110 protein-coding genes (1 of these 110 only partly in view) are annotated in these 112866 nt (G+C 65.8%); 25 read left to right on the forward strand and 85 right to left on the reverse strand.

The features are described from left to right. Window positions 1-288: 288 nt before the first annotated feature. From tyrS to AC4D2Q_RS06360, 3 genes are all read right to left on the reverse strand, one after another. Window positions 289-1602: a tyrosine--tRNA ligase gene (tyrS, locus tag AC4D2Q_RS06350; RefSeq protein WP_490927452.1), complete on the reverse strand. Its 1314-nt coding sequence runs from the start codon at window positions 1600-1602 to the stop codon at window positions 289-291. A 19-nt stretch (window positions 1603-1621) separates the two neighbouring features. Beyond that, entirely contained in the window at window positions 1622-3889 is a 2268-nt protein-coding gene (locus tag AC4D2Q_RS06355) for a HelD family protein (protein WP_490945717.1), read from the reverse strand. Between the two features lie 167 nt (window positions 3890-4056). Then, complete coding sequence (locus tag AC4D2Q_RS06360) at window positions 4057-4614, reverse strand: adenine phosphoribosyltransferase (RefSeq protein ID WP_490945718.1); 558 nt, start codon at window positions 4612-4614, stop codon at window positions 4057-4059. A 177-nt stretch (window positions 4615-4791) separates the two neighbouring features. On the opposite strand from AC4D2Q_RS06360, the gene AC4D2Q_RS06365 reads away from it, so the two are divergent. Beyond that, window positions 4792-5787 (forward strand): aldo/keto reductase, encoded by a 996-nt coding sequence (locus AC4D2Q_RS06365; protein ID WP_490945719.1) that lies wholly within the window; start codon window positions 4792-4794, stop codon window positions 5785-5787. A 112-nt stretch (window positions 5788-5899) separates the two neighbouring features. Here the strand turns inward: AC4D2Q_RS06365 and AC4D2Q_RS06370 are convergent, their stop codons facing one another. Both AC4D2Q_RS06370 and AC4D2Q_RS06375 read right to left on the reverse strand, forming a co-directional pair. Continuing rightward, a complete protein-coding gene (locus AC4D2Q_RS06370) occupies window positions 5900-6547 on the reverse strand; it encodes a DNA-3-methyladenine glycosylase (protein ID WP_490945720.1) in 648 nt (215 codons plus the stop codon). Window positions 6548-6626: 79 nt separating this feature from the next. Continuing rightward, window positions 6627-7475 (reverse strand): SRPBCC domain-containing protein, encoded by an 849-nt coding sequence (locus tag AC4D2Q_RS06375; RefSeq protein ID WP_490945721.1) that lies wholly within the window; start codon window positions 7473-7475, stop codon window positions 6627-6629. A gap of 583 nt (window positions 7476-8058) precedes the next feature. Between AC4D2Q_RS06375 and AC4D2Q_RS06380 the strand changes: the two genes are divergently transcribed. Next, window positions 8059-9444, forward strand: coding sequence for an HNH endonuclease signature motif containing protein (locus AC4D2Q_RS06380; RefSeq protein ID WP_490945722.1), 1386 nt, complete (start codon window positions 8059-8061; stop codon window positions 9442-9444). A gap of 130 nt (window positions 9445-9574) precedes the next feature. On the opposite strand, the gene AC4D2Q_RS06385 is transcribed toward AC4D2Q_RS06380, so the two are convergent. The 10 genes from AC4D2Q_RS06385 to argC all read right to left on the reverse strand — a co-directional run bounded on the left by AC4D2Q_RS06385 (window position 9575) and on the right by argC (window position 20225). After that, window positions 9575-10420 (reverse strand): maleylpyruvate isomerase family mycothiol-dependent enzyme, encoded by an 846-nt coding sequence (locus AC4D2Q_RS06385; RefSeq protein WP_490945723.1) that lies wholly within the window; start codon window positions 10418-10420, stop codon window positions 9575-9577. A gap of 298 nt (window positions 10421-10718) precedes the next feature. Beyond that, a complete protein-coding gene (locus AC4D2Q_RS06390) occupies window positions 10719-11237 on the reverse strand; it encodes a pyridoxine/pyridoxamine 5'-phosphate oxidase (protein WP_490927416.1) in 519 nt (172 codons plus the stop codon). A gap of 147 nt (window positions 11238-11384) precedes the next feature. Next, the gene (gene argH, locus AC4D2Q_RS06395; protein WP_490945724.1) at window positions 11385-12842 is read right to left on the reverse strand and encodes an argininosuccinate lyase; all 1458 of its coding nucleotides are present in this window, start codon (window positions 12840-12842) and stop codon (window positions 11385-11387) included. A gap of 3 nt (window positions 12843-12845) precedes the next feature. Beyond that, window positions 12846-14054 carry an argininosuccinate synthase gene (locus tag AC4D2Q_RS06400; RefSeq protein WP_490927414.1) on the reverse strand — a complete coding sequence of 403 codons (1209 nt, stop codon included), beginning with the start codon at window positions 14052-14054 and terminating at the stop codon, window positions 12846-12848. 100 nt (window positions 14055-14154) lie between these two features. Then, window positions 14155-14691 carry an arginine repressor gene (locus AC4D2Q_RS06405; protein WP_400925803.1) on the reverse strand — a complete coding sequence of 179 codons (537 nt, stop codon included), beginning with the start codon at window positions 14689-14691 and terminating at the stop codon, window positions 14155-14157. Continuing rightward, a complete protein-coding gene (gene argF, locus AC4D2Q_RS06410; protein ID WP_490927413.1) occupies window positions 14688-15671 on the reverse strand; it encodes an ornithine carbamoyltransferase in 984 nt (327 codons plus the stop codon). Before argF ends, AC4D2Q_RS06405 begins: the two co-directional genes overlap by 4 nt. Continuing rightward, a complete protein-coding gene (locus AC4D2Q_RS06415; protein WP_490945725.1) occupies window positions 15668-17041 on the reverse strand; it encodes an acetylornithine transaminase in 1374 nt (457 codons plus the stop codon). The genes argF and AC4D2Q_RS06415 overlap by 4 nt, the downstream gene beginning before the upstream one ends. After that, window positions 17038-17961 (reverse strand): acetylglutamate kinase, encoded by a 924-nt coding sequence (gene argB, locus AC4D2Q_RS06420; RefSeq protein ID WP_490945726.1) that lies wholly within the window; start codon window positions 17959-17961, stop codon window positions 17038-17040. The genes AC4D2Q_RS06415 and argB overlap by 4 nt, the downstream gene beginning before the upstream one ends. Window positions 17962-17973: 12 nt before the next feature. Next, window positions 17974-19194 carry a bifunctional glutamate N-acetyltransferase/amino-acid acetyltransferase ArgJ gene (gene argJ, locus AC4D2Q_RS06425; protein ID WP_490945727.1) on the reverse strand — a complete coding sequence of 407 codons (1221 nt, stop codon included), beginning with the start codon at window positions 19192-19194 and terminating at the stop codon, window positions 17974-17976. Continuing rightward, the gene (argC, locus tag AC4D2Q_RS06430; RefSeq protein WP_490945728.1) at window positions 19194-20225 is read right to left on the reverse strand and encodes an N-acetyl-gamma-glutamyl-phosphate reductase; all 1032 of its coding nucleotides are present in this window, start codon (window positions 20223-20225) and stop codon (window positions 19194-19196) included. Before argC ends, argJ begins: the two co-directional genes overlap by 1 nt. Window positions 20226-20391: 166 nt before the next feature. On the opposite strand from argC, the gene AC4D2Q_RS06435 reads away from it, so the two are divergent. From AC4D2Q_RS06435 to AC4D2Q_RS06455, 5 genes are all read left to right on the forward strand, one after another. Next, window positions 20392-21357 carry a quinone oxidoreductase family protein gene (locus tag AC4D2Q_RS06435; RefSeq protein ID WP_490927408.1) on the forward strand — a complete coding sequence of 322 codons (966 nt, stop codon included), beginning with the start codon at window positions 20392-20394 and terminating at the stop codon, window positions 21355-21357. A 286-nt stretch (window positions 21358-21643) separates the two neighbouring features. Beyond that, window positions 21644-23185, forward strand: a complete 1542-nt coding sequence (pelF, locus tag AC4D2Q_RS06440) for a GT4 family glycosyltransferase PelF (RefSeq protein WP_490945729.1) — start codon at window positions 21644-21646, stop codon at window positions 23183-23185. Further along, window positions 23182-24513, forward strand: a complete 1332-nt coding sequence (locus AC4D2Q_RS06445) for a hypothetical protein (RefSeq protein WP_490945730.1) — start codon at window positions 23182-23184, stop codon at window positions 24511-24513. Before pelF ends, AC4D2Q_RS06445 begins: the two co-directional genes overlap by 4 nt. Continuing rightward, on the forward strand, window positions 24510-25199 hold the full coding sequence (locus tag AC4D2Q_RS06450; RefSeq protein ID WP_490945731.1) for a spherulation-specific family 4 protein: 690 nt from the start codon (window positions 24510-24512) through the stop codon (window positions 25197-25199). Before AC4D2Q_RS06445 ends, AC4D2Q_RS06450 begins: the two co-directional genes overlap by 4 nt. A 239-nt stretch (window positions 25200-25438) precedes the next feature. Continuing rightward, on the forward strand, window positions 25439-26671 hold the full coding sequence (locus tag AC4D2Q_RS06455; protein WP_490945732.1) for an endo alpha-1,4 polygalactosaminidase: 1233 nt from the start codon (window positions 25439-25441) through the stop codon (window positions 26669-26671). A gap of 181 nt (window positions 26672-26852) precedes the next feature. On the opposite strand, the gene pheT is transcribed toward AC4D2Q_RS06455, so the two are convergent. The 3 genes from pheT to AC4D2Q_RS06470 all read right to left on the reverse strand — a co-directional run bounded on the left by pheT (window position 26853) and on the right by AC4D2Q_RS06470 (window position 31072). Continuing rightward, window positions 26853-29396: a phenylalanine--tRNA ligase subunit beta gene (pheT, locus tag AC4D2Q_RS06460; RefSeq protein ID WP_490945733.1), complete on the reverse strand. Its 2544-nt coding sequence runs from the start codon at window positions 29394-29396 to the stop codon at window positions 26853-26855. Next, on the reverse strand, window positions 29397-30479 hold the full coding sequence (gene pheS, locus AC4D2Q_RS06465) for a phenylalanine--tRNA ligase subunit alpha (RefSeq protein WP_490927402.1): 1083 nt from the start codon (window positions 30477-30479) through the stop codon (window positions 29397-29399). A 206-nt stretch (window positions 30480-30685) separates the two neighbouring features. After that, a complete protein-coding gene (locus AC4D2Q_RS06470) occupies window positions 30686-31072 on the reverse strand; it encodes a VOC family protein (protein WP_490945734.1) in 387 nt (128 codons plus the stop codon). Window positions 31073-31159: 87 nt separating this feature from the next. Between AC4D2Q_RS06470 and AC4D2Q_RS06475 the strand changes: the two genes are divergently transcribed. Both AC4D2Q_RS06475 and AC4D2Q_RS06480 read left to right on the forward strand, forming a co-directional pair. Beyond that, the gene (locus tag AC4D2Q_RS06475; RefSeq protein WP_490945735.1) at window positions 31160-31651 is read left to right on the forward strand and encodes a hypothetical protein; all 492 of its coding nucleotides are present in this window, start codon (window positions 31160-31162) and stop codon (window positions 31649-31651) included. 72 nt (window positions 31652-31723) lie between these two features. After that, window positions 31724-32803: an Rv2578c family radical SAM protein gene (locus AC4D2Q_RS06480; RefSeq protein WP_490945736.1), complete on the forward strand. Its 1080-nt coding sequence runs from the start codon at window positions 31724-31726 to the stop codon at window positions 32801-32803. A gap of 61 nt (window positions 32804-32864) precedes the next feature. On the opposite strand, the gene AC4D2Q_RS06485 is transcribed toward AC4D2Q_RS06480, so the two are convergent. After that, complete coding sequence (locus AC4D2Q_RS06485) at window positions 32865-33293, reverse strand: (deoxy)nucleoside triphosphate pyrophosphohydrolase (RefSeq protein WP_490946208.1); 429 nt, start codon at window positions 33291-33293, stop codon at window positions 32865-32867. A gap of 242 nt (window positions 33294-33535) precedes the next feature. Between AC4D2Q_RS06485 and AC4D2Q_RS06490 the strand changes: the two genes are divergently transcribed. After that, window positions 33536-34780, forward strand: a complete 1245-nt coding sequence (locus AC4D2Q_RS06490; RefSeq protein ID WP_490945737.1) for an MFS transporter — start codon at window positions 33536-33538, stop codon at window positions 34778-34780. Here AC4D2Q_RS06490 and AC4D2Q_RS06495 read toward each other — a convergent pair. From AC4D2Q_RS06495 to infC, 5 genes are all read right to left on the reverse strand, one after another. Then, complete coding sequence (locus AC4D2Q_RS06495; RefSeq protein ID WP_490945738.1) at window positions 34686-35645, reverse strand: cation diffusion facilitator family transporter; 960 nt, start codon at window positions 35643-35645, stop codon at window positions 34686-34688. The two genes, AC4D2Q_RS06490 and AC4D2Q_RS06495, sit on opposite strands and share 95 nt — an antisense overlap. An 86-nt stretch (window positions 35646-35731) precedes the next feature. After that, window positions 35732-36667, reverse strand: coding sequence for a TrmH family RNA methyltransferase (locus AC4D2Q_RS06500; RefSeq protein ID WP_490945739.1), 936 nt, complete (start codon window positions 36665-36667; stop codon window positions 35732-35734). 20 nt (window positions 36668-36687) lie between these two features. Next, the gene (gene rplT / locus AC4D2Q_RS06505; RefSeq protein WP_490927393.1) at window positions 36688-37341 is read right to left on the reverse strand and encodes a 50S ribosomal protein L20, sunset domain variant; all 654 of its coding nucleotides are present in this window, start codon (window positions 37339-37341) and stop codon (window positions 36688-36690) included. Window positions 37342-37461: 120 nt separating this feature from the next. Continuing rightward, a complete protein-coding gene (gene rpmI / locus AC4D2Q_RS06510) occupies window positions 37462-37656 on the reverse strand; it encodes a 50S ribosomal protein L35 (protein WP_104055427.1) in 195 nt (64 codons plus the stop codon). A gap of 111 nt (window positions 37657-37767) precedes the next feature. Next, window positions 37768-38766, reverse strand: a complete 999-nt coding sequence (infC, locus tag AC4D2Q_RS06515; RefSeq protein ID WP_490927391.1) for a translation initiation factor IF-3 — start codon at window positions 38764-38766, stop codon at window positions 37768-37770. A 400-nt stretch (window positions 38767-39166) separates the two neighbouring features. Between infC and AC4D2Q_RS06520 the strand changes: the two genes are divergently transcribed. The 4 genes from AC4D2Q_RS06520 (at window position 39167) to AC4D2Q_RS06535 (ending at window position 41038) form a co-directional block, all read left to right on the forward strand. Further along, on the forward strand, window positions 39167-39595 hold the full coding sequence (locus AC4D2Q_RS06520) for a DUF1844 domain-containing protein (protein WP_354180407.1): 429 nt from the start codon (window positions 39167-39169) through the stop codon (window positions 39593-39595). A 118-nt stretch (window positions 39596-39713) separates the two neighbouring features. Further along, window positions 39714-40397 (forward strand): DnaJ family domain-containing protein, encoded by a 684-nt coding sequence (locus AC4D2Q_RS06525; protein ID WP_490945740.1) that lies wholly within the window; start codon window positions 39714-39716, stop codon window positions 40395-40397. Window positions 40398-40503: 106 nt separating this feature from the next. Beyond that, a complete protein-coding gene (locus AC4D2Q_RS06530) occupies window positions 40504-40908 on the forward strand; it encodes a GNAT family N-acetyltransferase (protein WP_490945741.1) in 405 nt (134 codons plus the stop codon). Next, window positions 40886-41038, forward strand: coding sequence for a GNAT family N-acetyltransferase (locus AC4D2Q_RS06535; RefSeq protein WP_490945742.1), 153 nt, complete (start codon window positions 40886-40888; stop codon window positions 41036-41038). Before AC4D2Q_RS06530 ends, AC4D2Q_RS06535 begins: the two co-directional genes overlap by 23 nt. An 81-nt stretch (window positions 41039-41119) precedes the next feature. Here the strand turns inward: AC4D2Q_RS06535 and AC4D2Q_RS06540 are convergent, their stop codons facing one another. The 8 genes from AC4D2Q_RS06540 to AC4D2Q_RS06575 form a co-directional block, all read right to left on the reverse strand. Beyond that, window positions 41120-42415 carry an MFS transporter gene (locus AC4D2Q_RS06540; RefSeq protein WP_490945743.1) on the reverse strand — a complete coding sequence of 432 codons (1296 nt, stop codon included), beginning with the start codon at window positions 42413-42415 and terminating at the stop codon, window positions 41120-41122. A 35-nt stretch (window positions 42416-42450) separates the two neighbouring features. Further along, window positions 42451-43299: an SseB family protein gene (locus AC4D2Q_RS06545; RefSeq protein ID WP_490945744.1), complete on the reverse strand. Its 849-nt coding sequence runs from the start codon at window positions 43297-43299 to the stop codon at window positions 42451-42453. A 5-nt stretch (window positions 43300-43304) separates the two neighbouring features. After that, the gene (priA, locus tag AC4D2Q_RS06550) at window positions 43305-44054 is read right to left on the reverse strand and encodes a bifunctional 1-(5-phosphoribosyl)-5-((5-phosphoribosylamino)methylideneamino)imidazole-4-carboxamide isomerase/phosphoribosylanthranilate isomerase PriA (protein WP_490927381.1); all 750 of its coding nucleotides are present in this window, start codon (window positions 44052-44054) and stop codon (window positions 43305-43307) included. 38 nt (window positions 44055-44092) lie between these two features. Further along, window positions 44093-44251 carry a hypothetical protein gene (locus AC4D2Q_RS06555; protein ID WP_490927380.1) on the reverse strand — a complete coding sequence of 53 codons (159 nt, stop codon included), beginning with the start codon at window positions 44249-44251 and terminating at the stop codon, window positions 44093-44095. A gap of 4 nt (window positions 44252-44255) precedes the next feature. Then, complete coding sequence (hisH, locus tag AC4D2Q_RS06560; protein ID WP_490945745.1) at window positions 44256-44894, reverse strand: imidazole glycerol phosphate synthase subunit HisH; 639 nt, start codon at window positions 44892-44894, stop codon at window positions 44256-44258. Further along, window positions 44891-45508 carry an imidazoleglycerol-phosphate dehydratase HisB gene (gene hisB / locus AC4D2Q_RS06565; RefSeq protein WP_400925880.1) on the reverse strand — a complete coding sequence of 206 codons (618 nt, stop codon included), beginning with the start codon at window positions 45506-45508 and terminating at the stop codon, window positions 44891-44893. Before hisB ends, hisH begins: the two co-directional genes overlap by 4 nt. A gap of 87 nt (window positions 45509-45595) precedes the next feature. Continuing rightward, a complete protein-coding gene (locus AC4D2Q_RS06570) occupies window positions 45596-46705 on the reverse strand; it encodes a histidinol-phosphate transaminase (protein ID WP_490945746.1) in 1110 nt (369 codons plus the stop codon). Window positions 46706-46797: 92 nt separating this feature from the next. Beyond that, complete coding sequence (locus tag AC4D2Q_RS06575; RefSeq protein ID WP_490945747.1) at window positions 46798-47073, reverse strand: LysM peptidoglycan-binding domain-containing protein; 276 nt, start codon at window positions 47071-47073, stop codon at window positions 46798-46800. Window positions 47074-47980: 907 nt separating this feature from the next. Between AC4D2Q_RS06575 and lexA the strand changes: the two genes are divergently transcribed. Further along, complete coding sequence (gene lexA, locus AC4D2Q_RS06580; RefSeq protein WP_490945748.1) at window positions 47981-48823, forward strand: transcriptional repressor LexA; 843 nt, start codon at window positions 47981-47983, stop codon at window positions 48821-48823. A 97-nt stretch (window positions 48824-48920) separates the two neighbouring features. Here the strand turns inward: lexA and AC4D2Q_RS06585 are convergent, their stop codons facing one another. Next, window positions 48921-50981 (reverse strand): ATP-dependent DNA helicase, encoded by a 2061-nt coding sequence (locus AC4D2Q_RS06585; RefSeq protein WP_490945749.1) that lies wholly within the window; start codon window positions 50979-50981, stop codon window positions 48921-48923. Continuing rightward, entirely contained in the window at window positions 50974-52545 is a 1572-nt protein-coding gene (gene hflX / locus AC4D2Q_RS06590; RefSeq protein ID WP_490927375.1) for a GTPase HflX, read from the reverse strand. The genes AC4D2Q_RS06585 and hflX overlap by 8 nt, the downstream gene beginning before the upstream one ends. A gap of 120 nt (window positions 52546-52665) precedes the next feature. Between hflX and AC4D2Q_RS06595 the strand changes: the two genes are divergently transcribed. Next, window positions 52666-53286, forward strand: coding sequence for a class I SAM-dependent methyltransferase (locus AC4D2Q_RS06595; RefSeq protein WP_490945750.1), 621 nt, complete (start codon window positions 52666-52668; stop codon window positions 53284-53286). 153 nt (window positions 53287-53439) lie between these two features. On the opposite strand, the gene dapF is transcribed toward AC4D2Q_RS06595, so the two are convergent. The 8 genes from dapF to AC4D2Q_RS06635 form a co-directional block, all read right to left on the reverse strand. Beyond that, the gene (gene dapF, locus AC4D2Q_RS06600; protein ID WP_490927373.1) at window positions 53440-54390 is read right to left on the reverse strand and encodes a diaminopimelate epimerase; all 951 of its coding nucleotides are present in this window, start codon (window positions 54388-54390) and stop codon (window positions 53440-53442) included. Continuing rightward, window positions 54387-55307, reverse strand: a complete 921-nt coding sequence (miaA, locus tag AC4D2Q_RS06605) for a tRNA (adenosine(37)-N6)-dimethylallyltransferase MiaA (RefSeq protein WP_490945751.1) — start codon at window positions 55305-55307, stop codon at window positions 54387-54389. The genes dapF and miaA overlap by 4 nt, the downstream gene beginning before the upstream one ends. A 28-nt stretch (window positions 55308-55335) precedes the next feature. Beyond that, window positions 55336-56883: a tRNA (N6-isopentenyl adenosine(37)-C2)-methylthiotransferase MiaB gene (gene miaB, locus AC4D2Q_RS06610; protein WP_490927370.1), complete on the reverse strand. Its 1548-nt coding sequence runs from the start codon at window positions 56881-56883 to the stop codon at window positions 55336-55338. A gap of 66 nt (window positions 56884-56949) precedes the next feature. Next, entirely contained in the window at window positions 56950-57912 is a 963-nt protein-coding gene (locus AC4D2Q_RS06615; RefSeq protein WP_490945752.1) for an aggregation-promoting factor C-terminal-like domain-containing protein, read from the reverse strand. A gap of 83 nt (window positions 57913-57995) precedes the next feature. Beyond that, window positions 57996-59372: a coiled-coil domain-containing protein gene (locus AC4D2Q_RS06620; RefSeq protein ID WP_490945753.1), complete on the reverse strand. Its 1377-nt coding sequence runs from the start codon at window positions 59370-59372 to the stop codon at window positions 57996-57998. A 45-nt stretch (window positions 59373-59417) separates the two neighbouring features. Beyond that, a complete protein-coding gene (locus AC4D2Q_RS06625; RefSeq protein WP_490945754.1) occupies window positions 59418-59999 on the reverse strand; it encodes a regulatory protein RecX in 582 nt (193 codons plus the stop codon). Between the two features lie 5 nt (window positions 60000-60004). Continuing rightward, window positions 60005-61060, reverse strand: a complete 1056-nt coding sequence (gene recA / locus AC4D2Q_RS06630; protein WP_400925918.1) for a recombinase RecA — start codon at window positions 61058-61060, stop codon at window positions 60005-60007. A 220-nt stretch (window positions 61061-61280) separates the two neighbouring features. Then, window positions 61281-61502, reverse strand: a complete 222-nt coding sequence (locus AC4D2Q_RS06635) for a DUF3046 domain-containing protein (RefSeq protein WP_490945755.1) — start codon at window positions 61500-61502, stop codon at window positions 61281-61283. Between the two features lie 105 nt (window positions 61503-61607). Between AC4D2Q_RS06635 and AC4D2Q_RS06640 the strand changes: the two genes are divergently transcribed. Continuing rightward, window positions 61608-62081 carry a MarR family winged helix-turn-helix transcriptional regulator gene (locus tag AC4D2Q_RS06640; protein WP_490927366.1) on the forward strand — a complete coding sequence of 158 codons (474 nt, stop codon included), beginning with the start codon at window positions 61608-61610 and terminating at the stop codon, window positions 62079-62081. A gap of 137 nt (window positions 62082-62218) precedes the next feature. Here the strand turns inward: AC4D2Q_RS06640 and AC4D2Q_RS06645 are convergent, their stop codons facing one another. The 6 genes from AC4D2Q_RS06645 to dapA form a co-directional block, all read right to left on the reverse strand. Next, on the reverse strand, window positions 62219-62644 hold the full coding sequence (locus AC4D2Q_RS06645; protein WP_269436918.1) for a helix-turn-helix domain-containing protein: 426 nt from the start codon (window positions 62642-62644) through the stop codon (window positions 62219-62221). 152 nt (window positions 62645-62796) lie between these two features. Next, window positions 62797-63279, reverse strand: coding sequence for a CinA family protein (locus AC4D2Q_RS06650; RefSeq protein ID WP_490945756.1), 483 nt, complete (start codon window positions 63277-63279; stop codon window positions 62797-62799). Then, entirely contained in the window at window positions 63276-63878 is a 603-nt protein-coding gene (gene pgsA, locus AC4D2Q_RS06655; RefSeq protein ID WP_490945757.1) for a CDP-diacylglycerol--glycerol-3-phosphate 3-phosphatidyltransferase, read from the reverse strand. Before pgsA ends, AC4D2Q_RS06650 begins: the two co-directional genes overlap by 4 nt. A 20-nt stretch (window positions 63879-63898) precedes the next feature. Then, a complete protein-coding gene (locus tag AC4D2Q_RS06660; protein WP_490945758.1) occupies window positions 63899-66847 on the reverse strand; it encodes an FtsK/SpoIIIE family DNA translocase in 2949 nt (982 codons plus the stop codon). 102 nt (window positions 66848-66949) lie between these two features. Continuing rightward, window positions 66950-68641: a ribonuclease J gene (locus AC4D2Q_RS06665; protein ID WP_490945759.1), complete on the reverse strand. Its 1692-nt coding sequence runs from the start codon at window positions 68639-68641 to the stop codon at window positions 66950-66952. 5 nt (window positions 68642-68646) lie between these two features. Continuing rightward, a complete protein-coding gene (gene dapA, locus AC4D2Q_RS06670) occupies window positions 68647-69579 on the reverse strand; it encodes a 4-hydroxy-tetrahydrodipicolinate synthase (RefSeq protein WP_490945760.1) in 933 nt (310 codons plus the stop codon). 149 nt (window positions 69580-69728) lie between these two features. On the opposite strand from dapA, the gene AC4D2Q_RS06675 reads away from it, so the two are divergent. Beyond that, window positions 69729-70892 carry a heparan-alpha-glucosaminide N-acetyltransferase domain-containing protein gene (locus AC4D2Q_RS06675; RefSeq protein ID WP_490945761.1) on the forward strand — a complete coding sequence of 388 codons (1164 nt, stop codon included), beginning with the start codon at window positions 69729-69731 and terminating at the stop codon, window positions 70890-70892. A 40-nt stretch (window positions 70893-70932) separates the two neighbouring features. Here AC4D2Q_RS06675 and AC4D2Q_RS06680 read toward each other — a convergent pair whose 3' ends face one another. From AC4D2Q_RS06680 to modA, 9 genes are all read right to left on the reverse strand, one after another. Next, on the reverse strand, window positions 70933-71394 hold the full coding sequence (locus AC4D2Q_RS06680; RefSeq protein WP_490927359.1) for a hypothetical protein: 462 nt from the start codon (window positions 71392-71394) through the stop codon (window positions 70933-70935). Window positions 71395-71460: 66 nt separating this feature from the next. Beyond that, window positions 71461-72228, reverse strand: a complete 768-nt coding sequence (dapB, locus tag AC4D2Q_RS06685; RefSeq protein WP_490945762.1) for a 4-hydroxy-tetrahydrodipicolinate reductase — start codon at window positions 72226-72228, stop codon at window positions 71461-71463. Window positions 72229-72244: 16 nt separating this feature from the next. Further along, window positions 72245-72736: a molybdenum cofactor biosynthesis protein MoaE gene (locus tag AC4D2Q_RS06690; RefSeq protein WP_490945763.1), complete on the reverse strand. Its 492-nt coding sequence runs from the start codon at window positions 72734-72736 to the stop codon at window positions 72245-72247. Then, window positions 72726-73247: a MogA/MoaB family molybdenum cofactor biosynthesis protein gene (locus tag AC4D2Q_RS06695; RefSeq protein WP_490945764.1), complete on the reverse strand. Its 522-nt coding sequence runs from the start codon at window positions 73245-73247 to the stop codon at window positions 72726-72728. The genes AC4D2Q_RS06690 and AC4D2Q_RS06695 overlap by 11 nt, the downstream gene beginning before the upstream one ends. Then, entirely contained in the window at window positions 73244-73732 is a 489-nt protein-coding gene (gene moaC / locus AC4D2Q_RS06700) for a cyclic pyranopterin monophosphate synthase MoaC (RefSeq protein WP_490945765.1), read from the reverse strand. The genes AC4D2Q_RS06695 and moaC overlap by 4 nt, the downstream gene beginning before the upstream one ends. Window positions 73733-73809: 77 nt before the next feature. Beyond that, window positions 73810-75168 carry a molybdopterin molybdotransferase MoeA gene (locus tag AC4D2Q_RS06705; RefSeq protein WP_490945766.1) on the reverse strand — a complete coding sequence of 453 codons (1359 nt, stop codon included), beginning with the start codon at window positions 75166-75168 and terminating at the stop codon, window positions 73810-73812. A 28-nt stretch (window positions 75169-75196) separates the two neighbouring features. Then, the gene (locus AC4D2Q_RS06710) at window positions 75197-76789 is read right to left on the reverse strand and encodes a molybdopterin-dependent oxidoreductase (RefSeq protein WP_490945767.1); all 1593 of its coding nucleotides are present in this window, start codon (window positions 76787-76789) and stop codon (window positions 75197-75199) included. 44 nt (window positions 76790-76833) lie between these two features. Beyond that, window positions 76834-77634, reverse strand: a complete 801-nt coding sequence (locus AC4D2Q_RS06715; protein ID WP_490945768.1) for a molybdate ABC transporter permease subunit — start codon at window positions 77632-77634, stop codon at window positions 76834-76836. A 91-nt stretch (window positions 77635-77725) separates the two neighbouring features. Then, window positions 77726-78502 carry a molybdate ABC transporter substrate-binding protein gene (modA, locus tag AC4D2Q_RS06720; RefSeq protein WP_490945769.1) on the reverse strand — a complete coding sequence of 259 codons (777 nt, stop codon included), beginning with the start codon at window positions 78500-78502 and terminating at the stop codon, window positions 77726-77728. A 38-nt stretch (window positions 78503-78540) separates the two neighbouring features. Here modA and moaA point away from each other — a divergent pair, with 38 nt between their 5' ends. Then, complete coding sequence (gene moaA, locus AC4D2Q_RS06725; RefSeq protein WP_490945770.1) at window positions 78541-79743, forward strand: GTP 3',8-cyclase MoaA; 1203 nt, start codon at window positions 78541-78543, stop codon at window positions 79741-79743. After that, a complete protein-coding gene (locus tag AC4D2Q_RS06730; protein ID WP_490945771.1) occupies window positions 79744-80037 on the forward strand; it encodes a MoaD/ThiS family protein in 294 nt (97 codons plus the stop codon). It begins immediately after the preceding gene. A 100-nt stretch (window positions 80038-80137) separates the two neighbouring features. On the opposite strand, the gene AC4D2Q_RS06735 is transcribed toward AC4D2Q_RS06730, so the two are convergent. From AC4D2Q_RS06735 to truB, 8 genes are all read right to left on the reverse strand, one after another. Then, window positions 80138-81535 carry a M16 family metallopeptidase gene (locus AC4D2Q_RS06735; RefSeq protein ID WP_490927334.1) on the reverse strand — a complete coding sequence of 466 codons (1398 nt, stop codon included), beginning with the start codon at window positions 81533-81535 and terminating at the stop codon, window positions 80138-80140. After that, window positions 81536-83761: a polyribonucleotide nucleotidyltransferase gene (locus AC4D2Q_RS06740; RefSeq protein WP_490945772.1), complete on the reverse strand. Its 2226-nt coding sequence runs from the start codon at window positions 83759-83761 to the stop codon at window positions 81536-81538. Between the two features lie 315 nt (window positions 83762-84076). Then, window positions 84077-84346 carry a 30S ribosomal protein S15 gene (gene rpsO / locus AC4D2Q_RS06745; RefSeq protein ID WP_104055387.1) on the reverse strand — a complete coding sequence of 90 codons (270 nt, stop codon included), beginning with the start codon at window positions 84344-84346 and terminating at the stop codon, window positions 84077-84079. A 134-nt stretch (window positions 84347-84480) separates the two neighbouring features. After that, the gene (locus AC4D2Q_RS06750) at window positions 84481-85485 is read right to left on the reverse strand and encodes a bifunctional riboflavin kinase/FAD synthetase (RefSeq protein WP_490927332.1); all 1005 of its coding nucleotides are present in this window, start codon (window positions 85483-85485) and stop codon (window positions 84481-84483) included. Window positions 85486-85591: 106 nt separating this feature from the next. Next, window positions 85592-86323, reverse strand: a complete 732-nt coding sequence (locus AC4D2Q_RS06755; RefSeq protein WP_490945773.1) for a DUF4345 family protein — start codon at window positions 86321-86323, stop codon at window positions 85592-85594. Window positions 86324-86437: 114 nt separating this feature from the next. Continuing rightward, a complete protein-coding gene (locus tag AC4D2Q_RS06760) occupies window positions 86438-86896 on the reverse strand; it encodes a hypothetical protein (RefSeq protein WP_490945774.1) in 459 nt (152 codons plus the stop codon). After that, on the reverse strand, window positions 86893-87267 hold the full coding sequence (locus AC4D2Q_RS06765; protein ID WP_490945775.1) for a hypothetical protein: 375 nt from the start codon (window positions 87265-87267) through the stop codon (window positions 86893-86895). Before AC4D2Q_RS06765 ends, AC4D2Q_RS06760 begins: the two co-directional genes overlap by 4 nt. Next, entirely contained in the window at window positions 87268-88209 is a 942-nt protein-coding gene (gene truB, locus AC4D2Q_RS06770; protein WP_490945776.1) for a tRNA pseudouridine(55) synthase TruB, read from the reverse strand. It abuts the gene before it with no gap. Between the two features lie 64 nt (window positions 88210-88273). Here truB and AC4D2Q_RS06775 point away from each other — a divergent pair, with 64 nt between their 5' ends. Beyond that, window positions 88274-89491 carry a pyridoxal phosphate-dependent aminotransferase gene (locus AC4D2Q_RS06775; protein ID WP_490945777.1) on the forward strand — a complete coding sequence of 406 codons (1218 nt, stop codon included), beginning with the start codon at window positions 88274-88276 and terminating at the stop codon, window positions 89489-89491. 501 nt (window positions 89492-89992) lie between these two features. Here AC4D2Q_RS06775 and rbfA read toward each other — a convergent pair. The 5 genes from rbfA to rimP all read right to left on the reverse strand — a co-directional run bounded on the left by rbfA (window position 89993) and on the right by rimP (window position 95786). Beyond that, window positions 89993-90469 (reverse strand): 30S ribosome-binding factor RbfA, encoded by a 477-nt coding sequence (gene rbfA, locus AC4D2Q_RS06780; RefSeq protein WP_490927326.1) that lies wholly within the window; start codon window positions 90467-90469, stop codon window positions 89993-89995. A 199-nt stretch (window positions 90470-90668) separates the two neighbouring features. Then, a complete protein-coding gene (gene infB / locus AC4D2Q_RS06785; RefSeq protein WP_490927325.1) occupies window positions 90669-93611 on the reverse strand; it encodes a translation initiation factor IF-2 in 2943 nt (980 codons plus the stop codon). Window positions 93612-93757: 146 nt separating this feature from the next. Then, a complete protein-coding gene (locus tag AC4D2Q_RS06790; RefSeq protein WP_490946209.1) occupies window positions 93758-94135 on the reverse strand; it encodes a YlxR family protein in 378 nt (125 codons plus the stop codon). A 49-nt stretch (window positions 94136-94184) separates the two neighbouring features. Next, window positions 94185-95156, reverse strand: coding sequence for a transcription termination factor NusA (nusA, locus tag AC4D2Q_RS06795; RefSeq protein ID WP_490927323.1), 972 nt, complete (start codon window positions 95154-95156; stop codon window positions 94185-94187). Further along, a complete protein-coding gene (gene rimP / locus AC4D2Q_RS06800) occupies window positions 95157-95786 on the reverse strand; it encodes a ribosome maturation factor RimP (RefSeq protein ID WP_490927322.1) in 630 nt (209 codons plus the stop codon). Between the two features lie 88 nt (window positions 95787-95874). Between rimP and AC4D2Q_RS06805 the strand changes: the two genes are divergently transcribed. Further along, window positions 95875-97092 (forward strand): DUF4439 domain-containing protein, encoded by a 1218-nt coding sequence (locus AC4D2Q_RS06805; RefSeq protein WP_490945778.1) that lies wholly within the window; start codon window positions 95875-95877, stop codon window positions 97090-97092. A 2-nt stretch (window positions 97093-97094) separates the two neighbouring features. Further along, window positions 97095-98045, forward strand: a complete 951-nt coding sequence (locus tag AC4D2Q_RS06810; protein ID WP_490945779.1) for an aminoglycoside phosphotransferase family protein — start codon at window positions 97095-97097, stop codon at window positions 98043-98045. A 12-nt stretch (window positions 98046-98057) separates the two neighbouring features. Here AC4D2Q_RS06810 and AC4D2Q_RS06815 read toward each other — a convergent pair whose 3' ends face one another. From AC4D2Q_RS06815 to AC4D2Q_RS06850, 8 genes are all read right to left on the reverse strand, one after another. Continuing rightward, complete coding sequence (locus AC4D2Q_RS06815; RefSeq protein WP_490927318.1) at window positions 98058-98855, reverse strand: sulfite exporter TauE/SafE family protein; 798 nt, start codon at window positions 98853-98855, stop codon at window positions 98058-98060. A gap of 9 nt (window positions 98856-98864) precedes the next feature. After that, complete coding sequence (locus AC4D2Q_RS06820) at window positions 98865-100664, reverse strand: proline--tRNA ligase (protein ID WP_490945780.1); 1800 nt, start codon at window positions 100662-100664, stop codon at window positions 98865-98867. Between the two features lie 193 nt (window positions 100665-100857). Then, window positions 100858-101607: a hypothetical protein gene (locus AC4D2Q_RS06825; RefSeq protein ID WP_490945781.1), complete on the reverse strand. Its 750-nt coding sequence runs from the start codon at window positions 101605-101607 to the stop codon at window positions 100858-100860. Window positions 101608-101653: 46 nt separating this feature from the next. Then, window positions 101654-102577: a GNAT family N-acetyltransferase gene (locus tag AC4D2Q_RS06830; protein ID WP_490945782.1), complete on the reverse strand. Its 924-nt coding sequence runs from the start codon at window positions 102575-102577 to the stop codon at window positions 101654-101656. Beyond that, window positions 102531-103697: a flavodoxin-dependent (E)-4-hydroxy-3-methylbut-2-enyl-diphosphate synthase gene (gene ispG, locus AC4D2Q_RS06835; protein WP_490927446.1), complete on the reverse strand. Its 1167-nt coding sequence runs from the start codon at window positions 103695-103697 to the stop codon at window positions 102531-102533. Before ispG ends, AC4D2Q_RS06830 begins: the two co-directional genes overlap by 47 nt. A gap of 131 nt (window positions 103698-103828) precedes the next feature. Then, window positions 103829-104119 (reverse strand): YciI family protein, encoded by a 291-nt coding sequence (locus AC4D2Q_RS06840; RefSeq protein ID WP_490927314.1) that lies wholly within the window; start codon window positions 104117-104119, stop codon window positions 103829-103831. Between the two features lie 25 nt (window positions 104120-104144). Continuing rightward, window positions 104145-104642, reverse strand: a complete 498-nt coding sequence (locus tag AC4D2Q_RS06845; protein ID WP_490945783.1) for a hypothetical protein — start codon at window positions 104640-104642, stop codon at window positions 104145-104147. Next, complete coding sequence (locus tag AC4D2Q_RS06850) at window positions 104642-105310, reverse strand: MarR family transcriptional regulator (protein WP_490945784.1); 669 nt, start codon at window positions 105308-105310, stop codon at window positions 104642-104644. The genes AC4D2Q_RS06845 and AC4D2Q_RS06850 overlap by 1 nt, the downstream gene beginning before the upstream one ends. A 127-nt stretch (window positions 105311-105437) precedes the next feature. Between AC4D2Q_RS06850 and AC4D2Q_RS06855 the strand changes: the two genes are divergently transcribed. Together AC4D2Q_RS06855 and AC4D2Q_RS06860 are read left to right on the forward strand one after the other, a co-directional pair. Beyond that, the gene (locus tag AC4D2Q_RS06855) at window positions 105438-105788 is read left to right on the forward strand and encodes a PadR family transcriptional regulator (protein ID WP_490945785.1); all 351 of its coding nucleotides are present in this window, start codon (window positions 105438-105440) and stop codon (window positions 105786-105788) included. After that, on the forward strand, window positions 105781-106323 hold the full coding sequence (locus tag AC4D2Q_RS06860) for an HAAS signaling domain-containing protein (protein WP_490945786.1): 543 nt from the start codon (window positions 105781-105783) through the stop codon (window positions 106321-106323). Before AC4D2Q_RS06855 ends, AC4D2Q_RS06860 begins: the two co-directional genes overlap by 8 nt. Before the next feature lie 132 nt (window positions 106324-106455). On the opposite strand, the gene AC4D2Q_RS06865 is transcribed toward AC4D2Q_RS06860, so the two are convergent. The 7 genes from AC4D2Q_RS06865 to AC4D2Q_RS06895 form a co-directional block, all read right to left on the reverse strand. Further along, window positions 106456-107802, reverse strand: coding sequence for a M50 family metallopeptidase (locus tag AC4D2Q_RS06865; protein ID WP_490945787.1), 1347 nt, complete (start codon window positions 107800-107802; stop codon window positions 106456-106458). Window positions 107803-107841: 39 nt separating this feature from the next. After that, window positions 107842-109086: a 1-deoxy-D-xylulose-5-phosphate reductoisomerase gene (gene dxr / locus AC4D2Q_RS06870; protein WP_490945788.1), complete on the reverse strand. Its 1245-nt coding sequence runs from the start codon at window positions 109084-109086 to the stop codon at window positions 107842-107844. A 395-nt stretch (window positions 109087-109481) separates the two neighbouring features. After that, on the reverse strand, window positions 109482-110156 hold the full coding sequence (locus tag AC4D2Q_RS06875) for an SDR family oxidoreductase (protein WP_490945789.1): 675 nt from the start codon (window positions 110154-110156) through the stop codon (window positions 109482-109484). A 66-nt stretch (window positions 110157-110222) separates the two neighbouring features. Next, window positions 110223-111020, reverse strand: coding sequence for an HpcH/HpaI aldolase/citrate lyase family protein (locus AC4D2Q_RS06880; protein ID WP_490946210.1), 798 nt, complete (start codon window positions 111018-111020; stop codon window positions 110223-110225). Window positions 111021-111082: 62 nt separating this feature from the next. After that, window positions 111083-111577: a MaoC family dehydratase gene (locus AC4D2Q_RS06885; protein ID WP_490927444.1), complete on the reverse strand. Its 495-nt coding sequence runs from the start codon at window positions 111575-111577 to the stop codon at window positions 111083-111085. A 31-nt stretch (window positions 111578-111608) separates the two neighbouring features. Further along, the gene (locus tag AC4D2Q_RS06890; RefSeq protein WP_490945790.1) at window positions 111609-112250 is read right to left on the reverse strand and encodes a 3-oxoacid CoA-transferase subunit B; all 642 of its coding nucleotides are present in this window, start codon (window positions 112248-112250) and stop codon (window positions 111609-111611) included. Window position 112251: 1 nt separating this feature from the next. Beyond that, window positions 112252-112866, reverse strand: the 3' portion of a protein-coding gene (locus AC4D2Q_RS06895; protein ID WP_490945791.1) for a CoA transferase subunit A. The gene runs 159 nt beyond the window's last position; the window shows 615 of its 774 coding nt (coding positions 160-774); its start codon lies off the right edge, out of view — the gene reads right to left on this strand; its stop codon occupies window positions 112252-112254.

Here is a 112866-nt window from a genome sequence, read left to right on the forward strand (position 1 = left end):
TCTCCGCTGCTGTGTTGTGGGATGTTGCCGGATCCGGGAGTCTCGCTTGCAGACCATGTCCGCTGGGCGCTCTCCGGGGCAACTCACTCAACTTTACACAGCCTTACCGGTCCGTGCAACCCGGAAGCATGTGATCTGCTGCACGCTGTACACCCGTTAACTCCGGGGTATGCAGAAGGCCGGCTTTCGATCTCCTGTCACCCCGGATATCCAGGATGACGGGAGCCGAAAACCGGCCTTCCACTGTGATCAATGCACGATCAGAACACGCTGATCAATGCGATGAACTCAGGAAGCACTGACTTCCACCGTGGCCAGAGTGCGCTTGCCGCGGCGCAGCAGCAGATACTTGCCGTGCAGCAGATCATCACTTCCAATGACTGCCTCTGCATCAGTGATTTTGCGGTTGTTGACGTATGCCCCGCCTTCGGAGACCGTCCGCCGCGCGGCGGAGTTGCTGCCGGACAGTCCGGAGGCAACCAGCAGGTCAATGATTCCCAGTCCGCTGCTGTTCACAACCACCCGCGGGAGTTCCGCAGTGGCTGCACTCAGTGTGGCTTCGTCAAGGTCGCTGATTTCACCCTGTCCGAACAGTGCGGCGGAGGCGGCAATAACCTTCTCGGTTGCTTCCACCCCATGGATCAGGGACGTCACGTCGTAGGCCAGCCGGCGCTGCGCTGCCCGCTTGTGCGGTTCTTCGGCAACGGAGACGGCAAGCTCTTCGATTTCTGCCTTGGTCAGGAAGGTGAAGACCTTGAGCCGGTCAACGACGTCGGCATCCGACGTGTTCAGCCAGAACTGGTACATCGCGTACGGGCTGGTCATGGCGCTGTCCAGCCAGATGGCGTTGCCCTCGCTCTTGCCGAACTTGGTGCCGTCCGAGTTGGTGATCAGCGGGGTGCCCAGAGCATGGACGCTCTTGCCCTCCACCTTGCGCACCAGCTCGGTGCCCGAGGTGAGGTTGCCCCACTGGTCCGATCCACCGGTTTCCAGCACGCAGTTGTAGTCGCGGAAGAGCTGGAGGTAATCCATGCCCTGCAGCACCTGGTAACTGAACTCGGCGTAGGAAATGCCTTCGTCGGAGTTGAGGCGCGAGGAGACAATCTCCTTCTTGATCATGGTGCCCACCCGGAAGTGCTTGCCGATGTCCCGCAGGAAGTCGATGGCACTCATGGGCGCGGTCCAGTCAAGGTTGTTGACCATCTGCGCGGCGTTCTGCCCCTCGAAGCTGAGGAAGCGCTGCACCTGTCCCTGCAGGTAGCCGACCCATTCGGAGACGGTTTCCTTGGTGTTCATGGTGCGTTCGGCCGTCGGGCGCGGGTCACCGACCAGGCCGGTGGATCCTCCCACGAGGGCCAGCGGACGGTGGCCGGCCAGCTGCAGGCGGCGCATCGTCAGCAGCTGCACCAAGTTGCCCAGGTGCAGGCTCGGCGCTGTGGGATCGAAGCCGCAATAATAGGTAATCGAATCCCCGGCGAGCAGTTTCTCCAGTTCGGCTTCATCGGTGGAGACCTGGACCAGGCCGCGCCACTTCAGTTCCTGCCAAACGTTGGGAAAGGTCGGATCATTCTTCTGGGCGCTCAGGCCCGCTGGGGTTTCGATAGTCACGTCTTCCAAAATATCAGTCTTCTTCTTCGACAATGCCCGCGGGAACCGGGCCGGCGGCAATAAGACGCAGGCGCTGCGTAGGACGGGTCATCGCAACATACAGGTCCCCCACCTTGCCGGCGGCAGCGGTCAGCAGTTCTTCCGGCTCCAGGATGACGACGCCGTCGAACTCCAGTCCCTTGGCCTCGCGCGGCGAGGTGACCACGATGTCCTGTTCCAGTCCGCCGGCTCCGGTGCCCAGGCGCTTGCCGTACACCGCTCCGATTTGCCGGCGCACGGCATCGAGGTGGTGTTCCTCGGCGATGACCGCCAGCAGGCCGCCTTCCAGGGCCGCCAGATCCTCCGGCAGCGTCTCCATCAAACGGGCAACGAGACCACCCTCGGGCACCCGGTCAACGAACGGCGCCCAGCGTCCCTCGCGGACCGCCTTCGGCGCGGAAACCACCAGTCCGGCGGCGTTGGCCATGCGGACCGCAGCTTCGGCGATCTGCGCCGGAGTGCGGTAATTCACGGTCAGCTCTTCCAGCGTCCAGCGCTCCCCCACGAACGGCGTCAGCGCCTGCTGCCAGGAGGTGGCGCCGGCGGCGGAGCTGGTCTGGGCAATATCGCCCACCACGGTGAAGGACTTCAGCGGGCAACGGCGCATCAGCAGGCGCCACTGCATGGCGGAAAGTTCCTGCGCTTCATCCACCACAATGTGCCCGAAGGCCCAGGTGCGGTCGACGGCGGCGCGGTCGGCGGCGGTCAGGCGCGCTTCCCCTACGGTGTTGTGGTCCGCCAGGTCCTCGGCGGACAGGATCCCGTGGGCACCGGAATCTTCCAGGAAGCCTTCGGTGTTTTCGATGGCGCGCTCGGCGTTGGCCAGGTCCCGCTTGCGCTGTTCTTCGCGCAGGGCATGGTCGCGGCCGGCGGAGGCATCCAGCTCACCTAGCAGTTCGGCTGCCTCATCCAGCAGCGGAACATCGGCTTCCGTCCACGGCGCATCCGGGCTGCGGCGCAGCAGGCGGATTTCCTCGTCGCTCAGGTCCGGAGCTGCCCCTTCAAGGTGTCCGGGCTTGCTGAAGAGTTCGGAGAGCAGTTTCTCCGGTGTCATCGGCATCCAGCACAGGTTCAGGGCCACGCGCACGTCGCGTGAGGCACGCACATCCTCGGCCAGATACGCGCGGTCGGTGCTGTTGCCGGCACCTGCGGACTCTTCGAGCTGTTCAGTGAGCTGTTCGGTAAGTTCGCGCAGGAGGATCTTCACGAAGGTAACGCGGGCCTCGTTGTGCGGCTTGCCAGTGGCGCGCGCCTTGTCGCGGGCACGCTGGACCATCTTCGGCGTCAGCGTGAGGATGGTTCCCTCCACGTTCAGCTTCCGCGGTTCCGGCAGCATGCGCTGGCGGTTGGCAACAGCGCGCGCGACGACGTCGGCCATGGAAATCCGGCCCTTGATCTCGGCAACGTGCGCGTTCTCTTCCGGAACGGCGGTGATGCCCGGCATGAGCTGTCCCAGGCTGGACATGACGACGCCGGTCTCACCCAGGGACGGGAGGACGCGTTCGATGTAGCGGATGAACGCATTGGAAGGACCCACAAGCAGCACGCCGGCGGACTTGAGCCGTTCGCGGTGCGTGTACAGCAGGTACGCCGCACGGTGGAGTGCGACGGCGGTCTTTCCGGTTCCCGGTCCGCCCTGGACGACGAGGGTGCCCGCCAGCGGTGCACGGATGATGCGGTCCTGCTCGGCCTGGATGGTGCCGACGATGTCCGACATCTGTCCGGTGCGCTTGGAGTTCAGGGCGGCCAGCAGTGCACCTTCGCCCTGCAGCGCTTCCTCTTCCTCGAGCATGCTGTAGTCCAGCACGTCGTCTTCGATGGCCTGGACGCTGCGGCCCTTGAGGATCAGGTGGCGGCGGCGTCGAACGCCCTGGCGTTCAAAGGCGGTTGCCTGGTAGAAGGTGCCTGCTTCCGGCGCCCGCCAGTCCACCATCAGCCGCTGCAGATCAGCGGTGGAGAGGCCGATCCGGCCGATGTAACGCTCCTCGCCGTCGTCGAGGTCCAGCCGGCCGAAAACCAGGCGGTCGTCAACGGCGTTCAGCTGTGCCAGGCGATCCTCATACATCGTGGCAAAGGCATCGCGCTCGGAGCGGTTCTGATGTGAACCGGCCGAGGTGCTGCGCCGCACCTGGGCCAGCTGCTCGCGCTTTTCTTCACGGAGTTCATCGAGTCGTGAGTACAAACCGGCGACGTAGTGTCGCTCATGTTCCAGCTCATGGTGGGCAGAAGACGTTTCAGGCATGTTCGCGTTCCCTCTCGCAAAGGCAGACCCACAAGTTTAGCGTGCATTTGGACTTTTTCCATGCACTGAGCTATTTAAGTGACGCCGGCCCTTGCCGGATGGGTCTTAGTGCGTCTCACTCCGGAGACGCGGTGATGCTCCGCCGTGCGGAAGAGCGGAAAATGGGGTTAGTAAGCGACCAGGGCGTGCACTGGGTAACCTGCCAGCGCGTCGCGTCCGCCGAGGTCCTTCAGTTCCAGGACGACGCCGAATCCGGCCACTACGGCGCCGGCCTTCTCGATGAGCCGGGCCGTTGCACCGAGGGTCCCGCCGGTGGCGAGCACATCGTCCAGGATGAGGACGCGCGAACCGGCCGGAATGTCATCCTGATGAACTTCCAGCGTGTTCTCGCTGTATTCCATGGAGAAGCTCTCGGAAAACACGCGGCGCGGCAGCTTGCCGGGCTTGCGGATGGTGAGGACGCCCTTGTCAGCTGCATAGGCCGCTGCTGCGGCGAGGAGGAACCCGCGGGCTTCAACCCCGGCCACGTAGTCGAAGCGTCCCTCATACTCGGCCAGCAGAGCATCGACAACGCCGCGGAACGCGGGACCGTCGGCAAAAACAGGCGTCAGGTCGCGGAAGACGACTCCCGGCTTGGGGTAATCCGGCACAATTGCGCCCAGTCGTTCAATGGTTTCGGCAATGGGCTCAATGTTCTGTGCGGCGTCCGCGGGCGTTTCTTTCACGCATCCACCTTACCCGCTCAGCTGCGGCGCCTCGTGGCTGACGGGGGCAGCTGTGGCACTTCTCTCGACGGCCCGCGGCTCCGAAGGGTGGCGGAATAAAGCCTCCGGGAAGGCAGTTGCCACGTTTCAGCGGGTCCTTCGGAGAGGACCCGGAATCAACAGCAAGGATTGAAACACATGGTTAACCTGCACGAAGTGCTGAAGAACAAGATCGGATTCGGGACGGCTCCGCTGGGAAACATGTTCCGAGACATTCCCCAGGACGAGGCACTGGCCACCGTCGAGGCCGCCTGGAATGAAGGCATCCGTTACTTCGATACCGCTCCGTTCTACGGAGCCGGTTTGGCTGAATCACGCTTGGGCGAGGTGCTCTCCCAGCACCCCCGCGACGAGTTTGCCCTGAGCACCAAGGTGGGGCGGCTCATCCTGGACGAAGAGGAAGAGAAGAGCGACGGCCTCTTCAACCACGGACGGGCGAATAAGATCGCCACGGATTACACGGCCGATGCCACGCTGCGGTCCATCGAGGAAAGCCTGACGCGGCTAAAGACCGACCGCTTGGACTTTGTCTTCATCCACGACACATCCCGGGACTTCCTGGGCGACGAATGGGTGGCCAAGTTCAATGAGGCCCGAACCGGCGCGTTCCGCGTTCTGGCCCGGCTGCAGGACGAAGGCGTGATCCAGGGCTGGGGCCTCGGGGTCAACACCACCGAGCCCATCGAGCTGGCCATGGACATGGATGTGGCGGCTCCGACCATGAGCCTCTCCGCCACCCAGTACACCCTGCTGCAGCACGAGCGTGCCCTGCAGCGCATGATGCCCGCTGCACAGGAAAAGGGTGTGGGAATCGTCGTCGGCGGCCCATTCAATTCCGGTGCCCTGCTGGGCGGGGACTACTTCGATTACGCGGAGATTCCTCCGGCGGTCAAGGAGCGGATCGCGCGGCTGACGGCAATCGCCCAGCGGCACGACGTGAGCCTGAAGGCAGCTGCGCTGCAGTTCTCCACGGCCCACCCCGCGGTGGCTGCGGTCATCCCCGGTTCCAGCCGGCCCGAGCGCGTCGCTGAGGATGTCGCGGCCATGAAGGCACAGATTCCCGGCGCCTTCTGGGACGAGTTGCTGGAGAACAAGCTGATCTCTGCGCAGGCGCCCCTGCCGAGCGCCGCATAGAAAGATCCTGCTGCCGGCAGGATCCAGGTTGGGGCGGCGTCCGGGAGGTTCTTCCCGGACGCCGCCTTTGCGTTTTCCAGCTGCCGGGCCCGACTATTAGGGCCTTTTCCGGCTACCGGGCAGTCGCACCAGCGGCAGTCGGGCGCTTGCGGGCGGCTGCCGGACGGTATTTCGAGACTGTGGGATCGTCGGTCAGCCAGAAACGCCACGGGTATTCGTCGCTGCCGCCGGCTCCGCTGACCCCCACTCGGGGGCCGGAGGAAACCAGTGCGTCTGCCACCGGCTGATCGGGCAGTTCGAGGCGCAGCGGAGCGGCAAAGACGTCGGCTCCGTCGAGATCCCGGTTGATGCCGAGGGCCTGGGCCAGCCGGGCCGGCCCGCGGGCCAGATCCAGGTCGGTGCGCGGATTGTTGCGTCGGGCCCGTGCGGTTTCGATTCCCTCAACGATCTCCCCGCTCCGCAGCAGCAGCCCGGTGGCAAACCCTTCCTCGCCACACACCACGTTGGCGCAGTAATGCATTCCGTACGTGAAGTAGACGTAAAGATGGCCGGCGGGACCGAACATGGTGTTGTTCCGTGCCGTGCGTCCGCGGAAAGCGTGGGACCCGGGGTCAACATCACCCATGTAAGCCTCCACCTCGGTGACGCGGACGCTCACCGGACCCCCGCCGTCGTCGTGCGTGAGGACCGATCCCAACAGGAGGCGGGCGGCGCTGGTGGCCGGCACCGCAAGCCTCGACCTTGCGCTTGTGTCTTCCATACTTTGACCGTAGCAAGTGCAGGGCGGCTCAGCAGAATCAGCGCCGCAGTGCCGGACCCAGTGCTTCCCTGCGGCCTGCTTAGACCATGGACCGGTAAAACTGTTCCAATGCCGCCAAGCGGTGCGAATTGGGGTGGGGCATGCTGCCGTCCAGCTGATCGCGAACCGCGTCCAGCGTCACATGCCAGGCCGCCAGCAGCGCCGCCGTCTGGTCCGGGCTTACGGTTACGGGCTGGCGGAGCGTGAGCCTTGTTTCATCGCCGTCGTCGGCCATTTCCATCTGCGCCTCAGCGCCTAAACCCAGCCTCCGGGCGGCGGCGTTGGCGGCGGCTTCCACATCCTCGGACGGCGCACGGTACCAGCGCTCAAATACCAGTTCCGTATCGGGTCCCGAGCCCGAGACCAGACCCATCGTGGGTGAGATGTTGAAGTCCTCGGCGTAGGCATCGCGCAGTGTCAGCCATTGCTCCCTGCTGTCCGGCTGGGGTTCTCTACCTGCTGCGACGTGGGCGAATGCGTACAGGATGCCCTGCCAGCCCGCGCTGCCCTCAGCCAGGAAATCGGGTGTGTCGGTCCGGGAGCGAAACAGCAGCAACGCTCCCCCGCTGCTCTCCAGCACCTGCCATTCCAGCACGGAGTCTGAGCCCAGCTGGTCTTCCCACGTGATCTGCAGGCTCGAGCGGGGTTCCAGCTGGAGCACCGTTCCGGAACTGGACCCGCCGTCCATGTCCAGCGTGTATTCCTTGCCCAATTGCCATTCGGGGCTTATCTGCCCAAGCCAAAGGGAGATCTTCCCGGGGTTGGTCAGGATGTCCCAGATGTGTGCGGCGGGATAGTCGAACTGGCGGTCAAAGGCCAAAGCAAATCCGTCTGAAAGCTTCTCGATGCGGCCTTCGGGAACGGGCGCGGAGCTGAACTGTCCTGGCATCACAAGGTCCTCCTGTCCGGAATCCACCGGGGTGGGCTTTTCCAGCCTAGCTTCCAGCCCGAGGTACCGTAAGGCTCGCGGGACAGGCCCGGGGACCGGTCACAATACTCGCTTTTTTCCACGTACTACGCGGTGATCTGGCCGGGCTAAGGGGGCCTGAAATGTCGGTGGCGGCTGACAGCCTTCAGTCATGGATACGACGACGGCGTACGGCAAGCGAGTAGACCCTCCTCCCGATCCTTGGTGGTTTCCTGATTCGAGCTGGCCCGCCGGCCGGAACGATGACGGGTGTTCCGACGGAGGGCTTGCAGCCCGGGCGGAGGGTTCGGCGGGGCTGGACGATGCAGCGTGTGAAACCGGTACAGATGAAGGATCGATGTTCTCCGCGGATCAGATTCGGGGCAGCGATTGCATTCCTCGGTCGGCTTCAGGTTTTCCCGACGGTCTCAGCGGCTGCTTGCGGCTAAGCCCGGCCGGTTCCCTGAATCAGGAGCGAACAGGTTCGGCCCTGCAGGGCCTGCGGCTGCTGGAGGGTTGGGCAGCAGCCGCCAGGGTGCGTCTGATCTATCGGCAGCATTTGCTGATGATTGAGGAACTCCAATCTTTCAACGCTGAGCACGCCGCGGAGGATGCCGCCAACGGCAGAGCTGCCGTTACGCGAGCAGTGGACGCCGGTCTGGCCTTCAGTCTCATCGCGACTGAAGTAGCAACGATGCTTGGCATCCCGGAGGGGACAGCCAAGGCTCTGGTTGATGAAGCCTGCGAACTTTGTGAACGATGCCCCAGCACCTTGGACGCGCTGGAACGTGCGGCAGTTACTCCGGCCCAGGCCCTGACGATCCTTGACCAGACGCGTTCGCTTGTCGCAGAGGAACTTCCTCCCCATGCGGTTCCGGCCCAGGAGGCACAGGTTTTTCCTCCCGGTGCAGCCCTTGCCATGGAACAAGAGCTATTGAAGCTGGCCCCGGGACTGACGAACGCGCAGTTGGTCCGGAAGGCCCGCCGCCTTCGGGAAAGGAGCTATCCGGAAACCATTCCCGTACGCCACCGGAAAGCATTTGAGCAGCGGAGGGTCTGGTTCCAGCCTCAGCCCGACGGCATGGGACACCTCACGGCGTACCTGCCCGCGGACAAAGGACAGGGCATCTTCGGCGCACTCACCGGCGCAGCGCGCGGAGAACAGCTTCTGGGCGACCCGCGCGGCTTGGACCAACTTCGCGCTGACATCCTGGCCAGCCTGCTCCTGCACACGCCCGAACCGTGGATCGGCGAACCGGATGCCTACAGCGGCCGGGATGACGCCGAGGCCGGGTCTGGTGCTGGTGCTGGTGCTGCCGGAGGTGCGGCTATCGAGAGAGATGAACACGAGACCGGCCCCGGAGGCAGTCGCGACACTCCTCAGCTTCCTTCCGGAACCGTCGCGGAGATCATGGTGCTCATCAACGCAGACACGCTCTTCGGCGCCGATAATGCCCCTGCAGAACTCGCCGGCTACGGACCTATCAGCGCAGAGGCCGCCCGCAGGCTCTCCCGAACCGCCTGCCGGTGGACCGGACTGGTCCAAGATGCCCGCACAGGCGAAGTTCTGGGAGTGGGACGGCGGCGAAAGGTGCCGGCCGGCCTGCGACGCTGGCTGCAGGCGCGGGATCAAACGTGCCGGTTCCCGGGCTGCAGTACCGGCACGGCCAGGACCGAAGCGGACCACACCATTCCGTGGGCACAGGGCGGTCCAACCGAGCACTGGAATCTGGCGAACCTCTGCAAGAAGCACCATCGGCTGAAAACCCTGGGCCATTGGAAAGCCCGACAGGTATCACCGGGCGTGCTGGAGTGGATCTCACCTTTGGGACGGCATTATCAAACCCAGCCGGAGCTTACCCTCGGCCAGCTCCGATCCCCTCTGGACGCAACGCATACTAACGCAGGGTCTGAGTCGGGCTCGGAGTACGTCGAACCGCCGCCGTTTTGATCTCCTCCGGTGTTCCTGAACGGGAGAACTGAACGTGGCCGGTGCACCTGAACAGGAGAACTGAACGTGACCGGTGCACCTGAAGGTGAACGGCTAGCACCCGGTTGACCGTTGGCTGGCTCCGCGGCCGCTACTTGGCCGGGATACCTGACGGCCAGGGCAGGAGGCTGGGAAGGTCGACAGCATCGGCATCTGCTTCAGCCCGCAGGCTCCCCAGATTGGGGGTTCGGCCGGCGAGCCAAGCGGCGATGTCTGTCGCCGTGCCGTTCACCGAGACAGTGCTTCCGTGCACCGACCCAGTGCTTCCGTCCCCCGCGGAGCCCGAAGCCAGCGGAACGGCTGCGAGGACGCGAGGGGCCATTCCAATCGGCTGGATCCTCAGCCGTACTCCGGAAGGAACGCGGGCGGAAAGGAAACCAAAGAGATGTTCGCAGAACTGCGGGGACCAGGCGTCGGCTTCGCCTCCGGTTCCCAAATCGGTGCCATGGATAACGAGTTCACGCCACAATGCCAGTCCGCCGTCCCGCACCACTCCGCCGCGGTACGAGATCGGAATGCGCCAGTCGGACTCCTGCAAGTTGCGGAAGGCAGACAACGCGCCGTTCAAACTTGCATCCAGCTGTTGTCGGTGCAGCTCGGCTGAACGCACGGCTCCTTCTTCGATCGCCCGGTTGCGGCCGTCCGACCCGCCGTCGTAAAGGTCAATGGTCTCGCCGTCCGCAGCGTATCTGAGCTGTCGTTCCATGGCATCAGCGACTCCGGCCACGTGCGCCAGAACATGTCCTCGTGACCATCCTGGAAGACGCGACGCATCCTGGACATCGGCATCCTGCAGAGAACCCGCGTGCTCCATGAAGACTGCTGCAGCAGACTCCAGATAAGACATCAACTGGGAGGAAGACGGCCGGGGCGAGGGCTTGGGAACGGAGGGCCGGGAGGAACGGGAGGAACCCGTGGCATCGGAGGGACCAGTCATTGACACACCATAGAGCGCCGGAACCGGTTTGCCACCACTCGGAGCGGCTTTGGGGTCACCCGGGATTAAGGGCACCCGGAATCTTGTGCACCCGAAACCCCGGCACGTGTCAGATGCTTCAACCGGGTCATGCCGGTACCAGCTCCTAACGTGTTGAGAAGTGGTTAAGAGCGGGATCCGAACTGGTTGAGAACTGGTTGAGAACTGGTTAGAAGCGGGATCCGAACTGGTTGAGAACTGGTTGAGAACTGGTTAGAAGCGGGATCCGAACTGGTTGAGAACTGGTTTTAGAGCTGGTTTAGAGCTGGTAACGGTGGCGGATGTGCCGTCGGCCGGGGTCGGCCTGCCAGAACTCAATCTCGACGGGCTGCAGTGCGTACAACTGCCACTCGGGGTTGGCCGAGCCGTCACCGGCAGGACGTTCGTCCCAGTCCCGTGCCGATGCTTCGTCAGACAGCTGGACCACGCTGCCGCTGACCCGAATTTGCCGCCCCAGCTCGGACCAGTAAAAGTTCATCGCGGCACGGGGATTGGCTGAGAGTTCCCGGCCCTTCCGCGAGGTGCGGGAAGTCGCAAAGTGCCAGCCGTCGTCGTCGAGGTTTTTCAGAATGAGCATCCGTGAAGACAGGTTCCCGCCTGCGTCTGCCGTCGCCAGCGAAAAGGCATGGGGCTGGCGGACGCCGGCGGCGAGGGCTTCGTCGAGCCAGGAACGGAACAGATCAGCAGGATCAGCCGGCGCCCGGGCAGGATCGAATCCCGGAAGATCTTCAGGGAAGTCGGGCAACGCGCGCAGCATCAATCGGAAGGAGTCGCTCATGGCCTAAGGGTAGCCGCCGGATATGCGGCACGCCCACGGCGCTCGAAGCCACACGGAAAGCGTTCCGAGAGAAGCCGAAAAGACCCCGGAAAGCGATCAGCTCTCCGGGGTCCTTCCGAGGTGCGTATATTCACGCAGCGGATTTGATCAAGCAGCGTAGCTGCGAACCGTCTCCAACTCAGACTTCAGGGCCCCGAGCTGCGCTTCCACGGCAGACCGGGCCGTTCCGCCCTGGCCGCTGCGGCTGTCCAGGGATCCTTCGGTGCTCAGTACGGAGCGGACCTCTGGTGTCAGGTGCGAAGAAATACCTGCATACTCCTCGTCGGTCAGGTCCCAAAGCTCGACGCCGCGGCTTTCCGCCAGCTTCACGGCTGCACCGGAGAGTTCGTGCGCTTCGCGGAAAGGCACGCCCTGGCGGACCAGCCACTCCGCAATGTCAGTAGCGAGAGCAAACCCCTGGGGTGCCAGAGCCTGCATCCGCTCGGTGTTGAACGTGAGCGTAGCGATCATGCCCGAAACCGCGGGCAGCAGCACTTCAAGGGTGTCGGCAGCGTCGAACACCGGCTCCTTGTCCTCCTGCAGGTCGCGGTTGTAGGCCAGCGGAAGACCCTTGAGCGTGGCCAGAAGCCCGGTGAGATCACCAATCAGGCGGCCGGCCTTGCCGCGGGCCAGCTCCGCCACGTCAGGGTTCTTCTTCTGCGGCATGATGGACGAGCCCGTGGAGAAGGCATCATCGAGGGTCACAAAGGAGAACTCCTTGGTGGCCCAAACAATGATTTCCTCGCTGATGCGGGACAGGTCCACACCGATCATGGCGGCCACCCAGGAGAACTCCGCATAGACATCGCGCGAGGCGGTTCCGTCAATGGAGTTCCAGACGGCTGAGGTGAATCCGAGCTCGGTGGCCACCGCGTTGGGATCCAGTCCCAGCGACGAGCCGGCCAAAGCACCGGAGCCGTACGGGGACACCGCTGCACGCTTGTCCCAATCAACCAGACGCTGCACATCGCGCAGCAGTGCCCAGGCATGGGCCAGCAAGTGGTGGCTGAGCAGCACCGGCTGGGCGTGCTGGAGGTGGGTGCGTCCGGGCATGGCCACGCCCAGGTGCTTTTCCGCCTGTTCAACGAGAGCGTCGACGGTGGCCAGTACCCCGGCCGCGATGATGCGGGCATGGTCGCGCAGGTACATCCGGCCCAGGGTGGCGATCTGGTCATTGCGGGACCGACCCGCGCGCAGCTTTCCGCCCAGAGCCGGTCCGGCGCGCTCAATGAGTCCGCGTTCCAGGGAACCGTGGACGTCCTCATCGGAGTCCGCAGGCGTGTAGGCACCCGAGCGGACATCGGCGTCGAGCTCGTCCAGGGCGGCGAGCATGCCCGCCAACTCCTCGTCGTCGAGCAGGCCGGCCGTGTGCAGCACGCGGGCGTGCGCCCGGGAGCCGGCAATGTCATAGCCGGCAAGCCGCCAGTCGAAGTGGGTGGACTTGCTCAGCGCCGCGAGGGCGTCAGCGGGACCGCCTGCAAATCGGCCGCCCCACAACGCGCCCTGGACGGTGGAACCTGCTGCTGCGGGTCCGGCCGGTTCGACCGGCGGCTTGCCGTGATTCATTTCTTACTTACCTTCTGCCAAACGCTGGTCGCGGCCGGAGGCCACCTTGGAGGACATGCCGAACAGCTCGATGAAGCCACGGGCCATGGACTGGTCGAAGCTGTCACCGGTGTCGTAGGTGGCCAGGTTGAAGTCGTACAGCGAGGAATCCGAACGGCGCCCGGTCACTACTGCGCGGCCGCCCTGCATATTCATGCGGACGTCGCCGGACACGTACTTCTGGGTGTCTTCCACGAAGGCGTCCAGGGACTTCTTCAGCGGAGAGAACCACTGGCCGTCGTAGACCAGCTCGGTCCAGCGCTGGCCCACGGTCTTCTTGAAACGGGCCTGCTCGCGCTCAACGGTGACGTTTTCGAGTTCACGGTGGGCGGTCATCAGGGCCATGGCGCCGGGGGCTTCGTAGATTTCGCGGCTCTTGATGCCTACGAGGCGGTCTTCCACGATGTCGATGCGGCCGATGCCCTGGGCTCCGGCGCGGCGGTTCATTTCCTCAATGGCCTGCAGCGGAGTGACGGGCTTGCCGTCGATCGCGACCGGTACCCCCTCCTTGAAGCTGATGACCACTTCGTCAGCGGGAAGGCCGGCTGCGGGATCGGAGGTGTACTCGTACACGTCCGGGGTGGGACCGTTCCAGATGTCTTCCAGGAAGCCGGTCTCCACGGCGCGTCCCCAGACGTTGGCGTCGATGGAGAACGGGTTCTTCTTGGTCGTGACGATCGGAAGGTTCTTCTGCTCGGCGAAGGCAATGGCCTTGTCACGGGTCAGGGCCAGGTCGCGGACGGGTGCGATGCACTTCAGGTCCGGGCCCAGGGTCTGGATGCCGACCTCGAAGCGGACCTGGTCGTTGCCCTTGCCGGTGCAGCCGTGGGACACGGTGGTGGCACCGAACTGGCGTGCCGCTGCAACGAGGTGCTTGACGATCACCGGACGGGAAAGGGCGGAAACCAGAGGATAGGAATCCATGTAGAGGGCGTTGGCCTTCAGGGCCGGCATGCAGTACTCGGAGGCGAATTCGTCCCGGGCATCGGCAACATAGGCTTCGACGGCGCCGCACGCCAGGGCGCGCTGGCGGATGGTTTCCAGGGACTCGCCGCCCTGTCCAACGTCCACCGCCACGGCGATGACTTCGGCACCGGTTGCTTCGGCGATCCAGCCGATGGCTACCGAAGTATCAAGGCCACCGGAGTAGGCCAGAACAATGCGTTCGCTCACGAAATATGCTCCTCTTGCGTAGTGCGCAGCCGCTGCGGGCTGCTGTGTTGATGAAGGTAGATGGAAAGTTACGGGGCCGGAACCGGGAAAGAATCCGGCATCACAGGATGCGGCTGTCCGGAGCCTGGCCGTTGGCGGTGGCTTCGTCCGCAATGCGCAGGAAGCGTGCTGCCACGTCGGCGCCGCCGTTGGGTTCGCGGGTCACCATCACCACGGTGTCATCACCGGCAATGGTGCCCAGAATAGACGGAATCACCGAGTGGTCGATGGCGAGAGCCAGAAAGTTTGCCGCACCGGGAGGGGTCCGCAGCACCACAATGTTGCCGGAGGCCTCCGCTGTGACCAGCAGTTCACCGCAGAGCCGGGCCAGGCGGGCGTCCAGGACCTCAGGCGAGACGCCGGACTGCGGCGCCCGCTGCCCGCCCTCTGAAGGCACCGCGTAAACCAGCACGCCGTCCTTGCCGCGCATGCGCACCGCGCCCAGTTCCACCAGGTCCCGTGACAGGGTGGCCTGGGTGACCTGGACGCCGTCGTCCGCGAGCAGGGCAGCGAGCTCGGCCTGGGAACGCACCGACAGTCCGGTCAGCAGGGCGCGGATACGGGCCTGCCGTGCCGTCTTGGTGGCGGGCATGCTCATGATGCTGCCTCCTCCGCGAATTTGCCCTCGGGAACACCGGTCAGCCCGGAACGGGCCATCAGCCAGAGCATGAGGGCTTTCTGTGCATGCAGACGGTTCTCCGCTTCGTCCCAGACCACGGACTGCGGCCCGTCGAGGACGTCGGCGGAGATCTCGTACCCGCGGTAGGCGGGCAGGCAGTGGAGAACGACGGCGTCGTCCGCGGCCTGCTCCATGGCGGCAGCGTCCACTGCGTAGCTGCGGAAAAGTTCGGAGCGGGCCGCCTTCTCATCTTCCTGGCCCATGGAGACCCACGTGTCGGTGGCGACGACGTCGGCTCCGGCCAAAGCTTCAGCGGCGTCGGTGGTGATCATTACCGAGCCGCCGGTTTCCTCCGCGCGGGCGGCGGCGGCGTCGACCACCAGCGGATCCGGAAGGTAGCCGATGGGGCCGGCAACCCGGACGTGCATTCCCGCCGTGACGCCGGCCAGGAGGTAGGAATTGGCCATGTTGTTGGCGCAGTCGCCCAGGTAGGTCAGGGTGAGCCCGGCGAGCGTTCCCTTGTGCTCGCGGATGGTCATCAGGTCCGCGAGGAGCTGGCAGGGATGGTAATCATCAGACAGGGCGTTGATCACGGGAACCCGGGAAACGGCTGCCATTTCCTCCAGCCCGGCCTGCGCGTAGGTGCGCCACACAATGGTGGACACCATGCGCTCCAGGACCTTCGTGGTGTCCGTAACGCTTTCCTTGTGCCCCAGCTGGGACTCGCCCGCGCCGATGATCAGCGGAACACCGCCCAGGTCGGCCACGCCGGCGGCGAAGGACACGCGGGTGCGGGTTGAGGTCTTGTCGAAAATGACGGCCACGGTCTTGCGGCCCGTGGAGTCACCGGCGAAGGGCTGGTACTTGTACGGATCTTTCTTCAGCACGTCGGCAAGATCCAGCACCTCGGCCTGCTCGGCCTGGGTGAGGTCGGTGTCGACCAGAAAATGGCGAGTCATGATTTTCCTTCTGTTTTTCCGGTGGTCCGTGCGGCTGCGGACGCCAGGATTCCCGGCAGCGCGGTCACGAATGAATCAACCTGTTCACGGGTCAGGATCAGTGGCGGGGCCAGGCGCAGGGTGTGCGGTCCGGTGGAGTTGATGATGAATCCGGCGTCCAGGGCGGCAGCCACCGCGGCCGGTGCCGTATCCCCGGCCAGGTCAAAGCCGATCAGCAGGCCATCCCCGCGGACCTGGACAACGCCGGGAACTGCGGCCAGTGCCCCGCGGAAGTACTCGCCCGTGTCCCGGACCTGGTCCAGCAGTCCGGTGGATTCGATGACGTGCAGCGTGGCCAGCGACGCTGCCGTGGCCACGGGGTTGCCGCCAAACGTGGTGCCGTGCTGCCCTGCGGCCAACAACGACGACGTCGTCTCCCCGAACGTGATCAGCGCGCCCACGGGGAATCCGCCGCCCAGGCCCTTGGCCAGGGTCATGGCGTCCGGCGTCACACCCTCGGAGGCGAACCATTTTCCGGTGCGGCCAATGCCGGTCTGGACCTCATCCACGATCAGCAGGGCGCCGGCGCCGGCGGTGATTTCCCGGGCAGCCTGCAGGTACCCCGGAGGCAGCGGGACCACACCGGCTTCGCCCTGGACGGGCTCCACGAAGACGGCGGCAACAGTGTCATCCACCGCTGCCCGGAGCGCCTCGACGTCGCCGAAGGGCACGTGCTCCACTCCCCCGGGCAACGGTTCGAACGGCGCCCGGTAGACCTTCTTGGCGGTCAGGGCCAGTGCGCCGAGGGTGCGGCCGTGGAAGGCGCCCTCCAGTGCGATGATCCGGGTGCGCCGGGGCTGCCCGCTGTCCCCGTTCGCTGCGTTACCGTCCCCCGCAGCATCCGCCGGCTGCGCTCCGGTGTTGCGCCGGGCCAGTTTGAACGCTGCTTCGTTGGCTTCCGTGCCCGAATTGGCGAAGAAAACCTTGGAACCTTCGGGGGCTCCGGAGAGCTGCAGCAGCTTTTCGGCCAGGGCAACCTGCGTCGGACTGGTGAAGAAGTTGGAGACGTGGCCGAGAGTGGCGAGCTGGCTGCTGATCACGGAGGTGAGGAACGGGTGGGCATGGCCAAGCGCGTTGACGGCAATGCCGCCCAGCAGGTCAAGATAGGCCTTGCCGTCAGCGTCCCACACGGTGCAGCCGCTGCCGCGGACCAGGACCCGCTGGGGTGTCCCGAAGACCCCCATCAGGGCGGAGCCGTAACGCCGCAGCCAGTCCTCGGACGAGCCGGTAAGCCCGGCCAGGGCAGCATCCCCGGCCGAGACCGGGGTGTTCAGCGTCCCGGTGGCATCCGGTGTGCCCGCTTCGTTCTGCAAGGGGGTCAAATTGCTCATGCCTGCTCCTCCGGAACAACCTGCGTGCCGATGCCGGCGGTGGTGAAGACTTCCAGCAGCATGGAATGGGCCATGCGGCCGTCCACCACGGCAGCCCGGTCCACGCCGCCGTCGACCGCTGTGAGGCAGGCCTGCATCTTGGGGATCATGCCCGATTCCAGGGAGGGCAGCATCTCCCGCAGCTCTCCCGCGGTCAGCGCGGAGATCAGGGACGTCTTGTCCGGCCAGTTGGAGTACAGACCCTCGACGTCGGTCAGGACCACCAGCCGGGACGCACCCAGGGCCACGGCCAGGGCAGCCGCGGCGGTGTCCGCGTTGACGTTCAGGACGTCGCTGGTGAGTTCACCGTCCGCGTTGACCTCCGGAGCCACGGTGGAAATCACGGGGATGCGGCCGGCGTCGAGCAGGTCAACGATGGCGGCGGGATTAACTCCGGTCACCTCGCCCACGAGGCCAAGGTCCACTTCTTCGCCGTCGACGACGGTTCCGATGCGTTCGGCCTGGAGCAGCCCGCCGTCTTCGCCGGAGAGCCCGACGGCGTAGGGGCCGTGGGCGTTAATCATGCCTACCAGCTGGCGGCCGACCTGGCCGGTGAGGACCATGCGGACGGCATCCATGGCCTCGGGGGTGGTGACCCGCAGGCCGCCCTTGAACTCGGACTTGATGCCGAGGCGTTCCAGCAGGGAATTGATCTGCGGACCGCCGCCGTGCACCACCACGGGATGCACTCCCACGTGGTGCAGGAAGACGATGTCCTCGGCAAAGGCGCGCCGCAGGTCATCGTTGACCATCGCGTTGCCGCCGTATTTGATCACCATGATGCTGCCGGCAAACCGCTGGATCCAGGGCAGCGCTTCAATGAGCGTGGCTGCCTTGTCCTGTGCGGCCAGCTGTTCCCGAACTTCTGCTGTTGTGCTCATGTCAGTCCCCGATTAGCTGCTGTAGGCCGAGTTTTCGTGGACGTAGTCCGTGGTCAGGTCATTGGTCCAGATGGTGGCGCTTTCCGTGCCGGCGTTCAGGTCTATTTCCACGGTGACCTTGCGTCCCGTCAGATCCACCAGATCGCGTGAATCGCCGATGCCGCCGTTTCGGCACACCTGCACTCCGTTGATGGTGACATTGATCCGGTCGGGTTCAAACGCCGCGTCGGTGGTGCCGACGGCGGAGAGGACCCGCCCCCAGTTCGGATCGTTGCCGAAGATTGCGGTCTTAAAGAGGTTGGAGCGGGTGACGGCGCGGGAGGCGGTTTCGGCGTCGGCCACGGTGGCGGCGTTGATTGTGGTCACGGCGATGTCGTGGCTGGCACCTTCGGCGTCCGTGATCAGCTGCTGGGCCAGGCAGTGGCATACATCGGTGAGGCCGGCGGCGAACTCGGAGGCATCCGGTTCGGTCCCGGAAGCACCGGAGGACATCAGCAGCACGGTGTCATTGGTGGACATGCAGCCGTCGGAGTCGGTGCGGTCAAACGTGATGGCGGTTGCCGTCCGCAGCGCCGCGTCCAGGTCGGCTGCGGGGAGCTTCGCGTCGGTGGTCAGCACCACGAGCATGGTCGCAAGCCCTGGAGCCAGCATGCCGGCGCCCTTGGCCATGCCGCCGATGGTGTAGCCGCTGCCGGAGAACACTGCCTGCTTGGAAACGGTGTCGGTGGTCATGATGGCTTCGGCGGCGGCAGCACCGCCGTCGGCCGCGAGTGCCTGCGCTGCGGCCTCGACACCGGGCAGGATCTTCTCCATGGGCAGCTGCTCGCCGATGAGTCCGGTGGAGCAGACCACCACGTCGGCGGCTGAGATGCCCAGAACCTCGGCCGTCTTCTCGGCCGTGGCGTGCGTGTTCTGGAAGCCCTGCGGTCCGGTGCAGGCGTTGGCGCCGCCAGAATTGAGGATGACGGCGTCGGCCCGGCCGTCGGAAACGACCTGCCGGGACCAGTGGATCGGCGCGGCGGCAACCCGGTTGCGGGTGAACACGGCGGCGGCTGCCTTGGCGGGGCCCTCGTTGACCACCAGTGCCATGTCCCGGCCACCAGAGAGCTTCAGCCCCGCGGTGATGCCGGCGGCACGGAATCCTGCCGGAGCGGTGACGCCTGTGGCTAAGGTGGCGGCACCGGCTTCGGAGCTGCCGTGCGCTGTATCGATGCTGTCTTCGGTGGTGCTCATTACGGGGCAACTCCCTGCGTCATGAGGCCGGCGGTTTCTTCCAGGCCAAGGGCAATGTTCATGGACTGCACCGCGCCGCCGGCGGTGCCTTTGTTCAGGTTGTCGATCACGCAGGTGACAATGACGCGGTTGGCGCGGGCGTCGTAGGCCAGCTGCAGGGCGGCGTAGTTGGAACCCACCACCATTTTGGTGGCCGGCCACTGGCCCTCGGGAAGCAGGCGGACAAAGTGTTCATCGCCGTACGCTTCCTGCCAGGCGGCACGCAGCTGTTCGGCGGTCACGCCGGGGCGCACCTTCGCGGTCGCCGTGGTGAGGATGCCGCGTGCCATGGGAGCCAGGGTGGGCGTGAAGGACACAGTCACGGATTCGCCTGCCGCAGCGGAGAGACCCTGTTCGATTTCCGGCGTGTGGCGGTGTCCGCCGCCCACTCCGTAGGGGCTCATTCCGCCCATGACCTCGGACCCCAGAAGGTGCGGTTTCGCGGCCTTGCCCGCACCGGAGGTTCCGGAGGCAGCAACGATGACCACGTCGTCGGGCTCCAGCAGCCCGGCCGAGAACCCCGGAGCCAGCGCCAGCAGTGAGGACGTGGGATAGCAGCCGGGCACCGCAATCCGGGTGGCGCCCTTGAGCCGGTCACGGTGGCCCGGCAGTTCCGGCAGCCCGTAGGGCCAGGACCCGGCATGCGGTGAACCGTAGAACTTTTCCCAGGCCAGCGGATCCTCGAGCCGGTGGTCGGCTCCGGCGTCGATCACCAGGACGGACGGGTCCAGCTGAGCTGCAATGGCAGCGCTGGCGCCGTGCGGCAGTGCCAGGAAGACGACGTCGTGTCCGGCCAGGTTCTCCACTGTGGTGTCCTCCAGGACCCGGTCCGCGAGCGCATGCAGATGCGGCTGCAGCTCCCCCAGCCGGGAACCGGCGTTGCTGTGCGCGGTGATCGCGCCGATGGAGACGGAGGGGTGTCCGGCCAGCAGGCGCAGCACCTCGCCGCCGGCATAACCGGAGGCTCCTGAGACAGCAACTGAAATCGTCATAGCTTCACCCTACAGCAGATTTATACAGGGATGTTCATATTTATGCATTGATGACGGAGGCGGGCCATCCTGCCCCACCGGCGGGGTTCATGCCCGGAGCTGTGCGGATGGTCGCCGCTGCCCTACCATGGCAGCTAAACGAACGCCGTGACGGAAGAGACATTCCATGCATAAAGCTATTGTGGTCCCCGCACCCGGCGGGCCGGAAATCCTGCGCTTTGAAGACGTGGACCTTCCCGAGCCCGGCCCCAAGGAACTGCTGGTGCGCGTGGCTGCCGCCGGTGTGAACTTCATCGACACCTATAAGCGCAGCGGCGTCTATCCCATGGAGTATCCCTTCATCCCCGGCGTGGAAGCCGCCGGAACCGTGGTCAGCGCCGGCCGCGACGTGGCAGCCTTCCGCGAGGGTGCCAGGGTTGCCACCGCCGAGGGCGGCGGCACCTACTCGGAGTACATGATCGTGGAGGCGGACAAGGCCCTGCCGCTTCCCGACGGCGTCAGCGACGAGGTGGGCGCGGCCCTGCCCATGCAGGGCATGACCGCCCATTATCTGTGCAACTCAACCTTCCCCGTTGAGGAGGGCCAGACTGTCCTGACCCACGCGGGAGCCGGCGGCGTCGGCCTGCTGCTGATCCAGCTGCTGAAGGCCAAAGGCGCCAGGGTCATCACCACGGCCTCCACTGATGAGAAGCGGGAGCTGGCCCGCGCAGCGGGTGCCGACCATGCCCTCGGCTATGACACCTTTGCCGAGGAGGTGCGTCAGCTGACGGACGGCAAGGGCGTGGACGTGGTGTACGACGGCGTGGGCAAGGCAACGTTCGACGGTTCCCTCTCCAGCCTGCGCAAGCGCGGCATGCTGGTCCTGTTCGGCGGCGCGTCCGGCCAGGTTCCGCCCTTCGATATCCAGCGGCTGAACTCCGGCGGATCCCTGTTCCTCACCCGTCCCACGCTGGGCGATTACCTGCTGACCCCGGAGGAACGCCAGTGGCGGGCACACGACCTGTTTGAGATGGTCCGCGAGGGAACCCTGGATGTACGGATCGGCGCCACTTATCCGCTGGCCGAGGCTGCCCGCGCACAGGAGGACCTGGAAGGGCGGAAAACCACGGGCAAGGTGCTGCTGGTTCCGTAGCCGTGATGGGTACTGCCACCCGGTTCCGGGACGGATAAAACCGGGAAGCACAAACCTCCCTCAACACCTATTCGAGAGTGCGTACGTAGCAGGCACGTAGGTGTTACTCGTGATTACGGCACGGACATCATATTTACTGTGATCGATATCTGCCGACGGCATTGACCGTTGCAACCGATGTCGCCAATCTCGTCCGAAAGCCTCAGATGTTCTGTATATCCGTCCTGCCCGAAATGGGAAACCCGCTGACATCTCGGCTTCGCAGCCGAGCCGAAGGGGCAACCGCATGCAAATATCGCTGATCACTGAAGGGACCTACCCGGTTGTCACCGGCGGCGTAAGCACCTGGTGCAACCAGCTCCTGAGCGGAATTCCGGAGCACGACTTCCACATCGTCGCGTTGACCGGCAGCGGAGCCGACAAGCCTGTGTGGGAGGTGCCGCCGAACGTCCGGTCGCTCCGCCTGATTCCGGTGTGGGGACCCTCCGCCTCTCCGCTTCGTCCCACCCTCCGGCGCCGGAGATGGATTGAATCCACCCAGTATGAACTGACCCGGCTGTGGGACGCCGCCCTCGGATCCGATCAGCATGACCCCGTGGGCCGGACCGCGAGCGCACTGCAGCACCTGGTAGGCATCAGCGACCGTGTCGGATTGGCCCACTCTCTTGCAACCCGTGGATCCGTGGCCCCCATCATCGCTGCGTGGACACGGCACATGGTCAGTGCCGGTGAGCCTCCCATCTCGGTCGCAGATGCGGTCATGGCTGCCGGCATCGTGGACCGCGCACTTGCCCTAGTCGATCACCGGCTGGGAAAAGTGGACGTGGTCCATGCCTCCAGCAACGGCCCCTCGTCGCTGCTCGCGCTGGCACAGTCATGGCGCCACGGAACCCCCATCCTGCTGACCGAGCACGGGGTATACCTGCGCGAACGCTATCTGGCGCTTTACGGCGCCAATCTGTCGTGGCCTGTACGGCGTGCGGTGACCGCGTTCCTGCGGCGGTTGTGCCAGGTGGTCAATGTGCAGGCGCACATGGTCCTTCCCGTAAACCAGTTCAACGCCCGGTGGGAGCGCCGGCTCGGTGCGCTTCCGGAGCGCATCCACACCATTCCCAACGGCGTCGATCCCCAGATTTTCCTGCCGGTCACCACGGAACCCGATAAACCAACCATCAGCTTCGTGGGACGCGTCGATCCCCTCAAGGACCTGGAAACACTGATCTCCGCTTTTTCCCTGGTCCGTAACCGGGTGCCGAACGCCCAGTTGCGCATCTTCGGTCCGACGCCGGCGGAAAACGCATCCTATAAAGAGCTGCTGGTTGCCTTGACCCACACACTTGGCGTGGCTGATGCGGTCCACTGGGAAGGACCCAGCAAAGGCAGCCGGCCTGCGATCGAGGCCGGTCACGTAGTAGCACTGTCCAGCGTCTCGGAGGGACTGCCCTTCACCCTGATTGAAGCAATGATGTGCGGCCGGGCCACCATCAACACCGATGTGGGAGGGGTGGGTGAGTGTCTGGACGAGGAGCAGAAAACCGGCATGCTGGTGGCCGCCCGGGACTACGTTGCTTTTGCGGACGCCTGCGTCTCGCTCCTGTCCGATCGGCAGCTGAGGGCCTCCATGGGTGCGGCCGCACGTCAGCGGGCACTTGCCGAATTCACGCTGGAGCGGTGCCTGACCCGGTATCGGGAGGCCTATGCCGCAGCTCGCAGCGGCCGGCTCCTCGCACCGATGCAAAGCGCTGCCGTCCTGGTGCCGCCGGCACCCCTGGCGGCGCCGTCGTCGTCGTTCCGGGTGGACGCAGCTGAGCTGGGACTGTCCGCATGAGCGCGGACAGCCCCGCAGTGCCCGGAGCCGGTGAGCCGGTGGCCGTATTCGAGAATGACCAGGCCGGCTTCGATGCCGTTGATGTGTACGAGATCACCGCCCGGCTGGAGGCGTCAGGCGTCAGCGACCGTACCGCTCGGAAACGCCACGGAGCCAAGGATGTCTTCGATTACGCACATTCCCTTGTCCAGGTGCGTGCCGTTACCCACGCCGCTGACAACCAGGAGTCCTGGGTATCCCGGGATGAGCTGCTGGAGGCCGTCCGACGCGGCATCGTCCTTATTCTGGGCGCCATCCTGGGCGGCCTCACCGCCACGGTCATGGCGGCCAATACCCGGGAAGTCCTGATTGCCGGAATCGGTGCCTGGATTATCGGGCAGTCGGTGTCGGGCATCGTCTGGTCACACGCCAGTGACGGGCAGGTGCACCGCGGAGTTGCCCGCGGAACCGGAGCAACCATTCTCATCATGCTGGTCTTGGCCTGTTGCATGCTGATCTCGCTGGCTGTTCCCGGCCGTGACGGGAGTTTGGCGGGCCTTGTGATGGCGTGGGTCGGGTACTCCTGCGTTGTCTCCATGCTCATCATCCTGGGCCGCTCCTGGTATCTGCTGAGGATCCTGGCCGTTGCTGTTCCCATCGTGGCCCTGGCGCTGGTTCTCGGCCACGGGGCTGCCACCGTCATCGTTCTGGCTGTGGCAGTCCTCGTACTGGCAGCGGTCATTCTGGCCCTGGTGAAGCACCTGCGGGCAAGCAGCGAGCGGCGCCTGCTCGGGCGCGGCGGCTGGGGCGCCGCTGTCGCACCGGCAGCCCAGGCCGCCTTCCTCGCTGCCGCGCTGTCGCTGTCTCTGACCCGGCTGCCGGACTGGGAGGGAACCGCACTCGTGGTAGCCACCGTCGTCGCCGCCGCCTCCACGGACCCGGCCCTGGTCCTTATGCGCCAGAGGCTCATTTGGTCCTCCAAACGGACACCGCTGCTGCGCAACGCAGCCCGCAACGCACGAACACTCACCATGGCAATATCGGCGGCAATAGTTGTCATCTCCGCTTCGGTGTCGATGATTGTGGTGGTTTTCCTGGTCGACGACACCAGGACCGCCACCACGGTTCTGGTCGCCGCGGCCTTCAGCTCCCTGGCCACCACGGCAACAACGCTTGCCGCCTTTGGACTGCCGGGCGGCGGAGTCCTTTTTGCCGGAGGTGCCTGCCTCTCCGCGGGGACCTGGATTGGCGTGGGAAACCTGCCCGGCCTGCTCGTGGCCGTGGCATTCCTGTGCGCCGGCATCGGGGTACTGCTGATGCGCGTTTCCGATCCGCGGACCTACGCATGAGAAAAGCACGGCCCGCAATTCCCTGGTACGTCCATCCGGCAGAAGCTCCGCAGGAATGGGCCTGGCTGGCGGCCCGGCGGCGCAAATTAGCCTTCGCCGTCGTCAATGTCCACAACGGACCGGGGCGCGACGACGACGCGTACTACCCTGCCGCGGTGGCGGAACTGCGCCCCCACGCACGTCTGCTGGGATATGTTCCGGTCGATTACGGAAACCGGCCCGTAGCGGACGTCGCCAGGGACATTAAAAGCTGGCAAAGGACATACGGGCTTGAGGCAATCATGCTCGATGAGCTTCCCTCCGTCCCGGAAAGCCTGGAAAGGTGTGCGCAATACGCCGCTGCGGCCCGGGCGGCCGGGATCACCTTCCTGGCGGCCAATCCCGGCCGTTTTCCGTCGCCGGAACATCTGTTTCTGTTCGACGTCACGGCCGTCTTCGAGGGCACGGCGAAGGACTACGCTAACTTCGCGCAGCCCGAATGGGCGCGCCGCGTGCCGCCGTCGCGGCTGTGGCATCTGGTGTACAGCTGCGACCCCGAAAAGGTCGACGCCGTCTACACCGCAGCGGCAAAACGCGGAGCGGGGTACGCTTTCGCCACCGACCGTTCCCTGCCCAACCCGTGGCGGGGGACGCCCACCGCGGTGTCCTCCCGACTGGCCTCCGACCAACAGGCGGTCTGCCAGTGAGCGGACCTTCCGGAATGCGGCATACGCAGGGGGGGCTGCCCGGCGAGCGCCGCCGTGGTACCTTCATCCCGCAACCGCTCCGATGCCGGCTCAGTGAGCGGGATCGTCACAGGACAAAGGCTCTACCAAGTGGGAGGCACAATGCCGGATGAGCTGCACCCCTCTCTGCTCTACCCGCTGCCGGGCCGTACCGCCGGGGTTTCCGCTTCCCTCCTGGCCGGGCGCGATCGGATTCAGCGATGAAGAACACCCGCCGGGCGGCAGCCGGCGCAGCGCTTCTGACTTTCGCCTTGGCCCTGGCAGGGTGTGCTCCGGACCCCGGCCGGGCGGACACCCGGGGCAACGCTGCTCCGGAGCAGGCGGGCAGTTCGGTCCCGTACTGGGTGCCTGCCCCTGGTGCCAGTTGGCAGTGGCAGCTGAGCGGCGCCCTGGATTTCGAGGTGGATGCGGAGATCTTCGACGTTGACTACGAAACGACTACCCAAGCGGATCTCGACAGGCTGAAGCAGGATGGCCGTCGGACGGTCTGTTACCTCTCGGTGGGTTCCTGGGAGGAATTCCGACCAGATGCTGCCGAGTTCCCGGACGCCGTCCTGGGCGAGGTGCTGGACGGCTGGCCGGACGAACGGTGGCTGGACATCAGGCGCACGGACCTTCTTCTGCCGATCATGGCAGCACGAATGGACACCTGCGTGGACAAGGGGTTCGACGCCGTCGAACCGGACAATGTGGACGGGTACCAAAACGAGTCGGGGTTCGGCCTCACCGCGGACGACCAACTGGCGTACAACCGGGCAATTGCCGGGCTGGCCCATGACCGCGGACTGTCGGTGGCACTGAAGAACGACCTCGACCAGATCCCGGAGCTGGTGGACAGCTTCGACTTCGCCGTAAATGAGGAGTGCATCCTCTATGACGAGTGTGATCTCTACACTCCGTTCACCGATGCGGGCAAAGCCGTGCTGCACGTCGAATACCAAGGGGAGCTGGACTTTTGTGCTGAGTCCCGGCGGCGGGGATTCTCTTCCATGCTCAAACCGCTGGATCTCACGGCGGAACGGTGGGCCTGCCCTGCGGATGCCGTCCAGCCTGTGTTTACTGACGTTCCGCCGGGCACGCAGTTCTACGACGAGATCCTCTGGATGGCTGAAGCAGGCGTCTCCACCGGTTGGCTCGAGGCAGACGGCACCCGGACCTACCGTCCGCTGCAGCCCGTCAACCGCGACGCCACGGCTGCCTTCCTGCACAGGTTTGCGGGGTCCCCGGACTACACAGCTCCCCCAAAACCGGCCTTCCAGGATGTGCCTAGGGGCAACGCGTTCTACCGGGAAATCTCTTGGCTGGCTTCATCAGGCATTTCCACTGGCTGGACTGAGGCAAACGGCACCACGACCTTCCGCCCCTTAACGGCTGTGAAACGTGACGCCATGGCGGCCTTCATGAAGCGGTTCGATACCAAGTACGGGAAGTAGCTCAGGCGCCCGGGGCTTGCCAGGGGCTCTGCCTGACCGCCCCGCAGCCAAGCAGACGAAACACAGAAGAAAAAAGGGCCCCGCCTCAGGTGATCCGGCGGAGGTGATCCGGCGGAGCCCTTTCGGCGGAGCCCTTTCGGCGGAGCCCTTTCGGGGGATGGATCCCCCGGGCAGAACCCAGTTACCGCTGCACGGCACCAAAGCGTTCGGCAGCCAGCGCGACGGCGGCAGCCCGGGACTCGGACGCCTCATCTGCTGTCAGGGTCCGGTCAGGAGAACGGAAGCGCAGGGCGAAGGCCAGGGACTTGTGCCCTTCCTCGATGCCCTTCCCGGAGTAGACATCGAACAGCGAGATGTCCTCCAGCAGCTCTCCGGCACCTTCGCGCAGGGTCTCCAGCACGGTTTCGGCGGGAATTCCGGCCTCCACCACCAGCGCCACATCCTGCGTGGTGGCCGGGAAGGAAGAGATGTTCCGGGCCACGATAACCTCGGGCGCGGCGTCGAACAGGGCATCGGCGTCAAGCTCCAAAGCCACGGTGCGCGCCGGCATGTCCCGTGCCGCCAGCAGCTTCGGATGCAGCTCGCCGGCGTAGCCCACGGTTTCGCCGCTGCGCAGGGAGAGCTTGGCGGTGCGGCCGGGGTGGAAGGCCTGGTGCTCGCCCTGGCTCACCACCAGTTCCACGCCGAGCACGTCGCCCATCAGTCGCGCAGTGTCCACGGCGTCGGCCCAGTCCCAGGCACGCGGGGTGAAACCCGCGCCGGGCTGCGACTCGTGGCCGGTGAAAAGGACGCCAATGTGCAGCGGCTGATCCGGAACTCCCTCATACAAGGCGTCCAGGACTTCCTCCGAGGGGCGGACACCCAGCGGAGGAATGGACGGCGTTCCCAACTGCTCGCCGGGCAGGAACACGGAACCGGACTCGAACAGGGCCAGGTCCCGGAACCCGCGCGAGAGGTTGCGCTTGGCCACCTCAAACAGTCCCGGCAGCACCGAGGTGCGCAGGAAACCGAACTCGGCGCTCAGCGGATTCGCGAGCTTCACCGCACGCAGCGGGGCACCGGCGTCGGGCGTTCCGAAGGTGTTGTTGTCCTCTTCCGTGACGAACGGGTAGGACAGCACCTCGGTCAGTCCGGCAGCGGCGAGTGCCTGCTGCAGGCGGCGGCGCTGCTGCTGGATCCGGGTGAGGCCGCGGCCGGGAGGAGCCGTGGGCAGCGTGGACGGAATATTGTCGTAGCCCACCAGACGGATGATTTCCTCGGTGAGGTCCTCTCGCGTCTCCAGGTCGGGGCGCCAGCTCGGCGGGGTCACAGAGTAGCCGGCGGCCGTCTTCACCACTGTGGCACCCAGATCGGTCAGCGTTCCGGTGATCTGTTCCTCGCTGAAGTCGTAACCGATCAGCTTGGAGGCGAAGTCCGCGGGCAGGTCAATGTCCTTGGTCTCCGGAGCGGTCCCGACGTCGGTCACTGAGGCATCGGCGGTTCCGCCGGCCAGTTCGGTCAGCAGGTCCACGGCCCGCTGCGCGGCGATGTCGGCAACGTTCCAGTCCACTCCGCGTTCGAAGCGCTTGGATGCTTCCGAGGGGAGGCGGTGACGGCGGCGCGAGCGGCCGATGCTGACTTCCTCGAAGTGCGCAGCTTCGATCAGGACGTTGCGGGTACCGTCCGAAACCTCCGTCTCGGCACCGCCCATGACGCCGGCAATGCCAATAACGCCTGAGTCGTCAGTGATCAGCAGGTCTTCGGGGTCCAGGGTGCGGACCTTCTCGTCCAGCGTCTTCAGCGTCTCCCCGGCGGCAGCCCGGCGCACCACGATGTCCCCGGAAAGCTTGTCCAAGTCGTAGAAGTGCAGGGGCTGGCCAAGTTCGAGCATGACGTAGTTGGAAATGTCCACGATCAGCGAGATCGAGCGCATTCCGGCCAGGCGCAGGCGCGCGGCCATCCACGGCGGAGTCGGGCGGGTGGGATCCACGCCGCGGACGGTGCGGGCCACAAAGCGGTCACAGCCGGCCTTGCCGTAGATCGGAGCCTGGTCTTCCAGACGCACACCGTAACCGTTGCCGTCGGCTTGGGGCACGACGACGGCGGCAGCCGGGTCCGTGAACTTCGTTCCGGTGGCGTGGGCGTACTCGCGGGCGGCGCCGCGGATGGAGAACACGTAACCGCGGTCAGGGGTGACGTTGATTTCGGCGGCTTCGTCATGCAGGCCCAGCAGGTCCATGGCGTCGGTGCCAACTTCGGGGTCCAGTCCCAGACGGGACAGGACCAGGATGCCGTCGTGGTCATCGCCGATGCCCAGTTCGCGCACCGAGGCGATCATGCCGGCGGACACGTGGCCGTAGGTCTTGCGCGGGCTGATGCGGAAGTCTCCGGGCAGCACGGCACCGGGAAGGGTGACCACCACTTTGTCGCCCACCGTGAAGTTGTGGGCGCCGCAGACAATGCCCTGCACGCCGGAGGGGTCAATGCCGTCGCCGGTGAGCGTCTGCCCGGCGCCCTCGGGCGCCACGCGGACGGAGCACCAGTTGATGGTCTTGCCGTTCTTCTGCGGCTCGGGCTCCATGGAGAGCACCTGGCCCACAACAATCGGACCGGACAGCTCGTCGGAGGGACGGTGGACGTCCTCTTCCTCCAGGCCTACCTTGACCAGTTCCGCCATGACGTCTTCGGCGGTTGCGTCCGCCGGAACCTGGGCATACTCGCGCAGCCAGGAAAGTGGGATTCTCACTTAGATCTCCATCCCGAAGTGTTCGCTGAAACGTACATCGCCCTCGATCATGTCGCGCATGTCCCCCACTTCGTTGCGGAACATCAGTGCGCGCTCAATACCCATGCCGAAGGCAAAACCTGAATAGACCTCGGGATCAATGCCGGCCGCGCGCAGCACGTTCGGATTGACCATGCCGCAGCCGCCCCACTCAATCCAGCGCGGGCCGCCCTTGGCGCCCGGGTGCCAGATGTCCAGCTCGGCGCTGGGCTCGGTGAACGGGAAGTAATTCGGGCGCAGGCGCACCTTGGCTTCCTCGCCGAACAGCACGCGGGTGAAGTGCTCCAGCGTGCCCACGAGGTCAGCCATGGTCAGGCCCTTGTCGATGGCCAGGCCCTCGAACTGGTGGAACACGGGAGTGTGGGTGGCATCGAGCTCGTCGGTGCGGAATACCTTGCCCGGGCACAGCACGTAGATCGGCAGCTCGCGTTCCAGCATGGAACGCACCTGCACCGGCGAGGTGTGCGTGCGCATCACCAGGTGGGCTTCGGGCGGCTCCACGAAGAAGGTGTCCTGCATTTCGCGGGCCGGGTGGTCCGGCTTGAAGTTCAGCGCGTCGAAGTTGAACCACTCGGATTCCACTTCGGGGCCTTCGGCGATTTCCCAGCCCATGCCCACGAAGACGTCGATGACGCGGTCCTGCAGCGTGGACAGCGGGTGGCGGCCGCCCATGCGGCGGCGGCGCGGCGCGGCGGTGACGTCCACGGCCTCCTCAACGAGGATCCGTGCGTCGCGCTCTGCTTCCAGTTCCACGGTGCGGGCGGCGAGCGCGGCGTTGATGCGTCCGCGGGCGGGGCCCACGAGCTTGCCGGCGGCAGACTTCTGATCCTTGGGAAGGGAACCGATGGTCCGGTTGGCCAGGCTCAGCGGCGACTTGTCACCGGCGACGGCGATGCGGACGTCTTTGAGGCCGTCCAGATCTTCCGCAGCGGCAATGGCTGCGAGCGCGGAGTCGACGGCGGCAGCGACGGCCGCCTCATCGAGCGGGTTGGGCGGTTCGGGGACGGTGTCTGGGGAGTGCGTCCCCGGTATGGAGTTCGACATGTACAGTTCTTACCTATTTCCGGCCCTGTTGATGGACGTTTTGATGGGCGTTGGTTTATGTAAAAGCAAGCGAAAATGCCCGTAGCTTCCAGTCTAACCAACGCGGCATGCGAACCGGGGCAGAAGCGGCTGGATGACGGGATGGCAGGATGTGACACGAGAGGGTGGGCGACGCCGGGCGCGGGGCAGATGTTCGGCCCCGCCGTTTATTTCACTGGTTCCACGAACTGAATCGGGTGCCCGTCCAAGTCCTCGACGAAGGCCACCAGCAGTTCCCCGCCACGGAATGGGTGTGGTCCGCGGTGGTCCTTTGCTCCGGCGTCGAGAGCGGCTCGGTACGCGGCGGTGACGTCGTCCGTCCATAGGGTGAGGCAGGCCCTGTGACCCTCGGTAACCGGATCTATCCCATGTGCCTGAGCCGCCGGCCCCGGCAGCGCAAATCCGACTTCGAAGCCGGCCAGGGAAGTCTCGATCTTGGCCGGGTTGATCTCGGGATGCCGGAAAGTCTCGACGAATCCGAAAAGGGCATAGAACTGCGCGGCGCGCTCCACGTCGGAAACGAAGAGGATGATCTGGGGGCTGGTGAACTCCATGGGTGCCTTCCTGCAGCTGGCTCAACAGGATCACTTTATGCGGCCGGTCAAGGGACCGGCGGGATGGGTCCGACATACACTGGCAGCGTGAATCCCCGCCCGCTTCTCCCCCTGAGTCCCGCAGTCCGGATTCGCCGTTTCGCCAATCTGGTGAACCTGACGACGCCGGCCGGACTGGTCCTGGCCCGCATTGGGAAGTGCCGCCTCTCCCCCGGACCCGACGGACTGTTGCTGGCGGAAGGCTGGTCTTGGATGTTACCCAAAGCCGCCGCCTTCACCGTGGGCAACGTAATCCTCTACCGTTCCCGGGTTGCCGGTTCATTTCGTCCGGACCGCCATGGGCCCCGACGAGGCAAAGCGGGGCAGAGTCCGCTGCTGCGCCACGAAGCCCGGCACGCCAGCCAGTACGCGGCATTGGGACTGCTCTTCTATCCGCTGTACTTTGCTGCCGCCGGAGTCTCCGTGCTGCGGAAGTGGGATCCGGCGTCGGGCAATGTCTTTGAGCAATGGGCAGGATTGCACGACGGCGGCTACCAGACCCGGGAACGCCGAACCCCACCACGCCGGCACCGGACGTGAGGTTGTCGATGACGGCCCGTTGATCCGTCTTCCATCTTTCCGCGTATTAGTACATGTGTTCTAATGGTGGGCATGAGATGGGAAGCGCAGGAACCCAAGGCCGCAGGTTCGCAGGATGCCCTGCTGGCCCTGCAGGGCGTGGTGCGCAGCGTCAAGACCCCCGAGTTTGCCGGCATCACCTTCCACGAAGTCATCTCCAAATCCGCCCTGAACAAGGTGGGCAAAACCTCCGGCATGCCCTTTGGCTGGACCATTAATCCCTACCGGGGCTGCAGCCATGCCTGCGTGTACTGCTTTGCCCGGAAGACCCACACGTATCTGGATCTGGACAGCGGGCTGGACTTTGACAGCCAGCTGGTGGTGAAGACCAACGTGGCGGATGTCCTGCGCCGGGAGCTGGCCCGTCCGTCGTGGCAGCGTGAGCACGTGGCGATGGGCACCAACACCGATCCGTATCAGCGGGCAGAGGGCCGGTACAAACTGATGCCGGACATCATCAAGGCGCTGGCATCCTCCGGAACACCGTTTTCGATCCTGACCAAAGGAACCCTGCTGGCCCGGGACATTCCCCTGCTCAAGAGCGCCGGCCGGGACACGGAGATTGGAATGGGCATCTCCCTGGCACTGCTGGATCCGGATCTTGCGCATCGGGTGGAACCGGGCACCCCGGCGCCCAAGGCCCGGTTGGAGCTGATCAGCCGGCTGCGCGAAGCCGGGCTGCCCTGCTCCGTCATGGCCATGCCGATCCTGCCCTGGCTGACCGACGGCGATGAGTCGCTGGACGCCCTGTTCGGTGCCCTGTCGGCCGCCGGCGCCACGGGGGTCACTGCCGGAGCGCTGCATCTGCGCCCCGGAGCCCGGGAATGGTTCCTCGCCTGGATTGCCCGCGATTACCCTCATCTGTCCGGCAAATATGCCCGGCTTTACGGCGGCGGAACATACGCCTCCAAGGAATACCGCCAGTGGCTTGCCGGCTGTGTGCAGTACTTCAAGAAAAAGCACGGCTTCACGTCCAGGGCCGAGTTCCTTCCCTCCCGGAGTGCGGCCGCCAACCGGCCGGAGCAGCCGACCCGCATCACCGGGACAGCCCAGGCGGCGCCGGCCCTGTCCGGGCCCGCACTCTCGGAGCCCGCTGTGCAAACCCTGTTCTGAGCGTGCCAGGTACGTCTGGATTCGCATCGCACACGTTACGGCCGGATTCACATCGTGCCTGCTACGGCTGGCAGGCCGTCTCCAGCATCGCTCCGACAATGGGCAGATCGGCGGGGATCCAGGCCAGCAGCTTCAGCTCCTCCGCATCAAGCGGTACCCACCGCAGCTCGTCATGATCCTCCAGCGGAGCCGGAGTGCCTTCGGTAACCTCGGCCAGCCACACCCGCATGGCCGCCTTTGCGTTCAGCGGCCATCCCTGCTTCCCCGGTCCGCGGACCTCGGCACCGAGCCGGACCCGGATACCGAGTTCTTCCTGCAGCTCCCGGTGCAGGCCTTCTTCACACGTTTCACCGGGTTCCACTTTTCCCCCGGGAAATTCCCACATCCCGGCATACTGCTCCGGCGCCGTGCGCCGGGCGGCCAGCATTTTTGTAGGAGCGGCAAGGCTGTCCACGAGTGCGGCGCCAACAACTTGTTTCAGTTCGGAAATAGACACGGATCGAGTCTACGGGCAGCCCTGAACTAAGCTGGATTGGACAGCGCTGTTGCGGTTACCGCGAAGCCCCGGTGTTCCGATCCGCCGGAGGTCCCTGCGCGTCCCTTTCGAATCTCAGGGTTTTTCGTCCGCACCGGCCTGCGGCCCCCCCGCAGGCAGCTGCAGGTTCTTCCGGTTTCTGCGCGTAATCCGCGACAACCCGTGCCCTCAACCCACATTCGTTCTGAAAGAGTTTCATGTCTTCCACCCCCGCGCTCCAAGCCAAGCGGGCTTCACTGGCCATTTTCGCCCTTGCCGTAGGCGGATTCGCCATTGGCACCACTGAATTCACCATCATGGGCCTGCTCCAGGAAATGGTGACCGATCTGGGCATTTCCGTGCCGGCAGGCGGCCATGTGATTTCCGCCTACGCGCTGGGCGTGGTGGTCGGCGCTCCGGTCCTTGCAGCTCTGGGTGCCCGCATGCCCCGGAAGCGGCTGGCTGTGGGGCTGATGATGCTCTTCGCCGTCGGCAACCTGTCCTCGTTCTTCGCACCCGACTACCACTGGCTTTTGGTCAGCCGGTTTGTTTCGGGACTGCCGCACGGCGCCTTCTTCGGCGTTGCTGCCGTGATCGCCGCTTCGCTGGTGGCGCCCACCCGCCGCGCCCGTGCCATTTCCATGGTGATGCTGGGACTGAGCATCGCCAACGTTATCGGTGTTCCGTTTGCCACCTGGCTGGGACAGCAGGCGGGGTGGCGTTGGATGTTCGTCCTCGTCGGGGCGATAGGGCTGCTGACGGTCGCCCTGATGGTGCGGTTTGTTCCGCATGAAGCAGTCCTTCCCGGAGCCAGCATCCGGCGTGAACTCGGCGCTCTGCGCAGGATCCAGGTGTGGCTGGCACTGCTGGTGGGAACGGTGGGCTTCGGCGGGTTCTTTGCCGTGTACGCCTATATCTCCCCCACCATGACCAATGTCGCCGGATTCAACTCAGACCTGCTGCCCCTGATCGTGGGCCTGTACGGCTTGGGGAACGTCTTCGGGAACATTGCCGGAGGACGCCTGGCGGACCGCAGCGTCATGCGCAGCATTTACGGAATCCTGGCGGGCACCGTCGTCATCCTGGCGTCCTACGCCTGGCTGGTGCAGTACAAGGCCGGAGCCCTCGCCCTGGTGTTCCTGGTCGGAGCCATCGGATCCATGCTCGTTCCGCCGCTGCAGACCCGGCTGCTGGATGTCTCCCCCGATGCCCAGTCCCTGGCATCATCGCTGACCCATTCCGCGTTGAACATGGCCAATGCGCTCGGAGCCCTGCTGGGCGGGCTGGTTATTGCCTGGGGCTGGGGCTACCGCTCCCCCGCCGTCGTCGGCGCCGTCCTGGCCCTGATGGGACTGGGCATCGCCCTGCTTAGTGGCTGGCTGGACCGGACGGATCCGCAGGCAGCTGCTGCTGCGCGCTCGGCGCGTACACATCCGGTTCCAGATAAATCTGACGCGCAATAGGCACTGCGGCACGGATCCGTTCTTCGGCGCCGTTGATCGCCTCCGCAATGTGCTGGCCTGTCTCACACTCGTCCACCGAGATCTTGGCGGCAACCAGCAGTTCCTCCGGACCCAGGTGCAGAGTCTTGATGTGGATGATCCGGGTGCCGTCGGAGGTGATGGCTTCCTCGATCTTGCGCACATCGCTCGAGGTGGCCGATTCGCCCAGCAGCAGGGACTTGGTCTCCACCGCAAGGACGGCGGCAATGGCCACCAGCAGGAGGCCGATCATGGCGGTGCCGGCCGCATCCCACAGTCCGTTGCCGGTAATCAGGGTCATGCCCACGCCGATGAGCGCGAACAGCAGACCCAGCAGGGCACCGAAGTCCTCCAGCAGAACCACGGGAAGCTCCGGCGCCTTGGCCGTGCGCACAAATTCCACCCAGGACTTCTTGCCGCGCGTGTGGTTGGACTCGCGCATCGCTGTCCGGAAGGAATAGCCCTCCGCCATGATGGCGCCCACCAGGACGGCCAGCGGAACCCACCACCACTGCCCCTCAATCGGATGCGGATCCTGCCACTTGTGGTAGGCCTCGTAGAGGGCAAAAAGACCGCCCAGGCTAAACAGGACGATCGAAACAATAAACGCATAAATGTAGCGTTCGCGTCCGTAGCCGAACGGGTGCTCGGGGCTGGCCTGGCGCGCCGCGCGCTTGCCGCCTATCAGGAGCAGGATTTGGTTGCCGGAATCCGCCACCGAGTGGATCGCTTCGGCAAGCATTGACGAGGAACGCGTCAGAGCAAACGCAATGAATTTGAGAACCGCAATGGCGAGGTTGGCGGACAGTGCCGCAACCACCGCCTTGTTACCGCCGCTGGCAGACATGGCTAAGACCTGTTTCGTAGGAGTGGTGTACCCCGCTGGGCGGGATCTGTCCTGCGCCTACTTTACTCCCGGTTTTGGCTGCTCTTTCAACGGTTCTGGGCACGCGCAGATGCGTAAAGGCACACAGTGGCGGCGGTTCCCACGTTGAGGCTTTCAGCCCTGCCGTACACCGGCACGGCCACGCGGTAGTCGGCCTCGGAGAGCTGGATTCTGGACAGGCCCTGGGCTTCGTTGCCGAAGAGCCAGGCCGTGGAGTTTTCCAGCCGCGGCTGGGACGGCTCAACGCCAGCGCTCGTCGCGTCCCCGCCGTCGGCCTCTTCCGAAGGTGACGGAGCCAGGCGGCGCAGCGCGCTTTCGTCCTGGAGCCGGTCCAGGTCCACGCTGCCATACCCGTCGGCGGCCAGGACGGTGAGGCCGTGGGCGCGGAAGGCGGACATCAGGAAGTCGAACTCGACGCCGGTAACCACCGGCAGGTGAAACAGGGAACCGGCGGTGGAACGCACGGCTTTGGGGTTGTGGATGTCCACACTGGAGGCGGTCAGCACCACTGCATCGGCACCGGCCGAATCGGCAGCCCGCAGGATGGTGCCGGCATTGCCCGGGTCCCGGACTTCGCACAGGACGGCAATGAGCCGGGCTCCGGAGGCCAGCACATCGTCCAGGTCGTACTCCGCTATGCGGCACACTGCCACGATCCCCTGCGGAGAAATGGTGGTGGCCATGGCTCCGATAACCTCATCGGTGGCCAGGCGCAGCGTCACGCCGGACGCCAGATCGGCCAGTTCGGGAAGCCGGTCCAGGCAGCCCTCGGTGGCAAAGACTTCAAGCACGACGCCGGGACCGCCGTTTTCGACGTCGTCCCGGTGGGACAGCAGTGCCTCACGGACGGCCTGCGGACCCTCCGCCACAAAGCGGCCGGATTTTAAACGCGCTGGGCGCCCGGCCAGCTTCGCAACATCCCTGACCCGATCTGCTCGGGGGTTGGACATCAGCGGAGCCGGCGGGCGCCCATCGATACTCATGATCGGCTAATAACCGATTTCTAGCCCTGGAACTTCTGGCGGGATTCTCCGCCAGCAGGCTCCAGGCCGGCAGCCTTGGCGGCTTCGACGGAGTTGAACCAGTACTCAGCAACGGTCTGCTCGTACCAGGTGGAACCCGGAACGTGGTACTTGCCGGAGCCCAGGTTGCCCTTGATGACAAAGCCCTCGGGAGCGTCGCCCTCGGAAGCCTTGAAGCCACCCTGAGCGTCGGCGACAGCAGCAGCCGGCTTGGAGGCAGCCGGAGCAGCCTTCGCAGCGGGAGCCGGAGCAGCGGCAACGGCCGGAGCGGAGGTGTCGGACGGCAGAGCGTTCTTGGCGATCTGGACCAGCGTGGCGAACGCGGCGGCGTCGTTGACGGCCAGTTCAGCCAGCATGCGGCGGTCAACCTGGATCTCGGCGGCCTTCAGGCCCTGGATCAGGCGGTTGTAGGTCAGGCCGTTGGCGCGGGATGCAGCGTTGATGCGCTGGATCCACAGGCGACGGAAGTCACCCTTGCGCTTGCGGCGGTCGCCGTAGCTGTACACAAATGAGTGCAGCAGCTGCTCTTTGGCCTTGCGGACCAGGCGTGAACGCTGTCCGCGGTAACCCTTGGCGCGCTCGAGAATAACCCGACGCTTCTTGTGGGCGTTTACCGCCCGCTTCACACGTGCCACGTGCGTACTCCTTTAGATAAATCTTCCGTGCACTGCGAGGTGCTCGGCCTGGTACTCAGGCCCGGAAAAGCTTGATGGGGTGACGGCGGCCCGGACGGGCCGCCTGTCGAGGGGGAAAGACTAGATGCCGAGCATCTTCTTGATGACCTTGGCGTCTGCCGGGGCAACAAGCTTGTCACTGGCGAGGCGGCGCGTCAGCGTGGACGGCTTGTGCTCGAGGTAGTGGCGGCGGTTGGCCTGCTGGCGCTTGAGCTTGCCGGTACCGGTCAGCTTGAAGCGCTTCTTGGCGCCACTGTGGGTCTTCATCTTCGGCATGACTACCGATCTCCTTTAGGTTTCCGCGGGCTGGCCCGCGGGGCTTTGGGCACCTTTGCAGATGCCAGGGGTTACTGGACGCCTGGACGTCCTGCGGGAAAAGCTGAGACTTTACTCCGCAGTTCCGGGCTTGTTCTGGCTTGCTGCGCCCCGTGAAGGAGCAGCCTTGCCAGCAGGTTTGGGCGCAGCAGCCGGCTTCGGCCGCGCTGCGGGCTTGGGTGCAGGCTTCATTGCCGTGGGCTTGGGCACAGCAGCCGGCTTGGGCGCGGCTGCAGGCTTCGACTCCGCGGGAGCGGCCGGAGCGGCGGGAGCCTCTGCAACCGGCTGGGGAGCCGGCGCCTTGGCTGCCTGTGCTGCGCGGCGTGCATCCGACGCAGCCTTTTCAGCTGCTGCCTGTGCGCGCTTCTCAGCCATTTCCTTGTCAGCCTTTTCCTTCTCTGCACGGGCCTTGTCGGCCTCGGCAGCGGAGGAACCCAGTCGCAGGCCGTCCGGCAGAAGATCCGCCAGGCTCTGCGTCAGGGGCGCCTTGTTCTCAGCGGAGGTATCCACCCGGGCGGGTGCCTCGCCGTTCTTGACGGCTTCGTTGGCTGCCTTGGCGTCGGCACGCTGTGTTGCGCGGCGTGCTTCTGCCTTGGCCTCGGCCTTGTTCTTCAACGGGCCGATAACCATGACCATGTTGCGGCCGTCGATGCGGGGCGTGGACTCAACCATGCCCACCTCGGCGACGTCAGCTGCGAACTTGTTCAGCAGCTTCATGCCCATTTCCGGACGCTGCTGTTCGCGGCCGCGGAACTGGATCATGGCCTTGACCTTGTCACCGGCTGCGAGGAAGCGCATGGCATGGCCGCGCTTGGTTTCGTAGTCGTGAGTGTCAATCTTCAGGCGGAACCGGATTTCCTTCAGCACGGTGTTCGTCTGGTTCTTGCGTGCCTCACGGGCCTTGACGGCGGCTTCGTACTTGTACTTGCCGAAGTCCATTAGTTTGCACACCGGAGGCTTGGCCTGCGGTGCCACCTCAACAAGATCCAGGTCGGATTCAGCAGCGAGACGCAGGGCGTCTTCGATACGGACGACCCCAACTTGCTCTCCAGCCGGTCCTACCAGCCGCACCTCAGGGACGCGGATTCGATCATTGATTCTTGGCTCGCTAATGTTGCAGCTCCTGTTTAATTCAAAACGGCTACCGCCTGCAACTGAAGAAGGCCCCCAATTGCAAGCGCAATCGGAGGCCTCGAGGGGTCGGCGGGAGCTGCATCAGCAGCAACCTCCCTGGATGGTTGGCCAGGCAGTGCCTGGACCCGCCACAGGGGGCCGACCATACCCGGCAACTCTGCTTCTGCACACACGCCCTGGGGCACGTGGACTGAAGATTCAGGCTGACGCGGGTGGGAGGAGTCTCCGCTTGCATACTGGCTGATGCGAGACATTCAACGGCCGCTCCGTGAGGGGCGGCGCCGGTGAGGGCAGTGAAAGTAACGACAACCAGTCGGTCTGTGACAAGCTTACCAGTATGAGTACCCCACAGAGCAACCCGGCGGGCGAACCCACCCGCCATTCCTTCCCCGGCACCACGGAAGAGGTGCACGCACCTTCCGCTGAAGAGCAGGAAGTGGCGGCACAGATGCGTGACATCGCCGAAGTCCCCGCAATTGAAGTCATCACCACCGCTGCCGTCCACCTGATGAGCGCTGCCGCCGTCAAGTGCGGCCTGGCCGACGGCGACGACGCCGAAGAACTGAAGGATCTGGACGAAGCCCGGAAACTGATCACCGCCCTGGCCGGATTCGTGACCGCAGCAGCTCCGGAAATCGGCAGCCAGCATGCCGGCCCGTTGCGCGACGGACTGCGTTCGCTGCAGCTGGCCTTCCGCGAGGCCTCTGAACTCCAGGACGCTCCGGGCAAGGGTCCGGGCGAGAAGTTCACCGGCCCCGTCAACTAAACTCTCCACCCTTCGAAGCCCGGTGGGCCTGCCGTTCGCGGCTGGCTCACCGGGCTTTTGTCTGCCCGTTCCGGTTGCGTAACCTGTTGGGGACATTCAACAAAGGCGGTGACGAGTGATGACCGGCAGCGGTGCGGAGGCATATCGGAAACGGCTGGAGCATGCGGCACGGCTCAAGGCCGCAGGAACGTCCGAAGCGGCCGGGTACAAAGTGCCCGAGGGGCTGGGCGCTTCCGAAAGCGTGGAGGCACGCGAGAAACGCCGGAAGTTCACCGAGGCGCAAAAAGCGGATTACCTTATTCGCGACGCCATGAACCGCGGTGAATTCGACAACCTCCGCTATGCAGGCAAACCCATTCCCGGACTTGATGACCCCGATCCTGATTGGTGGATCAAGCGGCTGATCAAAAGGGAGAACATCAGCGGGCTGGGTCCGCCGGCCCTGCTGCTGAGGGTGGAAGACGAGAATTTTGCGTCCCGCCTGGACGAGCTGCCGTCCGAGCGCCAGGTGCGCGACGCCGTGGAGGACTTTAACTCGCGGGTCATCGAAGCACGCCGCCAGCTGCTGGGCGGGCCGCCCGTCATCACCAGGATCCGCGGAGTTGAGGACGAAGTGCGGGGCTGGCGGGAGCGCCGGGGGCTGCCCGCAGTGGCACCGGGCGCGGAAGCCGGGGTCCGCGTTGCGGAAGCTGCCGCGGGCGGGACGGCGGCCAGGACGCAGCAGCCCGGACTTCGCGGGTGGGTGCACCGTCTGCGCGGCGGATTACGCAGACGGTGGCACCGGACACAGGGCGAGGCCTGACCTCTGAACACGTCGTCAAAGACTCCGCCGGATTAGCCCAAGCCAGCATTGGACACGCTAAGGGATACACGCTGCGTCCATCGGGCGGCACGGCAGGATGTACCTCATGCAATTCACCCATGACATCGGCGGCGGCTTTTCCCTTGGACTGCGCACGCTGGACACGGCCGAGGAGATGCATCAGCTGACGCTTCGGAACCTGGACCGGCTCCGGGCCTGGGAACCCTGGGCTCATGAGGCACAGACCCTGTCAGGGTCGGTGGATTTCACCCGCGCACAGCTTGCGGATTTCGTTGCCGGAACCGTACTTCCCGCCGTAATCATTTGCGGAGACTCGCTGATCGGCGCCGCGTCCGTGCGGCTCAACTCCTACCTGAAAACCGCGGAGCTGGGCTACTGGATCGACGCGGGTTATGAAGGCAGGGGCGCCGTGGCCCCGTTCCTGCCGGGCATTGCTGGAGCACACCCGGAAAGCCGGCATGCTCCGGGTGGAAATCCGAACGGTTGCTGACAACCAGCGCAGTACGGCAGTGGCCAAGCGGCTGGGCTTCGACCTGGACGGTGTCCTGCGCTCCGCGCTCCCGGTGGGGAACCGTCGCATGGACGTGGCTGTCTATTCGCGCCTGAACAACGGCGGCTAACTGCGCTCAGACCGGAAGTTGATTACCCGCCGGGTACTGGGGATTTGCCCCTGAGGCTGCTGTGCAGCTCCCCGCCGAAGGTCACACCGCTGAGAGCCGCTCGCCGCGCCGGCTGAACTTCCGCACGGTCAGGGTGACCAGCACCAGCAGCGACGCCGAAACACCGGCAAACGTAAAGCCCGCCCATGGTCCGGCAAGGTCAATTGCCATACCAGCCAGCGGAGCCCCCAGGGCGGTGCCGGAGGTGAGCGCAGAACCGTACCAGCCCATGGCTTCACCGCGGCGCTCTTCAGACACCAGGTCCGCCACGCGTTCCGACGCGGAAGAGAGCACCGGGGCGCAGAGCAGACCGGCAGGAATGGAGAGCAGTGCCAGGCTCAGGGTGTCGGTTGCCAGAGCCATGGGCAGAGTCAGGACAGCCATTGCCAGGAGCAGCAGCATCGGCGAAATCCTGCGGTGCATCGCGCCGTAGATGACGCCGCCCACCACTGACGCCGCGCACCAGGCAACGAACACCACGCCTACCTGCCCGGGCTGGCCGGAGGATTCGACCAGGGCCACGATGCCGACGTCGGAGCTGGACAACAGCAGTCCGGCGCCCACCGCCACGGCAAAGACCACCGCAACGCTGAGCGTGAACCAGGAGAATCCGGAGCGCAGCCGCGCCCGCCGGTTCAACACGGCAAGCGGCTGCAGTTCGGAGGAGGCTTCGGCCAGATGGGCGGGGGCTGCGGCGACGACGGCGGCGTTGGCGGCCTCGCGTTCCTGGACCTCGCTGGCGGAATCAAGCGGATTCTCGGACCGTGTGGGCGGGTTGAACCAGATCAGGAGAAGTCCGGCGAGCGACGTCGTAATACCCACCAGGGTCAGGCCGATCACGGAGGAAAAGGACGTGGCCAGAACGGCGCCCAGCGCCGGCCCGCCCATGAAGACCACTTCGGTGGCAATGGAGTCCAGCGCAAACGCCGTGCGCCGCTGGTCCCCCTTTGCCAGCACCCCCAGCGACTGTCGGACCACGCTGAACACGGGAAGCGTGAAGACCCCGCCGATCAGTGCCAGAACCAGCAGCCACTCATAGCTGGCATGCGGAGCAACCGACCAGATGACCGCCTCGGAGATCACCGAGGGAATCAGGGCCCGGCGAAGTCCCACATTGTCCACGCGCCGACCGCGCCACGGGGCGCCGAAGGCAATGCCTACGGTGACCACGGCAGCAACTGCGCCGGCCCTGGCGTAACCCATGTCCATGGTCAGGACCACGTGCAGGGTCAGGAGCACTCCGGCCGCCGAATGCGGGAACCGGGCAATCATGCCCACCAGCAGCAGGCGACGGATCGGGGCAATGCGGAGCAGCTCCCCGTAGGCGGCAAAATTCACGGCACTTCTCTTCCGGCGGTCCCCCGCCCAACGGGTCAGCGCGTGATTTTGAGTTCCAGGGAATCTACACGCTCAACAAATAAGGGATCGGCAGCCAGTCGCTGCTGCAGCGTTCCGGCGATGCTCTGCACCGCCTGCGCATCCAGTCCCGGTGCCAGGTGAAGAACCATTCTAAGCTCAGGTCCGGCACCGCCTCCTGCCAGGACCGTCCCGCGGGCCGATCTCGCCGCAGTTCCGGGCCCCTGGACCAGTTCCACTCCGGTGACGGAGGGTTCGGCGTCGACCGCTGCGGACACGGCGCCGGCCACCTCTTCGTCGGCGTACGACGGCGTCCACGCCCGCTGCTGGGCAAGCGCCCACATGGCGGGCCGGCGCACCACAAAGGTGACGTCGGCACCGGGATCCACGACCAGCAGCTGGGCCTCCTCCGAGACAGCGGAGAGCGCGGCGCGGGCGGCGTAGACCGCTACCGGGCGGGCTTCCGGATGCCACTGCTGCAGGGCGGGCACCGAGGTGAACACCGGAAGGGCCTTGCGTCCGTCCGGTGCGGTCAGGGTGACCAGAGCCATGTCCGCTTCCTTGTCCGCGGCCAGTCCGTGCTCGGATTCCGCTTCCTCGGCAAGCGTCGCCACAATGGGCACGAACACGCGGGCGGTCGCCAGTGAGGCGACCACCTGCGCTTCAGTGCCGGTGCCTGCCTCAAGTGCGGCAAGGGCGGCGAGGTAGCCGGCGTCGGCGCTGCCGTCGTCGGCGTCGAAATTGTGCAGCGGGTTTCCCTCGCCGGAAAGATCCCGGCCGGACCAGGACTGGCCGGCGGAGTCGGCCGGGCCGCCGGCGCCCGCAAGGGCAGCGGCAATGTGGCCGGGAAGGGCACGTTCAGCCATGGGTTCTAGCGCTCCGGGTGTCCGGCGACGTCGAAGGCCTGCGGCAGGGTGAAGGCCCCGGCGTAGAGCGCCTTGCCCACGATCGTGCCTTCCAGTCCGAGGGGAACGAGCTCCCGCAGGGCCGCCAGATCATCCAGTGACGAGATGCCGCCGGAGGCCACCACCGGCCGGTCGGTACGCAGCAGGACCTCGCGCAGGAGCTCCAGGTTCGGTCCGCGCAGCGTTCCGTCCTTGGTCACGTCCGTCACCACGTAACGCGGGCAGCCTGCCTCTTCGAGGCGGGCCAGGACCTCCCAGAGGTCTCCGCCTTCCTTGGTCCAGCCGCGCGCGGCCAGGGTGGTGCCCCGGACGTCGAGGCCGACGGCGATCGCCTCGCCGTAGCGCGCAATCGCGCTGGCGGTCCACTCCGGGTTTTCCAGCGCGGCGGTGCCCAGGTTGACGCGGCTGGCGCCCAGTTCCAGGGCCATGTCCAGGGAAGCATCGTCACGGATGCCGCCGGAAAGCTCCACCTTGATGTCCAGCTGGTCCACCACGCGCTTGAGCAGCGCCAGGTTGGACCCGCGGCCAAAGGCAGCGTCCAGGTCCACCAGGTGAACCCATTCGGCCCCGTCGTTCTGCCAAGCCATGGCGGCATCCAGCGGATCGCCATAGCTGGTTTCGCTGCCTGCTTCACCCTGGACCAGGCGGACAGCCTGGCCGTCCGCTACGTCCACGGCGGGCAGGAGTTCCAGGACGGGTGTTTCAACAAGTGACATGATTCTGCTTTCGTGGTGTTTCGGCAGCGGCGGAATGCTCAGACACTGCTGTCGATAAGGAGGTAGGCGCCGAGCAGGGATAATCCTGCGAGGACCCAGAAGCTAACGGTGATAATCCGGGACATGCCCTGGCGGCGGAAGGAAATGGCTCCGCCGATCAGGAGTCCGGCCAAGCCCATCAGAAGAATGCTCCACATGGCTCTAGCCCAGCGTCTTCAGCCAGTTTTCCAGCAGCGCCGCTCCGGCGTCACCGGACTTTTCCGGATGGAACTGCGTGGCGGTCAGCGGCCCGTTTTCCACAGCGGCAATAAAACGGCTGCCGTGCTCGGCCCACGTGACCTGCGGTGAGCGCATGGCGGGCTGTGTGACGTCGAAATCCCATTTCTGCACGCCGTAGCTGTGCACAAAGTAGAACCGCTCGTCCTCGATCCCGGCGAACAGCTTGGATCCTTCGGGCGGCTGCACCGTGTTCCAGCCCATGTGCGGCACCACTTCAGCGTCCAGCCGCTCCACGACTCCGGGCCACTCCCCCATACCCGGGGTGCGGACACCGTGTTCCACGCCCTCGTCAAAGAGCACCTGGAGTCCCACGCAGATGCCCATGACGGGTCGTCCCCCGGCAACGCGGCGGCCGATCAGGCGAAGGGCATCCACTTCCTTGAGACCCTGCATGACGGCGGCAAAGGCACCCACTCCGGGCACCAGCAGTCCGTCGGCGTTGAGGACATCGTCGGACTTGCTGCTGAGGGTGACGTTGGCACCGACGTGTTCCAGCGCCCGTACAGCGGACCGGATATTGCCCGAGCCGTAGTCAAGAACGGTGACGTTGCGGCTGCTCACAGGGCTCCCTTGGTTGACGGAATGCCTTCTACTCGCGGATCAGGTTCGACGGCGGCACGCAGCGCACGCGCGAAGGCCTTGAACTGGGCTTCCACGATGTGGTGCGGGTCGCGGCCCCCAAGAACGGTCATGTGCAGGCAGATTTGGGCGTGCAGGGTGATGGCCTCGAACACGTGGCGGGTCAGCGACCCGGTGAAGTGCCCGCCGATCAGGTGGTACTCCTGACCGGCAGGTTCACCCGTGTGCACCAGGTAGGGCCGGCCGGAAATATCGACGACGGCGTTGGCCAGCGCCTCGTCCAGCGGCACGGTGGCCTCGCCGAAGCGGCGGATGCCGGCCTTGTTGCCCAGGGCTGTCTTCAGCGCTTCGCCGATGCTGATGGCGATGTCCTCCACTGTGTGGTGGACATCAATATGGGTGTCACCGGTGGCCTGGACCGTGAGATCCATCAGGGAGTGCTTTGCCAGGGCCGTCAGCATGTGGTCGTAGAAAGGCACGGAAGTGCTGATGTTGGACTGGCCGGTTCCGTCCAGGTCCAACTCCACTACCACTGACGACTCACTGGTGACCCGTTCGAGGCGGGCTGTGCGTCCGGTGGTGGTCTCCACGGTCATGGTTTTCCTTTGAAAGAAGGGAGTCTCGTCTAACAGTTTAGTGTCTGGCGCGGAAGCCTTCCGCGCGGATACACAGGCGCCGGGAGCCTAGCGGATGGCTGCGGCGAGGAGCTCGCGGAGCCGGTCCAGGAAGGCGCTGGTTTCGGTCTCCGTCCCGGCGGTGACGCGCAGGTGTCCGGGGATCCCGACGTCGCGCACCAGCACGCCGGCTTCCAGCAGGCCTTCCCACACGGCGTGCGGGTTCTCCAGCCCGCCGAAGAATACGAAATTCGCGTCGGACGGAGCCGGCTTCAGATCCATGGCCAGCAGCTCGGAGACAATGCGGTCACGCTGGACCTTGATGGCTTCAACGTTGGCCAGCAGCGCGTCGGCGTGGTCCAGGGCTGCGTTGGCGGTGGCCTGCGTGATGGCGGAGAGGTGATAGGGCAGGCGGACCAGGCGCAGGGCATCGGTAACCTCGGGGGCGGCCGCCATGTAGCCGACCCGCGCTCCGGCCAGCGCAAAAGCCTTGCTCATGGTGCGTGAAACGATGAGCCGCTCCCGTCCGGGCAGCAGCTGCAGGGCACTGGGGGTTCCGGCATGGAAGAACTCCCCGTAGGCCTCGTCCACAATCACAATGGCCTGCGATGCTTCCCCGGCTTCATACACGGCTTCCACCACGTCCAGCGGCAGAGCGGTGCCCGTGGGGTTGTTCGGTGTGCAGAGGAAGACGATGTTCGGCGCCTGCGCCCGGACCTGTTCCGCCGCCGATTCGGCGGTGAGCCCAAAGTCATCGCTGCGGGTGCCCGTGACATAGCGGGTGCCGGTGCCGCTGGCCAGCAGCGGGTACATGGAATAGGTGGGAGGGAAGCTCATGGCAGTGCGGCCCGGGCCGCCGAAGGCTTGCAGGATTTGCTGCAGGACTTCATTGGAGCCGTTGCCGGCCCAGATGTTCTCGGTGCCGAGTCCGTGGCCCAGATAGGCGGCGAGGCGCTTGCGCAGCTCGGTGAACTCCCGGTCCGGGTAACGGTTGAGGCTTGACACGGCCTGATCCACGGAGGCCGTGATCGCTTTGCGCACCGACTCCGGCAGTCCATGGGTGTTTTCGTTGACGTTCAACAGGATGGGCACGTCCAGCTGCGGCGCGCCGTAAGGCGTCAGGCCGCGAAGGTCATCGCGCAGGGGAAGTCGGTTGAGTCTTTCCAGCTGATCAGTCACTTGTACAGCTTAAGACTTGTTGTCGAGCGGGAAGAATCGCCGCCCGGACGGGCCGGCGTTGTTACGCCGTGTTGTGCAGCGCTATAACAGCGTCAGCCTTCAACGGGGATGTACAGCTGGATCCCCACGGGGATGCTGGCATCGGAAAGGTTGTTCAGTTCCATGATGTCTGCAACCACATCCCGCGGGTCGCGTTCCGGAGCGAATTCTTCGGCAAGTTCCCACAGCGACTCACCGGCAGCCACACTCACCTGGATGGTCCGGGTAACCTCCGGGGCTCCGCTGGAGGCCATGGCAGGAGCCGTGAAGAACGCAAGAAGCGTAAGCGCCGCTGCGGCGGTGAGCATTATCGGCAGACCGATAAACACCAGCCGTCCCCGTCGCGTGAGATGCAGTCCATGCTGGCGGGCCGGAGTCTCCGGCAGAACGGACGCAGCCGGTGCCGCCAAGGACGCCAGAGCAACTGAAGAGACCAGACCAGACGGTGACGAATCCGCGGAGGGAGCCGGCATCGCAGCCCGGGCCCACAAGGAGGACGCCTTGGAAGGAATGCGCAAACGAGAAAGGCGGGGAGATTTCACGGCAGGCCCCGAGACCGGGGCAGCAGGCGTCACCGACTGGCTGGGCGTTACCGACGGCGTCATATCCGTCCGGTCCGTCAGCAGGCTTTTGCCGGGCACACCCTTTTGGTCAGATACAACGGTCAGTTTGGGCGTGAGCGCTGAGTTGGATTTGGCCCGCTTGGGTCTGGCGATCTGAATGGGCCTGAAGGTTTGAGTGGGCATTGCTGCACCTTTCCGGTTCGTCAGCTTCAGAAATAACCCGAAGCGATGTTCGAACGATTGGAAGTTATCTGACATCACTGCGCCGCAGCGGAGAACTGTTGTCGAAAGTGTGTTCGATTGTTGTGAAGTCATTTCTAGCACCTATCTACTAACAAAGTCGAGACTCGCTCGAACAAATGTTTGAAAACGCTGCTCCACTCCCTTAGCGTTGAGGACATGGAAGGGGTTCAGCCGGTGTCAACCGGACCGGATCCGGAGCGTCGGCCCCGGAATGGTTCGTTGGGACCACTGAACCAGCTGCCTCTGACATAACCGCCGGGACGGCTGACCCAGCGTTCCGGTTCTCGTTACAGGTGTTCCAGCAACAGACGTTTCAGCTACAGATGTTCCAGCTTCAAAAGATGTTCCAGCGTTAGAGATTGACCCGACCAGCCATAGACCAAACCAGCTCCGGCACCTCCCGGACCAGCTGACCCGAAGGGAACCCCACGTGGCCCGCACCACTGCTTCCGAAGACAGCACCAACAAGCCAGCTGCCGCAGGCACCCGTGCGCGTGTCAAGGGGCTCACACCACGGCAGAAGACCGTCCTGGAGATGATCCAGCGGTCAGTCAGCACCAACGGGTACCCGCCCACCATGCGGGAAATTGGTGACACGGTGGGGCTGGCCAGCCTCTCCAGCGTCACCCATCAGCTCATGCAGCTGGAGAAGCTCGGCTACATCCGCCGTGATCCCAAGCGTCCCCGCGCCATGGAAATCCTCATTCCGCTGATGCTGCGGGACGGCACTGCAGCCACTGGCTCCGCAGAAGGCCAGACCGGTGCTGCCGGGGACGCGGCAGGATCCGTGCCTGCAGCCGCCGGCGCTGACGCCGCACCTGATGCGGCCACAGGCGCCGGAAGCGCACCTGCTCCTGCCCCGGCACTGGCGTCCGTTACGGAGCTGGGCACGGCAGTGGATACCGCCATGGTGCCGCTCGTTGGCCGTATCGCAGCCGGCGGGCCCATCCTCGCCGAGCAGGTTGTGGAGGACATCATGCCGCTGCCGCGCCAGCTGGTGGGCCACGGCGACCTGTTCATGCTGAAGGTTTCGGGCGACTCCATGGTGGACGCCGCCATCTGCGACGGTGACTGGGTGGTTGTCCGCCGCCAGCCGACAGCGGAAAACGGCGACATCGTGGCCGCCCTCCTGGATGACGAGGCCACTGTCAAAACCTTTCGGCAGCGCAACGGCCACACGTGGCTGCTGCCCCAGAACACGCGCTACGAGCCCATCGTGGGCGACCATGCAGTCATCATGGGCAAGGTTGTCTCGGTGATGCGCTCGCTCTAGGGCGAGAATCCCCGTCCCGGGCCAGAAGGCCGGGACGCAAATGGCGGCCGGAATATTCTTCCGGCCGCCATTTTCGTTCCCCTGATGTTCCGCTCTCTTACGTCCGGGATCCCGGCTTGTCTGTCGAAAGCTCCTCGGCAGCGGACTGCTCCGCCAGCCGGCCCAGGACCGACAGCACCACGGAACGATCCGTAGTGGACCAGAACGGCGGCAGGGCGGCCCGGAGGAATCCTCCGTAGCGGGCCGTCGCGAGCCGCGAGTCCAACACGGCAACCACGCCGCGGTCCCCCGCAGCACGGATCAGCCGCCCGGCGCCCTGTGCCAGGCGCACTGCGGCGTGGGTGGCCGCCACGGACATGAAGCCGTTGCCCCCGGCCTTGGCCACCGCGCGGGTGCGGGCGGTCATCAGCGGATCATCGGGGCGCGGGAACGGAATACGGTCGATCAGCACAAGCCGGCAGGCGGCACCCGGAACGTCCACGCCCTGCCACAGTGACATGGTGCCGAAAAGGCAGGTATCAGGTTCCTCCGAGAACTGCTTCACGAGGGAGGACATGGAAGATTCCCCCTGGCACAGGATGGGGAAATCCACCCGGGTGCGCATGGCATCCGCAGCGTCTTCAGCCGCCCGGCGCGAGGAAAACAAACCCAGGGCACCGCCGTTGGACGCCTTCAGCAACGCTTCAATCTCGTCCAGCTGAGCCTCCGAAGTGCCGCGCTCGGGCTTCGGCAGGTCCTTCGCCACGTACAGCACCCCCTGCCGGGGGTAGTCGAAGGGACTGCCGACGTCGGTTCCGGTCCAGGACGGCGCACCGGGGCCCAGCAGGCCCAGGGCGCCGGCCACCGGGCCGAATTCGGAACCGATCGCCAGGGTGGCCGAGGTCAGGACTACGGTATGCCCGTCGAACAGTCCCTCTCGCAAACGCCCGGCCACTGACAGCGGCGCAACATTCAAGGTGGCCGGTGCCGTCTCATCCGGGGGCGAGAACCCGCCCGACGGCGAGAACGAGCTGGGCCGGGAAGCCCAGATCACCTCGCCGGCAGCCGGAGCTGAGACCAGCCGTTCGCAGACCTCCAGCACTGCCATCAGCCGGGAGCGCGCCGTCTGACGGCCGCCGTCGGCCGTTTCCCCGGGTTCGGGCTTTGAATCGGAGAGGGCCACGCGGCACGCTTCGCGGATGCGGTTGACGGCCTGTTCCTGCTCCTCGTTCAGCCCGCTGGCCAGCAGCCCGGACGGCACAGCCTCCATGGCCTTCTCGAAGGCGCGCTCCGCCTGCGCCAGCTCTTCCACACTGGCGGAGGTGTGCTTGCGCGCAGCCGTCACAGCTGCAGACACAACAGTGCCGGACAGCTGCCCGGTAACGGCTCCGGTGACGCGGTCCTGCAGTTCATGCGCCTCATCAATGACCACCACGTCATAGTCCGGCAGCACAGCCAAACCCTCAAAGGCAGCGATGGCCAGCATCGCATGGTTGGTGATGACGACGTCGGCCACAGCGGCGGAGGCGCGTGCCCGCTCGCTGAAGCACTCGGCCGCCACGGGACAACGCTGGGCGCCCAGGCACTCCATGGAGGTGACGGAGACCTGCCGCCACGCACGGTCGCTGACGCCCGGAACCAGGTCATCCCGGTCTCCGGTGTCCGTTTCCTCGGCCCACTCGCGCAGCCGCACCACCTCGCGGCCCATGGCCGAGGTGGGAGCCGGTGACGGGTGAGCCACTCCGTGGTCGTCCCCGAGGGTGAACAAAGCACCGGCGGGGTCTTCCTCTTCGGGAAAACCCCCGCCCGTCTTGTGCAGGCAGACATAGTTGCTGCGTCCCTTGAGCAGTGCCACGTCCACTTCCCGCGGCAGCTGGGGCTTGAGCGTCTTGAGCAGCCGCGGCAGGTCCCGGCCCACAATCTGGGACTGCAGGGCCAGCGTTGCCGTAGAGACCAGCGTGGGTTTGGTGCTCTCGAGCGAGTGGTGGATCAGCGGCACCAGATAGGCCAGCGATTTGCCGGTCCCGGTGCCGGCCTGGACCAGCAGGTGCTTGCCTTCGTCAATGGCCTGCGTAACCTGGCGGGCCATTTCATGCTGGCCCGGGCGGTTTTGGCCGCCCATGCCGGCAACGGCGGTGTCCAGCAGTTCCAGGACTTCGCCGGTGGTGTCCTTACTCATGGGTGACGAACGGCTCCAGTTCAGCAGCGAGGCCTTCGCGGACCCTGACGTGCAGCCGGGTTCCGGTTTCGGAGTGCTCCACGGAGAGGATCTCGGTATCCGGGCTGTGCAGCCGCGACACCACGTCTCCGCGGTCATAGGGAACCATCAGTGTCAGGTCCACCGCCGGACGGGGAATCCCCTCGGAGATGGCCTGCAGCAGCTCGTCGATGCCTTCGCCGGTCCGGGCGGAGACCACCACGTGGCGGCGTTCCTTCTGGCGAAGCCGTTCAAGGACAAACGGGTCGGCGGCATCGGCCTTGTTCAGGACAATGATTTCCGGCACGTTGCGGGCGTCGACGTCGGTGAGCACCGTGCGCACCGCAGCGATCTGGCCCTCGGGATCAGGATGGGACGCATCCACGACGTGCAGGATCAGGTCGGCGTCCGCGACTTCTTCCAGCGTGGAGCGGAAAGCTTCCACCAGCTGTGTCGGCAGCGACCGGACGAACCCGACGGTGTCCGCCAGGGTGTAGCCGATGCCGTCTTCGGTCTGGGCCTTGCGGATGGTGGGATCCAGGGTGGCGAACAGGGCGTTCTCCACCAGGACACCGGCATCGGTCAGCCGGTTCAGCAGCGAAGACTTGCCCGCGTTGGTGTAACCGGCAATGGCCACGGAGGGAACCTGGTTGCGCTGCCGGTTGGCACGCTTGGTTTCGCGTGCAGGTTTCATGCCCGCGATTTCCCGGCGGAGTTTCGCCATCCGGGTGCGGATCTTCCGCCGGTCCAGCTCAATCTTGGTTTCACCGGGACCGCGCGAACCCATACCGGCGCTTGCGCTGCCCACCTGGCCACCGGCCTGCCGGGACATGGATTCACCCCAGCCGCGCAGTCGCGGCAGCAGGTATTCAAGCTGCGCCAGTTCCACCTGGGCCTTGCCTTCGCGGGACTTGGCATGCTGGGCAAAGATGTCCAGGATCAGGGCCGTCCGGTCGATGACCTTGACCTTGACGATGTCCTCAAGTCCGCGCCGCTGGGACGGGGCCAGTTCGCTGTCCACGATGACGGTGTCCGCACCGGTGGCGGCCACAATGTCCTTGAGCTCCTGCGCCTTGCCCGAGCCCAGGAATGTTCCGGGGTCCGGCTTCAGACGGCGCTGGATGACACCGTCGAGCACCTCGGAGCCTGCCGTTTCGGCGAGGGCTGCCAGTTCCTGCAGCGAATTCTCGGCGTCGGCCGCCGTTCCTTCGCTCCACAGGCCGGCCAGCACCACGCGCTCCAGGCGCAGCTGGCGGTACTCAACTTCGGTAACGTCTTCGAGTTCGGTGGACAGGCCCGCCACGCGCCGCAGTGCGTGCCGCTCGCGCAGGTCCTCCTGGTCGCCGTCGTGCACCGAGTGCCCGGCGTCCTCGGAGGAGAGAGCCTGGGCCCTGCCCCGCGGGGCGTCCCGGGCGGGAGCCTTGGCCTCCGCAGCGCTTTCCTTGGCGAGGATCCTGTCAATGACCCCCTGGATGTCTTCGGGGCTCAGCTCCGGTGTGGGCTGAGCGGAACCGGACGTGCCAGGACGGGAATTGTTGATCGTCATATTCTCCTTATAAGCCGTGTTATCCATGGTAAGTCAGGGCACGGACATTTGGGGGCGGAATTTGCCCGCCGCTGAATCCGGTTTCCGCTGCCTGCAGCAGACCCACTAATCTGGTTTGTTATGGGTTCAGACCATTACTTCAGTTCACAGCCGTCCGGGCCCGAGGTCCGCCGGCCGCTCCACGTTTTCCTGGACGGGCGCGAACGCACGCTCGTTACCTCCGGAGGCATCTTCAGCCCCGATGCCGTTGACAAGGGGACGGTGGTGCTTCTGGATGAAGTTCCTGCGCCCTCCCCCACCGGCAACCTGCTGGACATCGGCTGCGGCTGGGGACCGGTGGCCCTGACCATGGCACTGAAGTCCCCCGGTGCCCGCGTGTACGCGGTGGATGTCAATGAGCGCAGCCTGGGCCTGACCCGCGATAATGCCGCCGCGCTCGGCCTGGACAACGTCAGCGTCTCCAAGCCCGAAGACGTGGATCCGGACCTCCGGTTCAACACCATCTGGTCCAATCCGCCCATCCGCATCGGCAAGGACGAACTCCATGCCCTGCTGCTCCTGTGGCTTCCCCGGCTGGCGCCGGAGGGAACCGCGTGGCTGGTGGTGCAGAAGAATTTGGGTGCGGATTCGCTGCAAAAGTGGATTGCTGATCAACTGGGGACCGCCTACTCGGTGTCCCGGCACAGCACCGCGAAGTCTTTCCGCGTGCTGAAGATTGTGCGTAAGCCCGCCGTTGGCTAAGTGCCTAACCGTGGCGTGGATCTAACTGCGTGCTCAATACCATGACTGGTTCAACAGCATCCCGCAGGGCTTTATTCCGGCGGTAAGCCGGGCATTTCCCGCTTCCGGAGCCGGCCTTGGCCCGTTGCCCAGGGCCGGCTCCGCAGGTGCTTGCTAGAGCAGGGTTCCGCGGGCCACGAGGACGGCCGGGCCGCTGAGTTCCACGTGTTCGCGGCCGTCCTCGGCGGTCAGGAACCGGACGCCGACGACGCCGCCGGGCACGGTCACTGCCCAGTCGTTCGGAGCTTCGCGGCCGGCCCAGAAACGGGTGGCGACGGCAGCGGCGCAGGCCCCGGTGCCGCAGGAGAGGGTCTCGCCCACTCCGCGTTCATGCACGCGCATGGTCAGCATTCCCACGCCGTTCTCCACCAAAGGCTCGGCCGGGACCACGAATTCCACGTTGGTGCCGTGCTCCGGTTCGGGCTGGACGGTCGGTGCCACGGTAAGGCTGGTCGCGGCGAGTTCCGACAGCTCGGCCAGGGCCACCACGGTGTGCGGGTTTCCCATGCTGACGGACAGTCCGGGCCGCGGAACTTCCAGGCCTGCCGCGTTGACGACGGCGTCCATGGCCTTGGCGGCCGCATGGTCGGGATAGATGAATTCCCACGGGCCCATGTCCACGGCGTAACCGCTGTCCACCCGGGTGACGGTCTTAAGGCCGGCACGGGTGCCGATGGTCAGGGTCTCGCCGTCTTCCAGGGTCACGAGATTTTCGGCGAGCAGAAAGTGCACAAAGACGCGGACTCCGTTGCCGCACATCTCCGAAATGCTGCCGTCCGAGTTGCGGTAGTCCATGAACCACTCCGCTGCGGGGTCGCTCTGCAGCAGGCCCTGGCCCTCCGGCAGGTGCTCCGAGCGCACGGCCCGGATGAAGCCGTCGGCGCCGATGCCGCGGTGCCGGTCGCACACGGCGGCCACTTCCTCGGCGGTGACGTTCCGTTCCCCGGCGGGGTCGGCCACCAGGATGAAGTCGTTGCCGGTGCCGTGGCCCTTGGCAAAGGGAAGACCGGCCAGGGACGCGGGCAGGCCGGAAGCGGACAGCGGAGCAGAAAGAGTTGTGTTCACTGTTCAAGGATAACGGCGGCGGCCCTGGCGGTCAGATCGGGATCATCCCAGTCCAGCCAGGTGATGCGGGGGTCTGCCCGGAACCAGGTCAGCTGGCGGCGGGCAAACTGGCGGGTGGCAACCACGGTCTGTTCGGCTGCCTCGGCCACGGTTGATTCGCCGTCGACCACCCGCAGGAACTGGGAGTAACCCAGGGCGCGGCCGGAGGTCCGGCCCTCGCGCAGCCCGCGCGCCGCCAGCACTTCCACTTCGGCCAGCAGCCCGCGGTCCACCATCTGGTCCACGCGCGCTGCCAGCCGGCGGTGCAGCACACTGCGTTCCACGCTCAGACCGATCTGGACGGCCGGCTGAAAGTACTCGCGGACGGGCATGAAAGAACTGAACGGCCTGCCGGTGAGACGGTGGACTTCCAGGGCGCGCACCACCCGGCGGCCGTCGCCGAGCCGGTCCGCGGACACCGGATCCACTGCCCGCAGCCGCTCGCGCAGCGCCTCCAGGCCCACTTCCTCAAGCTCCTGTTCCAGGGCAGCGCGCACGGACGGATCCGTACCGGGAAATTCCAGCACATCGAGGGCCGCACGCACATAGAGACCGGAACCGCCCACCAGGATTGGATACTTTCCGCGGTTTTGGATCTCCGTGATGAGGTCGCGGGCCGAGGCCTGGAAGGCCGAAACGCTGGCTTCCTCCCGGACATCCATGATGTCCAGGAGGTGGTGCGGAACGCCGCGGCGCTCTTCGACGCTGATCTTGGCGGTACCAATGTCCATGCCCCGGTAGAACTGCATGGCATCGGCGTTGATGACTTCCCCGCCGAGCTCCAGGGCCAGGGACACGCCGAGGTCCGACTTGCCGGAGCCGGTGGGTCCGACGACGGCGATGACCGGGCGGGCGGGCGCGTTGGCTGCGGCAGTCACCGGCCGCACCGGAAGATAAAGCCCGGCATTAGGAGCGCGGCGGCAGGGCCGGCATGCCGAGGGAAACCCCGGTCTTGCCCCCTGTTGTTCCGGGAGCGGGAACTCCGCAGGATTCTGCCTGCGAACGGTCCCATGCGTCCCCTGCACGCGAGCGGCGCAGGGAATAGTCGGCCGCGGTGGCAGGATCCGAGACCAGATGGAAGGCAGCCGCGGAGGTCACGGGCACGGTGACGAGGTCTCCGGGACGGGGCACCTCGCAGCCCTCGGGAACGGAGAAGTGCACCAGGCGCTGGTCGCGGGAGCGGCCGGAGAGGCGTCCGGTCTCCTCGGACTTGCGGCCGGAGCCGGCCGTGACCATGACTTCCACCGTGGTTCCCACCTGCTTGGCGTTTTCCTCGGCGGCGATGCGGTCCTGCAGCGCGGTCAGCCGTTCAAAGCGCTCCTGGACCACGGCCTTGGGCAGCTGGTCCGGAAGGTCAGCGGCGGGAGTGCCCGGGCGCTTGGAGTACTGGAAGGTGAAGGCCGTGGCAAAGCGGGACTTCTCCACGACGTCCAGCGTTGCGGCAAAGTCCTCTTCCGTCTCCCCCGGGAAGCCCACAATGATGTCGGTGGAGATGGCCGCGTGCGGCATCCGTTCACGCACGCTGTCCAGGATGCCCAGGAATTTCTTGGACCGGTAGGACCGGCGCATGTCCTTGAGGACCTTGTCCGAGCCGGACTGCAGCGGCATGTGCAGCTGCGGCATGACATTCGGAGTTTCAGCCATCGCATCGATGACGTCCTGTGTGAAGGCTGCCGGATGCGGGCTGGTGAAGCGCACCCGCTCCAGGCCCTCAATGCTGCCGCAGGCACGCAGCAGCTTGGCGAACGCGCCGCGGTCGCCGAACTCCACGCCGTACGAATTCACGTTCTGTCCCAGCAGCGTGACCTCGATGGCGCCGTCGTCCACCAGTGCCTGGATCTCGGCAAGGATCTCGCCGGGGCGCCGGTCACGTTCCTTGCCCCGCAGGGAGGGAACGATGCAGAACGTGCAGGTGTTGTTGCAGCCCACGGAAATGGAGACCCACCCCGCGTACACAGAGTCCCGTTTGGTGGGCAGCGTGGACGGGAAAACATCCAGGGATTCCAGAATTTCCAGCTGCGCATCGTCGTTGTGCCGGGCCCGCTCCAGCAGTGCCGGCAGGGAGCCGATGTTGTGCGTGCCGAACACGGCGTCCACCCACGGAGCCTTGCGCTGGATGGTGTCGCGGTCTTTCTGTGCCAGACAGCCCCCCACGGCTATCTGCATGCCCGGACGGGTTTCCTTGACATGGGCCAGCATGCCCAGGTTTCCATACAGCTTGTTGTCCGCGTTCTCCCGCACCGCGCAGGTATTGAAGACGACGACGTCGGCTTCCTCCCCGACAGCCGGCACGTAACCGGCGTTCTCCAGCAATCCGGAGATGCGCTCGGAATCGTGGACATTCATCTGGCAGCCGAAGGTGCGCACCTGATAGGTGCGCGGGTGCTCAAGGTGCTCGGCAGCAAGCGGCGCAGATACGGGGGAAGATTCGGGGGAAGATACAGTCAAACTCACAGTCCTAGGGTACCTGCCGCAGGACGCCCGGGCGGGCGCTGCCCCCGGGGGAAGTTGCTGCCGGGTTTAGTACCAGTTGTTTGCGTAGTGGAAGTTCAGTGCGGAGCAGGGGCTGCCGTACCGGGATTCGATGTAGCTCAGGCCCCAGTTGATCTGGGTCTTGGGATTCGTGAGGTAGTCCGGTCCCGATGAGGCCATTTTCTCCGCGGGAAGTGACTGCACAATCCCGTACGCTCCGCTGCTGGCATTGGTGGCGCTGGTCATCCAGTTGGATTCCTTCTCCCACAGCGTGTTGAGGCAGGTCATCTCGGAGGCTGCCCAGCCGTGACCGGCCAGGGCCGACGCCGCGTAGCTCTTGGCTCCGGCGGGGTCATCCATGGGGACCGCTGCTGCAGCTGCAGCAGCTTCTTCCTCTGCCGCACGGTCGGCGGCAGCCCGGGCGGCAGCTGCCTGTGCCGCTGCTTCCTGCTCGGCCGCAAGCCGGGCGTTTTCCGCGGCGGCCGCCTCGGCGGCGGCGGCTTCTGCAGCCTTGGTTTCTTCGGCGGCCTTGGCTGCGTCTGCGGCGGCCGCTTCGGCGGCCTTTGCATCCTCTGCTGCCTTCGCGTCCTCTGCTGCCTTGGCATCCTCTGCTGCTTTGGCCTGCTCGGCTGATGCGGCCGCTTCGGCCTCCTGGCTCTGCGCATCTGCGGCAGCCGCTTCGTCGGCCGCCTTCTGCTGCGCTTCAGGGGTGGCGTCCGCGTCGGGCTCCGCGTCGTCCTCTGAGGAGGGGGTGGAGATCGATTCCGGTGCAGCTGTCGGTGAAGTCAGGCTCACCAGGTTGGCGCGCAGCTGGTCGTTTTGCACCGAGGCTCCGGCAATACCGAAGAACGCCAGCGCGCCTGCCACGGCAACGGCGCCAATACGGAGCTTGCGGCTGCGGTGGATCCGCAGGCGTTCCTGGTTGAGGATGTGGTGGGAGCCGTCCTGGCCGGAGGCGTTCCGTACTGCGGTGTCTTCGTTGCCGAGGGCATCTTTGTGGGGGGAAGTCATAGCACCGAGACGCTACAGATGGATTCTGGGTCAGTGTCTCGAATCGGTAACGGCCGGATTGACAGTTCCAGGGAGAAGAAGTTCTAATACCAGTTTTTTTCTTCAGAATGCTGCCAGGCGGAGCAGGGGCTGCCGTACCGGGATTGGATGTACCCCAGACCCCATTCGATCTGGGTCCGGTAGTTGGTGCGCCAGTCCGGTCCGATGCTTGCCATCTTGTCCCCGGGCAGGGATTGGGGGATGCCGTAGGCGCCGCTGTAGGGGTTGTTTGCGCTGGTCCGCCAGCCGGACTCACGCTGCCACAGGTTGATCAGGCACCTGAGCTGGTCCTGTCCCCAACCATAGGCGCCCAGCCGTCCGGCAGCGTAGGCCTGTGCCCCCGCAGGGTCGTCGACCGGCCCGGGAGACGGGGTTGGAACGGGCTCCGGACCGGGGGCCGGCGCAGGCTCCGGCCTGGGAACCGGTTGCGGAGCGGGTGAGGACGGAGGGAGTGATGGGGCTGGAGTGGCAGGACGGGGAGCTGGTACCAAGGGCGGAACCGTGGGATTAATCACCGGATCCGGACCCGCAGAAGGTGGAAGAACAGGCTTTTGTGTGCTGTCCCGCACAGCATCCTTTTCTGCTTGGGCTCTTCGGGCCGCTTCTTCCGCTTCCTGCTGCTGTCTGATGTATGTCTGCTCCGCCTCCATGCCCTTCAACCGCTCTGCTTCCACGGCCACACTGGTGCTCCGGAGGGCCGCCAGCTGTTCCAGCAGGACAGCGCTTCGCACCTGGACTTCCCGTACCGCAGCATCTGCGTCAATTGCCGCGGCCCGGGCCGAGGCCTCAAGCCGGCGGGCCTCGGCAGCGGATTCTTCCCGGCTCTTCAGGGCGGCGGCTTCCCGCTCTTCGAGACTCCCCAAAACGGATTCGGCGGCCGCGGCCTGAGCCTGCAGACTGTCCGTCCGGCCGCTGATCCCCTGCAGCGCGGCGAGCCGGTCCAGAGCTCCGGCCCCTGCATCGGCATCCAGGAGCATTATCAGGTTGGAGTCCATTCCGCCGGTTTTGTAAGTCTGCGCGGCAAGGGCGCCCATTTGCTCGGTGAGCGCCGCTGCGGCTCCGGCGGCCTCAGCCCGCTGGGCGGATAAGACGTCAACGGCACGGCTGCCGGCATCAACTTCCGCGGCCGCTCTCCGGGCATCGGAAGAGGCCTGCACGGCGGCGGTTCCGAGCGTGCCGGCGTCAGCAGAGAGTTCATCCAGAAGTGCTTCAATTTCCGCGGCCTGGTCTGCTTTGGCCCCGGCGCTGCGTTTGGCTTGCTCAACTTCTTCCCACGACGGGTAGTCCGCCGCGGCAGCAGGGGCAGGAGCGAGCACCGCAGGCACAGCAGTAAAGGCGGAGGCGGTAAGCACTCCGGCCAATACGACGGAACCTAGGGAAGCAGCAGTTGACTTCTTCCCCGGCAGCAACAGTGTCAACATCGTGGCTCAGCATACGGTACCGCCCACGCATCAACCTAGGGTTTTTTACCAGTCCTCTTCGGGCGGCTGGTCCAGCACATCGCCAATGACTTCATTGACAACGCGGTAGCCCACCGACGGGGAGTAGCCCTTGCGGGCCAGCATGGACACCAGACGCCTGGCCTGTTTGTCCCTTGCCGCCCGGTCCGAAAGGTCCACTGAGGACTGCAGCCGGCGGCGGGCCAGTGCCCTGGCTGCAACATATTCGTCCTCGTCGCTGACCTGTTCCAAAGCCTCGGCGGCCAGGTCCCCGGAGATGCCCTTCTCTGCCAGTTCCCTTTTGAGGGCTCCCCGGGCCAGGGACTTGGACCGGGACCGGCTGGCCACCCACATGCGGGCAAACTCAGCGTCGTCCACCAGCTGCACTTCTTCGAAACGGTCCAGCACGGCCCCGGCAACGTCCTCAGGTATTTCCTTTTCAGCCAGTTTGACGGCCAGCTGGCGGCGGCTCTTCGGAGAACTGGTCAGCTGCCGCAGCACAATGTTGCGTGCTGCGGCATACGGATCACGCTCACGGTCCGCAGGAACGGCAACGGGCTCTCCGGCCGCCTCATCGGCACCGGAAAACCCGCTGTTCTGCTCGTGCATGTGAACTATGAGTTCTTCGGAACGGCCTTGAGCTTCGGTTCAGCCGGAGCTTCCTCGGATGCCGGTCCGTTGATGCCCAGCTTTTCGCGCAGCCGGCGTTCCAGTTCATCCGTGAGCTCAGGATTGTCGCGCAGGAACTTGCGGGCATTTTCCTTGCCCTGGCCCAGCTGGTCTCCGTCATAGGTGAACCAGGCGCCGGACTTCTTGACGAAGCCATGCTCCACGCCCATGTCGATCAACCCGCCCTCACGGGAGATTCCGGTGCCGTAGATGATGTCGAACTCGGCCTGCTTGAAGGGCGGGGCCATCTTGTTCTTGACGATCTTGGCGCGGGTGCGGTTACCTACCGGAACCGTCCCCTCCTTCAGCGTCTCAATACGGCGCACGTCAATGCGCACTGAAGCATAGAACTTCAGGGCCTTGCCGCCGGTGGTGGTTTCCGGGCTGCCGAACATCACGCCGATTTTTTCACGGAGCTGGTTGATGAAGATTGCCGTGGTGTTGGTGTGGCTCAGGCGACCGGCGATTTTCCGGAGCGCCTGGCTCATGAGCCGGGCCTGAAGGCCGACGTGGCTGTCGCCCATGTCGCCTTCGATTTCGGCGCGGGGAACCAGGGCTGCCACGGAGTCGATGACGACTACGTCCACCGATCCTGAACCGATCAGCATGTCCATGATTTCCAGGGCCTGCTCACCGGTGTCCGGCTGGGATACCAGCAGGGAGTCGGTGTCTACGCCCAGGCGCGCGGCGTAGATGGGGTCCAGGGCGTGCTCCGCATCGATGAAGGCGGCGATGCCGCCGTTCTTCTGGGCGTTGGCCACAACATGCAGTGCCAGGGTGGTCTTACCCGAGGATTCCGGGCCGTAGATTTCCACGACGCGGCCCCGCGGGAGTCCGCCTATGCCGAGCGCCAGGTCCAGGGCGATCGAGCTGGTGGAGATGGTTTCTGCCGGAGCACGGACCTCGTCTCCGAGCCGCATGATCGAGCCCTTGCCGTACTGCTTGTCGATCTGGGCCAGCGCTGCTTCTAGAGCCTTTGCGCGGTCGACTGCTGCTGCCATTCTTCACCTCGGTTGTTTGAGTTTTACGTGGCCCGAAGGCCGGTTGTCCTGCTCACCTACGACCATATGCGGCGGCACTGACAAAACAGCGGAGCGGACTGCCGTGGGGATATCCGGGGCAGTTCTGCGGTCGCATCGCCCTTGTGTAGGAGCATAGCCGCATCCGAACAGGTATTCGAATATGCGCTTCGGCGTGTCCTGCTGCAGATCAAGCCAACTGCTAATTCTTTGGCGGAATATCCCTGCCAAGCCGCCGTTCCGGGGGCACTTCCTGAACATCGCAGACTGCCAGCCACACGGACTTGGGCTCAATTCCACCTCTCAGCGCCTCTTCTGCCGTCTTGCCGCCAAGGGAGCCCAGGACGAGGTCCGATGCCAGCACACGGGAGTAGGCCGAACCGAATTCGTCGTCCATAAGCCGCCAAAAATCACTGAGTCGCATCGCTTAATCTTCTCACGTCCGCAGGAGCCGGCTGATGACTTCGTACCGGCTCGGGCCAAAGGCCTCCGCAGGGGACCCTGTGCTCAAATGCCTAGAATAGGAGTTATGAGCGAGACGGAGTCCTCCCCCGAACTGCAGCACAATGAAACCGCGATAGACACCCTTGAACATGAGCTGTCAGTACTGTGGCGCCGTGCCCGTTCGAATTCGAGCAAGGTTGCCCGTCAGGTGCATCCGGACATGGAACCGGCGGCCTACGGCCTCCTGGTGCTGCTGCAGCAGCATCAGGAGATGCGGCTGACAGATATCGCGGCAAGCATCGGCATCGGGAAGCCGTCCGTGAGCCGTCAGATTGTCATGCTGGAAAGCCTTGGCCTGGTGCAGAAGCATGCCGACCCGCTCGACGGCCGGGCCCAGACCATTTCGCTGACTCCGGCCGGTTCACAGGCACTGGCGCGGACCCAGGCGGCCCGCAAGGACCTGTTCCGGACCCTGCTCCAGGACTGGGTGGAAGAGGACCTTGTCCAGCTGGGGTCATTGCTGACCAAGCTCAACGACTCGTACGCCCGCGAACACTGAGCCCGCCGGCCCGAACCTCAAAAGGCCCCGAGATATGAGCAGCCTGTGGAGACAGCAAAAAGACCCTGCCTTGCGGCGGGGCCTTTTTGGTTTTGGTGGACAAGCTGCCGAGGAGCTGCAGCCTTGTTGATGTAGGTCTACGGTGTGCGGGCCAGGTCCCGAGCCATGTCCTCCGGGAATTCGCGGGCAAACTCGCGCGAGAATTCCGACGGCACGGTGTCAGGTATGGCGATGCCTTCTGCACTCGCCACCCGGTCACTGACCTCACGAAGCATCAGGGACAATGGCACATCAAGTGCGGTGCAGATGGAGGACAGAAGTTCCGATGATGCTTCCTTCTGGCCTCGTTCCACCTCACTAAGGTAGCCAAGTGAAACGCGTGCGCTGTGCGATACCTCGCGCAGGGTACGACCCTGACGCTGACGGACATCGCGCAAGACGTCGCCAATTTCATGACGAAGAACAACCATTTTGCGCTCCTTTGGCTCCCGGTGTGCATCTTCCGCCAACCCTACATCCCGCCAGCGAATAACGCCGTTCACGGATACGGGTTGCTTAACCATCTGTATCGTCCTGCTCCCTATGTGGTCCGGCTGCGGTTGCCCCGCAGATATTTAAAGATCGTAATCGGGAAACCTTGGCGGTTCCTGATACTAACAACTGAGCGTCTCCGGGATTTGTTCCCGTTGCCGCTGCCCGGTTCTCAGGACCCGATTCAGGGGTGCTCCGCAAGGACCCGGCCCAGCAGTACAAGTGCTTCGTCGCAGGCCTGCCGGCGGATGGCTGCCCGGTCTCCGGAAAACAAATACTCTTCCACCAGAGTGCCCTGCGGCGATGCGACGGCGATAAACACGCAGCCCACAGCCTTGCCGTCGTGCGGCTCAGGCCCGGCAGCTCCCGTGGTTGACACGCCCAGGTCCGTCTCCAGCAACCGCCGGACACCCTCGGCCATCTGCCCGGCCACCCCGGCGTCGACGGATCCCGCCGCGGCAAGCAGGTCGGCATCGACTCCCAGGACTTTATTCTTCACAAAGTTGGAGTAAGCCACCACCGCGCCGGCAAGTACTGCCGATACGCCTGGAACCGCGCCCAGCTCGGCAGCCACCATGCCTGCCGTGAGGGACTCCGCAGTTGCCACGGTGAGGCCTGCGTCCGAAGCGGCGGAAACCACAGCGGCCGCATCGGGAGCCGATGTCACCTGGCGCCCGGACTCTGCAGCGCCCTGCGGCGCAGCTGCAGCGCCTTGACGACATAGTCAGCACCGGTCACCACGGTGACCACCAGTGCGGCGGCCATCACCACGGCGCTGATCCACCAGGCCCAGCTGCCCAGCCACGTGGTCAGCGGCAGCAGGAAGAGGAAGATCGCGAAAGTCTGGATCACTGTCTTGAGCTTGCCGCCGCGTGAGGCTGCCATGACGCCGTAGCGGATCACCACGAACCGCAGCAGGGTGATGCCGATTTCCCGAACCAGGATCACGATGGTCACCCACCACCACAGCTCGCCCAGCGCGGACAGCATCACCAGTGCCGAACCGATCAGCAGCTTGTCCGCAATCGGATCGGCGATCTTGCCGAAGTCGGTGATCAGTCCCCGGCTGCGGGCCAGGTCGCCGTCGAGCTTGTCGGTGTAGATGGCGACGGCGAAGGTGGCCACGGCCAGCCAGCGGTAGAGACCGTGCCGGCCGTCATCGGCCAGGAGCAGCCAGATGAAAAGCGGAACCATCAGGATCCGCACAACCGTCAGGACGTTGGCGATGTTCAGGAGGGGGGCGTTCCCGGTAGAAGAGTTGCTCACACATCCAGCCTAGCGGGGATTCAGCGGCCGGTCAGACTCCACGCGTCCTCGGATCCGCCATCCTCGCCGTCGTCTCCCCCGTCGTGGTACTCGGTCGCCTGCTGGCGGCCCTCCAGGTCCTGGGCCACCAGGTCCACGGGGCCGGCGAGCGGATCGGAGTCGAACCCGTGGTTAACGTTGGCGTTGTCCGCCAGGGCGGCAGTTTCAGCGGCCGACGGGCCGCTGGCGCCCTCTCCCCCGCTGATGGCTGCCAGCGTGGCTGCCAGGTCATCGGGCTTGACGAGCACGTCGCGGGCCTTCGAGCCTTCGGAGGGCCCGACGACGCCGCGGGACTCCAGCAGGTCCATCAGGCGTCCCGCCTTGGCGAACCCGACACGGAGCTTGCGCTGGAGCATGGAGGTGGACCCGAACTGGGTGGTGACCACCAGTTCGGTGGCCTGAAGCAGGACGTCCATGTCATCGCCGATGTCATCTTCGATCTGCTTCTTCGGCGCGGTGACCGTGACGTCCTCGCGGTAGACGGCGCCCAGCTGTCCCTTGACGTGCTCCACCACGCGGTGGATTTCCGACTCGGTGACCCAGGCACCCTGCACGCGGATGGGCTTGTTGGCGCCCATCGGCAGGAACAGCGCGTCACCCTGGCCCAAAAGCTTTTCAGCACCGGGCTGGTCCAGCACCACGCGGGAGTCGGTGACGGAGGACGTAGCGAAGGCCATGCGGGAAGGCACATTGGCCTTGATCAGGCCGGTGACCACGTCCACCGAGGGACGCTGGGTAGCCAGGACCAGGTGGATGCCCGCGGCACGGGCCAGCTGGGTGATGCGGACAATGGAGTCTTCCACGTCGCGCGGGGCCACCATCATCAGGTCCGCGAGCTCATCCACAATCACCAGCAGGTACGGGTAGGGACGCACTACGCGCTTGGAACCGGCCGGCGGAACAACCTTGCCCAGCTTCACGGCCTTGTTGAAGTCGTCGATGTGCTTGAAACCGAAATTGGCCAGGTCGTCATAGCGGGTGTCCATTTCACGGACCACCCACTGCAGGGCCTCGGCGGCCTTCTTGGGATTGGTGATGATCGGCGTGATCAGATGCGGCACGCCCTCATACGCGGTGAGTTCCACACGCTTGGGGTCCACCATCACCATGCGCACTTCATCAGGGGTGGAGCGCATCAGGATGGAGGTGATCATGGAGTTCACGAACGAGGACTTGCCTGCACCGGTGGCACCGGCCACCAAGAGGTGCGGCATCTTGGCGAGGTTGGCCACCACAAAGCCGCCCTCCACGTCCTTGCCGACGCCCATCACCATCGGATGTTCGGTCTTGCGGGCGGCGTTGGAGCGAAGCACGTCGCCCAGGGCCACCACTTCCTTGTCCGCGTTGGGAATCTCGATGCCGATCGCGGACTTCCCGGGGATGGGCGAGAGGATGCGAACGTCGGAGGAGGCCACGGCGTAGGAGATGTTCTTGGACAGAGCGGTCACCCGCTCCACCTTGGTGCCCGGCGACAGCTCAATTTCATAGCGCGTCACCGTGGGACCGCGGCTGAATCCGGTGACGTGTGCTTCCACCTTGAACTGGTCCAGGGTGTTGGTCAGCGCGTCGACGACGGCGTCGTTGGCCTCGGAGCGTTCCTTGGCGGGGGGCCCGGCGGGCAGGAATTCCGACGGCGGCAGGGTGTAGGTTACGTCGCCGGAGAGCTGCAGCTGTTCGGTGCGCTGCGGAATGGGCGTGGCCGGAGTGAGGTTTCGGACAGTCCGCTCGGGAACCGGGGGCATGGCGGGAACGGGAGGCAGCCCTTCCACCGCGGTGAGCTCCGCTGCGGCCTCAGGAACCAGGGCGATGGCCTCGGTGGGAGGTTCGGCGCCGTCAAAACCGCCGTCGAAGGCACCCTTCGCGGGCAGACCCTGCGCCCGGCGGATCTTCTGTGTGGCCAGTTCGGACCGGGTGGGGCGGCGCACGCCCGGCGGAACAGCCGGTTCCGCTGCAGCCGCTGCAGCCGCTGATGCCTGTTCCTCTTCGTCCGCCAGCACGGCGCGTTCAAAGGCCTCGTCGCCGGCAAAACCTTCAGGGGCAAGATGCTCCTGAGTTTCGGGGCCGCGGCTGAACATCCGTGACTTCTTTTTCGGTGCCTTTTTCGGGAGGTGGTCGCGTTCGTAGAGATAGCTCTGGTCATGCGCCTCGGGATCATCCGGGGCAAGGTCCTGCCCCATCAGGTGTTCGTAGAGGGCGCGAAGGCGCAGCGGAATGTGGCGGAACGGCGTGGCCGTAATGATGAGCAGGCCAACAAAAACCAGCAGGCCAAGCAGGATGGCCACGGGCCAGGTGGTCAGCGCCGCGGACAGCGGGCCGGCAACCAGGAATCCGACAATGCCGCCGGATTCCCAAAGCCGGTCAAAACCGTCGGACAGGGCCGGCGAGCCGCCCACAATGTGCGTGATGCCGGAGCCGGCGAAAAGAATGAGGGTCAGCCCAATGCTGATGCGGCTGTTGGCGCGGTGGCGCTCCGGGTAGCGGAAAAGCCTTACGGCGCCGGTCAGGAGCAGGAAGGGCAGGACAACGGCCATCCAGCCGAAAGTGCCTGCCGCGCCGGCGTGGATGATGTCCGCCACCGGGCCGCGCAGCGCCCACCACTCAACGGTGGCCACGGCGAGTGCCGTGAGGATGAGGAAGAATCCGGTGCCGTCCCGCCGGACGTCGCGGTCCGGGCTGACGTCGGCACCAAGTTTGCGGATGCCCGCTCCGGCCAGCCGGGCCATGCCCATCCAGGCACCCTGGACAGCGCGCAGCGGCAGCGGAACCTGCTCGGCGTCGGCCTGTGCTTTGGCGGCAGCACCCGAGCGGCCGGTCGCTTTTCCCCGCGGCTGGGTTTTGCCGGAGTTTTTTCCTGAGGTGCCCCCGGTGTTCCGGCTGGTGGTCCGGCCGGAAGCACCGCCGCGTGCGGCAGGGGAAGTACGAGTGGCCATACGCTCCACCGTACCCGATGGGGCCGGGCAAACCGCGGATTTACGCGTCTGCCCGGCCCCGCCGGATACCGTACTTTGGAGTCGCTGGAAAGGGTTTCCCGCCTAGGCTTCCAGAACCACGGGAACGATCATGGGACGCCGGCGCAGGCGCCGGTTGACCCAGGTGCCCACCACGCGGCGGACCACCTGCTGGAGCTGGTACGTGGTGTGGTCCTTGTTGGACGTCACCGCTTCCTCCAGCGCGGAGCTGATCTTGGGCTTGATCTCGTCAAACACCGCGTCCTCTTCGGCGAAGCCCCGGGCATGGATTTCCGGCCCGGAAACTATGGTGCCGGTGCTGCGGTTGACCACGGTGATGACGGAAATGAACCCTTCCTCGCCGAGGATGACGCGGTCCTTGATGTCCGTGTCGGTGATCTCGCCAACGCTGGAGCCGTCCACGTAGACAAAACCGCAGTCGACGGCGCCCACCACTCTGGCTTTGCCCTCGCGCAGGTCCACCACTGTGCCGTCATCGGCCAGGATCACGTTCTCCGCCGGTACGCCGGTGGCCTCGGCGAGCTTGCCGTTGGCAATCAGGTGCCGGGTCTCGCCGTGCACGGGCATGGCGTTCCTGGGCTTGAGGATGTTGTACGTGTACAGCAATTCGCCGGCCGAAGCGTGGCCGGAGACGTGGATCTTGGCGTTGCCCTTGTGCACCACGTCGGCACCGAGCTTCATCAGGCCGTTGATGACCCGGAAGACGGCGTTCTCATTGCCCGGAATCAGCGACGACGCAAGGATCACCGTGTCACCCCGGCCAACCCGGATCCGGTGGTCGCCGTTGGCCATGCGGGACAGGGCTGCCATCGGCTCGCCCTGGGATCCGGTGGACATCAGCACCAGCCGGTCATCGGGCATGTCATCGACGTTCTTCAAATCCACCAGGATGCCGTCGGGCACGTGGAGGTATCCGAGTTTCTCGGCAATGGCCATGTTGCGGACCATGGACCGGCCCACAAAGCAGACCTTGCGGTTGTGCACGGCCGCGGCGTCCAGCACCTGCTGGACCCGGTGGATGTGCGAGGAGAAGGACGCCACGATGATGCGCTTCTTGACCTTGCCGAACAGGGCCTCCAGCACCGGGCCGATTTCCCGCTCGGCCGTGGTGAAACCGGGGACATCGGCGTTGGTGGAGTCCGCCATGTACAGGTCCACGCCCTCCTGTCCCAGCCGGGCGAAGGCGCGCAGGTCGGTGATCCGGCCGTCCAGCGGGAGCTGGTCCATCTTGAAGTCACCGGTGTGCAGGACAGTGCCGCCCTCGGTGCGGATGAACACGGCCAGGGCATCCGGAATGGAGTGGTTCACGGCCACGAATTCACACTCGAACGGGCCAAACTGCTCCACCTGGCCCTCAGTGACGGTGAAGCTGAACGGCTTGATCCGGTGTTCCTGCAGCTTCGCTTCCACCAGGGCCAGCGTGAGCTGGGAACCGATCAGCGGAATGTCCTGCTTCAGGCGCAGCAGATACGGCACGGCGCCGATGTGGTCCTCGTGGCCGTGAGTCAGGACCACGCCCACCACGTCGTCGAGCCGGTCTTCGATATAGGAGAAATCCGGAAGGATCAGGTCAACGCCGGGCTGGTTCTCTTCCGGAAAAAGGACGCCGCAGTCCACGATCAGCAGCTTGCCGTTGATCTCGAACACGGCCATGTTGCGGCCGATTTCTCCGAGGCCGCCCAGCGGAACAATCCGCAGGGTCCCTTCTTCCAGGGCCGGAGGGGTTCTCAGTGCCGAGTCCGCTGCTTCAGTCATGGTGCTTACGCCTCGTTGGTGGAAAGGGCCCGGGAAAAGTCCCAGCCCGCCTCGGCCAGATCAGTCAGGACAGTTTCCATTTCGACGGCGTCGGGGGCCACCAGCGGCAGCCGTACGGCAGCGTTCGGAATAACTCCCTGCATCCTCAGGATCTGCTTGGCGGACACGGCGCCGGGGATGTGACTCATCACGGCACGCACCACGGGGTCCAGCTCGAAGTGGATCCGGCGTGCGGTGGCCAGGTCACCTGCTGCTGCGGCGTCCACCAGGGCGCGGAACTGTGCGGTGGCAACGTGGGCGGTAACGCTGACAACTCCCACGGCTCCTGCGGCCATCCACGGAAGGGTCAGGCTGTCATCGCCGGCATAGACGTCCAAAGTCGTGTTCGCCAGGACCTGCGTGACCGCGGCAAAATCCGCTTTGGCGTCCTTCAGGGCCAGGACCGTGGGAATGTTGGCCAGGCGCACCATGGTGTCGGTGGAGATCGCGATGCCGGCGCGGCCGGGGATGTCATAGATCATGATCGGCAGCTCGGTGGCGGCGGCCACGGCTTCAAAGTGGGCGACGACGCCGGCCTGGGTGGGCTTGTTGTAATAGGGCGTAACGACCAGCTGCGCGTCGGCGCCTGCCCGGAGCGCGCGCCGGGCCATTTCCACTGAGTGGGAGGTGTGGTTGGTGCCGGTGCCGGCAATGACCTTCGCGCGGCCGCCCACGGTTTCGGCGACGACCCGGAAGAGGTCTTCCTTTTCACTGTCCTCCAGCGTGGAGGTCTCCCCCGTGGTTCCGGAAACCACGAGACCGTCGCAGCCGTCTTCGACAAGCTTGTTGGCGAGGTTGGCCGTGGCGTCGAAGTCCACGGCACCGTCCTCGGTGAACGGTGTCACCATTGCGGTGACGAGGGTTCCAAACGGAAGTGCACGAATATCAGAGTCAGCCATGGGTAAAACGTTACCCGCTGCACACGGCCTTGGGACAACGCGGCACTGTTCCAGCCCGGCGGAGGGCCGGGGATGACGCGCGGTTTCCGTATCTGCCCGCACCGTGGACGCACTGCGGAAGTCCGGCACTGCTGTGAGACGATCGGAGCATGATCGGACGGCGGCTTACGGGCATTGACGCGGCCCGGGGCATAGCGCTTCTGGGCATGATGGCGACCCACATTTTTCCCCTGTACAACGAGCAGACGGGCGTACCGTCCTGGACGGGACTCGTGCTGTCCGGCCGCTCTTCGGCACTGTTCGCGGTGGTGGCCGGGATCGGCCTGGCGCTGCTCACCGGCGGCAGCCAGCCCCGCTCCGGAAGCGCGCTGACTGCAGACCGCCGGGGCATCGCCGTACGGGCCCTCATCATTGCGCTGGCGGGGCTGACGCTGGGCGGGCTGGACACGTCAATCGCCATTATCCTGTTCCACTACGGCATCCTGTTCCTGCTGGCCCTGCCGTTTGTGGGCATGCGCGTGCCGAAGCTGGCCCTCTGGGCGGGCGGCTGGCTGCTGCTTTCCCCCGTGGCCGCGTACCTCATCCGGCCCTGGCTCTATGAACACGTCTCGCCGCCCACGCTGGACACCAACATCACCTGGGATGCGTTCCTGCAGCCGGCCACCCTGGCCGCCGACGTCCTGTTTACCGGCTTTTACCCCGTCGTCCAGTGGCTGAGCTACCTGCTCATCGGCATGCTCATCGGCCGCCTGCGGCTGGGCGAGCTGCCGGTGCAGACGGGACTGGTGGCGGCCGGCATTACCGCTGCGGCGGGGGCAAAGTTCCTGAGCTACTACCTGCTGCTGGACAAGGGCGGCCTGGAGGCCATCCTGGCCACCAACTCCGGACGGATCTGGCCGCTGGAGCAGATGATGGAAGTCAATCTCGCCGGAGTAAAACAGACCGGTTCCTGGTGGTGGCTGGCGGTCAGCGGCCCGCACTCGGGCACCCCGCTGGACCTGCTGCACACGGCCGGCACGGCAGCCGCCGTCGTCGGTGTGTGCCTGCTGCTGACCCGGGCGCGGCCCAACCTGCTGCTGCCGCTGTCCGCAGCGGGAGCCATGACCCTGACCCTCTACAGCGTGCATGTGTGGATCATGAGCGTCACCGACGCCCTGCCCGTGCCGCCGGAGCCGGTGTGGCTTTTCTGGATCTCGGCGGTGGCGGCGGCAGCGATTGGCATCGCCTTTGCCAAGCTCGGCTCGCGCGGGCCGCTGGAAATGGTGACCCACGGAGCGTCCTCGCTGGCCCGCCACGGTTCGCTCACGAAATAGGCACGGTTCCCTCGCGGGTGGGACTGGTTGCGGGGAGGGGCTATTTGAAGAGCCGGCCCGCGCGGCGCATCGCGTCGCGTGCCCGCTTGCGGTCCCCGGCGGCGTCGTAGGCGCAGGAGAGGCGGAACCAGGCGCGCCAGGAATCCGGCTGGGCCTCCACCTCGGCCTGGTATTTGGGGAACTCGGCATCCGCAGCCTCGCGGATGATCCGGCCGCCCGGGGTGCGCGGCAGGTTATCCACCGGCAGCCCGCCCTCGCCGGCCAGGATGTGTGCCATCTTCTCGGTCCGCCCGCCAAACTGCAGTTCCCGGATCAGTGCCCAGGCACCCACGATCGGAAGCACCAGGTAGGCCGCGCCCAGGGCCTTGGCGCTGAACTCATCGGCGCTCAGCAGCGTCCAGCCGCGCTGGAAGGAAATCACCAGGTAGAACACCAGCAGGAGGGTGACCAGCAGGACGCCGATCTTGGCTTTGTTCGTGAAAAGCCCGGTAAAAAAAGACAAGGTGTTCCTTTAGCAATCAGTGAGCCGCGGCATCAGTGCCGCGCAGTCGTTTAGCCGTGCAGTCGTTTAGGAGTTCGGAGCGTTCAGGTTCAGGTAGCCGTCAAGGCCAACGGTGAGGCCGGGGTGGGCCGCCGCTTCCCGCACGCCCAGCAGGACGCCGGGCATGAAGGAGGCCCGGTCAAAGGAGTCGTGGCGGATGGTCAGCTGCTCCCCCGCACCGCCGAACAGCACCTCCTGGTGGGCCACCAGGCCGCGCAGCCGCACGGAATGCACGCGGACACCGTCAATGTCCGCGCCGCGGGCGCAGAAAACTTCCTTGGTGGTGGCATCCGGAGAGGGTCCGACGCCGGCGTCGGCACGGGCCTGCGCGATCATTCCCGCGGTGCGGACGGCGGTGCCGGACGGAGCGTCGATCTTGTCCGGATGGTGCAGTTCAATGACTTCCACCGATTCGAAGTACCGGGCGGCCTGCGCAGCGAAGGCCGAGGCCAGGACGGAGCCGAGGGCAAAGTTGGGGGCGATCAGGACGGCGGTGCCGGGATGCTTCTGCAGCAGCGCCGCGAGCCGCTCCAGCCGGTCCGCGTCCCAGCCGGTGGTGCCTACGACGGCGTGCATGCCGTGTTCGACGGCGAACCGGACGTTGGCTTCCGTGCTGTCCGGAACGGTGAGGTCAATGACGTACTGAGCCCCGGCGGAGACCAGGGTCTCGAGGGAATCCCCGCGGCCCAGGGCGGCTGCCAGGCGAAGATCGGGGGCCGCTTCAACGGCCTTAACGGCTTCGGATCCCATGCGGCCGCCGGCACCGAGGACCGCTACGGCTAGTTGCTCAGTCATACCCCCAGATTACCGGTCACAGCGGAGCGTCCTGAACACCGTCTGACTCGCCGACTCCCACCCACTCCGTGGTTCCGTCCGAGAATCCCTGTTCTTTCCAGATGGGCACCCGTGCCTTAACGGTGTCCACCAGTTCCGAGCAGGCGGCGAAGGCCACGCCGCGGTGCGCCGAGGCGACGGCAGCCACCAGGGCCGCCTCACCGATCTGCAGCGGGCCGGTGCGGTGCCCCACCCAAATCCGCACGCCGTCGTACTTGTCCGCGATGTCCGCCGCCACTGCGGCGAGGACTTCCTCCGCACTCGGATGGGCACTGTAGGACAGGGTGGCCACCCCGCGGCCGCCGTCGTGGTTGCGGACAATTCCGCTGAAGCCCACCACCGCCCCGCACTCGGGGCTCCATGCGGCTGCGTTGGCATGTTCGGCATTCAGCGGCAGGTCTGAAACGGTGGCGTTGATGACCTCTGACATGGCGTTGGCGCCTCCCGGCGCCGGAGTTTCAGTGCTCATTTCGTCCTTCCAGCTGTCCGCAGATATGTCCGATGACCGGTTCCAGCACCGCGAGTCCGTCCGCCACGGCCCCGGGTGAACCGGGCAGGTTCACGATGAACGTCCGTCCCGCGGTGCCGGCATGGCCGCGGCTGATGGCCGCCATGGGCGTCTTGGTGCGCCCGTCCGCGCGCAGCGCCTCCATCACCCCGGGCACCTCCCGGTCCAGCAGCGGCAGGGTCTGTTCCGGCGTGAGGTCGTCGGGGCTCAGCCCGGTGCCGCCGCTGGTCAGGATCACGGCCGGTTCCAGCGCGAGCATCCGGCGCAGCGATTCGCCTACGGCAACGCCGTCGGGCACCACCTCGGCGAGCACGACGTCGAACCCCAGCGCGTACAGCCAGTCCGCGGCCAGCGGACCGCATTCATCCTCGTATGCCCCGCGGGCCGCGCGGGTGGAAGCGATCAGGACGGCGGCGGTGCGGCGCGGCTGCTGGTGCGGCGGCTCGTGCCGGCCGCCCGGATGGGAACTCACAGCGTCCAGTCTCCGCTCTTGCCGCCGGATTTGGCGAGGACCCGGATATCCGTAATAGAGGCGTGCTTGTCCACGGCCTTGATCATGTCGTACAGCGTCAGCGCGGCCACGGACACGGCGGTCAGGGCTTCCATTTCGACGCCGGTGAGCGCCTTGGTCTTCACGGTGGCCCGGATGACGACGTCGGATTCTTCCGTGTCGAAGTCCACCGTCACCTTGGTCAGGGGCAGCGGATGGCACAGCGGAATCAGCGTGGAGGTTTGCTTGGCGCCCATGATCCCGGCGATGCGGGCCACGGCCAGGGCGTCGCCCTTGGGCAGTCCGCCGCCGGAGATCAGCTTGAGGACCTCGGGGGTGGTGCGCAGCCGTGCCGCGGCTGTGGCTTCCCGCGCGGTCTCAGTCTTGGCGGACACGTCCACCATGTGGGCGGTGCCGTCGTCGCGGACATGGGTGAGCCCGAGCTGCTGCTCGTTGCTGCCGGCCATGGATAAATCCCTTCAAAGATGCGGGCGGACCCCGCAGGCAAATAAGTCTTTCGTCAACGCTTCGGAGCCCGGAAGAGTTACCGGTCCAACAGCCATACTGTCACTTCGGTGCCGGCGGGAAAGGACTCCCGGCCGGCGGGCAGGTGCACCAGCGCGTTGGAAGCGGCCAGGGCATGGACCAGGTGCGAGCTCGGGCCGCCCACCAGTTCCACCTCTCCGGTGCCGCCGGGAACGGCCGGCGGCAGATACCGGCCGCGGCGGACCTGATGCTTGCCGGCGGGGCTGCGGGTGTCCTCGCGCAGTGCGGCCGGCAGCTGCAGCCGCGGCCGGGGCAGGCCCGTGACGCTGCTCAGCGCCGGGCGCAGGAACATCTCAAAGGACACCACGCAGCTGACCGGATTGCCGGGAAAGGCAAGGAAGGGAATGCCGGCAACGCGGCCGATCCCCTGCGGGCCGCCGGGCTGCATGGCGACGGATAGGAAGTGCACGTCTTCCGCCTCCAGGCCCTGCTTCACCACTTCGTAGGCGCCTTTGCTGATGCCGCCGGAGGTAATCACCAGATCGGGCTGCCCTTCGGCGAGGTCGGCGTGCAGCCGGTCCCTCAACTCCTGCGGCGAGTCGGCCAGCACCCGGGTGAGCTGCACCTGCGCTCCGGCTTCCTCCAGCAGCGAGCGCAGCAAAGTGGTGTTGGCGTCGTGGATCTGGCCCGGGTGCAGCGGATGTCCCGGCGGCACCACCTCGTCTCCGGTGGTCAGCAGCAGCACCCGGGGGCGGGCCAGCACGGCAACGCGGTCCAGTCCCAGTGCCGCCAGCAGACCCAGCTGCCCGGGTCCCAGGACCGTGCCGGCGGTCAGCGCGGGGTCTCCGGCCCTGATGTCGCTGCCGGCACCGCGCACATACTGCCCGGCGGGCACGCCGGCGGGAAGCCGGACGGCGGGCGGGGAGGGAACTCCTGACTCCGCGGGAGATGTGCCCTCCGGCGCCGGAAACGAATCCGGTATCGCCTGCTCAATGGGGACGACGGCGTCCGCACCGGGCGGGAGCATGGCACCGGTCATGATGGGGGCAGCTGTGCCGCGGGCCAGGGCGGATGGTTCGGAACCGGCGGGGATGGGCGCCGCGACGGCCAGTTCCACCAGGGCGGCAGGTTCCCCTGTCCCGGTGCCGGCCGCAGCCAGGTCTGCCGCGTGCACGGCGTACCCGTCCATTTGGGAATTTGCGAACGGCGGCAGGCTGCCGGGGGCCGCAACATCGGCGGCGAGGATCCGTCCGCGGGCGCTGATCAGGTCCGTGTCCTCGGTGCCCGGGGGCCGCTCGCGGAATCCTGCTGCCAGCAGGTTCCGCACGGCGTCCTGGTGCTCGGCCGCGCTGCGCGGCGAACGCTGTGCCGGGCGGCCGCCGGGCTCATCGGCGGGCGGGGTGTTGGGAGTGGACACCGGATTCCTTTGCTGGCGGGAACAGTTCCTAGCGGACCTTCACCCGAATTGTATGCAGGCCGGTGGCACCGTCGGGAACAACCGGCCGTTCCGTTTCATCCTGCTCGGTGCCGTTGGCGTCGATGGCGCGCACGGTGATGTCATGCTCCCCCGGCTCAAGGTCAAGGCGGGCGGACCACTGGACCCAGGTGTCCGACGAGATCGAAGAGGCCAGGTCCGCGTCCTGCCAGGCGCCGCCGTCGACCCGTACCTGCACTCCCTTGATGCCGGTGTGCTGTGCCCAGGCCATCCCTGCCACGGTGACAGTGCCGGCTTCCGCCGCGGCGCCGCGCGCGGGCGTGTCGATGCGTGAAGAGAGCTTGACGGGGCCGCGTTCAGTCCAGCCGCGCTGTGTCCAGTAGGCCACCTCATCGGCGAAGCGGGTGACCTTGAGCTCGGTGACCCACTTGGTGGCCGAGACGTAGCCGTACAGTCCGGGGACCACCAGACGGACCGGGAAACCGTGCTCCAGGGGAAGCGCTGCCCCGTTCATGCCCACGGCCAGCAGGGCGTCACGGTTGTCCGTCAGGGCTTCCAGCGGCGTGGAGGCCGTCCAGCCGTCCTTACTGGTGGACAGCACCATGTCCGCGCCGGACTGCACACCGGCGGCGGCCAGCAGGTTGCGCACCGGCCAGCCCAGCCATTTGGCGTTGCCGACCAGGCTTCCGCCCACCTCGTTCGAGACGCAGGCGAGGGTGACGTAGCTTTCCTGCAGCGGCTTGGCCAGCAGCTGGGCAAAGTTGATCTCCACCTCACGGTCCACCAGGCCGGTGACCTTGAGGGTCCACTGGTCGGGGTTCACCAGCGGCACGCTCAGGGCGGTGTCAATGCGGTAGAAGTCAGCTGCCGGAGTCAGCACCGGGTCCAGTCCGGCAATTCCCAGTTCCGCCCCGGCGGGGATTGGTGCTGCCGGAGTGACGGCGGCAGGCAGGGCCACGCCGTCGCGCAGGGCCGCCGTAGTGACCTGCCCCGCGCGGGAGCCTCCCGCCAGAGCGCCGGCCACCACGCCGACGGCGGCTCCTCCTCCCACGCCCAGGAGCACCTCCCGCCGCCGGGGGCCGGCCTCCTCGGGGACGGCGTCCCGCCATGCCTCGATGCGGGCCAGCAGGGCCCGCAGCACAACAATCCCGACGATTGCCGCAAGTCCCGGTGGCACCAGCGAAAGTGCACCCATCTGCGGCCGGGTCACTACGGCCGCCAGCCCCGCCGCGCCCAGGAGGCCGATGAGTACGCTGCCGCTGGGCGGGCGGCGCAGCTGCAGGATGCCGGCAACCCCGCCGCAGACGGCAATAAGGGCTGCCATGGACACCAGGAACGCTGTCTTGTCAGCCGTGCCGAACAAACCGATGGCCCACTCCTTCACCGGAGCGGGCATGCCATCAATGACAACCGAGCCCACTGCGGAGACCGGGGAGAGCGACGGGCTCATCAATGCTGCGGACAGCTCCCCGGCCGCCACGCCCAGGCCCGCGGCCACCACTCCGGCGGCAGCGGACCACAGGGACAGGTGCCGGGCGGTGAATTTCCTGACGGGGTTTCCGGTGGGTTTTCTGCTGGGTGTTCTGCTGCCCTGCGGGATCATGCTGCACGCTTTCGTTGGGGGGAGGGGTGCCGGGAGGGGCGGATTCAGCGCGGCAGCAGCAGTGCCACTCCAAAGCGGGCCACCGCCAAGAGCACCAGATACAGGGAGATCAGGATGAGGCAAATGCCCAGCGCAATTTCGGGCTGGTTGGAATTGAGACTCAGCTCAATCTGCAGCGGGAGGGTCCGGGTGCGGCCCTCGATGCTGCCGGCAAACGTGATGGTGGCGCCGTACTCCCCCAGCGACCGGGCAAAGGCCAGCAGTGCGCCCACGATGATGCCCGGCAAAGCCAGCGGAACCGTGATGTACCGCAGGATCGCCGTGGGTCCGGCCCCGGACGTGGCGGCTGCCATTTCCAGGTCATGGTCCACGGCCCGCAGGCTGCTCAGGGACGCCACCACAAAGAACGGCAGCGAGACAAAGACCTGGACAATCAGCACGGCGGCCGGTGAATACCCGACGCCGAGGCCTGCGGATTCCAGCACCCGCCCGGCCAGGCCCTGCCGTCCCCAGAAGTACAGCAGGGCAATTCCGGACACCACCGGCGAGAGCACGAGCGGTATCAGCAGGATGCCGCGCAGCAGCTGCATCCACGGACCTGCCAGCTTGCTGAACAGCACGGCCAGCGGCAGGCCCAGCACCACGCAGATCAGCGTTGAGCCCACGGACGTGGCCAGGGACAGCCCCAGAGCGGTGCGCGCTTCGGAGGCTGTCAGCAGCGAACCCAGGGACGTCCAGGGAATATTCAGCAGCAGTGCGGCCACGGGTCCGGCACAAAACAGCAGAGCCAGGGACGCCGGCACCCACAGCCAGGCCGGAGTGGTGGCGCGCGCGCCGCGGTTCACAGCGGAACCCCGTTCCGCCGTCTTGCGCCTGTTCCGGCCGGCACCGCTGCCGGCACCGCTGCCCGCGTCACCGTTCGGGTCACGGTCCCGGTCACTGTCCGGGAGGCCGGAAGCCCGCCTCGCGGAAGATCCGGGCGGCGTCCTCCCCTGTAAGCCACTCGTAGAATCGGACAGCTGCCTCATGGTCTGCTCCCTCCGCGGTCAGTGCCGCGGGGTACTGGTTGGGGTCTGGATCGCTCACTTCAAGATACGTCACCCCTTGATTCGCAGCCGAGAGCGCATCGGTTTGGTACACCAGCCCGGCATCGGCCTGTCCCGTGGCCACTTTGGTCAAGACCGACCGGACGCTGTCCTCCCGGCTTTCCCCGGACAATGCCACGCCGGCGGAGTCCAGCACGCGCCCGGCAGCACGGCCGCACGGGACCGAAGCAGCACACACCGCAGCCCGCACTCCGGGCGAGGCCAGGTCAGCCAGCGACGCTACCCGGCCGGGGTTGCCCGGTGCCAGCGCGAGCACTGTCGTATTACCGGCCACCACCTGCTCGGCAGAAATCAGACCCCCGTCGCGGGCTGCGTCCAGGGACTCCATATCCGCGGTGATGACGACGTCGGCCGGAGCGCCGGACAAAAGCTGTCCCGAGAGCTGCGCGCTGGAGCCCAGGTTGATGCGCAGCCGGCCGCCGCCGTCGTAGGCTTCATTCAGGGCTCCGATCACATCCGTGAGCGAGGCAGCTGCGAAGACTGTTATGTCGGGCTCCGGCGAGTCCTCGGACCCGCTGCCGGGCCCGGGCGCCGAACAGCCGGCGGCCACCGCCAGCAGGGCGGCGGAGAGAGCCAGGGCTCTGCTGCTTCGACAGATAAAACGCATTGATAGAGCCTAACCGCGAAAGGGCGTAACCTCGACCCATGGGTATCCAGCTGGGAATGCCGTCCATTGGTGCGCCGCTGAACGCGGCGGGCTCCGGCGTGTCCGCTTTCGCCGGCTGCGGCGTTTCCACCACAGCCGATGCGGGAGCAGCACCTGCCGACTCCGCCGGGGCGGTGGTTTCGGGCTCCGCCGCTGCGGCCGGGATCCGTGCCGCTGACGGGCTGCTGGACCGCTATGGCCGGCGGGCCACGGACATGCGCCTGTCCCTTACCGATAAATGCAACCTGCGCTGCACCTACTGCATGCCCGCCGAAGGGCTGGACTGGCTGGCAAAGGACAAGGTGCTGTCCGGGGCCGAGATCATCCGGCTGGTACGGATCGGCGTCGAGATGCTGGGGGTGCGGGAGCTGCGGCTAACCGGCGGCGAGCCGCTGGTGCGTGCCGATCTGGTGGACATCATCGCCGGCATCCGGAGCAACCACCCGGAGCTTCCCATCTCCCTGACCACCAACGGCCTGGGGCTGGACAAGAAAGCCCAGGCGCTCAAAGACGCGGGCCTGACGCGCATCAACGTGTCACTGGACACTCTGCATCCGGACACCTTTGCACAGCTGACCCGCCGTCCGTTCCTGACCCGGGTACTGGCCGGCGTGGAGGAAGCGGCACGGGTGGGGCTGGGGCTGATCAAGATCAACGCCGTCCTCATGCGGGGCATTAACGACGTTGACTCCCCCGAGCTGCTCGAATGGGCCGTCAGCCACGGTTTTGAGCTGCGCTTCATTGAGCAGATGCCGCTGGACGCAGACCACGGCTGGACCCGCGACGGAATGATCACGGCCGCGGAAATCCGCGGTCGGATGGAGCGGGACTTTATCCTCACTCCGGATCCGCGGCAGCGCGACGGCGCCCCGGCCGAACGCTGGGAAGTCCGGCGCCGCAGTGCCCCTGACGTCCTCGCGGGCACCGTGGGCATCATTGCCTCGGTAACCGAGCCGTTCTGCGCGGACTGCCGCCGGACCCGGATTACCGCCGAGGGCAGGGTGCGCAGCTGCCTGTTCTCGCACGAGGAAACGGATCTGCTGGAGCTGCTCCGGTCTCCCGAGGCCGGAGACGCCGCAGTTGCGGAACGCTGGCAGGACGCCATGTGGGGCAAACCCAAGGCACACGGAATGGACCATACAGGCCTGGGCGACGCTGACTATGTGCAGCCGGACCGGACCATGAGCGCGATAGGCGGCTAAGTGCTGATTCGATACTTTGGGGCAGCCAAGGCGGCCTCCGGCACGGAAGAGGAAACCCTCCCGCAGGCGGGGCCGGGCGGAGCCGGAGACTCAGTCACCGGCGGGATGACGCTGGACGGGCTGCTGGAATTCCTGTCCGCCCGCCACATCAGCGCCCCGGAGGGCACTCCCCCGCTCAAAAGCGTGATTTCCCGCAGCACCTTCCTGGTCAACGGGTATGCCGCACGGGACCGCTCCCTGGTGCTTTCCGACGGGGACACCGTGGACATCCTGCCGCCGTTCGCCGGCGGGTAACCGCAGGACAGCCGGCAGCCTCCCCTACCCCCCCCGAGATGACAGAAAGTGCGCTTCCCAGCCTTGGGAAGCGCACTTTCTGCTGTGTCGGAGGGGAAGACTAAAAGCCCAGTTCTTCCTTCGACTTGAACGGCCCGACAATCGTGATGGTGCGCGGTGCGGCGGCGAGTTCGGCGGCCAGCGCCTGCACCTGCTCCGCGGTGACGGCACCGATGCGGGCGAGGGACTCGTCAATATCGATGAACTCTCCGCTGACGAGCTCGGCCCGGCCGAGGCGGGACATGCGGGAGCTGGAGTCTTCCAGTGCCATGACCATGCCGCCGGCAATCTGGCCGCGGGCCTTCTTCAGCTCAGCCTCGTCCACGCCGTCCGCTGCCAGGCGTTCCAGCTCGCTGCCCATTAGGTCGATCACCTGACGGGTTTTGGCCGGTGAGCAGCCTGCGTACATGCCAAAGTAGCCGGCATCGGCGTAGGACGCGGAGAAGGAATAGGTGGAGTACACCAGGCCGCGCTTTTCGCGGATCTCCTGGAACAGTCGCGAGGACATGCCGCCGCCCAGGATGGTGTTCAGGACGCTCATGGCAAAGCGGCGGTCATCGGTGGCCGTCAGGGACGGGCACCCCATCACCACGTTTGCCTGTTCCACGGGCCGGTTGATGACCTGCACGCCGGCGGTGCCGGAGATCACGGCCGGGTCGGTGTTGCGGCGCGGGGCGGGCGAGGCATCCTCGGAAAGATCCCAGCCGGCCTTCTTCAGGGCGTCGAGCACCATGGCGCAGACGTCGTCGTGCTCCAGGCCGCCCGCAGCGGTGACCACCAGTTCGGTGGGCCGGTAGTAGCGCCGGTAGTGTTCCAGCACGGCTTCGCGCGGAACGCTCATAATGGCTTCGGGAGTGCCGCCGATGGGCCGGCCCAGGGCATGGTCGCCCAGCACGGCTTCGGCAAACTTTTCGTGGCACAGATCCGCGGGGTCGTCGGCATCCATGGCGATTTCTTCCAGGATGACGTCGCGTTCCTGCTCCAGTTCCTCCGGGTCAAGGACCGCGGAGGTGATCATGTCCGTGATGACGTCGATGGCCATCGGCAGATCGCTGTCCAGCACCCGTGCGTAGTAGCAGGTGCTTTCCTTGGCCGTGGCTGCGTTGGATTCGCCGCCGACCTCGTCAAAGGCCAGTGCGATGTCCAGCGCGGAACGGCGCGTGGTGCCCTTGAACAGCAGGTGTTCAAGGAAGTGGGTTGAGCCGTGCCGGCCCGCGGCTTCATCCCGCGAGCCGACACCAACCCAAAAACCGATGGTGGCGCTCCGCTGGCCCGGCATGGCCTCGGTCAGCACGCGCACCCCGCCCGGAAGGACGGAACGGCGTACGACGGCGCCTCCCGGAGTTCCCGTCACCAGGGACGGTTCGCCGGGAAGAGTGGTCAGCGGAAGGCGGACAACCGTCCCGGATGCCGGAGCGTGTCCGGCATCGGGACGGTTTCCATCAGTAATATGCGGCATTTACTCTGCGGACTCGGCTTCCGCTGCTTCTGCGCCTTCGGCGTCGTCAGCAACTACCGGGGACAGGGAGAGCTTTCCGCGGTCATCGATCTTGGTGATTTCCACCTGGATCTTCTGGCCGACGGAGACAACCTCGTCAACGTTGTCCACGCGCTTGCCGCCGGCGAGCTTGCGCAGCTCGGAGATGTGCAGCAGGCCGTCCTTGCCCGGTGTCAGGGAAACGAAGGCACCGAACGTGGTGGTCTTCACAACCGTACCCAGGTAACGCTCGCCGATCTCAGGGACCTGCGGGTTGGCGATCGCGTTGACCGCCGCACGGGCAGCCTCGGCGGATTCGCCGTTGGTTGCGCCGATGAGGACCGTGCCGTCATCTTCAATGGAGATGTCAGCGCCGGTGTCCTCCTGGATCTGGTTGATCATCTTGCCCTTCGGGCCAATGACCTCGCCGATCTTATCCACGGGGATCTTCACCGAGATGATGCGCGGGGCGTACTCGGAGAGCTCGTCCGGGGTATCGATCGCAGCGTCCATGACACCGAGGATGTGCAGGCGGGCTTCGCGGGCCTGCTTCAGTGCTGCTGCCAGCACGGAAGCGGGGATGCCGTCGAGCTTCGTGTCCAGCTGGATGGCCGTAACGAACTCGGAGGTACCGGCAACCTTGAAGTCCATGTCACCGAAAGCATCTTCGGCGCCGAGGATGTCGGTCAGGGCGGCGTAGCGGGTTTCGCCGTCAACCTGGTCGGAGACCAGGCCCATGGCGATACCGGCAACCGGAGCGCGCAGCGGAACACCGGCATTGAGCATGGACAGCGTCGAGGCGCAGACCGAACCCATGGAGGTGGAACCGTTGGAGCTCAGGGCTTCGGAGACCTGGCGGATGGCGTAGGGGAATTCTTCACGCGTCGGCAGCACCGGCATGAGCGCACGCTCTGCCAGGGCGCCGTGGCCGATTTCGCGGCGCTTGGGCGAACCCACGCGGCCGGTTTCACCGGTGGAGTACGGCGGGAAGTTGTAGTTGTGCATGTAGCGCTTGCGCGTTACCGGCGACAGCGAGTCAATCTGCTGTTCCATCTTGAGCATGTTCAGCGTGGTGACGCCCAGGATCTGGGTTTCGCCGCGCTCGAAGATGGCCGAACCGTGCACGCGGGGCAGAACCTCAACCTCGGCGGTCAGCTGGCGGATGTCCGTCAGACCGCGGCCGTCGATGCGGACCTGGTCCTTCAGGATGCGCTGGCGCACAACCTGCTTGGTGACGGAGCGGAATGCTGCGGAGATTTCCTTCTCGCGGCCTTCGAACTGGCCGGCGAGCGAAGCAACAACTTCGTCCTTGAGCTCGTCGGCGGCAATGTCGCGCTCCTGCTTGTCAGCGATGGAGAAGACCTTGGCCAGCTTGTCAGCGGCTGCGGCTTCCACGGCTTCGTAGACATCGTCCTGGTAGTCCAGGAAGATCGGGAACTCGACGGTGGGCTTGGCGGCGCGGGCAGCCAGGTCCGACTGTGCTTCGCACAGAACCTTGATGAACGGCTTGGCAGCTTCCAGGCCCTCGGCGACAACCTCTTCGGTCGGGGCGGTGGCGCCCTCTTCCTTGATGAGGTTCCAGGCGGCGTCGGTGGCTTCGGCTTCCACCATCATGATGGCAACGTCGTCACCGGCGATGCGGCCGGCAACCACCATGGAGAACACTGCGCGATCCAGTTCGGAGTGCTTCGGGAAGGCAACCCACTGGTCGTCGATCAGGGCAACGCGGACGCCGCCGATCGGGCCGGAGAACGGCAGGCCGCTCAGCTGGGTGGACATGGAGGAAGCGTTGATCGCAACGACGTCGTACAGCACGTCGGGGTTGATCGCCAGGACGGTGACCACAATCTGGACCTCGTTGCGCAGGCCCTTCACGAAGGCGGGGCGCAGCGGGCGGTCCATCAGGCGGCAGGCCAGGATGGCTTCGGTGGACGGGCGGCCTTCGCGGCGGAAGAACGAGCCCGGGATGCGGCCGGCGGCGTACATCCGCTCTTCGACATCCACGGTCAGCGGGAAGAAGTCAAAGCCTTCACGCGGGGACTTGCCGGCGGACGTAGCCGACAGCAGGACGGTGTCATCGTCGATGTACACAGTGGCTGCGCCTGCAGCCTGCTGGGCCAGACGGCCGGTTTCGAAGCGGATGACGCGCTGGCCGTATTTGCCGTTGTCAATGACGGCTTCTGAGAACTGAATTTCGGGACCCTCCATAGAGAGTCACCTCCGTTTCTTTGTTGGCGGAGGCATCCAGCACCGTCCCAATAAACGCGTTCGCCGCTGTAAGCGGTTCGGTTCAACACCCGGTCTTCGATCGAGGTCCACGGGCAGAAACTCCCGGAGACCACTACCGAGGACCGCGAATGCTGCGATGCTGGCTGACTCCTGTTGATATGTGCTGTAGTGCTTGGTTACTGCCGTAGTGCCTGGATCATTCGAGGGCAGGTGCGCTTCCGGTCAGAGCCGGTGTCCATGTCTGCCTGAAAAAGGGCGGCACCCACGAAACGCAGGGGCCGCCCTCTCCAAAGACTACTTGCGCAGGCCGAGGCGCTCGATGAGCGCACGGTAGCGGGTGATGTCCGTATCCTTGAGGTACGAAAGCATACGACGACGGCGACCAACCATGGCCATCAGGCCGCGGCGGGTGTGGTGGTCGTGCTTGTGCGTCTTCAGGTGTTCAGTCAAGTCGAGGATGCGGCGCGAAAGCACTGCAACCTGAACCTCGGGCGAACCGGTGTCGCCTTCGGCCCGAGCGTATTCCTTGATGATTTCCTGCTTGACTACGGGATCAAGTGCCAATGTAACTCTCCTAGAGTTGTGCCGTGAGGCCCGAGTCAGCACTGCGCTGCCGGGGATCTTGGCGCCTTAGGATAAATCCTGAAAGACACAAAGAAATTCAGCCGCCACGGACCGCAGCCGAATTTGATAACAGTTTACCTGTCCCCGCTGCTATCTGTCGAAAGCACATCCCTTGTGCGCGCCACGTCAAGGCGCATCTGCTCAATCAGGGCCTCCGGGCCGGTATACGCCACCATGCCGCGGAGCCGTTCCACGAATTCCACCACCACGTGCTGTCCGTACAGATCAAAATCGGTGATCTTCTCGTCCGGCCGGTCAATCACATGGGCTTCCACCTGCCGGCTGACACCGTCAAAGGTGGGATTGGATCCAACGGAGATGGCGGCGGGCCAGCGGATGCCGGCTTCATCGACCAGCCAACCGGCATAAATTCCGTCCGCGGGGATCAGGCCGCTGGCTTCGGGGGCCAGGTTTGCGGTGGGGAAACCGAGCTCCCGCCCCCGGGCAGCGCCGTGGATGACTTCTCCGCGCATGCGGTGGGTGCGGCCCAGCAGCCGGGCGGCGGTGCGTACGTCGCCGCTGCGCAGCGCTTCGCGGATCCAGGTGGAGGAGCAGCGGCGGCCTTCGGACGCTGCTGAACCCTCGGCGCCGGTCCCCTGCGGCAGGGCACCGAAGTCCTCGACCGCCTGGACCTCAAAGCCGAGCTTGTCGCCCAGCTCGCGCATTGTCTGCAGGTCGCCGGCGTTGCCGCGCCCAAAGCGCACGTCATGTCCAATGACCACCGCGCGGACATGGAGTCCGTCCACGAAGACCGTGCGGACAAATTCTTCAGCGGTCAGGGACGCCAGCTGCAGGTCATAGTGCATCATCAGCAGCCCGTCCAGACCGGTGGCGGCCAGCGCCTCGCGCCGGTCCACTGCTCCCATGATCAGCTCCGGGGCCGCCTCGGGGCGGTGCACCTGGGCCGGATGCGGGTCGAAGGAAATCGCCACCGCGGCGGCATCCTTTTCGCGGGCCACCTTCACCAGCCGGTCCAGCACGTGCTGGTGGCCCACGTGGACGCCGTCGAAGTTACCGAGCGTGACTACTGTCGGACCAATGCCGGCAGGAACCTCTGCCAGGCCATTCCAGTAGTGCACACAAGCTCCTTAAAACGGGCGTTCCGGGGTCGCGGCGGAGCCGCGGAAGATACGGCCCGAGCAGCGCATGGCTGCACCGGACCTATCCATTATGGCCGAAAAAGGTTCAGCCCTGCGTACCGCCGGCGGAAGCGGTCCCCTGCGGGCCGGATGCACCCTCGCTGTACTCCCGCTTCAGTTCGCTCGTCTTGGCAATGAAGCGGTGCCATACCAGCAGGGCCGGCGGGAACGCCAGCTCCAGGATCATGAGGATGATCATCGTGTAGTGCGGGGTGCCGCTGAAGGCCCAGGACAGCACGCGTCCAATGCCTCCAAGGAAGACCATCAGGCAGACCAGCCACAGCATGTTGGCCCACTGGAACTTCACGGCAATGGCGATGAAGGCCGCGCCGACACCCACCATCATGGCCGAGAAGAAGCGGAACTGGGATTCCAGGGAGGCGTTGACTTCTCCTCCGCCGGTGTCCGCTACCCCCGCCGTTCCGGTGGTCAGGTAGTAGACACCGACGCCGGCGATGAGGACACCCACGCCAATGACGACGGCGCGGAAGACGCCCCAGTCATCGCTGCTCTTGTAGGGCTTGTTGCGGGTCTTGGTCCGCTGCTTGCCGCCGGTGCCGGATGCGGGGCCGGCCGGGGTGGTCCCGGACGGCTTGCCCGCCGGAGGAACCTGCAGCCGCTCGGTGGGCCGGGCCTCCTGGCTGACGCCGGGAACATGCGGTTTCCGGCCTCCGGCGGCAGGCTGCTGGCCGGACGACTGCGCGGCTGCACCCTGGGCGGACTGCCCGGGGCCGGTCCCGCTTTGGCGGTCACTGGGTGTGGAAGCCGAGTTGCTCATTTTTCCCCCTGGAGGAATGGAAAACGTGCGGATGTGATGCATTCTTCTGCCATCGTCTCACGCATCAGGCATCCCGGCGGCCAGGGTGCCGCGGCTTGATTTAGGCGGGTTGACTCAGCCGCGGGCTGACGCGTCCGCCCGGTGCCGGTAAAGCCACCACAGGCCAAGCACGGGAAGGATCAGCGGGACGTAGCCGTATCCGGCTCCAAACCCTGACCAGACGGTGTCATCGGGCAGCGCGGCGGGATCCACCAGTCCGAAGATGCCCACGGCCAGCACACCGATCATTTCAATGCCGACGGCGGCCACTGAAACCCGGTAGGACGACGCCCCGGATTTGGACAGTCCCACGGTGGCAATGATGTAGACCACGGCAGCCAGGGCAGAGAGCAGGTACGCCAGCGGCGCCTGGTCAAACTTGGTGGCTATCTGGAACACGGCACGGGCGGTCGAGGACAGCGCAAAAACGGCGTAGACAGCCACCAGCAGTCGGCCTGCTCCGGTGTTGCGGGCTGCAGGCTGCGCCGCGTCCCGGCCGGAGGCGGCACCGGGTTCGGACTTATTCACATTCATGCGAGGGGGGCTCCATCCCAGATCTGTTCCATCCGGAACAGCATGACAAATACCGTGATGCCCACGGCACCAAGGACAAGGTTGCTCCAGCGGCTGCGGTCCATGAGGGACCACCACGTTGCGCCGATCGGAACAATGAGGGCAGTGAAAAGGTATCCCCAGAACTCCCAGACTTCTCCGGCAACCCCTTCGCCGCCAACCTGGCGGATAACGGCAGCCACACCGTAAACAAGGAGGAAGAGCTCCACGGCCGCCACGGAAAGAATGGTGAGGTCATTGGGTCCGTGCTTCAGGATGGCCGCACCGAAGCACAGCACCACCGACACAAGGCACACGACGGTGCCCACAATGAACAGCGGATCGACTACCACTTACGCCGCCTCGTTTCCCGGAGCGAAGACCAGCAGGGCCTTGGCATAAGCGGCGGGGAAGGCCGCTGCGGCCTGGCCCCTGTTCTCCAGCAGTCCCACCAGCGTGCCGCTGGGGGCAAACGCGGCCACCGGGGTGGCGGCGTCCACGCCTGCAATGTCCGACGGCGGGATGCGGCGGCCGTGGGAAAGATCGGCTGCTTCGGCGTCGCTGAGTTCACGGACCGGGAACAGGGCCCGGGCGGCGTCGTCGAGCTCCAGGACCGAAAGGTCCGTGGCCAGCTGCTCCAGCGTAGCGGCCTGCTCCAGGCTGTACGGGCCCACGCAGGTGCGGCGCAGGGCGGTCAGGTGGCCGCCGACGCCGAGGGCCGCTCCCAGGTCGCGTGCCAGCGCACGGATGTAGGTGCCCGAGGAGCAGTCAACGGTGACGTCGACGTCGCGCAGTTTCCCGCCGTGTTCGCGGCGGATATCGTGCACCTCGAAGCGGGACACGGTCACCGGGCGGGAGGGCAGGTTGACCTCTCCCCCGGCCCGGACGCGGGCGTAGGAACGCTCGCCGTTGACCTTGATGGCGCTGACGCTGCTGGGGACCTGCTGGATGTCGCCGGTCAAATCCGCGACGGCTGCCATGATGTCCTCGTCGGTGACCGCCGCCGCAATGGTCTCGGCCGTGATCTCGCCTTCGGCATCATCGGTGACCGTTGATTGGCCCAGCCGGATGGTGGCCTCATAGGTCTTGGAGGTGCCCACAATGTACGTCAGCAGCCGGGTGGCCTTGTTAATGCCCACCACCAGCACTCCGGTGGCCATGGGATCCAATGTCCCTGCATGCCCCACTTTTCGGGTTCCCGCTAGTTTCCGCAGGCGGCCGACCACATCGTGGCTGGTCCATCCCTGCGGCTTGTCCACAATAATCAGCCCTGAACGGACCTGCCCGGAATTCACGCCTTTCAGTATATGCGGCCCCGGCCTAAGGTTCCTGACGCCGCAGTGGCGATACGATGCACAGATGCCTGAGCTCTCACCCCACGTCCGGAATGCGTCCGCCAACCAGATCCGGGAAATCACCCAGTCGGCCTGGGCGCAGCCGAATTCGATTGTGCTCAGCATCGGCGAACCCGGCTTCCCCACACCGCCGCACATCCTCGAAGCCGCCGCCGCAACGCTGGGCAGGGACGAGACCGGCTACACCCCCAACGCCGGCATCATGCCGCTGCGCGCAGCCTTCGCGGAGCGCACCGGCCGGCAGAACGGTGTCGAGGTTGCCCCGGGCCGGGCCTTTGTGACGTCCGGCGCCCAGCAGGGCCTGCACCTGGCCATGAGCATGCTGCTGGATGCAGGCGATGAAATTCTCATTCCGAATCCCGGCTATCCCACCTTCGCCATGACGGCCCGGCTGCTGCACGCGACGCCGGTGGAGTATCCGCTGTACCCCGAACACGATTTCCAGCCGCGCATCGAGGACATTGAGGCTCTGATTACCCCGCGGACCCGCGTCCTGCTGCTGAACTCCCCGTCCAATCCGCTGGGCGCCGTATTCAGCGCGGACCTCGTGGCGGACCTGGTCCAGCTCGCCCGCCGCCGGGACCTGTGGATCATTTCCGATGAGTGTTACGAGGCGTTCACCTACGACGTCCCCCACGTCAGTCCGCTGGCGTACGACGGCGCCGGGACGGGTTCGGATGCGCCGGCCGGCGGCGGGGAACGCGTCATCGTGTCCGTTACGCTTTCCAAAACCTACGGCCTGACCGGCCTGCGGATCGGCGCCCTGATCACTCCGGCCGGCTTGGAAACGCAGATGAGCACTGCCATGGAGTCGATCGTGTCCTGCGTGGCCTCGCCGTCGCAGTACGCTGCTCTCGCTGCCCTGACCGGCCCGCAGGACTACGTCAGCGAAGCCGCCGAACACTACCGGGCCAACCGGGACGCCGCCGCTGCCGTCCTGGATGCCAAGGGAATTCCGTATCTGAAGGCCCAGGGTGCGTTCTACCTCTGGGCGGACGTCTCCCATGCATCGGCGGGCGACGTACGGGCCTGGTCCCGGAAGTTCCTCGCCGAGCAGGGAGTTGCTGTGGCTCCGGGCACCGCCTTCGGCTCCATCGGCGAAGGGTGGATCCGGATTGCCCTGTGCGGATCCCGCGAGGAGCTGGTGACCGGACTGGGACGGCTTCCGGACCGCGCCGGCCCCGCCGCCCCTTCCGATGTCTTCGTGCCCGAGACGAGGTAGTTGCCCCGTGCCGGCGCTTCCGGCACCGCGGAGGGACCCCGGCTGCCCTGATGCCCCGAGTGTAGAGATAGTGCCGCTTCCCCCACCCCAGTGTTGAGATGATGCCGCTTCCGAAGCCCCAAAAGGCGATCGTCGCGTCAGTGGATGCAGCATTACCGCACGATCTCGACAGTCGGGCCCATCCGGGGCTCGCGCAATTCTTCGTGCAGATCACGGGTCATGGCGCGATCCTTCGTTCAGATAAGGGGCTTATTCGTCTCCAAAACATGCCTTTGAGCCCGGGTACTGCACGAAAGAATCTGCCGACCCCCGTATCAGCCCGGGAACTGCACGAAGGAATCTGCCGACCCCCGTATAGCCCGGGAACTGCACGAAGGATCCGCCCCGGCCGTGGATCCGCCGGTTGAATCAGTTCTCTGCCCACCCGGCAGCGACGGGCCACAGCAAAAAGGACGGCTCCCCCGCAGGGAAACCGTCCTCTTTGTCTGATGCGCGAAAAGCCTACTTGGCGTCGGAGCCGGCCTGAGTTTCCTCATCGGCCTCGTCGTCGTCTTCGAAGTCCTCGTCCTTGCGGTACGGGTCAGCGTCGCCGGCATAGGTGGCGCCCTTCTTGAGGGCTTCCAACTCTGCATCGCGGGCCTTAGCGGCGCGGATCAGTTCCTCAAGGTGGCTGGCGTTCACGGGGATCTCGTCAGGGACGAATTCCAGCGTGGGCGTCAGGCGCACGGTGATGTTCTTGCCGACCTCGGCGCGCAGGATACCGCGGGCGGACTCCAGTGCTGCCTTGGTGTCTGCCTGCTGGGCTTCATCGCCGAAAACTGTGTAATACAGCGTGGCGTGCTGCAGGTCGTTGGTGACACGGGCGTCAGTGAGGGTCACAAACCCCAGCCGGGGATCCTTGATCCGCCGTTCCAGCGCCTGGGCAACTACAACCTTGATTCGGTCAGCGAGCTTTGCAGCGCGTGCTGGATCTGCCATTACCTCTCCTTAACTAAGTTTTGTGGGTCGCAGCACGACGACGGCGCAGGCCGGTCAGTCGTGTGCGTCATGTGTCGGCGGGCAGGACCGGAGCAATCCGGAAGCCGGGCCGACCTCGGCGGAGGCCAGCCGCACCATGGCTGCTGGCCCTCCCGCCGGGGCGGGGCCGCCGGAATACCGGCGGCCCCGCAGGGTACTGCTAGACGCGCGGCTTCTCCCGCATTTCGAAGGTTTCGATGATGTCGCCCTGGTTGACGTCGTTGAACGAGCCCAGGCCGATACCGCACTCGAAGTCCGTGCGGACCTCGGTGGCGTCGTCCTTGAACCGCTTGAGCGACTCAACGGTGAGGTTGTCACCGATGACCTTGCCGTCACGGGTGACCCGTGCCTTGGCGTTGCGCCGGATAACACCGGAGCGGACGATCGAGCCGGCGATGTTTCCGAACTTGGAGGAACGGAAGACTTCGCGGACCTCGGCGGTGCCGAGCTGGACCTCTTCGTACTCGGGCTTGAGCATGCCCTTGAGTGCAAGCTCAATGTCATCGATTGCTGCGTAGATGACGGAGTAGAAGCGCATGTCCACGCCTTCACGCTCTGCCAGGTCGGCAACGCGCTCGGCCGGCTTGACGTTGAAGCCAATGATGACTGCGTTGTCCACAGTCGCCAGGTTGACGTCGTTCTGCGTGATGGCACCGACGCCGCGGTGGATGACGCGCAGCTGCACGCCTTCGCCAACGTCGATCTTGAGCAGCGAGTCTTCCAGAGCTTCCACGGCACCCGAAACGTCACCCTTGAGGATGAGGTTGAGGGTGTCGACCTTGCCGTCAGCCACAGCCTGATCGAAGTCTTCGAGGCTGATGCGCTTGCGGCGCTTGGCCAGGGCGGCGTTGCGGTCCGCTGCTTCACGCTTTTCAGCGATCTGGCGGGCGGTCCGCTCGTCGTCGGTCACGAAGAACGTGTCACCGGCGCGGGGAACGTTGGACAGACCCAGCACCTGCACCGGACGGGAAGGTCCGGCTTCGGTGACGTTTTCGCCGTTCTCGTCGAACATGGCACGGACGCGGCCGTGGGCCGTTCCCGCCACGATCGTGTCGCCGACCTTCAGCGTTCCGGACTGGACCAGAACGGTGGCAACTGCACCGCGGCCCTTGTCCAGGTTCGCTTCGATTGCGATACCGCGGGCGTCCTTGTTCGGGTTGGCGCGCATGTCCAGGGCAGCGTCTGCGGTGAGCAGCACGGCCTCGAGCAGGGCGTCAATGTTGAGGTTCTGGCGGGCAGAGACCTCTACGAACATGGTGTCGCCACCGTATTCTTCGGGAACCAGGCCGTATTCGGTCAGCTGGCCGCGGACCTTCTCCGGGTTGGCGCCTTCCTTATCGATCTTGTTCACTGCGACCACGATCGGCACATCTGCTGCCTGGGCGTGGTTCAGCGCTTCAATCGTCTGAGGCATGACGCCGTCGTCGGCTGCGACAACCAGGACGGCGATGTCGGTCACCTTGGCACCACGTGCACGCATGGCGGTGAACGCCTCGTGGCCCGGGGTGTCAATGAAGGTGATCGGACGCGTAGTGCCCTCGTGATCGAACTGGATCTGGTAGGCACCGATGTGCTGGGTGATGCCGCCGGCTTCACCTTCAACCACCTTGGTGTTGCGGATGGCATCCAGCAGGCGCGTCTTACCGTGGTCAACGTGACCCATGATGGTGACTACCGGAGGACGTGCCTCGAGGTCTTCGTCGCCTTCTGCTTCCAGCTCGGCATCGAAGTCGATGTCGAAGGTGCTCAGCAGTTCGCGCTCTTCGTCTTCTGGCGAGACAACCTGGATCTTGTAGCCCAGTTCCGAACCCAGGACGCCGAACGTCTCTTCGTCCAGGGACTGAGTAGCCGTTGCCATTTCACCGAGGTGGAACAGTACGGTCACCAGTGCTGCCGGGTTTGCCTCAATCTTGTCGGCGAAGTCCGTAATGGACGCACCGCGGCGCAGACGGACAACAGTGTTGCCGTCACCGCGGGGCACCGAAACGCCGCCCAGCGACGGAGCTGACATCTGCTCCAGTTCCTGCCGCTTTGCCCGCTTCGACTTGCGCTGCTTGCCGCGTCCTGCGCCGCCCTTGCCGAAAGCACCGGCAGTGCCGCCGCGTCCGCGGCCGCCCTTGCCGAAGCCGCCGCCAACGGGTGCGCCGCCGCCTGCACCGGGAGCTCCGCCCGGAGCGCCGCCCGGTCCCCTGCGGGGACCGCCGCCGGCACCGCCGCGTGCCGGGGCTGCCGGACGCTCGGTGCGGTTGGGCATCATGCCCGGAGTCGGACGGGGACCGCCGGGGCCGGCGGGACGTGCCGATGCCGGACGCGGGGCGCCCGGACGGGGTGCGCCGGGACGCGGAGCGCCCGGACGCGGTCCGCCGGAGCCTGCTGCCGGACGGGGACCGCCGGCGCCAGCTGCTGCCGGACGCTCGGTGTTCTCGTCACGACGGCCCGGACGGGGCATTCCCTGGGACGGAGCAAACGGGTTGTTGCCCGGACGCGGTGCGCCGGTTCCCCGGTCGTTCTCGCCGCGGCCGCGGGGTCGCGGCATGCCCTGCGAAGGGGCGAACGGGTTGTTGCCCGGACGTGCCGCGGGACGCGGTGCACCCGGACGGGGAGCATTGCTGCGGGTGCCGGTTTCGGCGGAAGCAGCAGGCTTTTCAGCCTCGGGGGCCTTGGGGGCCGGACGTGCACCGGGCTTGGCGCCCGACGTCGGAGCAGCGGCAGGCTTCTGCGCAGCGGGGGCCGGAGCCTCCGGAGCCGAAGCGGGTGCTGCCGGGGCGGGTGCCGCCGGTGCCGGAGCAGCTGAAGCTGCCGGAGCCGGTGCTGCGGGAGCCGGAGCGGCCGGAGCCGATGCGGCGGGGGTGGGCGCCGCCGGAGCCGGAGCAGCGGGTGCTGCCGACGGGCGGGGACCGGGGGTGCCTGCGGATGCCGCGGGCTTGGAATCGGACTTCGATTCGGACGCCGGGAAGGCGCCGCGAAGTTTCTTGACTACGGGTGCCTCAATTGTTGATGAAGCGGAACGGACGAATTCGCCCAGTTCCTGCAGTTTTGCAACTGCATCCTTCGAGGTGATGCCGAGCTCTTTGGCGAGCTCGTGTACGCGGACCTTGGCCACATTTCTCCTGTCTCGGTCCGCACCGAGCCAGGTACGAACCGTCTATTTCCTGCGGGCTTCCACTGCAGTCGCAGCAAAGCCCATCACAGAGCACAACAAAGCACTCATCGTTGTGTACTCATCGCTGGGTACTCATCGGGTTTCCATCAGATTGCTGACCCGCTTCCAGGTTGGACGGTTTCGAGCCCGCTCCCGGTCGGAGCGTTCTCAAGAGCCTTGAACCAAGCTTCCGCGTCCGCAGTGTCAATCGGACCTCTGAAGGCCCGGTTGAACGCGCGTCGCCGAAGCGCTGCTGCAAAGCATGCTGTCCCGCGGTGCACCCAGGCGCCGCGGCCAGACATGCGGCGGTTTTCGTCAACGCGGACGGCAGTTTTGCCTTCCGTGTTCACGGCCACCAGCCGCATCAGTACAGCCTGGTCATCCGTTTTCCTGCACCCGATGCACGTCCTCTGCGGGACATGCGCTGCAGCGCCTGAGGCTGCAGGGGACAAAAAGAAAGCGGACGGTGACCCGGCCTTGTCCATTCTAACGCGTTTCTCTCCGTGTGCCGCATCCACGCGCCGACCTGCCTGCTTAGGCGGTCTTCGCGTCGGAAACGATGTCGATGCGCCAGCCCGTCAGCTTGGCTGCCAGGCGGGCGTTCTGCCCTTCCTTGCCGATTGCCAGCGAGAGCTGGTAGTCGGGAACCACAACCTGCGCTGAGCGGGTGTCCTCATCCGTGATGGTCACGGAGTTGACGCGCGACGGCGACAGGGAGTTGGCAATGAAGGTTGCCGGGTCCTCGCTGAAGTCCACGATGTCGATCTTTTCATCGTGGAGTTCGGTCATGACCGCACGGACGCGCGAACCCATTTCCCCGATGCAGGCACCCTTGGCGTTGATGCCCGGAACGTTGCCCTTCACGGCGATCTTGGTGCGGTGGCCGGCTTCGCGGGCCAGGGCCACAATCTCCACGCTGCCGTCCGCGATTTCGGGGACCTCCAGCTCAAAGAGCTTGCGCACCAGGCCCGGGTGGGACCGGGACAGCGTAATGGACGGGCCCTTGAAGCCGCGGCGCACATCAACAACGAAGGCGCGCAGCCGGGAGCCGTGCGTGTACTTCTCACCCGGAACCTGCTCGGTGGGAGGCAGGAGCGCTTCCACGGCACCCAGGTTCACCTGGATCATGTGCGGGTTGTTGCCCTGCTGGATCTGTCCGGAGACGATTTCACCCTCGCGGCCCTTGAACTCCCCCACGATGGCGTCGTCTTCGACGTCGCGCAGCCGCTGCAGGATGATCTGCCGGGCAGTGCTGGCAGCGATCCGGCCAAAACCGGTGGGGGTGTCGTCAAACTCGCCCACGGGTTCGCCGTCGTCGTCCACTTCCGTGGCCCAGATCGTGACGTGGCCATTCTTGCGGTCCAGTTCGGCGCGGGCTTTGTCCTGCGCACCGGACGTCTTGTGGTAAGCCACCAAAAGCGCCTGCTCAATGGTCGGAATCAACAGATCCAGAGGGATCTCCCGTTCGCGTTCCAGCAGCCTCAGCGCACTCATATCAATATCCATTTAGGCCTCCTCAGCTGTGGTTTCTTCATCGCTGTCGGCAGGGCCGTCCAGCGGTACGTCGTCAATATGCGCGAATTCGACTTCGACGCGTCCTTTGCGGATGTTGCTGAACGGCACAGTGGTCTGCGCGCCCTGCTTGGCCTTCATGCCCTTTTTCACCGGCAGTTCCGGTATCAGGGTGATGCCGTTCTCTTCCACGGAGACCAAACGGCCCATGATGTCATCGCCGGCCACCAGGTTTACCCGGACCATGCGTCCCACGTTGCGCCGCCAGTGGCGCGGTTCCGTCAGGGGACGCGATACACCGGGAGAGGAAACCTCCAGGTTGTACGCGCGCCCGTCGTCATTGGGATCGGCGTCCATGGCTTCCGATACGGCGTGCGCAACGTCGGAGATCCGGTCCAGGCTGACGCCTCCGGCCTGTCCCTCGGGAAGGTCCACAATGACGTGCACGGTGCGGGTGGCACCGGCCATTTTGATCTCGATGTCCTCGAGGAAAAGCTGCTGCTGTTCAACCGTGGGAGCAAGGAAGTTCTTGAGGCGCTGGGTTTCAGCGGTTATTTCTGCGTGCATGGCCTTCTTGCGGTAATCCGATGACGTGTCTTTTTTGGGGCTGGGCCGAACCGCCATAGGTGCCTCCCACTAGATGATGTTGTACCTACTAGCGTACCGACATTCCTGAGTCCCTACGGCATCGCCGCTGATGGGGGCTCGTTTCATGGCATCATCAGATGTAGTGAAGAAGCCCCCGAACCGTGCAGAGTCCGCGGCCGGCCGCGCCGGACGGGCGACGACGGTCCTGGGCGGGGTGAGGCGTACCACTTTGCTGGCTGTCCTGGCCGCCGTGGTCCTCAGTTTCAACCTCGCCGCCGGAACCAGCCCCTCCAAGGACCGCCCCGCCGGCTTTTCGGAGATTGCACTGGCCGACGCACGCGCTTCCGCAGCAGAGCTCTCCCGGCTGGCCCGGGAGCTATCCGGGGGCCCTGCGGAGTCAGCCGCACCTCAGGACGCACAGACTCAGGACGCTCAGACTCTGGCCGCCGAGGCCACCACCCAGGCGGGAATCCTCGCTGAACAGTCAGCGCTCCTTGCCTCGCCCGCAAGCCTGCGGGACGGAACCCCCGCCTTCACGCTCCCGTCCCCGGAAGCGCACGCCGGAGCTGCCGATGAGTACGTTTCGGCACTTGCCGAGTCCGCCCGGGCCAGCTTGGATGCGGCACTGCGGGCCGACGGCGGCACCGCGCGCCTGCTTGCTTCCACCGGTGCGGCCCAGCAGGTTTTGGCCGTCCGGGCCGCCGGTGCCGCTGGACTGCCCGCACCGGAAACTTGGACACCGGCACCCGCTCCGGGGCCGGCCCCGGACAAGGATTCGGGTCCCGCTTCGGACGGCAGCTGCCGCGGGGAGCCGGATGGTTCGGTTCCGGCCGAAGCGCAGAGCGGTCCTGATGCGGCCGGAGCCCTCCAGGGTGCCGTCGACGCTGAATACGGCGCCGCTTACGCCTACGAGGTGGCGATGGCACGCACTCCGGATGCGGCCGGACGCGCCTCACTTCGCGAAGCGCGGAACGGTCATGTGGCAGCAGGCGCCCTCGCTGTCCAGCTGCTGCCGCAGCTCTGCCTGCCGGCGCTGACTCCGGTGCCTGCTTACTCCCTGCCGCCGTCGTTCGCCCTGGACCCGGCCGCTGCCCTGGCGGCGCTGGAAGGATCCCTTCCCGCCGTTTACGCGGATCTGGCCGCCTTGAGCAGCGGAAGCGTCCGCGCCCTGGCTGCCGAGCGCCTGGCGCAGGTCAGCGCGGACCTGTACGCGGACACAGCAGCCGCCGATGTCCTTGCTGAGTCCGGTTCGGGCGTTTCCGCTGTCCCCGTACCAGCTGCTCCGGGGCTCGATGCCGAGCCCGCCGGACTCCCGCACCCGCCGGCGCCTCCTGTCCGATGACCATGCCCTTTCCCATCCGCATCCCCGGTGCGCTTGCGCAGCGCTATGGCCGTACCCGGGCAGGACGGAACTGGCTGGCGGAACTGCCTGCCGTCATTTCCGAGGCGCTGGAGCGATGGGAGGCAGCGCCGGATCTTCCTCGCGGGGCCGAGCCGTGGCACGGCCACGGAGCACTGGTCCTCCCGGTGCACTCGCCCCGGGGTCCTGCGGTCCTGAAAGTTGCCTTTCCGCACGCGGAAGCGCTGACGGAGGCCCCCGCGCTGGCGTTGTGGGCAGGCAACGGTGCCGTGCACCTGCACGCCAGCGATTCCTCCAGCGGCACCCTGCTGCTGGAACGGCTCGACCACCGGCGGGACCTGCGCAGCACGGATATGGAAACTGCAGTGGAGGCGTGGGGAGCCGTGATGCGCAAACTCTCCCTCCCCGTCACGGAATCGCCGCTGTGGGCCGCGATCCCGCCGCTGGCCGAACGGGTGGAACAGCTCTCCGATGAGCTGCCCGCGGACTGGGAAGACCTGGGCCGGCCCTTTGAACGGACCCTGCTGGAGGCTGCCCTGGAGGTCTGCCAGACCCGCGGCGCCGTTGGCCGCCGCAGCAGCAACGACGTTTTGGTCCACACGGACCTGCATTTTGAAAACATCCTGTACCGGAACCACGGTTCATCCGCCGGGCAGGGATTCGTGGCCATCGATCCCCAGGCCATGATCGGGGAGGCGGAATTTGCTGCCGCTCCGATGCTGTGGAACCGGATGGAGGAGCTGGATCAGAACCGGCCGCAGGCGGATCTGCGCGGCCGGCTGGGGCTGCTGTGCAGCGCGGCGGGGCTGGATTATGACATTGCCCGGCAGTGGAGCGTGCTGCGGGAAGTGGAGAACGCCCTGGACTACATCCGGAACGGCCAGCGGGCCGACGCCGACCGTTCAGTGTGGGTGGCTGCCGCCGTCGCCGGGTAATGCGGCGGGCGGTTATGCCCTGATGTTTTCCACCCACACGTCGTAACCGAGCTTGCAGATCAGCGCGCCCACCACCACCAGGAACACGACGCGGATGAACTTGCTGCCCTGCTTCACAGCCATCCGGGCACCAAGGTAGCCGCCGACCATGTTGGCAACACCGAGGATGAGTCCCACGCCCCAGAGCAGGGCGCCGTTGGGCAGGAAGAACGCGAGGGCACCGAGGTTGGTCGCCATGTTCACGATCTTCGCCTTGGCGCTCGCGGCCAGGAAGTTGTAGCCCAGGAAGGTGACCATGGCAATGATCAAAAAGGATCCGGTCCCGGGCCCGATCAGACCGTCATAGAACCCGATGGCCAGGCCGATGCCGACTGCCGTGCCGTAGTGCCGGCGTCCGGTGTGCCGCAGTTTGGTCAGCTCCCCCACCGTGGGACGCAGCGCCGTGAAGATTGCCACGGCGATCAGCGCCACCACGATGATGGGCTTGAAGAGCGACGACGGCAGGGAGACGGCCAGGGCCGCTCCCCCGAAGCTGCCCAGCAGCGCGACGGCGGCCATGGGCAGGGCCGTCTTCAGGTCCGGGTGGGCGCGGCGGTAGTACGTGACGGCGCTGGTGGTGGTGCCGAAGATGGAACCCATCTTGTTGGTGGCCAGCGCCTGGACGGGAGTGATCCCCGGAATCAGCAGCAGGGCGGGAAGCTGCAGCAGCCCCCCGCCTCCCACGACGGCGTCGATCCAGCCTGCGGCAAGGCCCGCCACCACCACAAGGAGGATGGTGGCGAGCTGAATCTCCTCGAGACCGGAGACCACGCTGCGCCGTTACTGTGCAGCTGCGCGGCGGACGTACTCCACCGCTTCAGCCACGGGCACGTTTTCGGCGATGCCGGTGGCGCGGTCCTTGACCTCTACGACGCCGTCGGCCAGGCCGCGGCCAACCACCAGGATGGTGGGAACGCCGATGAGCTCGGCGTCACCGAACTTCACGCCCGGGGAGACCTTGGGACGGTCATCGTAAATGACTTCCAGTCCCGCGGCTTCGAGTTCTCCGGACAGCTTGGCGGCCGCCTCGAAGATCTCGTCACCGCGTCCGGTGGCAACAACATGGACATCGGCCGGGGCGACGGCGCGCGGCCAGATAATGCCCTTGTCATCGTGGTTGGACTCGGCCAGTGCGGCGACGGCGCGGGTAACGCCCACACCGTAGGAGCCCATGGTGACCGTGACCAGCTTGCCGTTCTTGTCCAGCACCTTCACGCCCAGCGCCTCGGCGTACTTGCGTCCAAGCTGGAAGATGTGGCCCATCTCGATTCCGCGGGCGGCTTCCAGCGGGCCGGTTCCGTCCGGAGCTTCGTCGCCTTCACGAACCTCAACGGCTTCTATGACGCCGTCCCACGTGAAGTCGCGGCCGGCTACCAGCCCGATCACGTGCTTGCCGGAGATATTGGCGCCGGTGATCCAGCTGGTGCCGGAGACCACGCGGGGATCCACCAGGTACAGCAGGCCGGTGGCTGACTCGGTGCCCAGGACGGGTTCGGTGAGGGACAGACCCGGGCCGATGTAGCCCTTGACCAGGCCGGGGTGCTTCTTGATGTCCTCGTCGGTGGCGGGTTCAACTTCGAGCTCGCCGCCGATTTCCACATGCGCGGCGATGTTCGCTTCGATGCGCTTGATGTCCACGGCGCGGTCTCCGGGAACGCCGACGACGACGATTCGGCGTTCGCCGGTGGGCAGCGTCACGGCCAGGACCACGTTCTTCAGGGTGTCGGCAGCAGTCCATTCGCCGGACTCGCGGCCGAACCGTGCGTTGGCCTCGGCCACCAGGGTTTCGATGGTGGGAGTGTTCGGGGTGTCCACCACCTGCGCGGCCGGAGCAGCGGAGTAGTCGATCTCGGCCGGGGCCACGGTGGTGACGGCTTCAACGTTGGCTGCATAGCCGCCGGCGGAACGCACGTAGGTGTCTTCGCCCACCGGAGTCGGGTGCAGGAACTCTTCGCTCTTGGACCCGCCCATTGCACCGGAGACTGCGGAGACAACCACAATTTCCAGGCCGAGGCGCTCGAAGATGCGCAGGTAGGCGCCGCGGTGCGCCTGGTAACTGGCCTCCAGGCCCTCGTCATCGATGTCGAAGGAGTAGGAATCCTTCATGATGAATTCGCGGCCGCGGAGCAGGCCGGCGCGGGGGCGGGCTTCGTCACGGTACTTGTTCTGGATCTGGAACAGTGAGACCGGCAGGTCCTTGTAGGAGCTGTAGAGGTCCTTGACCAGCAGTGCGAACATTTCCTCGTGGGTGGGAGCCAGCAGGTAGTCCCCGCCCTTGCGGTCCTGCAGCCGGAAGAGATTGTCTCCGTATTCGGTCCAGCGGTTGGTGGCTTCGTACGGTTCGCGCGGGAGCAGGGCCGGGAAGTGCACTTCCTGGGCTCCGATGGCGGCCATTTCCTCGCGGATGATGGTCTCCACCTTGTTCAGGACGCGCAGGCCCAGCGGCAGCCACGAGTAGATGCCGGGGGCGGCGCGGCGGATGTAGCCGGCACGCACCAGCAGGCGGTGGCTGGCGACGTCCGCGTCGGAGGGGTCGTCGCGCAAAGTGCGCAGGAAAAGAGTGGAAAGTCGAAGGACCACGCTGGGAATCCGTTTCTGCAGCCGGTGGCTGCATTCATGCTGGGACAAATGAGGGAAATACTGCTCCCCTCTAATCTAGCGCGTGCTGCCCCCGCTCCCGGACAAGCGGCAGGACGACGGCGGGGCCTGGACACCACGGCAGGCCCGGCCCCGGTCCGTCCTTCTCCGGCGTCGGACCCGGACCCGAAGCAGACTAGTTCTTTTCGAGCTCGGCCAGCGCCGCGTTGATGGTCTTCTCGGCTGCCGCCACCGCAGCGTCCTCATCTTCGGGGTTCAACAGGGTCACACTGGCGGTGACGGTGCCCGAGAAGCCGCTGACCTGGAGTACCGCCCCCTCGGGCTTTCCATCCCGGCTGAGCTCAGTCCGGAAAGCCTGTGTGGACGGTGCCTGCGTGGAAGCGTCAATGGTTTCCACCGAGCCGTCGATTACCGTCCCGTTCAGCTCCATCGTGAAGTTCCCGCAGTCCTTGATGAGCTGCTTGCTGCTCCCGGTCTGCTGATCCGGCACTGACGCATTGTCGTAGCTGATCAGCATCAGCAGGTCGGAGCCGTCCACTCCCACGGCGGCGAGATTTCCGTCAGAGATCTTCTCGTCAAAGAAGGATGAAACAAGGCTGTTGCAGTGCTCCGGCGTGATGGTAACGCCCGTGAGGGGATTCTCGGCCAGCAGGGGGCGCACGGCGTCGTCGTTCTGCACTTCGCCGGTCAGTCCCTGGCTGGCTTTGACTGCGGTGAGTGCCGCCTCAAGTTCATCCGCCGTGTACTGCTCCCGGCCTGCCGCCGGAGCCGGCGTGGATGAGGGCGCGGAGGAGGCCGGTGCGGACGCAGGCGAATCCGGCGAGGCGGGCGAAGCCGATGAGACGCTCTCTCCGGAGCTGCCGCAGGCAGAAAGGGCCAGGATCCCGGCCAGGCAGAGGGCGCCGGTCTTCATGGTGTTCTTCATGGTGCTTCTTTTCCCCCGGTTGGTGGCAGTCTGTTAGGGCATTCCGTCAGAAGAGGATGGTGGCGAAAGTGCCCACCTGTTCAAAGCCCACGGCTTCGTAGGTGGCACGGGCGGGTGCGTTGTAGGAATTGACGTAGAGGCTTACCAACGGCGCGACCTGACGGGCCGCTTCCACCACTGCGGACATGTAGGAGGCGCTAAGGCCGCGGCCGCGGTATGCGGGGTTCATCCAGACACCCTGGATCTGAACCGCGCCGCTGGAAACCGTTCCCAGTTCCGCCTTGAACACCACCTGCCCGGAAGAATCGAAATCCACCAGGGACTGCCGCCGGGCAATGAGGGATTTCACCCGCTGCCGGTAGTGGTGGCCTCCGCCCGTAAGGGGCGAATATCCCACTTCCTCCTCAAACATGGCAGCGCAGGCCGGAAGCAGGACATCAAGTTCGGCGGGCTGGGCATAGCGCAGTCCGGGCGCCGGCTGTACCTGTGAAAGCCCGGTCATCTGCAGCAGCGGCTGGTCGCTGCGCACGTCGAAGGGCCGGGGGCTGGAATGCTGCAGCTCGGACCAGATGGACAGCACCGCTTCGGCCGGACCGAAGATGGAGGAATAGCGGTGCCCTGACCGGGCCAGGAACTGCCCGATCTCGGGGCCGTTTTCGGCGGTCACGCCCACCGGGACCACATTGACACCGGCCCAGCAGGCGGCGCTCAGGGCGCCGTCGTCGTCGAAAACGCCGACAACCCGCCCGCCGGCCGGCGTGGGCGCAGCGGTGCGGGTTGTTTCGAGGTGGGAGAGCAGGAAGATGTTGGCTACCGGGTCCTGCTCCGCGAGGGACCACAGGGCTTCGGTGTCCTCCTTGCCCAGAAGGCGGAGCGCGCCGGAGCTGCCCCCGCGGACGTCCGGTCCGCCGGAGTCGGCAGTCTTAGCCGACAACAACCATGGGGCCACCCGTGCCAGCATTTTCGCCATCGGACTCCCCCATGCTCTCTGCGATCTTCATAGCCTCTTCAATGAGGGTCTCAACAATCTGATCCTCAGGGACAGTCTTGATGACTTCCCCCTTCACAAAAATCTGTCCCTTGCCGTTGCCGGAGGCGACGCCGAGGTCAGCTTCGCGGGCTTCGCCCGGTCCGTTGACGACGCAGCCCATGACGGCGACGCGGAGCGGAACTTCCATGCCTTCCAGACCGGAGGTTACCTGCTCTGCGAGAGTGTACACGTCCACCTGGGCGCGGCCGCAGGACGGGCAGGACACGATCTCCAGCTTGCGCGGGCGCAGGTTGAGCGACTGCAGGATCTGGTTGCCGACCTTGACTTCCTCCACCGGCGGAGCGGAGAGGGAGACGCGGATGGTGTCGCCGATGCCCTTGGACAGCAGCGCGCCAAAGGCGGTGGCGGACTTGATGGTGCCCTGGAAGGCGGGGCCGGCCTCGGTCACGCCCAGGTGCAGGGGCCAGTCGCCGCGTTCAGCCAGCAGCTCATAGGCGCGCACCATGACCACGGGGTCATTGTGCTTGACGGAGATCTTGAAGTCGTGGAAGTCGTGTTCCTCAAAGAGGGACGCTTCCCAGACGGCAGATTCCACCAGGGCCTCGGGGGTTGCCTTGCCGTACTTTGCGAGCAGGCGGGGATCCAGCGAGCCGGCGTTGACGCCGATCCGGATGGAGGTGCCGTGGTCCTTGGCAGCCTGGGCGATTTCCTTGATCTGGTCATCGAACTTGCGGATGTTGCCCGGGTTCACCCGGACGGCCGCACAGCCGGCCTCAATCGCTGCAAAGACGTACTTCGGCTGGAAGTGGATGTCCGCGATCACGGGGATCTGCGACTTCTTCGCGATGATCGGCAGGGCCGCGGCGTCATCGGCGCTGGGGCATGCCACGCGGACAATGTCACAGCCGGACGCCGTCAGCTCCGCAATCTGCTGCAGGGTGGCGTTGATGTCCGTGGTGGGCGTGGTGGTCATGGACTGGACGCTGATGGGGAAGTCTGAACCAACCCCCACCGAGCCCACTTTGATCTGGCGGGTTTTGCGCCGCGGTGCAAGGGTGGGCGGCGGTGCTGCTGGCATTCCAAGGTTGACCGAGGTCAAAACGTCCTCCATGTGCCTTATCGGCAGTAATTTCGACTGAAGCTAATGCGCCGCTAAAGATGCGCTAGTCCATTATCCACCCGCACCGGTGCGGGATGTACGAATATCGTTCTGGGCTTAGAGCTTGGGGCTTAGACCAGGTGTGCGAAGGCGCCCACGGCCGGGGACCATGCGGTGGTTTTCATGCCGGAGATGGCTCCAGCGGAAGCAAAGGGGTCCTGCTTGAGCAGGGACATGAGGTCCGACTCATCTTCTGCGGTGAAGATCAGCAGGGCACCCGCACCGTCCAGGAACGGACCGGAGGCCAGCATCCGGCCTTCCTCTGCCAGCCCGGCAAGCCACTGACGGTGGCGGGGGCGGTGCTCGTCGCGGATCGAGGCGGAGTCGGAGTCGTACACGTATTCAACTGCGAAAATGCTCATTGCTCCACCCTACGGGATGTCACCGTCACAGCAGGAAGGCGCGGGCTGCAGCCGCCACGCCAGCCGCCCACAGCATGGAGGCCAGGGTGCCGATAATGAACCGTTCAGCTGCTGCGGGAGTTTCCTTCAGCTCCGCGTACCGGCCCAGGCCCTTGACCGCCACCACGTAGGCGATGGCCACCGGTTCGGATGCCAGGACGGCGGCCGCGACGGCCAGCCGTTCCAGGACTCCGATCACCAGTCCGCCCCGGAGTACCGAGCCCGCGGCAGGAGTCCGGCTGACAGTCCGAGGCGGTGCTGACGACGGCGGAACTGCTGACGCCCCGCCGGACAGAACCGGCCCCTGCATCCGGCCGGCGGCCCTCAGATCGCCGTCCAGATCCTGATCAGCGGCGGGGTCGGCTTCGGTAAACGGCGGACCGGACGCTTCCACCGCGCGGGCCAGCCGGAGCACTCCGGCCGTGACGGGCCAGCCCAGGAGTGCCGCCGCCAGCAGGGTCAGGACTATCCAGATGAATTCCATCACTTGTGCTCCGTCTCATCGGCTGCGGAGTCCAACGCTGCGGACTTTGACACTGCAGAACTTGACCCGTCCATACGGGCCAGGTCATCGGCGCGGGCCAGGAGGACGGCGGCTGCCGGGCGGGCAGCCCATTCTTCCTGCCAGCCCGAGCGCGCTACGGCCTTGCTCACGGCCTGGGAGCTGATGCCGAGCATACGGGCGGCAGCGGTCTGAGCTCCCCATTTGCCGGGCTCGACGTGTTGCAGGATCCGCCATTCAGCGTCGGTACGCTCGGCCACCAGCCTGCCCAGGAGAACCAGCACCGCTTCCGCCTCCGGAGCGCCGGGGGAACCTTCCACCGCGACCGGCGGCCGGTCCCCCGTCTTCTTGGCCCGGTCAACGGCCCGCCGGGCGGCGACGAAGGCGGGACCGCCGGCTTCCCGGGGACTGCGTGGCAAGGGATCATGCACCGGACCGACGCCGATCCCCACATACCAGTTCCCGTACCGCAGGACCTGGAGCGCGGCATCCACGGCAGTTTCGGCGCTGTCACAGATTCCCTGGATTTCGTCGCCGACCGACCGCTCGAACCCAAGCACCATGGGTCGGTCCGCCAAGGCAGCCAAAAGCCCCGGAACGCGGTCTCCGCTCCCCTGGCTGTTGCGCTGGTCGATCGTGAGGACGAACATCCTGCAACCGTAAACGTATGCAAATCGAATTGCAACCTAAAACGGGTTCATTTGCGATTGCAACCGTCAGCTGGGGCGATGCCGAAAAACCCTTGTGCAGCGGCACTATTAATGTTTCATTACTACTATGTCCAGAATTCAGGCACAGCAGGATGCTCAGCTCGTCCGGGCTGCCCTGCCCCTGCTGATCCTCACCCTGATCAGCCAGGACGAGTCCTATGGCTACCAGCTCGTGGAACGGCTCGCGGATTACGGCCTGCAGGTCACCACGGGACTGGTTTATCCGCTGCTGAGCCGTCTTGAGCGGGACGGCCTGGTCAGCTCACGGATGGTTGCATCCACCTCCGGACCTCCCCGGAAGTACTTTTCCCTCACGGCAAGCGGAGAAGCTGCCAAGGCATCCGCCGAGGCACAGTGGCATCTCGTGTCGGCCGTTGTCGGGGAAACCATTGCAAAGGAGCACTCCCGAAATGACTGACACCAGCTCGCGGCCCGCAGCAACTTCGAGGCGTTCACTTCCCGGGCGCTGGCGAACGGAAGTGTATCTGACCCGCCTGGAATGGCATCTGGAGGGAGTCATGCCGGGAAAGGAACGCCGGGGAATCGTTCGGGAACTGCGGCAGGCTCTGGCCACCGATCCCCGCGGCACGGCAGCGGCCCTGCGCGATCTGGGATCGCCCCGCTCCCTCGCGCAGCAGTATGCCGAGGACGGTGTCTGCCGCCCCTTTTGGTCTGTTGGCGCCATAACTGCCGGCGCGGCCCTGCTGGTCTACTGGACGGTTTTTCTGGCATTTGCCTTCGGAATGCTCGCTGCCGTCGAGTCGACCGGACAAGCCGAGGCACACGGCCGCTTCCTCTTCGTCGATGTGCTGGCGTTCTCCGGAGCGGACGGGATAGGCATCGGGTGGACCAGTGAATGGGCGTGGCTCGTTGTACCGGCCGCCATCGCCCTGGTGGCCTTCCTGCTGGGCGCGCGTGTCTGGCGCCTCGGCTCCATGCGGCTCCAGCGTTAGGAGCCCCGCTGCCGGAAAATCGACCGGTTTGGAAACCCGGCTCAAAATGCCGCGGCTCCATCGTTAGGAGCCCCGCTGGAGTGCACACCCCCGCGCGGAACGGCGCCCTCACCGGAGCACGGTAACAGCCCCCTAGTTGAAGAGGCTGACCGGCTTCACGATGTCCGCATAAATCAGCAGCACGCTCATTCCCATCAGCAGGGCGAACACCACATAGGTCACCGGCAGCATTTTGGCGAGGTCAAAGTGACCGGGGTCCGGCCGCTTGAAGAGCTTGGCGGTGCGGCGGCGCAGCCCTTCCCACAGGGCTCCGGCCACATGGCCGCCGTCCAGGGGCAGCAGCGGAATCAGGTTGAACACAAAGAGAGCGAGGTTGACGCTGGCTACCAGGCCAACCAGAGATGCCACCTTGCTGGCAACCGGCACCTCCTCGAGGGCGGAAATTTCTCCGGCTATGCGGCCCACGCCCACCACGCTGATGGGGCCATTGGGATCCCGCTCTTCCGAAGAGAAGGCAGCCTTGCCCACATCCACGACGCGCTGCGGCAGATGGATAATGACGCCGGCAATGCTTTTCAGGTTGTCCCCCACCGCCGGCAGGACGGCAGCACCGGACTGCCGGACCAGCTCCGTGGAAGCTGCCACTCCGATGAAGCCCACTTCCTGCGTCACGGGGTTGCCGGCGTCGTCCGTGACGGGCGCACCGTCGTCGCCGGCCACTGGCCGCTCCGTCAGCAGCGGCGTAATGACGGTTTCCTGTTCCACGCCGTCGCGCTCGTAAGTGATCGGTACCTGGCGGCCGGCTGCTTCCTTGATCTGCGCCGAGAGGTCATCCCAGCCGGACACAGGGTTTCCGTCAAATGCGGTGATGGTGTCGCCGGGCAGCAGCCCCGCCTGATATGCGGGAGCGGCCGGGTCGGCATCCGTGCACTCGGTCTGGCCCTGTGCTGCCTGATCGGAGGTGATGACGCACAGGTTGACCTCGGCGAGCGTGGTGGTGCTCTGGGCGGTGCCGAAACCCATGAGCAGGACGGCAAAAAGAACGGTGCCGATCACCAGGTTCATGAAGGGACCGCCGAGCATCACGATGATGCGCTTCCAAATCGGCAGGTTGTAGAACATCCGGTTCTCGTCGCCCGGCTGCAGCTGCTCGGCCGCGGCGGCGCGGGCATCCGTGGCCAGCTGCTGGAACATTCCGGTGCTGGAGGCACGGACTGTGCCCTCGGCGTCGTCGGCCTTGTTGGGCGGGTACATGCCGACCATGGACACATAACCGCCCAGCGGCAGCGCCTTGAATCCGTATTCGGTTTCCCCGCGGCGCCGGGAGAAGACAGTGGGACCGAAGCCGATCATGTACTGCGTCACCCGGACCTTGAAGGCCTTGGCCGGCACCAGGTGGCCCACTTCGTGCAGGGCAATCGACACGGCGACTCCCACCGCCACGAACAGCACGCCCAGGATGAAGAGCAGAACGGTCAACGGATTTCCTTCGGGTCAGGGGAACAACGGGTCATGGCCTTAGCGTCCGCAGCGTTTCCGTGCGGCCTCGCGGGCCCACTTCTCCGCCGCCAGCACCGACTCCAGCGTCAGCGGCGCAGAGTCGGTGTGTTCAGCCAGTACGGCGGCGATCGTATCAACGATGTCTGTGAAACCGATGAGACCGTCGTGGAAGGCATCCACGGCCTCCTCATTGGCGGCGTTGTACACGGCCATGCCGGTGCCGCCGGCTGCGGCGGTGCGCTTGGCCAGCGCGACGGCGGGGAAGGCTTCCTCATCCAGCGGCTCGAACGTCCACTCGGTGGCCTTGGACCAGTCACAGGGCTTGGCTGCACCGGGCACGCGGTGCGGCCACCCCATACCGAGCGCGATCGGCAGGCGCATGTCCGGCGGCGAGGCCTGCGCAATGGTGGAGCCGTCCACGAACTGAACCATGGAATGCACTACGGACTGCGGATGAACGACGACGTCAATCTTCTCCAGCGGGACGTCGAAGAGCAGGTGCGCCTCGATCACTTCGAGGGCCTTGTTGACCATGGACGCCGAATTGGTGGTGACCATCCGGCCCATCTTCCAGGTGGGGTGCGCCAGCGCCTGGTCGGGGGTGACGTTTTCCAGGTCGGCGCGCTTCATGCCGCGGAACGGTCCGCCGGAGGCCGTGACGATCAGCCGGTCCACTTCCTCTGCGGTGCCGGAGCGCAGCGCCTGGGCGAGAGCGGAGTGCTCCGAGTCCACCGGAACCAGCTGTCCGGGGGCGGCGGCCTTCTTGACCAGCTCTCCCCCAACGATCAGGGATTCCTTGTTGGCCAGGGCCAGCAGGTGTCCGGCGGCCAGCGCCGCCAGGGTGGGTTCCAGTCCGATGGAGCCGGTAATGCCGTTGAGGACCACTTCGGCTTCGGGCCAGGCGGCAATGGCGGTGGCGGCCGAGGGACCGGTGAACAGCTCCGGATCGTAATCCGCAACGCCGGCATTACGGGCGGCATCCTGCACTGCTTTGTGCAGGGTTGCGTTGTCCACGAGAGCGCAGCCGACTGCGGCCGCCCGGGTATGGACGGCCTGCCGGGACAGCAGCTCCAGGTTCGACCCGCCGGCGGCGAGGGCAACGATGGTGAAAAGTTCGGGTGCGGCATCGGCCACATCAATGGCCTGGGTACCGATGGAACCGGTGGAGCCCAGGAGCACGATGCGGCGGGGGACCCCCTCGGTGCTGCCGAAGGGCCGGTCAGTTGCTGCGGACGGGGTGCCGGGAGTTCCTGAAAGCTGCATGTTTCCAGTATCGCGCACGGGCGCCGCCGGGGATTGCCCGCTGCGCGGTTCCCGTCCAATCCTTCGTGCAGCTACCGGGCTCAAACAGGGGCTCCGCCAATCCTTCGTGCAGCTACCGGGCTCAAACAGGGGCCCCGCCAATCCTTCGTGCAGATCAAGGGCCCAAACAGGAGATTTCGCCCCGTTTAGCCCCTTGATCTGCACGGAGGATTTTGGCAAAGCCCGTTATCTGCACGATGGATGCCGACAGCGTCATTACGTGCGCAGGTGTGGCGGCTACCCCGCATGCCGTTGCCGGATTGGATCACCGGCGCGGACTGCTGAGTCCGGTTTCCCGCCAGATTTGCACACACAGCAGCGGCGGCCGGGCCGGAACCCGAAGAAGGCGCCGACAGCTAAAGGGTAATAGGCAGTGCCGCCACGGCATCGGGGATGCTCGACGAGCCGGAGACAACTTCCAGGATCTGCCGGCTGCCGCGGCCGCTGTTGATCAGCTCCGCGAGGACGGCGGCGACGTCGTGGCGGGAAATGCTGCCCTCTGACACGGACTCAGCCAGATCCACCAGCCCCTCGGCCTGATCATTGGTCAGCCGTCCGGGCCGCAGGATGGTCCAGTCCAGGTCACGGGTGACCAGGTCCTCCTCCGCGGCGAGCTTTGCCGTGAGGTAGGCATACATGACATCGTCCAGCCCGTCGGGCCGGGCACCTCCGCGGACGGCGTCCAGTCCCACGGACGAAATCTGCACGAACCGCGCCACACCGGCCTGTTCGGCGCCCTCCGCCAGCAGGACGGCGGCGCCCCGGTCCACAGTGTCCTTGCGCTCCGCGCCGCTGCCCGGTCCGGCACCGGCTGCAAACACCGCTGCATCCGCGCCGGTCAGGACCTGGATGACGTCATCGGCGGTGCTGTTCTCCAGGTCGATGACCACCGGCGCCACGCCGTCGGCCTCCAGATCCGCCGCCTGGTCAGGGTTGCGGATCAGTCCTGCTACGTCGTGACCGTGGGCGGCAAGCAGCCGACCCAGTTCGCGGGCGATCTGTCCATGGGCTCCTGCTATGACTATGCGCATCCTTCGAAGGTAGCGCAGCGCAGTCCCGGTGTCCCGGGCGAAGGGCAAAACCTGCCGCAGCCCCGGTCAGCGGCCGGCGCGCTGCAAGGTCCGGCGGGCCTGCTTCAACAGCGGACCGTCGATCATTTCACCGCGGAAGCTGAACACCCCGCCGTGCTTGGCTGCCTCCGCGGTAACATCCTCCGCGTACGCCAGTTCCTCTTCCGACGGCGCATAGGCGGCGCGCACGGCTGCCACCTGTCCCGGATGGATGCAGGCCTTGGCAGCGAACCCGGAGGCTGCGGCGTCGCGTGCCTCCGCCTCCAGGCCCTGGACATCCGGGATGTTGCCGTAGATCGAGTCCACGGCACCCTTGCCGAAGGCGCCGGCGGCCAGCAGCACCGTGGCGCGCGCATGCTGGGCCACACCCCTGTAACTGCCGTCCGGTCCCCTGCTGGAGTCCCCGCCGAGGGATGCCAGCAGATCCTCGGCACCCCACATCAGGGCCGCAACGCACGAGAGCCGGGCAATCTCCGCGGCACGGACCACGCCCAGCGCCGTTTCCAGGAGCGCGAGGACGGTGAAGCCGGCGAGCGCCTCCTCCATGGCCGCGGGCTCTTCGGCCTTGGCCACCATCAGCGTGCGGTACGGGGTCTGGCGCACCGCCGCAAGGTCCTTCTCGAAGTCCGCGGTGCCCACCGGGTTGACGCGCACCATGGTGGTGGCCGGGTCCAGGGTGGAAGCAATGAGGTTTCGGCGCGCCGCCTCCTTATCGGCGGGCGCGACGGCGTCTTCCAAATCCAGGATCACCGCGTCGGCCCGGTCTGCCGCCTTGGCGAACCGTTCCGGCCGGTCTCCCGGACAGAAGAGCAGTGCAGGTCCCATGGGGAATGTGGTCACGCGGGGTCTCCTTCAGAGTGGAACATTTTCAGTGTGGAACGTTGCCTTCAACCTATCTCAGCGGCCGTTCCGGCAGCCTGGGTCCATACCAGTGCGGTCCGGGTGCACCGCCCCACAATGTCTCCGGTCTGGTTCCGTCCCGTGTGCGTCAGCGTGACGATTCCCTGCCCCGGGCGGGAACCGGAGAGCCGCTTGTCCACCACTTCGGTTTCCGTATAGAGGGTGTCCCCGTGGAAGAGCGGATGCGGAAAGCTGATGTCCCCCAGCCCCAGCTGCGCCACCAGCGTGCCCTGGGTCAGCTGTCCCACAGACTGGCCCACCATTGTGGCCAGGGTCAGCATGGAGTTCACCAGCCGCTGCCCGAACGGCTGGTCCGCGCTGTAGGCCGCATCCAGGTGCAGGCCCTGGGTGTTCATGGTCAGGGTGGTGAACAGGACGTTGTCCGCCTCCGTCAGGGTGCGTCCGGGCCGGTGCCGGTAAATGACTCCCGGCTCGAATTCCTCGAACCACAGGCCGCGCTGCTCCACCACCCGGGGAGCCATGGCCAGCTCTTCGGTGCCGGCGTCCGGAGCCTCATACGTCAAGGTCCACCTCCAGGGGTGCGCCGGTGGCGGCGAGGACTTCATCCACGCTGACACCCGGAGCCGTTTCGCGCAGGATCAGCCCCTCCAGACCCACCTCGATCACGGCGAGGTCGGTGACAATCAGGTTGACGCAGGCACGGCCGGTGAGCGGCAGGGAGCATTCGGTGACGATCTTCGGCTGCCCCGTGCGGTCCGTGTGGCCCATCATGACGATCAGCCGTTTGGCGCCGAACACCAGGTCCATGGCACCGCCCATTCCCTTGACCATCTTGCCCGGAACCATCCAGTTTGCCAGGTCGCCGTTGGCTGCCACTTCCATGGCTCCCAGCACCGCCACGTCCACGTGCCCGCCGCGGACCATCCCGAAGGAGGCCGCGGAGTCAAAGAAGGAGGCGCCGGAGTTCACCGTCACGGTTTCCTTGCCGGCATTGATCAGGTCCGCGTCCAGGTCTGCTTCCAGCGGATAGGGCCCGACGCCGAGTACCCCGTTTTCGGAGTGCAGCACCACTTCCACGCCGTCGGGAATGTAGTTGGGAATGAGCGTGGGCATGCCGATCCCCAGATTGACGTACTGGCCGTTCTCCAGTTCCCGGGCCACCCGGGCGGCGAGTTCATGACGTGTCAGGGCCATGTCAGGCCTCCTTCGGTGTATCGGACGGCTGCCGGACCGTGCGTTTTTCGATCCGTTTCTCGCCGGTTCCCACTTCCACCACACGCTGGACGTAGATTCCGGGGACGTGGATCTGCGCCGGGTCCAACTCGCCCGGTTCCACCAGTTCCTCCACTTCGGCAATGGTGGTCTGTCCGGCCATGGCGCAGAGCGGATTGAAGTTCATGGCCGTGGCGCGGAAAACCAAGTTGCCGTGCCGGTCCCCCTTCCAGGCGTGCACCAGCGCAAAGTCCGGGGTCAGCGCTTCCTCCAGCACAAACGGCGCGTCGTTGAAGGTGCGCACCTCCTTGGGCTCGGAGGCCTGCAGGACCCCGCCGTCGCCGTCGTACTTTTGCGGCAGCCCGCCCTCGCTGACCTGGGTGCCCACTCCGGCGCTGGTGTAAAAGGCCGGAATGCCCGCCCCTCCGGCCCGCAGCTTTTCAGCCAGCGTGCCCTGCGGCGTCAGGATCACTTCCAGCTCGCCGGCGAGGAACTGCCGCGCGAACTCCTTGTTCTCGCCCACATAGGAGCTGACGGTGCGCCGGATGCGGTGATCGGCCAGCAGCCGGCCGAGCCCCCAGTCATCCACGCCGCAGTT

It is taken from the genome of Arthrobacter sp. TJ-178 (genome assembly GCF_058269275.1).

Excerpts from the sequence above, each read along its gene's own strand:
- dapB (WP_490945762.1), bottom strand. The coding sequence starts at position 72,228 with ATGACTGAGCAACTAGCCGTAGCGGTCCTCGGTGCCGGCGGCCGCATG.
- AC4D2Q_RS06665 (WP_490945759.1), bottom strand. The coding sequence starts at position 68,641 with ATGACTGAAGCAGCGGACTCGGCACTGAGAACCCCTCCGGCCCTGGAA.
- argH (WP_490945724.1), bottom strand. The coding sequence starts at position 12,842 with ATGAATCACGGCAAGCCGCCGGTCGAACCGGCCGGACCCGCAGCAGCA.
- argC (WP_490945728.1), bottom strand. The coding sequence starts at position 20,225 with ATGACGATTTCAGTTGCTGTCTCAGGAGCCTCCGGTTATGCCGGCGGC.
- AC4D2Q_RS06445 (WP_490945730.1), top strand. The coding sequence starts at position 23,182 with ATGAGCGCGGACAGCCCCGCAGTGCCCGGAGCCGGTGAGCCGGTGGCC.
- AC4D2Q_RS06805 (WP_490945778.1), top strand. The coding sequence starts at position 95,875 with ATGGCATCATCAGATGTAGTGAAGAAGCCCCCGAACCGTGCAGAGTCC.
- AC4D2Q_RS06530 (WP_490945741.1), top strand. The coding sequence starts at position 40,504 with ATGCAATTCACCCATGACATCGGCGGCGGCTTTTCCCTTGGACTGCGC.
- AC4D2Q_RS06855 (WP_490945785.1), top strand. The coding sequence starts at position 105,438 with ATGTCCAGAATTCAGGCACAGCAGGATGCTCAGCTCGTCCGGGCTGCC.
- rimP (WP_490927322.1), bottom strand. The coding sequence starts at position 95,786 with ATGGCGGTTCGGCCCAGCCCCAAAAAAGACACGTCATCGGATTACCGC.
- rbfA (WP_490927326.1), bottom strand. The coding sequence starts at position 90,469 with ATGGCAGATCCAGCACGCGCTGCAAAGCTCGCTGACCGAATCAAGGTT.
- AC4D2Q_RS06825 (WP_490945781.1), bottom strand. The coding sequence starts at position 101,607 with ATGAAGAACACCATGAAGACCGGCGCCCTCTGCCTGGCCGGGATCCTG.
- AC4D2Q_RS06555 (WP_490927380.1), bottom strand. The coding sequence starts at position 44,251 with ATGTGGAGCATTCTTCTGATGGGCTTGGCCGGACTCCTGATCGGCGGA.
- AC4D2Q_RS06710 (WP_490945767.1), bottom strand. The coding sequence starts at position 76,789 with ATGATCCCGCAGGGCAGCAGAACACCCAGCAGAAAACCCACCGGAAAC.
- AC4D2Q_RS06735 (WP_490927334.1), bottom strand. The coding sequence starts at position 81,535 with ATGCCGCATATTACTGATGGAAACCGTCCCGATGCCGGACACGCTCCG.
- AC4D2Q_RS06690 (WP_490945763.1), bottom strand. The coding sequence starts at position 72,736 with ATGAGCACTGAAACTCCGGCGCCGGGAGGCGCCAACGCCATGTCAGAG.
- AC4D2Q_RS06520 (WP_354180407.1), top strand. The coding sequence starts at position 39,167 with ATGAGTACCCCACAGAGCAACCCGGCGGGCGAACCCACCCGCCATTCC.
- priA (WP_490927381.1), bottom strand. The coding sequence starts at position 44,054 with ATGTCACTTGTTGAAACACCCGTCCTGGAACTCCTGCCCGCCGTGGAC.
- argJ (WP_490945727.1), bottom strand. The coding sequence starts at position 19,194 with ATGAGCACCACCGAAGACAGCATCGATACAGCGCACGGCAGCTCCGAA.
- argB (WP_490945726.1), bottom strand. The coding sequence starts at position 17,961 with ATGAGCACAACAGCAGAAGTTCGGGAACAGCTGGCCGCACAGGACAAG.
- AC4D2Q_RS06625 (WP_490945754.1), bottom strand. The coding sequence starts at position 59,999 with ATGCACGAGCAGAACAGCGGGTTTTCCGGTGCCGATGAGGCGGCCGGA.
- AC4D2Q_RS06415 (WP_490945725.1), bottom strand. The coding sequence starts at position 17,041 with ATGAGCAATTTGACCCCCTTGCAGAACGAAGCGGGCACACCGGATGCC.
- hisB (WP_400925880.1), bottom strand. The coding sequence starts at position 45,508 with ATGACCGTGGAGACCACCACCGGACGCACAGCCCGCCTCGAACGGGTC.
- AC4D2Q_RS06830 (WP_490945782.1), bottom strand. The coding sequence starts at position 102,577 with ATGGCGAAAATGCTGGCACGGGTGGCCCCATGGTTGTTGTCGGCTAAG.
- rpmI (WP_104055427.1), bottom strand. The coding sequence starts at position 37,656 with ATGCCGAAGATGAAGACCCACAGTGGCGCCAAGAAGCGCTTCAAGCTG.
- AC4D2Q_RS06500 (WP_490945739.1), bottom strand. The coding sequence starts at position 36,667 with ATGAGTATCGATGGGCGCCCGCCGGCTCCGCTGATGTCCAACCCCCGA.
- AC4D2Q_RS06585 (WP_490945749.1), bottom strand. The coding sequence starts at position 50,981 with ATGAGTAAGGACACCACCGGCGAAGTCCTGGAACTGCTGGACACCGCC.
- AC4D2Q_RS06740 (WP_490945772.1), bottom strand. The coding sequence starts at position 83,761 with ATGGAGGGTCCCGAAATTCAGTTCTCAGAAGCCGTCATTGACAACGGC.
- AC4D2Q_RS06470 (WP_490945734.1), bottom strand. The coding sequence starts at position 31,072 with ATGGAGTTCACCAGCCCCCAGATCATCCTCTTCGTTTCCGACGTGGAG.
- AC4D2Q_RS06490 (WP_490945737.1), top strand. The coding sequence starts at position 33,536 with ATGTCTTCCACCCCCGCGCTCCAAGCCAAGCGGGCTTCACTGGCCATT.
- AC4D2Q_RS06635 (WP_490945755.1), bottom strand. The coding sequence starts at position 61,502 with ATGCGACTCAGTGATTTTTGGCGGCTTATGGACGACGAATTCGGTTCG.
- AC4D2Q_RS06775 (WP_490945777.1), top strand. The coding sequence starts at position 88,274 with ATGCCTGAGCTCTCACCCCACGTCCGGAATGCGTCCGCCAACCAGATC.
- moaA (WP_490945770.1), top strand. The coding sequence starts at position 78,541 with ATGGGTATCCAGCTGGGAATGCCGTCCATTGGTGCGCCGCTGAACGCG.
- AC4D2Q_RS06615 (WP_490945752.1), bottom strand. The coding sequence starts at position 57,912 with ATGACTTCCCCCCACAAAGATGCCCTCGGCAACGAAGACACCGCAGTA.
- AC4D2Q_RS06875 (WP_490945789.1), bottom strand. The coding sequence starts at position 110,156 with ATGCGCATAGTCATAGCAGGAGCCCATGGACAGATCGCCCGCGAACTG.
- AC4D2Q_RS06880 (WP_490946210.1), bottom strand. The coding sequence starts at position 111,020 with ATGGGACCTGCACTGCTCTTCTGTCCGGGAGACCGGCCGGAACGGTTC.
- AC4D2Q_RS06810 (WP_490945779.1), top strand. The coding sequence starts at position 97,095 with ATGCCCTTTCCCATCCGCATCCCCGGTGCGCTTGCGCAGCGCTATGGC.
- AC4D2Q_RS06525 (WP_490945740.1), top strand. The coding sequence starts at position 39,714 with ATGACCGGCAGCGGTGCGGAGGCATATCGGAAACGGCTGGAGCATGCG.
- AC4D2Q_RS06620 (WP_490945753.1), bottom strand. The coding sequence starts at position 59,372 with ATGTTGACACTGTTGCTGCCGGGGAAGAAGTCAACTGCTGCTTCCCTA.
- AC4D2Q_RS06755 (WP_490945773.1), bottom strand. The coding sequence starts at position 86,323 with ATGAGCAACTCGGCTTCCACACCCAGTGACCGCCAAAGCGGGACCGGC.
- AC4D2Q_RS06595 (WP_490945750.1), top strand. The coding sequence starts at position 52,666 with ATGGGTTCAGACCATTACTTCAGTTCACAGCCGTCCGGGCCCGAGGTC.
- dxr (WP_490945788.1), bottom strand. The coding sequence starts at position 109,086 with ATGCAGCTTTCAGGAACTCCCGGCACCCCGTCCGCAGCAACTGACCGG.
- AC4D2Q_RS06675 (WP_490945761.1), top strand. The coding sequence starts at position 69,729 with ATGATCGGACGGCGGCTTACGGGCATTGACGCGGCCCGGGGCATAGCG.
- AC4D2Q_RS06760 (WP_490945774.1), bottom strand. The coding sequence starts at position 86,896 with ATGAATGTGAATAAGTCCGAACCCGGTGCCGCCTCCGGCCGGGACGCG.
- pelF (WP_490945729.1), top strand. The coding sequence starts at position 21,644 with ATGCAAATATCGCTGATCACTGAAGGGACCTACCCGGTTGTCACCGGC.
- moaC (WP_490945765.1), bottom strand. The coding sequence starts at position 73,732 with ATGGCCGGCAGCAACGAGCAGCAGCTCGGGCTCACCCATGTCCGCGAC.
- AC4D2Q_RS06845 (WP_490945783.1), bottom strand. The coding sequence starts at position 104,642 with ATGGAATTCATCTGGATAGTCCTGACCCTGCTGGCGGCGGCACTCCTG.
- AC4D2Q_RS06480 (WP_490945736.1), top strand. The coding sequence starts at position 31,724 with ATGAGATGGGAAGCGCAGGAACCCAAGGCCGCAGGTTCGCAGGATGCC.
- AC4D2Q_RS06455 (WP_490945732.1), top strand. The coding sequence starts at position 25,439 with ATGAAGAACACCCGCCGGGCGGCAGCCGGCGCAGCGCTTCTGACTTTC.
- AC4D2Q_RS06545 (WP_490945744.1), bottom strand. The coding sequence starts at position 43,299 with ATGGCTGAACGTGCCCTTCCCGGCCACATTGCCGCTGCCCTTGCGGGC.
- AC4D2Q_RS06355 (WP_490945717.1), bottom strand. The coding sequence starts at position 3,889 with ATGCCTGAAACGTCTTCTGCCCACCATGAGCTGGAACATGAGCGACAC.
- AC4D2Q_RS06495 (WP_490945738.1), bottom strand. The coding sequence starts at position 35,645 with ATGTCTGCCAGCGGCGGTAACAAGGCGGTGGTTGCGGCACTGTCCGCC.
- AC4D2Q_RS06435 (WP_490927408.1), top strand. The coding sequence starts at position 20,392 with ATGCATAAAGCTATTGTGGTCCCCGCACCCGGCGGGCCGGAAATCCTG.
- AC4D2Q_RS06365 (WP_490945719.1), top strand. The coding sequence starts at position 4,792 with ATGGTTAACCTGCACGAAGTGCTGAAGAACAAGATCGGATTCGGGACG.
- AC4D2Q_RS06890 (WP_490945790.1), bottom strand. The coding sequence starts at position 112,250 with ATGGCCCTGACACGTCATGAACTCGCCGCCCGGGTGGCCCGGGAACTG.
- modA (WP_490945769.1), bottom strand. The coding sequence starts at position 78,502 with ATGCGTTTTATCTGTCGAAGCAGCAGAGCCCTGGCTCTCTCCGCCGCC.
- AC4D2Q_RS06385 (WP_490945723.1), bottom strand. The coding sequence starts at position 10,420 with ATGACTGGTCCCTCCGATGCCACGGGTTCCTCCCGTTCCTCCCGGCCC.
- AC4D2Q_RS06840 (WP_490927314.1), bottom strand. The coding sequence starts at position 104,119 with ATGAGCATTTTCGCAGTTGAATACGTGTACGACTCCGACTCCGCCTCG.
- AC4D2Q_RS06885 (WP_490927444.1), bottom strand. The coding sequence starts at position 111,577 with ATGGCTCCCCGGGTGGTGGAGCAGCGCGGCCTGTGGTTCGAGGAATTC.
- AC4D2Q_RS06850 (WP_490945784.1), bottom strand. The coding sequence starts at position 105,310 with ATGTTCGTCCTCACGATCGACCAGCGCAACAGCCAGGGGAGCGGAGAC.
- AC4D2Q_RS06370 (WP_490945720.1), bottom strand. The coding sequence starts at position 6,547 with ATGGAAGACACAAGCGCAAGGTCGAGGCTTGCGGTGCCGGCCACCAGC.
- recA (WP_400925918.1), bottom strand. The coding sequence starts at position 61,060 with ATGGCAGCAGCAGTCGACCGCGCAAAGGCTCTAGAAGCAGCGCTGGCC.
- AC4D2Q_RS06790 (WP_490946209.1), bottom strand. The coding sequence starts at position 94,135 with ATGGACAAGGCCGGGTCACCGTCCGCTTTCTTTTTGTCCCCTGCAGCC.
- AC4D2Q_RS06660 (WP_490945758.1), bottom strand. The coding sequence starts at position 66,847 with ATGGCCACTCGTACTTCCCCTGCCGCACGCGGCGGTGCTTCCGGCCGG.
- AC4D2Q_RS06450 (WP_490945731.1), top strand. The coding sequence starts at position 24,510 with ATGAGAAAAGCACGGCCCGCAATTCCCTGGTACGTCCATCCGGCAGAA.
- AC4D2Q_RS06405 (WP_400925803.1), bottom strand. The coding sequence starts at position 14,691 with ATGAGCATGCCCGCCACCAAGACGGCACGGCAGGCCCGTATCCGCGCC.
- AC4D2Q_RS06390 (WP_490927416.1), bottom strand. The coding sequence starts at position 11,237 with ATGAGCGACTCCTTCCGATTGATGCTGCGCGCGTTGCCCGACTTCCCT.
- AC4D2Q_RS06375 (WP_490945721.1), bottom strand. The coding sequence starts at position 7,475 with ATGCCAGGACAGTTCAGCTCCGCGCCCGTTCCCGAAGGCCGCATCGAG.
- AC4D2Q_RS06645 (WP_269436918.1), bottom strand. The coding sequence starts at position 62,644 with ATGGTTAAGCAACCCGTATCCGTGAACGGCGTTATTCGCTGGCGGGAT.
- dapA (WP_490945760.1), bottom strand. The coding sequence starts at position 69,579 with ATGGCTGACTCTGATATTCGTGCACTTCCGTTTGGAACCCTCGTCACC.
- AC4D2Q_RS06860 (WP_490945786.1), top strand. The coding sequence starts at position 105,781 with ATGACTGACACCAGCTCGCGGCCCGCAGCAACTTCGAGGCGTTCACTT.
- AC4D2Q_RS06640 (WP_490927366.1), top strand. The coding sequence starts at position 61,608 with ATGAGCGAGACGGAGTCCTCCCCCGAACTGCAGCACAATGAAACCGCG.
- hflX (WP_490927375.1), bottom strand. The coding sequence starts at position 52,545 with ATGACGATCAACAATTCCCGTCCTGGCACGTCCGGTTCCGCTCAGCCC.
- AC4D2Q_RS06380 (WP_490945722.1), top strand. The coding sequence starts at position 8,059 with ATGATTGAGGAACTCCAATCTTTCAACGCTGAGCACGCCGCGGAGGAT.
- nusA (WP_490927323.1), bottom strand. The coding sequence starts at position 95,156 with ATGGATATTGATATGAGTGCGCTGAGGCTGCTGGAACGCGAACGGGAG.
- argF (WP_490927413.1), bottom strand. The coding sequence starts at position 15,671 with ATGACTCGCCATTTTCTGGTCGACACCGACCTCACCCAGGCCGAGCAG.
- pheS (WP_490927402.1), bottom strand. The coding sequence starts at position 30,479 with ATGTCGAACTCCATACCGGGGACGCACTCCCCAGACACCGTCCCCGAA.